We start from the raw sequence: 115,343 nt of genomic DNA, 5'->3' as shown, positions 1-115,343 counted from the left end.
CTAGTCTAATTGTACTATAAAAACGCAATGCTTTTCCTCCGGGTGTTATTTCAGGATTACCATATATAATACCAACTTTTTCTCGAATTTGATTAATAAATAAAACAATACAATTAGTTTTTGCGATACTTCCACTAATTTTTCGTAATGCTTTAGACATTAATCGTGCTTGAGCAACAATTGTTTGATCATTCATATCATCATCAAGTTCAATTTGTGGAACTAATGCAGCTACCGAATCAATAACAATCATATCTAAAGCTTCTGATTTAACAAGAATATCTAGTATTTCTAATGCTTGTTCTCCTGAATCTGGTTGTGTAATTAATAAACGACTAATATCAACACCTAATTTTTGACTATATTGACGATCTAATGCATGTTCGGCATCTATAAATGCTATTCTACCATTTTGTTTTTGAACTTGTGCTAAAGCCATTAATGCTAATGTAGTTTTACCTGCCGATTCTGGTCCATAAACTTCAATAATACGACCTTTTGGAAAACCTTTAACACCCAAAATATCATCTAATAATATACTTCTTGAACTAATAACTTCAATATCGCCAATACTACTATCACTTAGTAACATAATAGCACCTTTGCCAAATTCTTTTTCAATTTGCTTAATGGCCTTTTCTAATAATTGTTCTTTTTCTTTAATGTTTATTTCCATAAAATCACCCTACAAAATATTAATAACTCTATAAGATAATTCCTTTTTAAATTTTAAAAACTTAATAAAAATTTTTTTAAAATAACTACTGCTTTTGCTACTATAGTTGATCTAATTTCGTTTCTATTACCTGAAATATTTAACACTTCACATCAAACATTATCATTGATAACAATACCTACATATACTAAACCAACTGGTTTATTTTCTACAGCATTAGGTCCTGCATTTCCAGTAAAACTAATAGCAATATTTGTTTTTAAAATTTTCTGTGTATTTAAAGCCATTTCTATAGCACATTGTTTACTTATTGCACCATATTTTTCAATGGTTGTTTTTTTAATTTTAACAATATTGATTTTTGATTCATTAGTATACGTTATAAAACCACCACTAAAATATTTAGAAGCACCAGCAATACTAGTAATCTCTTGAGCAAAAAGTCCACCAGTAATACTTTCACAACAACTAATTCTAAAATTAAATTTATCTAATAAAACTAAAAGTTCAGTCATTTTTAAACCTTCAATCAAATAATTTACAAACAAAAAAAGAATAAAAAAATCATAAGCCACGTTCTGTTCTTGCTTCTTGCAAGTGCTAACCATTTATCTACTATTGTAAAACAATAGTTCGATTTATTATTCATTTCTAATAAACCAATGCCCCTACCTAAATTTGGGTTTCTCGCTTGTGGGGTTTATCTCGTTCCAGCTTTTAAGTTTCCTTAAAACTCGTCTCTATGACACTTTTATAGACTAGAACCTTATTTAATAAAAAACTTAGGTTTTTGTCAGCCGTCAGAATTACTGCTTAGAGTTATTGTTTTCTCTAACACAAACATTACTTTCATCACAGAAAGTGCAAGCGTGGACTTTCCTCTACATACTAATGCAGCGATTAGCTCATTTTTTATTCTTTTAGAAGAAAATTATAACATATTTATTCTTCATGTACAATACTCTCTAATTTACTTAATCTCGTAATAATATCAACGTTTTCTACACCTTTTTCTTCTAATTTTTGTTTTTCTTGTTTTAAAACTAAAATTTGTGTTTTTAAAGTATCAATTTCTTTAAGCAACTTGTAATTATTATCTTCTAAAATTGCATTTTGTTTTTTTAGTTTATTTACAAATTCTTCTAGTATTTCATAATTAGTAGCTACTAAATCAAGAAATAAATCTACTTCTTTAGAATCATAGCCTTTATAATCAACAGTAAATTCTTTATCTATAATATCCTTTTTGCAAATATTCATATTTATACCTCCTTTAATTAAAAGGAAAACTATTCCAAAGTTAGTAATATTCTATATGCAAGGGAGAATTAAAATAATGTTTTATGCTAACCGTGGAATGTTTCTTGAAACTATAATTAATTATACTATTGAAATTATAAATAATGAAAAACAAGCATTAATTTTTAAACAAAATCCACCAATTTTATATCAAAATAATAAAATTTTAAACAAAAAAGTAATGTTGATTATCATGGAGTTTATCATGGTAAATATTTATGTTTTGAAGCAAAAAGTACTAAGTCTTTAACATTACCATGAAATAATTTGGATCGGCTACAATTTATTGGACACTAATTATGTAGACAAATAACAATATTTGTTAAAAGAAAGGAAATATAATTATGGCCAATATTACTTCATATACAGATGAATTTAAAAAACAAATAGTAGCTTTATATCAAAGTGGCAAATCAGTATCTTGTCTTGTTAAAGAGTACAATGTTACAAGAGCAGTTGCATATAAATGAATTAAGCAATTTACTAATTCGGGAAGTTTTAAAACTAAAGATAATCTTTCTGATTTAGAAAAACAATTAATTCAAATGAATAAAGAATTAAAACAATTACGAATGGAAAATGATATTTTAAAGCAAGCAGCACTAATAATAGGCAGAAAGTAGAGATTATTGCAAATAATAAATGAAAATATAAGATTCGCCCAATGTGTCGTTTTTTAAAAATTTCTAAATCAACATATTATTTTAATTTAAAGAAAAAAGAAGATAAAATCAAAAATAATATTTATGATCAAGCTGTTATTAGTGCTTTTAAAGAAAACAAATGTGTTTATGGAACAAGAAGATTAAAAGTCATACTAGAAAAACAAGAAATTTATTTATCAAGAAGAAAAATTAAAAAAATTATGGATAAACATAATTTAATGTCAAAATACACTAAATTATCATTTAAAAATCATCGTAATAAAGTAAATAATGAACAAATCACTAATATTGTTAATAGAAACTTTAATAATAGAATTAAAAATGAGGTGATTGTCAGTGATCTTAGTTATGTTGAAGTTAATGGTAAATGAAACTATATTTGCTTATTAATAGACCTATTTAACCGCGAAATTGTTGGACATAGTGTAGTACTAAAAAAGATGCATCATTGGTATATCAAGCATTTATGCAATCAAATCGCTGTTTAAAAGATATGCAAATATTTCATAGCGATCGAGGTAACGAATTTAATAATAAAATTATTAACAAACTTTTATTAGCATTCAATATTACCCGCTCTTTAAGTAAAAAAGGTTGTCCTTATGACAATGCTGTTGCTGAAGCAACTTTTAAAACTTTCAAGACTGAATTTATTAATGACAAAAAATTTACATCATTAATACAGTTAAAATTAGAATTATTTGATTATATCAATTGATATAACAATATAAGAATCCACAGCACTTTAAACTACTTAACTCCCATTAAATATCAAGAAAAAATGTCTACCAAAAAATAGTCCTAAAAAGGGTTGCCATTTCAAATTTTAAAAAACATCAACTTGAATACTTAGAAAATGTTTTTTATCTTAATGCTATTAGTTTTGTTATTATTTATTTTTCACAACATGATGCCTTTTTCTTAGTTTTTTGAGAAAAATTAAAATTTTTAAAAGTTCAAAAAAAAGCACTGACATATAAAAAAATAGAACAAAATGGATATAAATTAGAAATTATATATCCATTTTATCTTGATTTTTTAAAATTTTTAATTTAAGAAGCTAAAGTTTCTGCTTGTTGATTAGTATGTTTTTTAAATTCAGAACTAGCTTTAAATTTAGGTGCTTTAAAAGCACTAATTACAATAGATTCACCAGTTTGGGGATTACGACCTGTTCTTGCTTCACGAATAATAGTTTCAAATATTCCAAATTTTGGTATATTAATTTTACCACCATTTGCAACTTCAACTTTTATCTCTTCAAAAAATAAATCAATAATATTAGTCGCTAAGGCAATTGTGACATCAGACTTTTGCGCCACTATCTTAATAATTTCTGTCTTTGTTTTAGAATTACTTTTTGCCATAAAAGATTTCCTCCTAATGTTTTAAGAATTATAATTATAATGTCTACTATAGATATTATTATAACTACGTTATCTTCAAACCAATTTAAAAATGTTACTGGTCTGTAATCAAATTATATAGTAACATTTTATAAAATGAACCATAAAATGTATTTTTTTTCTAAAAAAATGATGAAATTACTTTAATAATATTTTTTTACACTTATAAATGTTAAAAAGTAAAAATAAATTTAATTTTCAATACTGATAATTAAATATTAAATAAATATTTAATTAAAATTAAAATAAAAAAAATATTAAAGTGAAAAATAATTAATTAAAAAAAGAAAAGAAAATCATGTAAAATATATTTATAGTTGTTCAAGTTTTAAATAATTAATGACGCTAATTTTATATTACTATTAATTATTTAATACCACCTAAATAACTTAAAAATAACGCTACATTTTACTAATATATTCAATGATACAAAACATAATGATTTTAGAAAGAGTGATAAACTATGAAAAATATTATTCATACGCCTAATGCTCCTGCTGCTATTGGGCCATATAGTCAAGCAATAATTGCAGGTGACTTTTTATATATTTCTGGTCAATTGCCAATTAATAGCAAAACAGGTGAATTTATTGGCACTGACATTGCTTCACAAACTAAGCAAAGTTTATTAAATATTAAAGCAATTTGTGAAGCTGCTAATATTACTTTAAATAATATTGTAAAAGTTAATATTTTCTTAAAAGACTTAAATCACTTTGTTGAAATGAATAAAGTTTATGGAGAAATATTTGGTACACATGCTCCAGCAAGAGCAGCAGTTCAAGTTGCTAAAATTCCCAAAGATGCATTAATTGAAATTGAAGCAATTGCTTATTTAAAATAATTTTTCTAATTTTATTTTTTTATTGCATATCTAAATTTTTGACTATAAAATTAAATCAAGATTTATTTAGAAAAAGTACTTTAAAATTTAAAAAGTTTTATTAATATAATAATGATACATTACTACACTTTCCAATTTAATATTCTTACTACAATTTCACACTTTTCTCAAAATTCTAAATATTTTATACTTAAAACAATAATAAAATACATTCTAAATAAATCTTTATATATATAAAAGTATCAATAATAAATTAAAATTATGTTAATTAATAAAAACTATAATAAGTATTGAATTTAAAGATTACTAGTAAAAAAGTAACCTTTTTTATTGAAAAAACATTTACTATAAAAGAACAAAAAAATACTGTAGTATTTTCATATAAAAATTGAATATTAGATTATAACTACTTTTTTAAAACCAGATTGTTAACATTAATCTAGGATATTTATATACTTTAATACAAACTTGCTACCTTTATTTTATATAAAATAAAGGTAGTTTTAAAATACAAATTAAATGGAAATAACATAAAAATAAAATAAATTTATATCTATAAGGAGAGATAATTATGACAAAACTTAAAAAAAAATAAAAATAATTACCACAATGAACTAATTTAGTTCATTGTGGTAATTATAATGATAAATTTGGAGCCGCCCTACCCCCCCATTTATCTATCAACAACTTTTGCTTTTGATAGTGCCGAACAAAGTGGTAGGATATTTAATTTACAAGAAGAAGGATATGTTTATACAAGAATTGGTAATCCAACAACAACTGTTTTAGAAAAACGAATGGCACATTTAGAAGGTTCAGAAAAAGCAATTGCTTTCTCATAAGGTATGGGCGCCATTTCATCTACTTTTTGAACATTATTAAATGCTACCGACAATTTATTATCATCAAAAACAATTTATGGTGATACTCATTCACTTATTGAAAAAGGAATATCACGTTTTCAAATTGAAGTTGATTTTGCTGATTTTACTAAACTTGATGAAATTAAAAAAAATTTAAAACCCAATACTAAAATTGTTTTTTTCGAAACACCAGCTAATCCTACTTTAAAAATTTTAGATATTAAAGCAATTAGTGATATTGTCCATCAATATAATCCACAAATTCAAGTAATTGTTGATAATACTTTTTCTACACCAATCATTACTAAACGCTTAACTTTTGGTGCTGATATTGTTATCCATTCAGCAACAAAGTATATTAATGGTCATTCTGATGTTATGGCCGGAATTGTTTGTGGTAAAAGTACTTTAATAGATAAAATTCGTTTTGAAGGATTAAAAGATTTAACGGGAGCTGTATTATCACCTCATGACGCCTTTCTTGTTTTAAGAGGATCATCAACTTTAGAATTACGATTATGACGAGCTTGCAAAAATGCTAGAATAATTGCAACAAGATTAAAAGAACATCCTAAGAACCTGTTTAGAATCTTTTTAATAAAATTGAAATAAAGGAAAGAACAACCATTTATAAACTAGTATTTAATTTTCTTTCACATTTTTTTCATAATCTTCTACATTTTTCTAATCAAGCAAAACTTCGCTCTACAACTCATCTTTTTGGTAATACTACAAAAGAATGTAATTCATTACGTTTTACAACTTCAACATTCGCATTTATAATTGTTTTGATTGCAGAAGCAAATTTTTCACATAACCAGCATCTACTATTATTTTTTGAACTGTAGAAAGATTTTCTTTTTCATTTTGAATCATTATTATAGCACTATTACGATCTGTTTTTTCTGCTGTAGTTACGTAAATTGCATGTGGTAAACCTTGAGAATCAACAGCAATATGACGTTTTATTCCTGAAATCTTTTTACCAGCATCATAACCTTTGTTTTTAGTAGTATCTGTATTTTTAACACTTTGTGAATCAATTATACAAAAACTGGTTTTTTCTTTTCGATGATTATTGATACGAACTTTTCTAACTAATTTTTTTTAAAATTAATTGTCATATGCTAGGTTCTTTACCATTATTTTTACTTCAAATTTGAAAATAATAATATACAGTTTGTCATTTTGGAAAATTTTTTGGTAACATTCTTCATTGACAACCACTTTTTAATACATATAAAACTGCACAAAATACTTTATATAAATCTAAATTTCTTGGTTTTGTTTTCTTTTTGACATTTTCTAAAATTAATCTTATGTTCTCAAATTTTTCTTTAATGACATGACTTGGATAATTTTTATGCACATATACCTCTTATTTTAAAATATATAGTAATTTTACCTTATTCTCTAAAAGATTCTAAACAGGTTCTTATATTTTGAAATCTATTAGGTATTAACTCAGTTAAACCACTAATAACATTCCCTATATCAAAACTATTTAAAGATATATAAGTATATCTCAATCTACAAAAGGTTTATCAATTACTGGCTTAGGAATTGGTATTGGAGTAGGAATTGGTGGTTCAGTAGGACATGGTAGTCAAAAACATGGTTCATCTCTCAATAAAGAAACTGATTTATCTACATACTGAACAAACTTGGCATAATTTATTAAACCAATTGTTCCTAAACCTAAAAATATCTTTTTATAACTATTAATAACTTTATTTTTAGTAGTAGGTCTTTGATTAATATTCCATGATATCAATTCCTAACTTTTTACTAAACAACAAAGAATTAATACTTCCTAAAATTGGGTCTTTTAAATATTGACCATAATAAGCACTAACTCCTACCATAGCACTTAATGGACTTAATCCAGTTCTTAAAATTTTAGTTAACGTATAATTACTAGTTTCCTCTACTTCATTATGCATAAATAAAACTCCTTACTTTATATACTAATAAGGAGCTTGTATATGAATTATAATCTAATCCATTGGGGCTTAATGAAAAATATATAATCCATATATAAGCCCCTTATTTACTTTTTTGCCAAAAGCTTCTGGCACACTTTTTAAATGTTATTTATTTCTTTTATTCTCTTTTCTTATTCGTTCCATTTCATTAGCAACTGTATAACAAATTTCACAACCATATACTCGTTCATAAGTTCAATCACTACATTTATGTCTCATAATTTAACTTACTCTCTTGCTGTCTCATTGCCTTATTTAAAGCAATATCTAATATACAATTTGGACAATAATATTTTCTAGTATATAAGTTTTGTAAAACTTTTTTAGGACAAATAACTTGGTCACAAAGTTTACAGATATAAATCGCTAAATGAAATGCTTGCTTACATGAACAATTATCATTTTTAGACATAATTTAATTAACTCCTAACATATTAATAATTATTTAAAATTACCCTTTTAATAAATAACTATTTTCAATTAGAAAGTTTTTTAATGTTACCGCTTAAATCAAGTTCAAGTGAATAAAAATTACCAACTTTTAAATCAACAGTAGATAAACAATTATTAAAATCACTAGCAAATTCCGGATTATATCATTTATCACGTGTTTGACCAGTTGGCACGCTTGTTTGTTTATTTATTTCTACAAACTTCAAAAAATCAAACTTTAATGTTTGACCTTTATTATTTTTATCGCGAATAATACGCTCTTTTTCAATATTAACTAACTGTACTTTGAACATAAAAAAAAACTTAACCTCCAGACAAACGGCTATAAAGCCAGATTAAGATGTGGGTAAAACCATCTTAATATATAAATATACATATATTTATATATATCAAGCAAAAAAAGAAAAAATGCCAAAATAAAATAAAGCCTTGTCTGGTGACTTTAAATTATTTTGACAATAACAATTATATATACAAGTGTTTTATATTAAATTAATATGCTAAAATTGTGATAAAAATATAAAGGAGATTTTAAAGATGAAAATAAAGAAAAATAAAAAATTACAATTAACAACTTTACTTTTGCTTATTTTAACTATTTTATTTATGAGTACAGGTTTAATGTTAATTAACATATCAAATTATTTTGACTATATACATTTTGATAATAGTTTAAAATTAATTTTAAGAAAAACAAATGGTTTTAAGTTGCTAAACATTTTTAGCATAAATTATATTTTAGTTCACTCTGCAAATCTTATATGTTGATTTACTCAAAATAATAAAAATTATTATAATTGAATACAATTACAAATTGGAATTATATTTTGTATAATTTTAGTTCCAATTTTAATTTTTATAATTACTTCATTAACCTTTTTAAATATTGGTTTAAAGATAAAAATAAAAAATAATAATTTTTGAGATGCAATACAAAATTGTGAAATAATCAATAATTACTATATTCATATTAATAGAAATTTGCTTAATGTAAAATCTTTTTTTTATAATCTATTTTTTCAACTTTATTACCAAAAACTTTCTCTACCCAAGTCAAAACATCTTTATCTCTGTAAATTAAATAGCCAATTTCACTAGTCCATAAATAATGCTTATGCGATAAAGCACTTAAATATAAATAACGTTCATAATTTTCACAGTCCTTAAAATAATCATTTACAACAGTACTTTCAATAATACCACCAACCATAACAGTATTACCATTACTATCTCTTTGAGTTTTAAAATAAAATACATTTGTTGCATTAAAACTTGCTTTAATTATATCTTGAATTGTTATTTTTTTAATCCCACGAATTACAATAGGATTTTTACAATTACGCGAAAAAGCATAAGCCTTTACACCTACATCTGCTTGATTTAAAAACTTAACATCATCCATTGCTTTTGTAACATATTTACCTAAATATTTAATAACAAATTCATTTGTAACATTTCTAACTGTTTTTAAATCATTAAAACCATGAGTTCATCATTCTAATATCATACTTTTATATATTTTTCTATTAAAAATTATATGAAAGTGAATAGCACCACGAGATTGATATTCATAAACATAAAAATATTTTAATTCTCCTAAATGTTGAAAACGTTTAGGTTCATTTCATCATTTCTTTAATTTAAGAAAAAATAAACGAATATCTTTCTTAGCTTTTTTAATATCTTGCATATTATTTTTATAAGTTAAAGTAACAAAACTTAACATTTTACTATCATAAAAATTATGTAATGCTTTTTTAATTAAATTAGTTTTAGTACGAACAGTACTATTTCTTAATTTCTGTTTATTACCAATATAAGATTTACCTCTAACATTTCCAATATTATTTAAAAAAGAAATAGGTAAAACCACATTTTTAACATAACAAGCATAAAAAATCTTTTTAACATAAAAATCTTGTTGAATATCCATATAAAAATCCAGACAAACACTATTTTAAAATAACAAATTTTATATTTTAATAACAAACAAATCTTAACATAAAAAATTATAAAAACAAATATAAAACAAAAACGATACTTAATTAATTTAATCTAGATTAATTTTACATGATTTACATATTATCATTTTGATAATTATTTTTTTATATTTTAAGTTTTTTAATATAATTAAATAGTTACAAATTCATCTATTTTAAAAAAATAGATAGCATGAACTAACTTCATACTATCTAAAAATAAAACTAACTAATAAAAATATTAAAATATTTTATATTATACTTTTTAAGTAAAATCTCTACGATTGAATAAATATCAACTACCTGCTAATAATCCTAAACCCAATATAACATATACTGATATTAAAGCCGGAAAATTAATAATTTTATCGTTTCCTGAATTACTATTAACTTGACCAATAACTTCATTAAAGGAAATAAGATATGGAACATCAATTGATTGAAATACAGATGGATTAACATATAATGAAGTTTGTTCATTAATAATACCATTAAATAAATAAGATCATTGATAAAAAATATTAAAATAACGACTAACTCTCTTTTGACTTATTTTACTATTAAAATCATTAATTTCTTGTTTAGTAAATTTTTTATTTAATGAGATAAATATGCAAACAAAAAAATTCATAATAAAAACATTAAAAAAGAAAAATTTGAAAAAATTTGAAAAAAAATATTCATATTACTTTACTACTTTCTTTAATATTTATTAAGAACTTACTTAATGAGTTAGATTATAACAAAATATAATTTTTCTTAAATAAAAAAATAAAAGAACTAAATCTAATTAATATAAGTTTTAATTTTATAAATCAATTTTAATATCTTGACGATCGCTATCTGATGCAAGAAAATAATCTTTTGAAACTAAATTTAATGTTGATGCTACAACATTACTTGGAAAGGTTTTAATTTTACTATTGAACACCTTAACATTAGCATTATAAAATCTTCTAGCAGCGGCAATATTATCTTCACAATCTTTGGCACCTGATTGTAATTGTAAAACAGTAGTATTTGCTTTTAAATCAGGATAATTTTCTAATAAAGCATTAAATTTTCCAAAAGCTGCATTAAGACCACTATTTGCTTTTGAAAGATCACTCATTGTTTCCATTTTTCCACTTCGTAAAGATACAACATCTGTTAATGTACCTTTTTCAAATTTCATATAACCTTTAGTAGTATCTACTAATTTTGTTAATAAATCAAAACGACGCTTTAATTGTAAATCAATATCAGAAGCAGTTTCTTCAATTGATTGTTGTAATCTTAGAAAATTATTACGAGAAACAATAAATAAAATTATTGGAAATATTAAAATAAAAGATAGATAAACCATAATTTTTCCAAATAGTGACGGTTGGGCAGTAAATGATTCATTGCTTGGTTTAATTGTTGACATAATTTTCTCCTTTCTTATCAATATCTAATAACAAACTATGTTTAATAACTAGTCCATTCTTGGTAAGTTAAATACTATTTACACACTAAACCATAATAATTTTACTATATTTTTAAATTTAAGTAATGTATTTTTTTAAGTTTTTATTTAAATTAATACTAAAATAATTACCTTTACTAATAAAAATATGATCAACTAAGGTAATATTAAAAACTTGAAAATTTTTTTTAATTTCTTCAGTAATATATAAATCAGATAGTGAGGGTTCACTATTACCACTAGGATGATTATGAATACAAATTACTTTACTCGATTTATGAATAAGTGCCAGATGCAACATATCTTTAACATCAATTTTCATATTATCATTAGTACCCTTATATAATAAATTTTGATGAATTAATTTATTTTGATTATTTAATAATAAATATACGCTTTTCTCAGCATTTTTAAATTAAACACAGCATTACAATTTCAAAACTAGGTATCTTGTTGAATTTATATGCAACTTCTTTGACATATAAATAAACATGATGTTTTGCAACTTTGATATGTGTTTTAAATGTTCTTCTTATATGTTTTCAAACTGATTCAATTTGATTGGTATTTACACCAGTTTTTGAAACATAATCATCAAGATGGTTAACTGTTTTATGTTTTGGGAAAACCAATTTGAAATCGCAATATCCTTTTCAATCATCAGTATATACATGACATTTTGAAGAAATGTGGCTTCTTGCAAAATTCAAAAGACTTTTACTCTTTGCATTTTTCAATACTTTCACAATTAAATTATTAGTTGTTTTTTCATAAATGCCAACAATCAATGTTTTATTTTCAAGGATCTTCCTTGTTTTTTAAAAGCCATATTTGAAAGATACATTTCATCAATTTGCACTGTGCCTTCAACAATAAATTGAGGTTCTTGTTTTGCAATACGTCTTCTAATTTTATGACCCATTCTCCATGCTGTTTTTAAGGTCACTCCCAATTCTTTTGAAACATCAGTTGACAGAATTCCATGTTTGGTGTTTATTCATCTAAAGATGAGGTAAAATCATGATCTTAAAGATGTTTGTGACCTTGAAAATATGGTAGCCGTGAGAATACTAAATGTTTGATTACATTTCAAACATCTTAGAACCTGTTTAGAATCTTTTTAATAAAATTGAAATAAAGGAAAGAACAACCATTTGTAAACTAGTATTTAATTTTCTTTCACAATTTTTTCATAATCTTCTACATTTTTCTAATCAAGCAAAACTTCGCTCTACAACTCATCTTTTTGGTAATATTACAAAAGAATGTAATTCATTACGTTTTACAACTTCAACATTCGCATTTATAATTGTTTTGATTGCAGAAGTAAATTTTTCACCAGTATAACCAGCATCTACTATTATTTTTTGAACTGTAGAAAGATTTTCTTTTTCATTTTGAATCATTATTATAGCACTATTACGATCTTTTTTTCTGCTGTAGTTACGTAAATTGCATGTGGTAAACCTTGAGAATCAACAGCAATATGACGTTTTATTCCTGAAATCTTTTTACCAGCATCATAACCTTTATTTTTAGTAGTATCTGTTTTTTAACACTTTGTGAATCAATTATACAAAAACTGGTTTTTTCTTTTCGATGATTATTGATACGAATTTTTCTAACTAATTTTTTTTAAAATTAATTGTTATATGCTAGGTTCTTTACCATTATTTTTACTTCAAATTTGAAAATAATAATATACAGTTTGTCATTTTGGAAAATTTTTTGGTAACATTCTTCATTGACGATCACTTTTTAATACATATAAAACTGCACAAAATACTTCATATAAATCTAAATTTCATGGTTTTGTTTTCTTTTTGACATTTTCTAAAATTAATCTTATGTTCTCAAATTGTTCTTTAGTGACATGACTTGGATAATTTTTATGCATATATACCTCTTATTTTAAAATATATAGTAATTTTACCTTATTCTCTAAAAGATTCTAAACAGGTTCTTATTCTTTTTAAATCAGAAGTATTCAAATTAAAACTAGAACACCTAATACATTTGTTTTCTTTCAAATTTGCTATATATGCAAGACATTGCTGTTCATTTTGAAAATCATTGTTGTACTCATTCAGTTTCATTGTTCCCTCCACAAGTACATGTGGGGAGAAGTCCGTAAATAAAAATGTTCTTGCGTTAAATTTTGATAATATGCATTAACTAAATTAAAAACATCTTCAGGAATAATAATTTTAAAATATTTTTTTGACTTTCAATAGTTCTTATTCTTTTTACTATTTCTAAACAACTTAAAATTTCTAAAGCCTTACTAACACCAATACCTTTAATACTCATTAAAGACTTAATAGTTACTTTATTTAAATTTTCAAGACCATTAAAATTAGTAATTATTTCTTGCGCTAAAAATAATACATTTTTTTCTTTAGTTCATGTTCGCAAAATAATTGCTAATAATTCATTATCACTAAGAACCTGTTTAGAATCTTTTAGATAAAAATGGTAAAATTACTATATATTTTAAAATAAGAGGTATATATGCATAAAAATTATCCAAGTCATGTCACTAAAGAACAATTTGAGAACATAAGATTAATTTTAGAAAATGTCAAAAAGAAAACAAAACCATGAAATTTAGATTTATATGAAGTATTTTGTGCAGTTTTATATGTATTAAAAAGTGGTCGTCAATGAAGAATGTTACCAAAAAATTTTCCAAAATGACAAACTGTATATTATTATTTTCAAATTTGAAGTAAAAATAATGGTAAAGAACCTAGCATATAACAATTAATTTTAAAAAAAATTAGTTAGAAAAATTCGTATCAATAATCATCGAAAAGAAAAAACCAGTTTTTGTATAATTGATTCACAAAGTGTTAAAAAACAGATACTACTAAAAATAAAGGTTATGATGCTGGTAAAAAGATTTCAGGAATAAAACGTCATATTGCTGTTGATTCTCAAGGTTTACCACATGCAATTTACGTAACTACAGCAGAAAAAAAGATCGTAATAGTGCTATAATAATGATTCAAAATGAAAAAGAAAATCTTTCTACAGTTCAAAAAATAATAGTAGATGCTGGTTATACTGGTGAAAAATTTGCTTCTGCAATCAAAACAATTATAAATGCGAATGTTGAAGTTGTAAAACGTAATGAATTACATTCTTTTGTAATATTACCAAAAAGATGAGTTGTAGAGCGAAGTTTTGCTTGATTAGAAAAATGTAGAAGATTATGAAAAAATTGTGAAAGAAAATTAAATACTAGTTTACAAATGGTTGTTCTTTCCTTTATTTCAATTTTATTAAAAAGATTCTAAACAGGTTCTAAGAGCGTCAAAGCCATATTTAATGGCTTTTTCTCTTGGTTTTTTTGTATTATTAAGTTCTTTAAAATTCATAAAAAGGTGGTATTAAATGTGTTAATTTTTCTTGAAATTTATTAAATTCATCTTTAATTTTTGCTAAATCTTTACTATCATCTTTAGAACTGTCTCATTTACTTTCAATACCACCTGGTAACTTAATACTTCCTGAAACACTATTTCATAAATTTTTAATAACAGGAATTGCTATCCCCGCTAACATGTCACCCATCAAAAATTGAACAAAACCACCACTAACTGCTTGACACTCTTGATCAGTCATTGGTTCTAAATCTTTTAAAATCATATTTATCAACCTCCTAAAACTTATAAAATTTAAAAAATAGTTTTTTCCTTTTTAAATTTTATAAGTTTAAAAAAAAGTAATAGGATTTTCTAAATTATATTTAAAAACTTTAACTTTTGTTGATAATTTTTCACTAAGTAATTGAAAAAGAAAATCAACAAATTTTTGTTCCATATAGTGACCAACCAAAATAACATTAATCTTTCTATCTTTAGCTTCCATAATATAGTTTCATTTCATTTCTCCAGTAATTAATAAATCAATATTGCTAGATAAATTACTAATAATATCACCACCAGCACCAGCAGATAAAGCAACAGTCACTATATTTTTATCACTCAATTTATTATTAACCAATTGTATATTTGTAACATTAAAATATTTTTTTAAGTTATTAATCAATTCTTTTAATGGCATTTGTCTATCAAATTTACCAACTATTACCAACTTTTCTTCATTAATAAAATGAATATTTTTAACTTTTAATTCTTTAGCCATCAACACATTCATACCTACCAATGATATATCAAAATTAGTATGTAATGAATATACATTAATATCTGCTATTAGTATTTTGTTATATAATTCTTTTTTTCAATTTGAGATATTAGATTGATTAATATCTTTAGCAAAAACTAATGGATGATGAGAAATTATTAAATCAATATTATTATTAATGGCCTCAGTTAAAACCTCATTAGTAACATCCAAACAAACTAAAATTTTATTAATATCGGTCTTTGTTTTTGATTTAATTTGTATTCCTGAAAAATCTCATTCACAAGCATCTGTTAAAGGAAAGTATGTTTCTAAAACATTAATTATATTATTGATAGTTAACATTTTAACTATTACCCTTTATAAAATTCTTTAATATGCTTAGATTTAGACGGATGTTTTAATTTTCTAATTGCCTTTGCTTCTATTTGTCTAATTCTTTCTCTTGTAACAATAAATTCTTTACCAACTTCTTCTAGAGTTTTTGGAGAATCATACTTAGTAATATGACGATGAACAACCTTATCGCTTAACAATTCTGTTTTATCTAAACTAGTATCATAATGTAATTGTAAATTATTAACTACTGTTTTTAATTCACCAATTTCTTTTTCATCTTCACAAAGTTCTAATAATCTTCTTAATTTTGTTGGTAAAATTCCAAAACGCATTCTAATAACTTTTTCTTCTCGTTTTGTTAATACTTCAGCAAAAACACGATCCAATTGTTCTCTTAATCAATGTCTTTCAGCATATTCATCGGGAGATAGCATATTTTTATCTTTAATAAAATCACCAAAATGTGTATCATCTTCTTCACCAATTGGTTTTTCTAAAGATACTGGTTCAATAGCAAGTTTTTTAATTTCACGAACACGATCAGCTGTCATGTTTTGGCCCATTTTATTCGCAATTTCCTCATGAGTAGGATCACGACCTAATTCTTGTGTTAAGTTTCTTTCAATTCTTGTTAACTTATTAATTCTTTCAACCATATGAACAGGTACACGAACCATTTTACCTTGATCAGCTAAACTTCGTGTAATTGATTGTCTAATTCATCAAGTAGCATAAGTTGAAAATTTAAAACCACGACGATAATCAAATTTATCAACTGCTTTAATAAGACCAATATTACCTTCTTCAATTAAATCAGCAAAATCTAAACCACGATTTAAATGTTTTCTAGCAACAGAAACTACTAATTTTAAATTTGATTTAATTAATTGCTCACGACCATATGTTCTTTCCTCAACATCTTTTGATTCTAACATTTTAGCATATTTAATTTCTTCACCTTGACTCAATATTTGACTTGTTCCCAAAATATTAAAATAAGACTTAATTCCATCTTTTCTTCTTGTATCATTAGAGATACCCATTGTATTTTTAAAACTCAAATCACTAACTAAAATATCAATATCTAAATCATCAGGTAATTGTTCATCATCAATATCATGAAAATTAGCATCATCATCAACTTCATCCATCAAAATATCAGTAAAGACTACTCCTTCTTTTTCTAAACGATCAAAAATTTCCTCGATCGTATCATCATCTAATTTTAAATGTGCAAACTCTTTAATAACATCTTCTTGTTTTAATTCTTTTGTTTGACTTTTTTCTAATTTTTTAATTAAATTACTTTCTACTTCCTCTAAAGTTAAAAGTTTTTTCAATTTAGTTTTTTGTTCTATAGCAGCCATATTTTCACCTTATCCTTAATTTATCATCATACTTATTTTTTCTTTATTTTATTTTTTAATACTGATATTTCTTTTAATAACAATATTTGTTTTTCAATATTTTTTTCAGATTTCAATTTATCATTGATCATTTTTATTTCATAATCAATTAGTTGATTATTAATAATTTTTAAGTAATCATTAATAATTTGAGGTTTTAAATCAAACTTTTTATTTTTATACTTATCAATAAGTTTATCTAAAATATTTAAAAGTGAATTACCTTTAAGTTCTTCTAAAATTAAATCAAAATTAATTGCTTCTATTTGACTATTTTGATATTTTTGACTAATTAAAAAATATAAATTCATAAAATCTTGATTTGGAAAAATAAATTTTTCTTTTTCTAAAATTAAATAAACATTTTTTGATAACATTACTAAAAAAATAAGTTGTTCTTGTGCTTCAAAAAAAATATTTTTTATTTCTATTTTAGATTTATTTTTGATACTGAAAGTTGTAGTTACTAAATTATTATCAATATTTAAAATTTGTATTAAGTCTTCAGTAGATAAATTAGTTATTTTTGCTAACATATTTAAATAAAACTTTTGAGTAATAACATCATTGATTTGCGTTCAAATTGGAACTAATGATTTTAAAAATTCATTAAGTTCATAACTATCTTTTTTAATATTATATTTAGTTAATGATAAATTAATTGCAAATTCAAAAGGATGAATAGTTTTTTTTATTATTTCATAAAATTGTTGAGGAAATTTATTTATTAATTCATCAGGATCAAATTTAGTATCATTATTGATAATTTGTACTTTAAAATTATTTGATAATAAAACACTAGCTATTTTTAAAGATGCTATTTTTCCTGGTAAATCACCATCTAAAAAAATAATAATATTAGTAGTAATTTTTTTTAAAAGTAAAATATGTTCTTTTGTTAAATTTGTTCCCATTAAAGCAACAACATTTTTAATATTTTGATTATTTAAAGCAATAACATCCATAAAACCTTCAGTTAAATAAATAACTTCATTTTTTTTAATATAATTTTTAACATTATTGAAATTATATAAAATTTTACTTTTCTTAAAAAAATCTGTTTCTGGACTATTAATATACTTATAACTTTTATCTTCTCTATTATAACTTCTTGCAGAAAAACCAACACAATCTCCATCTTCATCTTTAATAGCAAACATAATTCGATTTGAAAAGGTATGAAGAAGTTGATCCTTATTATTAATTTTCATAAGTCCTAATTTTACAAATTCAATATTATCTTTATAACCTTGTGCATTAAGATAATCTATTAATTCATTATTAACCGGTGCATAACCAATATTAAAATATTTAATATTTTCAGTAGTAATATTACGATTTTGTAAATATTTCATTGCTTCTTGACCAATATCAGTTAGTAATTGATAACTAAAAAAATTCATTGCAATATTATTTAAAATTTTTAGTGGATTTTTTTTAGTTTCAACATTAAATTCAGATAAATTAATATCAAACTCTTTTAAATTTAAATTAACATTATCTGCTGCTTCTTTAAGAGCATTAATAAAATTAATATTTTTATATTTTTGTAAAAAAATAAAAACGTTTCCTTGTTCACCACAAGAAAAACATTTATAAATTTGTTTTTCTTGTGAAATTGATAATGAAGGAGTAGAGTCTTCATGAAAAGGACAGATAGCTCAAAAATTATTGCCTTTACGGATCAAATTTAAATATTTACCCATAACTTCGACAATATTAATTTTTGCTTTAACTTCATTAATTTTTTTATTAAACTCGATATCCATATTTTTTCACACAATTCTAACAAATAATGTCTAATTTGTCATATAAATATTCTTTAAGTTGATCAACTTTAACTATAACTTGATTTGTAGTATCACGATCTCTAATTGTAACAGTACCTTTAGTTTTTGTGTCATAATCAATTGTTACACAATACATAGTACCAATACCATCTTGATAACGATAAGATTTACCAACACTTGATGATGCTTCATAAATTACTCTTAATTGTTTTTTATTTAACATTTCAAAAATTTCATATGCCTCTTTACCCAATTTTGTTTTATTTAAAGACATAACAGCTACTTGATAAGGGCAAATACTCTTATTTAATTTTAACACTAACCGTTCTTTACCGTCTTTTAAAACTTCTTTTGTAAATGCTTGACAAACTAAAGCTAATAAAAGTCTTTCAACACCAATTGATGGTTCAATAACTGAAGGAATAACCATTCTTTTTACTGTAACATTAGGATCTTGAATTTCAAAATTTACACCAGAATTCTCACTATGTTTTGTTAAATCATAATTCCCACGATTAGCTATACCACATAATTCACTCATACCAAAAGGAAAATTATACTCAATATCAGTAGTTGCTAATGCATAATGTGCTAGTTGATTTTGTTCATGATTTTTAAATTTTATATTTTTTGAATTTAATAGACCTACTAGGGAGAGAAATTCTTTACATTGATCAACTCAATAATTAAATCAAGTGTTATCATTTTTATCCTTTGGAATAAAGAAAAATTCTAATTCCATTTGTTCAAATTCTCTAGTACGAAAAATAAAATTACCAGGAGTTATCTCATTTCTAAAACTTTTACCAATTTGACCAATACCAAATGGTACTTTTTTATTACAACTATTTCTTACATTATTAAAATTTATAAATATTCCTTGTGCAGTCTCAGGTCTTAAATAAATTTTATTTTTTTCTTCTTTTAAAACACCTTGATATGTTTCAAACATTAATTGAAATTGTCTAACTTTAGTTCAATCTTCATTATTACATTTAATACATTTAATATGATTTTGATTAATATATGTTTCTAATTTTTCATTACTTCAATTATCACAATTAATACTAGGAAAATAATGATTAATTAAATTATCAACTCGAAAGCGAGACTTACATTTTTTACAATCAATTAATGGATCACTAAAATTACTCAAATGCCCTGAAGCTTCTCAAACTTTAGATTTCATAATAATTGAACTATCTAACCCAACATTGTATGGATTTTTTTCAACAAAAAAAAATCATCAACTTTTCTTAATATTATTTTTAAGTGCTACACCAAGCGGACCATAATCTCAACTATTAGCAAGACCTGAATAAATTTCTGATCCTTGAAAAATAAAACCATTTTCTTTTAAATGAGTAATTATTTCCTTCATTGACTTATCATTGATAATTTTATTAATCATTGCCCCTCCATTAATCATAAAAAATTTCTTAAATATCTTAAATAATACATAAAATCTCTAAAAAGAATAATCTTGTTAATAATATGTTCATAGATAGGTTTTGTCAACCTATTATAAGTGTTATATATTATTAAGAACAATATAAAAACTAATTATTAAATACGGACTTCTCCCACATGTACTTGTGGAGGGAACAATGAAACTGAATGAGTTCAACAATGCTTTTCAAACTGAACAGCAATGTCTTGCATATATAGCAAATTTGAAAGAAAACAAATGTATTAGGTGTTCTAGTTTTAATTTGAATACTTCTGATTTAAAAAGAATACTAAATGTTTGAAATGTAATCAAACATTTAGTATTCTCACGGGTACCATATTTTCAAGGTCACAAACATCTTTAAGATCATGATTTTACCTCATCTTTAGATGAATAAACACCAACCATGGAATTCCGTCAACTGATATTTCAAAAGAATTGGGAGTGACCTTAAAAACAGCATGGAGAATGGGTCATAAAATTAGAACACGTATTGCAAAACAAGAACCTCAATTTATTGTTGAAGGCACAGTGCAAATTGATGAAATGTATCTTTCAAATATGGCTTTTAAAAAACAAGGAAGATCCTTGAAAAATAAAACATTGATTGTTGGCATTTATGAAAAAACAACTAATAATTTAATTGTGAAAGTATTGAAAAATGCAAAGAGTAAAAGTCTTTTGAATTTTGCAAGAAGCCACATTTCTTCAAAATGTCATGTATATACTGATGATTGAAAAGGATATTGCGATTTCAAATTGGTTTTCCCAAAACATAAAACAGTTAACCATCAAGATGGTTATGTTTCAAAAACTGGTGTAAATACCAATCAAATTGAATCAGTTTGAAAACATATAAGAAGAACATTTAAAACACATATCAAAGTTGCAAAATATCATGTTTATTTATATGCCAAAGAAGCTGCATATAAATTCAACAAGATACCTAGTTTTGAAATTGTAATGCTGTGTTTAATTTAAAAATGTGGGGAGAAGTCCGTAGATACGCTTTTCTCAGCATTTATGTGATAAAATTAAAAAATAGTACATAAAGGGAGAAAAGCGTTAAAATATTTATGTAATTATTAATTTATTATTATATTTTTGACAGTGGTTTTCTAAAATATTAAGAATTTTATTAAGTTCTTCTTTTTCAACTTTTCATTTATTAATATCTTGATAATTTAATAAATGAAAAGTTGATATATTTTTTAAACAAAACAATGTCAAAATTAATTATAACTAATTTTAAAGAACAAATTTTACAAAAAACACCACCCAAATCATAATTAATTAAATACAAGTTAGTTATTTGATTACAATTAATAAAATTAAACTGAATTCCTTGAAATATTAAACTATGAAATAAGAAAAAAACATAAACTTTCTTAAAGTTACTATTTATCATTAACTGTTCATATAAATTAAATAAAAAGGGAAAGATATTTTTATTATTAATCTTATTTTTTTCTAAATAATTAATAATTATCTTGTTAAAACCCTTAATCAATTCATAACTTTTTTCATTAATAAAACTATTAAAACTTTTTATTTTTTTATATGTTATACATAAGTTTGAACAATCATAATTTTGATTAAAAATAAAAATTCAACAATCTAAAAGATTATATTTATTTAAATTGATTTTTATTTCTGGTAAAGAAACTATTTTAACACCATAATTTGATGTTAAAATAGTAACATTATTTATTGATTTAATATAATTAATGTTTAAAATCAAACCAGTATCAATATTAAACATATTTTAACTATAACCTAACTCTTTTAATTTTCTAGGATTATTTCTTCAATCAGGTATTACTTTTACAAAAGTTTTTAATATAATATGAGAATCAAAAATACTTTCTAAATCTGTTCTAGCTCTTATTCCAATTTCTTTAATCATACTACCTCCTTTACCAATAATAATTCCTTTTTGTGAGTCTCGTTCAACAACAATAACAGCATTAATATCAGTAATATTAGTATTTGCATTATAATTAATACTTTTAATTAATACTGCTACACTATAAGGAATTTCTTCTTCTGTTAAATTTAAAATTTTTTCACGAATAATTTCCTTAATTAAAGTATTATCTGAAACATCATCGTTATTTTCAATTAAATAATTCTTTTCACCAATTGGTAAATACTCATATAGTTTTTTCAATAATATATCTAAGTTCATTTCTTTTATAGCAGAAATTGGAATTATTTCTTTAAAAGGTAATAAATCTTTTCACTCATTAATTTTATCCATTAATTTTTCTTTTGTTACTAAATCAACCTTAGTTAATAAAAGTAGAATAGTTGTATTTACTCTTTCTGATAATAATTTAATAATATGTTTATCGCTATTTCCAATGTATTCATTACATGGTGCTAATAAACAAATAATGTTAGTTTCTTTAGTGGCACGGTTAGCATCACGATTCATCATTCGTCCAAGTTGGTTATTATGTTTATGAATGCCAGGAGTATCAAAAAATATGATTTGCATATCATCACTATTATAAATACCTTGAATTTGATTTCTGGTTGTTTGTGGTTTATTAGACACAATTGCCTTTTTTTCTTGAAGAATGGTATTTAATAAAGTTGATTTTCCAACATTACTTCTACCGATAAAACTAACAAAACCTGATTTAAAATTATTAGTCATAAATTAATTCCCTTTCAATGAACTTGGTTTAAACGCTAAAGGTAATAAGTCTTTTACTAATATTTTACGAATTGTTTTAGTATCATTATTTTCATTTTTATTACTAATATAAACAGGACATGTTTCTGACATAATTTCAATCATAAATTGACGACACATACCACAAGGAGAACCAATAGTTTCACTATCAGTAATTAAAAATAAACTAATAATATCTTCTTTCTTATAACCTTGAGCAATAACTTGTGATAAAGCTGATCTTTCAGCACAAATAGCTACTGAGTATGCAGCATTTTCAACATTTACTCCTAATACTTCTTTACTATTTTTCAAAATTACTATTGCGGCAACTCTAAATAAAGAATAAGGAGCATAAGCATTTTTTTGTATTGCTTTTGCTTTTTTCAATAATACTAATAAATCTATATCTTGTTCCATTATACCACTCCTTATTTTCTAGTAATACCAAGAATATTTAAAATTTCATCTTGTAAATCAAACATAACCTTTTCTTCTTCACTATTTTGATGATCATATCCTAATGTATGAAGTAATCCATGAATAAAAAGAAATGATAATTCTCTAATTAAACTATGGCCATATTCTTGTGCTTGCGCTACTGCCTTTGAATAGCAAATATAAACATCACCTAAATCTCTAATATCAATATTTGGAAAATCATCATCATTATTTCCAAATGATAACACATCAGGGACATAATCTTTATGACGATACATTTTATTTAATTCAATACTAGTTTGTTCATCATTAAAAATAACAGCAATACACCATGTAATTTTCTGTTTTAACTTAATAGCTACTGCATTTAAAATTTTTTCTGATAAAATATTAAAATTTTTAATGTCATAGTTATGGTCATTGTAAATATTTACAATATTAATTTTTGCTGGCATTTATCTACCTAACTTCTTTTTGATTAAATTATATCAATATTTACATTTATGTTGTAATATTATTTCAAATAAATGTTAATAAACTTTCTTTACCAATAATTATTAATACTATTTGATTTAAATATGTATTAGAATTAATATTTTCTTCAATTAAAAGTTGATTATTATCATTTCATCTTGGAAAAAAATGTTAAATAATATTTATTAATTGAGAAAAAATAGTAATTTGATTAAAACTATTAAACTTTAAACATTCTTCTCTTTTAAAATCTAATACATAAGCAAAGTGTCCCTTATTTTCATATCTTGTCTCACTTATAAAAATAGTTTGACCATTAACAGCATAAACATGAGGAATATTAATAATTTTTAAAACTAATAAGAATACTAAAAAAAGAAAAATTGAACTACTTCCTAATAAATAAGTACTTTTTCTAAAAAAAGCCATTATTCATTACCATCTATACTTTTATAATTATTTAAATCAATTACATTTTTTTAAAATTTTACTAGTGTTAAATCATGACCTGCATAAATAATAATTATTTTTTTTGACCTTGACTAAGATTAGTCCCATATTCTTGACAATAATAAAATGTTGTTAAACCTAAACTGATCAAGAGATCATTAAATCCTAATTTTTGAAAATTTATTAATTTTTCTTTTGTAATATTAAATGATAAAATATTTTCTAAAACTGTACCGGGCATTGGTTAGATAAGTTTACTTTCTTGTCTTCAAATCTGTACAAATTGATTTGGAGGCATTTTCAATCTAATAACTATTCTATCATTGTTTCAATATCTAACAAATTTTTCTAATATTTTATTAAAACTTTCCATACTTTCAAAAGTGCTACCAAACATCATTTTAAAATCTCTTTTAATTCAACGATTTAAACATTCACTAACTTGATTACCTTTAAAACCTGATAGACTTTTTGAGTGAATTAGATTAGTACTTGTATTAAAAACTTTACTAACAATTTCGCTTGTATTAGCAGAACCTAAATCTGATTGAATAGTCGTAAAATTACATTGTTTAGCACTCGCTAATTCTATTTGATTAACCACATTTAACACAGTTTTGGCATTTTCACTTTTGTTTATTTTTCAGCCAACAATTGAATTACTGTACATATCAGTAGCAAAAACAACTAATAATTTTGTTTTTTTATCACCAATAATTATATTTTTAAATCATGTGCCATCCATACCAACTTTTTCAAGAAAGTTATTACTTGAAAAATTACGTTTTAATAAATCTTTATTATTTTTTAAATCACTATTTTCTACTACTCTATTTGTTGATTTAGGTTCTAATAATAATTTAATATTATTATCTTTTAATATTTGTTTTATGCTTGTTTTACTGCATTTAAGACCTTTATTTTTTATTTTTAACTCTAATCTTACTTTTTCAAAACTAGTGATATTAATGTACTTTTTTTCATTTTTAATGAGAACTATTTTGTTTATTGCTTGTATCAAATTATCATTAATTTTTGATTGATATTGCTTTTTACCTTTTTTTACTCATAAATAGTATGCTGTTTTGCTAATAGCTATGTAAACAATAATTTTATTTAATTGATGACCTTTTTGCTTATATTTTTCTACTATTAAAAAACACTTATATTTTAATAATTTACTATTTTTTCCCCTTGTTAATTTCTTTTCACAGGCTAATTGCTCCTTTAAAAGTTCTTTTTCAACCTCATCTTTTAAAGCTTGTTTTCTAAGTTTATCAATTTCTTTGTTTAATAGTTTAATTTCAATATCTTTCTTATCGATCCTGTGAGAAGTTTGGGATTTAAAAATTTTGGTGAATGCATTTTCACCTTTAATTTGATATTGGTTAACCCAATTATAAATTAATACTGGAGTTGATAATTTATATTTGACTTGAATTTCATGTATTTTTAGTTTTTTATCAACTAAATACTCATTAACAACGGCTAATTTTGTTTCTTTTGAATAAACTTTATAATTCATAATTTCTCCTTCTGTATTAATTATTTTTAATTATATTACAGATTGAAAATATTAATTGGTAAACTTAAGTGACTGATGCCCCGTTATGAATAATAGAATTTGAATTTAAATAAATACATTTTTTTGTCAAAATTCATATGAAATATTATCTAATTCAATTTCATTATTAATTAAAATCTTACCTTTAAAAGGCACATATTTCTGAATTAATAATGATAGTAAGGTTGTTTTACCAATGCCAGAAGGACCAATAATAATATTACTTTGTTTTAATATTAAATTTAAATTACTAAAAACTACTTTATTTCTTAAATTAAAATAACAATCATTTAATACTATTTTATTAATTGACATTGAAAAAATTTTTTTGTTATTCTTATATTGTAATCTACAATTAATAAAAACCGGAAAGAAAATAAGACTATTACCAATATTTTGAAAAAAAGAATTAATATAAATACTAATACTAGTAATAAATATTAATTGAGATAGATTAATTTTACCATCAAAAATTAATATTAATGATAAATATATAGTAATAAAACTAATAATATTTTTAATAAAACTTGTCAACGAACTATTATTAATAACTAAATTATTTAATTGTCAATAATTATTAATATGTGTACTATACTTTTTAACTAATATACTTTTAATATGCAGTTGCAAATTACGAAAATAGGCATCTTCAAAACTTTTTTGATTTAAAATTATTTGTTGCTGCAAATCTAATTTAGTAACTAGTTCTTTCTTTACTAATGGTTTTTTTCATAACATTACTATAAAATTAATTAATACTGTTATAAAACCATTTAATAAATTTACTAATCAAATCATAAAATGAATCTTAATTAAAACTATACTAACAATAACACTAGTAATAAAATTAATAATCAGACTTCTCCCCACAAGTACATGTGGAGGGAACAATGAAACTGAATGAGTTCAACAATGCTTTTCAAACTGAACAGAAATGTCTTGCATATATAGCAAATTTGAAAGAAAACAAATGTATTAGGTGTTCTAGTTTTAATTTGAATATTTCTGATTTAAAAAGAATAAGATGTTTGAAATGTAATCAAACATTTAGTATTCTCACGGGTACCATATTTTCAAAGTCACAAACATCTTTAAGATCATGATTTTACCTCATCTTTAGATGAATAAACACCAAACATGGAATTCCATCAACTGATTTTTCAAAAGAATTGGGAGTGACCTTAAAAACAGCATGGAGAATGGGTCATAAAATTAGAACACTTATTGCAAAACAAGAACCTCAATTTATTGTTGAAGGCACAGTGCAAATTGATGAAATGTATCTTTCACATATGGCTTTTAAAAAACAAGGAAGATCCTTGAAAAATAAAATATTGATTGTTGGCATTTATGAAAAAACAACTAATAATTTAATTGTGAAAGTATTGAAAAATGCAAAGAGTAAAAGTCTTTTGAATTTTGCAAGAAACCACATTTCTTCAAAATGTCATGTATATACTGATGATTGAAAAGGATATTGCGATTTCAAATTGATTTTCCCAAAACATAAAACAGTTAACCAACAAGATGGTTATGTTTCAAAAACTGGTGTAAATACCAATCAAATTGAATCAGTTTGAAAACATATAAGAAGAACATTTAAAACACATATCAAAGCTGCAAAACATCATGTTTATTTATATGCCAAAAAAGCTGCATATAAATTCAACAAGATACCCAGTTTTGAAATTGTAATGCTATGTTTAATTTAAAAATGTGGGGAGAAGTCCGTAGATACGCTTTTCTCAGCATTTATGTCATAAAATTAAAAAATAGTACATAAAAGGAGAAAAGCGTAAAAAAATTATTTATTATATTAGTTGAAATAACAACATTCGTAAAAATTGTTGTAAAATCTTCAATATTTTTTCAACTAAGTTCAATATCTTCTGGATTTGCTACCAGTCATTTATTATTTTTCTTTTTGTAAATAACTATAAAATGAAATCCAACATTAGCATTATATATTTTAATAATTAATGGTTTAGCAATTATTAGTGATTTTAATTTATCAAAATTATTATTATAAGCTTCTAATAATAAATTATAATTACTAGTCAATTGTTTTAATTCTAAAAGATTAATTCCCAATTTTGTTAAAAATATATCTTTTTTTATGTCATTAATTAATAATTTCTTCTTAAAATAAAACCTATATATCATAGCAAGACATGCCAAACCACAATCATTTTCTGTTTCTTGTTGAACAAAAAGATATTTCATATAAAAAATCACCGCCAATAATAATTAACAGTGATTACCATTTTTTCCTTTTTATTACTTACGATGTTTTTTCTTTTTAGCAGCAGCGCTTTGTTTTTCGCGTTTTTCATCACGTGCAGAAAGAAAATGTTTATGTCTTTTTTCTGCTCTTTTAGTCTCTTGGGCCTTTTTACTAAATCCTTTTAAAAGATGTTGAAACTCTTGTTCACTACTTGTTCGTTCTTCGTTTTCTTTGTTGTCTGATGATGGTGATTTTTTCACTGAATGCATTCATGTCAGCTCCTATTTTTTATTTTACTTTAACAATTATATTAGTAAATTAAAAAATTATCAATATTTTTATACAATATTAAACTTTTTATTTTAAAAAAAATTAAAAGTAAGATTATCTTTTAAAATTTCACACTTACTAACTATTATTTAATAATACTTAATCATTTTATAATATTTTAAATGTTAATTTTTTTAATAAATAAAACAAAAATTTATTTATAAAATAAATCTAAATGAACGATTTGATACTAAAAATGGAATAAAATTTAAATCTTCTTTAGAAAGTTTACCAACAACGTTACGAATACCATCATTTTTAATTTTATTTGTAATAATATGTAATTCACCACGATAATTTTGTGCTTTACTATTAAGAATAACAACATCACCTTTTTCTAACCATTGATTAGTATTGTTAGCGGGGATATCTAAATCTTGATATATAACTCGAGAAACAGCACTACGAATTATATCACGTGCTAAATCAGATGAAACTTTATGAATATTTTTGTCAAAAAGAATCTGTTGTTCACTATCAGTAATATTAGAATTTAAATCAATTTTTAATGATAAATTTTTATAATCAATTTCATTTATCATTTTCAAATCATATTCTGTTAAAAACTGGTTAGCAATAATTATCATATCAATGCATAAAGCAATATAATGACGAATTTGTGTTACCAATGGTCAATCACGATGCAGTTCTAATGTTGGTAAATTATCATTATATTTTCAAGGTCCAATTTTATCTTTTCCTGATAATGTAACAAAGCTGGCAAATGGAATTTTATTAACAACACTTTTAGATTGATTTAAACAAAAAAAGTCAATATCAGCACCCGTATATCTTTGTGGATAAAAATTATAACAACTAATAAGGTTATTAACATTAGCTTTATAAAATAATATTAAGTAGTTAATATCATTAACAACATATGAACCATTAATAAATATTTTAAAATTTAAACGATTTTGACTTAATTTTGCTTGATGCTTAATCTCAATTCCTTCATTGCAACGAATGCCCGATAAACCATACATTTTAAAAAACTTTATGAAATCAAGTCGTTTATTAAGATTCAGATTAAATTCGTTAATAAATTCAATATTAATATCTGCAAAAACATGCATATTATATTTTTTAGCAATTTGTGTTAATACTACTAGTTTTTTTAAATTTTCATAATCTGTTTTTTTAAAATTAATTAAAGTTGTAAAAATAGTTTTAATATTATTCTTTGCTAATAATTCGGTGTAATTTTTAATTTCTTCTAAATTTGCTAAATGTAAATAAACTGCAGCACCAATTTTTTCCATTTTTTCCTCCTTTACTTTTTATATATTAATTTTATCATTTTGTAACTTAATAATTTTTAATTCGCTTTTCTCCCTTTATGTACTATTTTTTAATTTTATGACATAAATGCTGAGAAAAGCGTATCTACGGACTTCTCCCCACATTTTTAAATTAAACACAGCATTACAATTTCAAAACTGGGTATCTTGTTGAATTTATATGCAGCTTCTTTGGCATATAAATAAACATGATGTTTTGCAACTTTGATATGTGTTTTAAATGTTCTTCTTATATGTTTTCAAACTGATTCAATTTGATTGGTATTTACACCAGTTTTTGAAACATAACCATCTTGATGGTTAACTGTTTTATGTTTTGGGAAAACCAATTTGAAATCGCAATATCCTTTTCAATCATCAGTATATACATGACATTTTGAAGAAATGTGGTTTCTTGCAAAATTCAAAAGACTTGTACTCTTTGCATTTTTCAATACTTTCACAATTAAATTATTAGTTGTTTTTTCATAAATGCCAACAATCAATATTTTATTTTTCAAGGATCTTCCTTGTTTTTTAAAAGCCATATGTGAAAGATACATTTCATCAATTTGCACTGTGCCTTCAACAATAAATTGAGGTTCTTGTTTTGCAATACGTGTTCTAATTTTATGACCCATTCTCCATGCTGTTTTTAAGGTCACTCCCAATTCTTTTGAAAAATCAGTTGATGGAATTCCATGTTTGGTGTTTATTCATCTAAAGATGAGGTAAAATCATGATCTTAAAGATGTTTGTGACTTTGAAAATATGGTACCCGTGAGAATACTAAATGTTTGATTACATTTCAAACATCTTATTCTTTTTAAATCAGAAATATTCAAATTAAAACTAGAACACCTAATACATTTGTTTTCTTTCAAATTTGCTATATATGCAAGACATTGCTATTCAGTTTGAAAAGCATTGTTGAACTCATTCAGTTTCATTGTTCCCTCCACAAGTACATGTGGGGAGAAGTCCGTTAAATTATTAACAATAATATTTGCATTTTTATTGGCAGTAGTTTTATATTTAGGTTTTTCGGAATTTTACGTTTATTGGCAATAACTTATATACATTATTATTTCTGAAAACTATAATTAGATATTAGTAAAATAAAATCTAATTAAAGGTGATTGAAAATGAATATTTTAGACATAATAAATAAATTTCCAAACCAAGAATCTTGTATAAAATTTTTAGAAGAAATAAGATGAAATAACAAACCAAAATGTCTTTTTTGTTTTAGTGAAAAAGTTAACTCTGTTTTAAAAGAGTCGCGTTATAAATGCAAAAAATGTCATAAGTCTTTTAGTGTAACTGCTCAAACTATTTTTCATCATACACGTGTACCACTTCAAAAGTGATTTATTTTAATAGTATTAATGGCTAATGCTAAAAAAAGTTTATCATCATCTCAAGCTTCAAGAGACTTAAATTTACGTTTAGCAACTGTATGAAAAATGATGCATAAAATTAGAAAGGCAATGGCTAATGATGAGATTAAATTATTAGCAAAAATATTAGAGATGGATGAAACATATGTGGGTGGAAAACCGCGTAAATATAATGATGTTGATAATAAAAATAACTCATTACGTGGTAGAGAAACTAGTAAAGAGTGTGTTGTTGGCATTATTGAACGAAATGGTAATGTTAAATTATTTCATGCAAAAAATAAAAGTATTAAATCTGAAGATTTAATGAAAATAGTTAAAGAAAATGTTGATATTAACAATTCTATTCTTTTTACTGATGAATATCGTGGATATTATAAAATGAATAAAATTTTACCACATGAACAAGTTAATCACAAAAAATATTTTTCTTATAATGGTATTCATACAAATACAATAGAAAGTTTTTGAGCAATATTAAAAAGAGGTTTTATCGGCCAATTTCATTGAGTTTCAAAAAAATGACTCCAATCTTATTTAAATGAATTTTGTTTTAAATATAATAACCGTAAAGAAAAAATCACATTTAAAAATATCATAATTAAATTATTTATTAAGAATTAAGTGTTAACCAATAAGCGTAAAATTCCGAGGTTTTTTACTAAAAAATAAATTAAACTTAGATACATTATTAGAGTTTGAATGACCTTTATTACTATTGATGGGAATTACAACCACAACATTACTTCCAAATAAAATATCTAAAACTACTAAAATTTAAAACAATTTTATAATTATTATTTCTTATTGCTTAAATTATATCCTTTTAACAAAAATATTATTAATCTCTTTAAAAATTTATTTTTAAAGAGATTAATTTTTATTTTAAATTAAAAAAATAAATTATCACTAAATAATAACGTCTTATAATAAGTTTTGATATGAAAAACTCTTTTCTACAGTATTATGTTCATCTAAATCATTTATTGATTTTCGTTTTTTACCATAATTTAAACTACTACTTCCTAATATTTTAGTTTTCTTTTCTAATTTATTAACTTTAGTTTTTAAAATTTCAATATCACTTTCTAACTTATTAATTTTAGTATTTAATACATTATGTTCGCCAATTAATTTATCAAAACTATCCTTATTATATTTATTATTAATTGCTTTAATTTTATTACTTTCTCACATTCCACAAGTTAAAAACTTAAGTGGTCAATGTCACCATCTTCTTGCTAATTGTTTTTCATTTTTGAAATTCAAATTAAAATTATTAATCTGTCCACATATTTTATTTTTAGCTTCTTTTAGTATTTTTAAATCATGTATTTTTTGTTGCATTTCTTTAAAAATTTCATTAATGTCTGAACTATCATATAGTGTTAAATCATCTAAACTTTTAGAACTATCTCTATGCTTTATTTCAACTTCTAAATCAGTTTGTAAACCTAATAAAAATAACTTATCTTCTGAAGTAGTTAAAACATTACTTAAATCATATTTATATATATTTTTAAAATCTATTGCTAATGCTCCCTTATTTACTTGTGCTTCTAAAAAACTAATAGTTACAGTAAACAAAGATAAAATTGGCATTATTGCTTTATCAGAATATTTTTTGGTACTTTTTCCACAATTATATTCAAGATATTTAAGATTTTTAATAACATTAGGAATATCTACAACCAAAGATATACCTTTTAATTCTTCAATAATTCTTTTAAAATAAGGAATTTGAGTATTATGTTGTTTTTGATATCTTAACTTTATACTTTCAAGTTTTTTTATTAACTCTGTTGCAGATAACATTTTTTCTTTTGCCATTTTTTAATTTCTCCTCTTTTAAAAAATAAATGGGTTAGAAAACTTATATTAAGTTTATGATTTTTATTATACTATCTTTTTTTAAATATTTTATTAATATACTTTTGTCATAAAATAATAATTAGTTTTTCTAAATTTTAAAAATTATTTATGTAAAAAAACTAAACATTTTCCTTTTTTAATAATTAGTTTTGGTCTTTCTTCTTTGTTAAATTCATTACTAATAGTTTGCGTACTATTATTAGTAACAATAATATCTTGATTTGGATAAAACTTACAACCACTAAAATTATAAATTACTTCTTCATTGTCTAAACTAAAAAAGAAATATATTTATATGTTAATTGTCAATTGTAAAAAATATATTCTGATTTTGCTTTTAGTAAAAAACAATAATTATTTTCACCTAATAAAATTGGATTAAAAAATTCATATTTTTTTACGCTTTTCTCCCTTTATGTACTATTTTTTAATTTTATCACATAAATGCTGAGAAAAGCGTATCTACGGACTTCTTCCCCACATTTTTAAATTAAACACAGCATTACAATTTCAAAACTAGGTATCTTGTTGAATTTATATGCAGCTTCTTTGGCATATAAATAAACATGATGTTTTGCAACTTTGATATGTGTTTTAAATGTTCTTGTTATATGTTTTCAAACTGATTCAATTTGATTGGTATTTACACCAGTTTTTGAAACATAACCATCTTGATGGTTAACTGTTTTATGTTTTGGGAAAACCAATTTGAAATCGCAATATCCTTTTCAATCATCAGTATATACATGACATTTTAAAGAAATGTGGCTTCTTGCAAAATTCAAAAGACTTTTACTCTTTGCATTTTTCAATACTTTCACAATTAAATTATTAGTTGTTTTTTCATAAATGCCAACAATCAATGTTTTATTTTTCAAGGATCTTCCTTGTTTTTTAAAAGCCATATGTGAAAGATACATTTCATCAATTTGCACTGTGCCTTCAACAATAAATTGAGGTTCTTGTTTTGCAATACGTGTTCTAATTTTATGACCCATTCTCCATGCTGTTTTTAAAGTCACTCCCAATTCTTTTGAAACATCAGTTGATGGAATTCCATGTTTGGTGTTTATTCATCTAAAGATGAGGTAAAATAATGATCTTAAAAATGTTTGTGACCTTGAAAATATGGTACCCGTGAGAATACTAAATGTTTGATTACATTTCAAACATCTTATTCTTTTTAAATCAGAAGTTCAAATTAAAACTAGAACACCTAATACATTTGTTTTCTTTCAAATTTGCTATATATGCAAGACATTGCTATTCAGTTTGAAAAGCATTGTTGAACTCATTCAGTTTCATTGTTCCCTCCACAAGTACATGTGGGGAGAAGTCCGATTTGTTAATATATTAATACTAACAAGTAACATATCCCAACGTATTCCATCACTGACTATCACTATTTGTTGAAAATTAATTTTTTTGGAAATTGCAGTAACTATTGCAAGTTCACTATCAATAAAATCTTTTTCTTTATTAAAAGTAATAATTTCAAAATTATGTATTTTACTTTGATTATTTAAAATCTTTAACTGTTGTTTATTAATGGTATCATTATCACCACAAATAAATTTAATTGGTTTCTTATGTTTTAATAATGATAAAACACCAGTTTCAACACCAATAAAATTGGATTAATAAATTGTTCTCAATTTAAATTATAATCACGACAAACAATTAGTAATTATTTAATATCACTATTTTTCATAATTTGTTAACATCGCAACTTGTTTTTTTACTGAATTATCACTATTTAATAAATAACTACCCGCTACTAGGTAATTAGCACCAGCACTAATACAATCATTTGCTGTTAAATTATTAATGCCACCATCAACAGCAATTGTAATATTTTGAAAATTATTATCAATATGTTTTACTAATGTTTTAATTTTATTAATGGTTAAATCTAAAAAACGTTGTCCAGCTGCACCTGGTTGCACACTCATAATTAAAATTGTATCAAGATCTTTCAAATAATCATAAATTTTTGAAATTGGTGTATCAGGATTAATGGCAATTCCTTTTTTAAAACCAGGGTTTTTTCACTGCAGAAATTCTTTTAATTGTTCTTCTGTTAATGCTTCATAATGCAAAGTAATATTTTTAACTTGCGGTAAAATTATAAATGGTTTTAAATAATCACACACTTTTGATGTTTTTATCTTTACCATCATATGACAATCAATATTGATATTAGAACTAAATTTACATACATCACTTAATATTTTTGCACCAAAACTTAAATTTTCAACAAAATGATGATCCATAACATCAAAATGAATTCAATTAATTCCTGCATTTTGTAAACTTAATAAATCATCTTTTAAAGATAGAAAGTTAGCAGTTAAAATGCTAGCGGCAATTGTTACTTCTTTTTTCATATATTACCATCCTTTATTTTAAATTATTAATTTTATTGAATTCTATTAAAATTTTACAATAATCTTCATAAAAAAAACTAGAAATTATTTTATTTGCAACTGCTTTTTTAATTGCACATTCTGGTTCTTGCTGATGTAAACAAGTACGAAACTTACAATTTTGTCAAATATTAGTAAAACTAGGAAAATTAGTAGCAATATCAATACTACTTAGACCTTGCAACTGAAAGACCGAAAAACCAGGTGTATCTGCAATAATACCATCATGTAAAAAATAAAGGCGAGTTTTAGTTGTGGTATGTTTACCACGATTTAAACTTGCAGAAATATCCTGTGTTCATAATTTTAAATTATTATCCAAACTATTTAAAGTTGAACTCTTTCCCACTCCTGAAGTACCTGTTAATATTGATAACTTGTTTGTAAAAACTTTTTTTAAATCTTCAATACCATTTTTTTTAATATTTGAAATAAAAATTGTTGGTAAATTTAAATTCTGATATGCTTTAACTTTTGTTCAAACCTCATTATCTTTAGTTACCAAATCAATTTTTGTAAATATTAAAATTATTTTTAAATGATAATAATTAAAAATAGTTAATAATTTATTTAATAGAAAACTACTAAGAAAAGGATTAACAAGAGAACTAACAATTAATACTTGATCAACATTAGCAATGCTTGGTCGATATAGTTCATTAAAACGAGGTAAAATCGATTCAACCAAAGGATTTTTATCATCTTTAAAATTAACTTTAACATAATCACCAACTAAAATTTTTGTTGTTTGAAATTTTAAATTTCCTTTGATTAAACAAGAATAAATTTGATTTTCAATTCTTACTTCAACAAAGTTATTTGCAACTCCAATAACTATTCCTTGTTTAAAATTCATAGTTTCCTCCAATTAATATAAAATTAATATACTTATAATAACACCAATAAGTAATAATATAATTAAAATTAAAGATGATAAAAAGCCTTTTTTTAAATAAAATGGCTTTTTTAATTTTTGTGAATTTAAGTAATTTTTCTTAAATAGCATATTATTTTTATTTTCCGTTTTTAAACAACAATCTAAATCATTACTCAATTCATTAATTGTTTGATAGCGATCATTAATATTCTTAGCAGTTGCCTTCAAAATAATATTTTCTAAACTTTGTGGAATATTATTATTAATTTCATGAATTAATGGCATTGGCTCTTTAATATGTTTGGTGGCTAATATTTGTGGATTTTTATGAAAAAAAGGTGGTTTACCAACTAATAATTCATATAATATAATACCTAAAGCATAAATATCACTCTGAATTGTTGGTTTTTGAAATTTTACTACTTCTGGAGCAATATATTTCATTGTTCCTACAACTTGATTAGCGTGTTTTTTAACTTCATAATCATCAATAACAGCAATACCAAAATCTAAAACTTTAATTGCTCCACTACTAGTTAAAATAATATTTTCAGGTTTTAAATCACGATGAATAATATTGACTGCATGACACGCATTAACGCCTTTTAAAATTTCTTTCATAATAACTATAACTTCATTAACTGATAAAACTGAATAATTACTTAAATATTCTTTTAATGTTTTACCTTCTAATAATTCAAAAACTAAGCATCAATCTTTCTTATCAACAAAAACATCATATACCAAAATAACATTGGGATGTCTAACTCTAGATACTGCTCTAATTTCTTGCAAAAATCGTTCTTTTATTAAGTCATCTAGTGGTGAAATTGGATTAATTACTTTTAAAGCAACTTGCCGATTTAAATATTTATCTTGTGCTTCATAAACTTTAGCCATACCACCCGAACCAATAATTTTTAAAATATGATAACGATTATTCAATAATTTATTTATTTCCATTAGTTTCACCATTACTTTTAAATTTAATTTTTAAAAATTACTAACTTATTTATAATTTATATTTTACACAAAAATGTCAAAAGACTAAAATTTTATTTCCATTAATAATGCAGTAACATTATCAGTTGAAATATTAAGTAATGCTTGCTTAATCAATAATTTAACTTTATTATTAATATTTCCATTTTTTTCTAAAATATTAACTATTTCATATTCTTCTAAAAAATCATGAACACCATCGCTAGTTAAAAGAAAATATGATGGAATTATTAAGGGTAAATGAAAAACATCGGTTTTCAATGGCTTACGTGGACCAAGAGCACTAGTTAATGCCTTTCAATAAGTGTGATTTAAATCAACACTTGATTCTTTAGTTGTATTTTTTTGTAAATATAAATTTAAAATATTATGATCAACTGTTAACTGTTTTAATCCTTGTTCACTATATTGATAAATACGTGAATCACCAATATTTACTAAATAAGCTTTATTATTAGTAATTAAAATTATTACCATAGTTGTTCCCATATCAAGGGCTTGTTCATTACTTAAACTAAAATTATTCATTTCAATTTGAATAGTATCTATCTTTTCTTGTAATCATGCATGAATTTGTTTATCGTGTTTTAATTTAGTAAAATCTGTTGTTTCAAAAAATTTTTTTAACATACTAACAGCCATATTACTGGCCACTTCACCACATTTATGACCACCCAATCCATCACAAACAACACCAATAACTTGTCCAGTTTTATTTGTTAAGTATAAAACGGCATCTTGATTATTTGTACGATAATTACCAACATCTGTTTTATAACTAGCATTTATTTTCATAAACTAACCCCCTATATTCCTTTTTTTAATTTACAAATATAAAATCCATCAGTATTTTTATTAAAACCAAAAAATTGTTTTTCTGCAATGATTGTCATATCTGGGTGATTTTTAACAAACTTCTCAATTTGATTTTGATTTTCTTTAATATTGAAAGTACAAGTAACATACACAAGTATCGCTTCGGGTTTTAAAAGTTGATAAGCCTTATTTAATAATTTTGTTTGAACAGTAATTAAGTGATTAATTTCTTCTTTACTTCAATTGATAAGTTTAACTTCTGGTTTTCTTTTAATTAAACCTCAAGCAGTACTAGGAGCATCAATTAAAATTTTGTCAAATTTATTATTAAAATCTAATAATATTGTAGGGCATTGGTTAGATAAGTTTACTTTCTTGTCTTCAAATCTGTACAAATTGATTTGGAGGCATTTTCAATCTAATAACTATTCTATCATTGTTTCAATATCTAACAAATTTTTCTAATATTTTATTAAAACTTTCCATACTTTCAAAAGTGCTACCAAACATCATTTTAAAATCTCTTTTAATTCAACGATTTAAACATTCACTAACTTGATTACCTTTAAAACCTGATAGACTTTTTGAGTGAATTAGATTAGTACTTGTATTAAAAACTTTACTAACAATTTCGCTTGTATTAGCAAAACCTAAATCTGATTGAATAGTCGTAAAATTACATTGTTTAGCACTCGCTAATTCTATTTGATTAACCACATTTAACACAGTTTTGGCATTTTCACTTTTGTTTATTTTTCAGCCAACAATTGAATTACTGTACATATCAGTAGCAAAAACAACTAATAATTTTGTTTTTTTATCACCAATAATTATATTTTTAAATCATGTGCCATCCATACCAACTTTTTCAAGAAAGTTATTACTTGAAAAATTACGTTTTAATAAATCTTTATTATTTTTTAAATCACTATTTTCTACTACTCTATTTGTTGATTTAGGTTCTAATAATAATTTAATATTATTATCTTTTAATATTTGTTTTATGCTTGTTTTACTGCATTTAAGACCTTTATTTTTTATTTTTAACTCTAATCTTACTTTTTCAAAACTAGTGATATTAATGTACTTTTTTTCATTTTTAATGAGAACTATTTTGTTTATTGCTTGTATCAAATTATCATTAATTTTTGATTGATATTGCTTTTTACCTTTTTTTACTCATAAATAGTATGCTGTTTTGCTAATAGCTATGTAAACAATAATTTTATTTAATTGATGACCTTTTTGCTTATATTTTTCTACTATTAAAAAACACTTATATTTTAATAATTTACTATTTTTTCCCCTTGTTAATTTCTTTTCACAGGCTAATTGCTCCTTTAAAAGTTCTTTTTCAACCTTATCTTTTAAAGCTTGTTTTCTAAGTTTATCAATTTCTTTGTTTAATAGTTTAATTTCAATATCTTTCTTATCGATCCTGTGAGAAGTTTGGGATTTAGAAATTTTGGTGAATGCATTTTCACCTTTAATTTGATATTGGTTAACCCAATTATAAATTAATACTGGAGTTGATAATTTATATTTGACTTGAATTTCATGTATTTTTAGTTTTTTATCAACTAAATACTCATTAACAACGGCTAATTTTGTTTCTTTTGAATAAACTTTATAATTCATAATTTCTCCTTCTGTATTAATTATTTTTAATTATATTACAGATTGAAAATATTAATTGGTAAACTTAAGTGACTGATGCCGATTTTTTCTTTACGGTTATTATATTTAAAACAAAATTCATTTAAATAAGATTGGAGTCATTTTTTTGAAACTCAATGAAATTGGCCGATAAAACCTCTTTTTAATATTGCTCAAAAACTTTCTATTGTATTTGTATGAATACCATTATAAGAAAAATATTTTTTGTGATTAACTTGTTCATGTGGTAAAATTCCGTTAAAATATATAGTAATTTTACCTTATTCTCTAAAAGATTCTAAACAGGTTCTTAGAAGTGAATATATTTTATTTTCGCTTTTCTTCCTTTATGTACTATTTTTTAATTTTATCACATAAATGCTGAGAAAAGCGTATCTACGGACTTCTCCCCACATTTTTAAATTAAACACAGCATTACAATTTCAAAACTAGGTATCTTGTTGAATTTATATGCAGCTTCTTTGGCATATAAATAAACATGATGTTTTGCAACTTTGATATGTGTTTTAAATGTTCTTCTTATATGTTTTCAAACTGATTCAATTTGATTGGTATTTACACCAGTTTTTGAAACATAACCATCTTGATGCTTAACTGTTTTATGTTTTGGGAAAACCAATTTGAAATCGCAATATCCTTTTCAATCATCAGTATATACATGACATTTTGAAGAAATGTGGCTTCTTGCAAAATTCAAAAGACTTTTACTCTTTGCATTTTTCAATACTTTCACAATTAAATTATTAGTTGTTTTTTCATAAATGCCAACAATCAATGTTTTATTTTTCAAGGATCTTCCTTGTTTTTTAAAAGCCATATGTGAAAAATACATTTCATCAATTTGCACTGTGCCTTCAACAATAAATTGAGGTTCTTGTTTTGCAATACGTGTTCTAATTTTATGACCCATTCTCCATGCTGTTTTTAAGGTCACTCCCAATTCTTTTGAAACATTAGTTGACAGAATTCCATGTTTGGTGTTTATTCATCTAAAGATGAGGTAAAATCATGATCTTAAAGATGTTTGTGACCTTGAAAATATGGTACCCGTGAGAATACTAAATGTTTGATTACATTTCAAACATCTTATTCTTTTTAAATCAGAAGTATTCAAATTAAAACTAGAACACCTAATACATTTGTTTTCTTTCAAATTTGCTATATATGCAAGACATTGCTGTTCAGTTTGAAAAGCATTGTTGAACTCATTCAGTTTCATTGTTCCCTCCACAAGTACATGTGGGGAGAAGTCCGTTTATTTTTTTTCAAATAAATTTCAAATAAAAATAGAGCAAATTTTAATTTAAACTAAAAATCGTAAAAAAATTATATTTTATATTTAAAAAAATATTTTGAATGTTATAATAGTAGTAAATATGGATTAATTTGCATATATTATATAAAGCAGGGGTGGCATTGCCTGAGAAATACCCTATAACCTGATCTAGTTAGTACTAGCGGAGGGAGACTTTATTTTTTATATTTTAAAAAATGATAACTCCTTTTTTGTTATGTAAGATAAATTAAAGGAGTTATCATTTTATTATGTTTAAAGAACAACTATTAACAACTCTCAATTATAATAAAATTAAAAGCAAACTGGGGGTAGGAATGTTAATTAAAGCATCAGCCATTTTTAGTTTAATTACTCTTCTAACATTAACAGTTATTATTAGTATTTTACCTGCTAGTAGTATTAATCACTTTTTTAAAGTTACTACTATTACTGGTTGACAATTTTATAGCAGTAAAATTTATTTAATATTAATTCTTTGTTTATTATTAATTTCATCAATTTTATTATCTGTTATTACATGAACAGTTAAAATAGAAGATATTCATAAAAATATTGTTATTGTTACATTACTATCAATTTTTAGTATCAATCCCATTGCATTAATTTTTAATTTAATTAAACATTATCAATGACAAAAAGAAGAAACTTTTGCCATTTTAAAAACAAGATGATGAACTAATTTTAAATTTGCATTTGGTATTAAACGATGATTAGTTATTGATTATACAATTATTGGTTTATTTACTGGTGTAACTATTGCTTGTGCTTTTATTGAACAAAATTTATTACCAAAAATGCCATACGGTGGGGGTATTGCTATTAAATATATACCTTTAATGGTTATTAGTTATATTATTGGCTTTGCAGGTGGATGATTAACGGGTATGATTAGTGCTCTGATGTCATTATTATTTATTGGTAGTGGCTATGTTATTAGTGCTTGAAGTTATTTATTAGATTATTTTTTGCCAATGACAACACCCGCTATTGTTTCATTATTACGTTTTAATTTAAAAGCTGATAAATCAATTTTTACTTATATTAATTATTTTTTACATTGTTTTTTAGTTTCTTTAATTATTTATTTTTGACAAACAATAGCAGGATATTTTATTTGATCACAAGTTACTAATGGTGATGGAAGTAAAAATATTTGATCAGGATTTAATCCTCTTTTTTACTCATTAGTTTACAATTTTATTCATATTTTTTTATTTACTTATCCAATTATGCAATTAACAATACCTTTTATTTATCGTGGTTTAGTTAGTCACTATGTAGAAAGATATCGTTAGAATAGTAACTCTAAATTAGGACGTCAAAGGATGTATGAGATTAACCCTTAGAATCTTTTAATAAAATTGAAATAAAGGAAAGAACAACCATTTGTAAACTAGTATTTAATTTTCTTTCACAATTTTTTCATAATCTTCTACATTTTTCTAATCAAGCAAAACTTCGCTCTACAACTCATCTTTTTGGTAATACTACAAAAGAATGTAATTCATTACGTTTTACAACTTCAACATTCGCATTTATAATTGCTTTGGGACGTATTGCAACCTTAGTTAGATTTAATAAAAACTTAAATGAGAGATAAAACTCTCATTTTTAATTAGACTTATTGCATAACTAGTTAACTTTTTATTTTTTTGTTATTATTAAAATAAAATTTGAATAGTTAAGGATAAACTTTATGACATATTTTGAATTAAAAGATAAATCTGATCAATATTTTCGTAAAATAGTGGGTATTAATAAACTCGTTTTTAACGAAATTTTAAATATTTTATTAGAACATCAAAAACTCAAAACTACTATTGGTGGAAGGCCATATAAAATGTCAATAGAAGATCGACTAGTAATGAGTTTAAGATATTTATATGAAAATCGTACATATCATAGTATTGGTGCTGAGTATGGTATGGTTGATACTACTGCTTTACGAAATATTCGTTCAATTGAAGATATTTTAATAAAGAATAATAAGTTTAATAATTTAACAAATAAAAATATTTTTTTAAAAAGAAGAATTAAAAAATAAAATTTTGATAATTGATGTAACAGAGGTAGAAACAGAACGACCAAAATATAACCAAAAAGATTGATTTTCTGGTAAAAAATGAATGCATACTGTTAAGTTTCAAACCGTAATTAATGCAAATACTAATGAAATTTTAAATATTTTTTCTGATATTGGTAAAAATCATGATTTTAAAACTTTTAAGAATTCAAAGTTAAAGTTTTTACCAGAAACTATAATTCTTGCAGATAAAGGTTATCAAGGTTTACAAAAAATTCATGCTAATACATTTTTACCCATTAAAATTAGCAAAAATAATCCTAAAACAAATAAAACCAAAATCTTTAATAAGATTATTAATAAAACTCGTAGAAAAATTGAACATGTTTTTGCATTTTTAAAATGTTTTAAGATTATTGGTTATAAATTTAGAAAAGCCAGAAAACGAATATTTTTAAGATTTAATTTAATTGCAGGATTTTATAATTTATCATTAAAACTTAAAAACGTTATGCAGTAAGTCTATTGTTGAACAATTATAATTAATTATTTTATTAAACCTATACTTTATTAAAGTAATTAATTATTCCAAATTTAATAAAAATTATAAAAGCTATTGTATAGGAATTTGCAAATAGTAATTTTTATGTTGCTCTTTTAAAACTTGATATTTTTTGGTTCCCTTCCCCTAGAACCCCTACCCTCCAAGGCTTATGCTACTTACAGTAGCATAAGCCTTACGTATAGTAGTAGAAGTATTTAGTTAGTAGTATATAAGCCTTTTATCACCTACAGTGATAAAAGGCTTATACATAGAAAGGATATGTAATGATTAATGTTAATTTAGATATTAAAAATAAAGTTAGAGAAACAACTAAAGGTATGTTATTAGAAATTGGTGAATATGAAACATGATTTTCAATTAAAGATACTACTATTAATCAAAAAAATAAAAAAATAACATTAAAAATAATTGAAGATTTTAATTATAAATTAGGTAAAAAATCAATTACAAAAGATATTGAAAGTATTAAAGGTAGTGAAATTTTAAAATATATTAAAAATATTTCAGATATTACTACAAATGAAAATGAATTAATATCTTGTGAATTTTATGAACAATATAATGGTTATTATATTTTTACAAAAGACTTACTGCATAACGTTTTTAAGTTTTAATGATAAATTATAAAATCCTGCAATTAAATTAAATCTTAAAAATATTCGTTTTCTGGCTTTTCTAAATTTATAACCAATAATCTTAAAACATTTTAAAAATGCAAAAACATGTTCAATTTTTCTACGAGTTTTATTAATAATCTTATTAAAGATTTTGGTTTTATTTGTTTTAGGATTATTTTTGCTAATTTTAATGGGTAAAAATGTATTAGCATGAATTTTTTGTAAACCTTGATAACCTTTATCTGCAAGAATTATAGTTTCTGGTAAAAACTTTAACTTTGAATTCTTAAAAGTTTTAAAATCATGATTTTTACCAATATCAGAAAAAATATTTAAAATTTCATTAGTATTTGCATTAATTACGGTTTGAAACTTAACAGTATGCATTCATTTTTTACCAGAAAATCAATCTTTTTGGTTATATTTTGGTCGTTCTGTTTCTACCTCTGTTACATCAATTATCAAAATTTTATTTTTTAATTCTTCTTTTTAAAAAAATATTTTTATTTGTTAAATTATTAAACTTATTATTCTTTATTAAAATATCTTCAATTGAACGAATATTTCGTAAAGCAGTAGTATCAACCATACCATACTCAGCACCAATACTATGATATGTACGATTTTCATATAAATATCTTAAACTCATTACTAGTCGATCTTCTATTGACATTTTATATGGCCTTCCACCAATAGTAGTTTTGAGTTTTTGATGTTCTAATAAAATATTTAAAATTTCGTTAAAAACGAGTTTATTAATACCCACTATTTTACGAAAATATTGATCAGATTTATCTTTTAATTCAAAATATGTCATAAAGTTTATCCTTAACTATTCAAATTTTATTTTAATAATAACAAAAAAATAAAAAGTTAACTAGTTATGCAGTAAGTCTAATATCTAATTATAGTTTTCAGAAATAATAATGTATATAAGTTATTGCCAATAAACGTAAAATTCCGAAATTTTATTCATTTTATAATATCCACGATATTCATCAGTAAAAAGAATAGAATTGTTAATATCAACATTTTCTTTAACTATTTTCATTAAATCTTCAGATTTAATACTTTTATTTTTTGCATGAAATAATTTAACATTACCATTTCGTTCAATAATGCCAACAACACACTCTTTACTAGTTCCTCTACCACGTAATGAGTTATTTTTATTATCAACATCATTATATTTACGCGGTTTTCCACCCACATATGTTTCATCCATCTCTAATATTTTTGCTAATAATTTAATCTCATCATTAGCCATTGCCTTTCTAATTTTATGCATCATTTTTCATACAGTTGCTAAACGTAAATTTAAGTCTCTTGAAGCTTGAGATGATGATAAACTTTTTTTAGCATTAGCCATTAATACTATTAAAATAAATCACTTTTGAAGTGGTACACGTGTATGATGAAAAATAGTTTGAGCAGTTACACTAAAAGACTTATGACATTTTTTGCATTTATAACGCGACTCTTTTAAAACAGAGTTAACTTTTTCACTAAAACAAAAAAAGACATTTTGGTTTGTTATTTCATCTTATTTCTTCTAAAAATTTTATACAAGATTCTTGGTTTGGAAATTTATTTATTATGTCTAAAATATTCATTTTCAATCACCTTTAATTAGATTTTATTTCGGAATTTTACGTTTATTGGCAATAACTTATATACATTAGACTTACTGCATAACGTTTTTAAGTTTTAATGATAAATTATAAAATCCTGCAATTAAATTAAATCTTAAAAATATTCGTTTTCTGGCTTTTCTAAATTTATAACCAATAATCTTAAAACATTTTAAAAATGCAAAAACATGTTCAATTTTTCTACGAGTTTTATTAATAATCTTATTAAAGATTTTGGTTTTATTTGTTTTAGGATTATTTTTGCTAATTTTAATGGGTAAAAATGTATTAGCATGAATTTTTTGTAAACCTTGATAACCTTTATCTGCAAGAATTATAGTTTCTGGTAAAAACTTTAACTTTGAATTCTTAAAAGTTTTAAAATCATGATTTTTACCAATATCAGAAAAAATATTTAAAATTTCATTAGTATTTGCATTAATTACGGTTTGAAACTTAACAGTATGCATTCATTTTTTACCAGAAAATCAATCTTTTTGGTTATATTTTGGTCGTTCTGTTTCTACCTCTGTTACATCAATTATCAAAATTTTATTTTTTAATTCTTCTTTTTAAAAAAATATTTTTATTTGTTAAATTATTAAACTTATTATTCATTATTAAAATATCTTCAATTGAACGAATATTTCGTAAAGCAGTAGTATCAACCATACCATACTCAGCACCAATACTATGATATGTACGATTTTCATATAAATATCTTAAACTCATTACTAGTCGATCTTCTATTGACATTTTATATGGCCTTCCACCAATAGTAGTTTTGAGTTTTTGATGTTCTAATAAAATATTTAAAATTTCGTTAAAAACGAGTTTATTAATACCCACTATTTTACGAAAATATTGATCAGATTTATCTTTTAATTCAAAATATGTCATAAAGTTTATCCTTAACTATTCAAATTTTATTTTAATAATAACAAAAAAATAAAAAGTTAACTAGTTATGCAGTAAGTCTAATGAAAAAAAGTACATTAATATCACTAGTTTTGAAAAAGTAAGATTAGAGTTAAAAATAAAAAATAAAGGTCTTAAATGCAGTAAAACAAGCATAAAACAAATATTAAAAGATAATAATATTAAATTATTATTAGAACCTAAATCAACAAATAGAGTAGTAGAAAATAGTGATTTAAAAAATAATAAAGATTTATTAAAACGTAATTTTTCAAGTAATAACTTTCTTGAAAAAGTTGGTATGGATGGCACATGATTTAAAAATATAATTATTGGTGATAAAAAAACAAAATTATTAGTTGTTTTTGCTACTGATATGTACAGTAATTCAATTGTTGGCTGAAAAATAAACAAAAATGAAAATGCCAAAACTGTGTTAAATGTGGTTAATCAAATAGAATTAGCGAGTGCTAAACAATGTAATTTTACGACTATTCAATCAGATTTAGGTTCTGCTAATACAAGCGAAATTGTTAGTAAAGTTTTTAATACAAGTACTAATCTAATTCATTCAAAAAGTCTATCAGGTTTTAAAGGTAATCAAGTTAGTGAATGTTTAAATCGTTGAATTAAAAGAGATTTTAAAATGATGTTTGGTAGCACTTTTGAAAGTATGGAAAGTTTTAATAAAATATTAGAAAAATTTGTTAGATATTGAAACAATGATAGAATAGTTATTAGATTGAAAATGCCTCCAAATCAATTTGTACAGATTTGAAGACAAGAAAGTAAACTTATCTAACCAATGCCCCTTTTGTTTTTAGTTTTTTAGACTATGTTGGTAATACAAAATATGTTTTTAAAGGTAAAGTTGATAATGATGTTTATCAGCAAGATTTATATAATTTTGTTACTATGCCAGTTCGTGTTCCAAATTTAAGACATTTAAGAGTATTTTTTGATGTTCATGGTGAATCAATTTCAAATATTCGTTCATTTTTAAATTTTGGTCAAATTAATGTTTTTTCAAGTGAAAAAGTTACACCAGTACCACCAAATAGTCCTTTTAATCCTGAGTATGAACGAGTTAGTTGATATGATGTTTTTGGTCATTTGCGTAATGCTTTTAGGTGAGTACTTTATGGAGTAGTTGGTAAAGTTTTACCCGTGGAACCATTAAGAGAGTTTTTTACTAAACTTGATGGATTATTGAGACGTATTTTTGATGATACTATTAGTTCTGTTTTAAATGTTGATTTTACTAGTGGTTTAGAACAAGTTTTAACATTGTGAGTATTTTTAAAAGCAGTTGGATTTTTAGTTGGTTAGGAGTTGAAATAATGCCTTGATATGGTTATTTACTTTTAGGAGTTTTATTATTAATAATACTTTATCCATTTTTAATAACTAGAAAAAATATAAAGATATTGCAACGTGTAGGTAGTTATATTATTTCAGCACCACCACGTACTGGTAAATCTGCTCTTGCTTGTTGTTTGGCACAAAGACATAAAGGTAGGGTAGTTAGTCCTATTCCTATTAAAGTGCGTAATGAGTATAGTTATCGTTGTTCTTATGATGATGTTTTTAAATTTAATCAATTAAATAGTAATTATGCTTTTAAAGAGAATGATATGCTTGTTTTTGATGAGTTAGGTTTGAAAATTAATAGTAATGATTTGTCACCCGAATTTAAAGAAACACAAGAAAGTTTAGGAATGTTTTGTAAGTTAATAGGTCATAATTTTAATGGAATTATGTATATGATTGAACAACACCCCGATAGAATACCAAAACAAGCACGTGAAAAAGTAGAATATATTGTACAAGTTAAAAGAATGCGTATTTTGTTATTTTTAGTTAAGTTTAAACTAAATATTTATACTAATGTGGATGATTATAACAAAGTTGTGTTTTCTAAAAGACAAACTAAGAAAATAATTAAACGTGGTGGATTACCACCTAGTTATAGCGGTGAAACTATGACTTTTAGTTTATGATTTCCTAGGTCTTATTTACAAAGATATAATAGTCGTGCTTTAAATTATATTCATTCGTTAAAGAGTGAATTAAGTACTATTAAAGACTATGAGCAGTCACAAAGGTTTGGAGTTTACTGTTGATGATATTAGAGCAGTAGGATTAGATAAGTTGGATAATATATTACAAGATGATAAAAGAGATGTTATTAAAGTTCGTGGTAAACGTAGTTATGATAAGAATAAAAAGTTTGCTAAGAAGTAAAATGTGTATGTATTGCCGGTGCCAACCAGAACCTTTGGTTTGGTTGGCGTGGGCGTTTACGCCCTTTGTCTCACTTTTTTAAAGTGAGTGGGGTGTGGGTGCGTAGCACCCAAGGGGCAACGCACCTATATACTTGATAGATTTTTTCTTTTCTCAAATGTCTTGTTTTTTAAAATTAACAATGTAAAATAAAATACATAATTAATTTAAAATATAAAAGAGTAAAATTAAATGGTAATTTAGAGACTTAGTGGTTGCTGTAAACTAAGCAACTTTAATTTGAAGGTAACTTATATTACTAGTAATTTAAATAATAATTAAGTGCATTTACTTTGTAAATGAATTAGGATGGTACCGCGTTAAGAAACGTTCCTATTTGTGGAATGTTTTTTTATTTTAAAAAGGAGTATAACAAATGAATAGAAATTTAAACAAAAAATATAATCATATTGAAATTGAAAAGGATCGTTATGAGCAATGAGTAAAATCTGGATTATTTAAGGCAAATGTTAGTTCTATTAATCCTACATTTTCTATTATCTTACCACCACCTAATGTAACGGGACTTTTACATTTAGGTCATGCTTGAGATAGTACTATCCAAGATTTATTAATTCGTTATAAACGTTTACAAGGCTTTAATACTTTATTTATACCTGGTATGGATCATGCTGGCATTGCCACTCAAGTTAAAGTTGCACAACGTATTAAAGAAGAACAAAAACTTAATTTGCAAGAATTAGGTAAAGATAAATTTTTACAACAAGCATGAAAATGAAAAACAGAATATGCACAAAACATAAGAAAACAGTGAGCAAAACTTGGTTTAACATTAGATTATTCGCATGAAGTATTTACTTTAGATGAAAATGTTAAGCAAGCAGTTAATGAAGTATTTGTAAAGTTATATAAAGAAGGTTTAGTTTATTGAGGAAAAAAGATAGTAAATTGAGATCCAGAATTAAAAACCGCTATTTCTAATATTGAAGTAAATTATCATGAAACAAAAGGAAAAATGTATTATTTAAAATATTTTGTAGAAAATAGTAGTGAATTTATTACTATTGCTACCACCAGACCAGAAACAATGTTTGCTGATCAGTGTATAGTTGTAAATAGTAAAGATAAACGTTATTTACAATTTATTGGTAAAATGGTTGTTAATCCAGCTAATAAAATGTTAATTAAAGTCATCGCTGATGATTATGTTGATATGAATTTTGGAACAGGTGCTATGAAATGTACACCAGCTCATGATGCTAATGACTATGAAATTGCATTACGTCACAATTTAGCAATACCTATTTGTATGAATGTTGATGGAACTATGAATGAATTAGCACAATCATATATTAATCAAGATCGAATGGTATGTCGTAAACAATTAGTTGAACAATTAAGAAAAGAAAATTTAGTTGTAAAGGTTGAAGAACATCTTCATCAAGTTGGTTATTCAGAACGAAGTAACGCTATTATTGAGCCATATTTATCACAACAATGATTCATAAAAATGAAACCATTAGTTGAAATGATTATTGATAAACAAAAAAATAAGAAAACAAAGATTGATTTTCATCCAATATTATTTGAACAACAATTTTTGCAGTGATTAAATAATATTCAAGATTGATGTATTTCTCGTCAATTATGATGGGGTCATTTGCTTCCAGTTTGATATCATAAAAAAACTAAGAAAATTTATGTTGATACTAACCCACCATCACCAATTAACGATTATATTCAAGAATCAGACGTATTAGATACATGATTTTCTAGCGGTTTATGACCCTTTGTAACTTTGGGTTGACCGCAAAAAAATGTTGATTTGCAAAAATATTATCCAATATCAGTATTAGTTACTGCTTATGATATTTTATTTTTTTGAGTTGCACGAATGATGTTTATGGGTTGAAAATTTACTAATCAAAAACCATTTACTAATGTTTTAATTCATGGTTTAATTCGTGATGAACAAGGTAGAAAAATGTCAAAATCATTAAATAACGGAATTGATCCAATGGAAATTATTAAAAAGTATGGCGCGGATGCTTTACGTTATTTTTTAGTTAGCAATTGTGCTCCGGGTCAAGATTTAAGATTTAGTATTACTAAAGTTGAATCAGCTTGAAATTTCAATAATAAATTATGAAATGCTGCACGTTATGTACTAATGAATACTGATGATAAGTTTCAATTGGATGAAAATATTGCCTATAATAAATCATTATCATTTATTGATCAATGAATTTTACAAGAACTTAATCAATTGATTATTTATGTAGAACAATATATGGAAAAATATGAATTTGTTTTAGTGGTTAAAGCACTATCAAATTTTATATGAAATAAATATTGTTCTTGATATATTGAATTAAATAAAGTTAATTTACAAAATCAAGAGCAACAAAGTAACTCATTACAAACATTATATTATGTATTACAGCAAATTATTATTATGGTTCATCCCTTTATTCCCTTTATTACAGAAGCAATTTATGAAGAAATGGGGTATAAAAATAGCATTTTAACAAATAAGTTTCCTAAAGTTAAAGTTATGGAAAAAACAAAAGATGTAACACAATTTGTTGAAATATTAATCGAAATTATTAGTAATATTCGAGAAATTCGTAAAGAACTTAATTTATCATTAAAATTACCGTTAACTATTCATATCAATACTACTAATTCTTTTTTTGAAGTAGAAAAAAATACTTTAAATCCTTATTTATTACAATTAACTAATACTCAAATTGTTACTATTAGTGATAGTCCGTTGTCTGTTAATAATAAAGTAATTAAAATTATTAATTTAGCAGTAATAGAAATTAATGTTTCAAATTTATTTAATAAAGAAGAACAGTTAGCAAAATTAAAACAGGAATTAGTTTATATTGAAAATGAAATAAAACGTAGTAAAGATATTTTAAGTAACCAACAATTTTTAGCAAAGGCATCACCAACAAAAGTTGAAATAGAAAAACGGAAATTAGAAAAGTATCAAAATCAAAAAACTTTAATCAATGCCAAGATTAAAGAATTGTAAAAAACTTTCGGAATTTTACCACATGAACAAGTTAATCACAAAAAATATTTTTCTTATAATGGTATTCATACAAATACAATAGAAAGTTTTTGAGCAATATTAAAAAGAGGTTTTATCGGCCAATTTCATTGAGTTTCAAAAAAATGACTCCAATCTTATTTAAATGAATTTTGTTTTAAATATAATAACCGTAAAGAAAAAATCACATTTAAAAATATCATAATTAAATTATTTATTAAGAATTAAGTGTTAACCAATAAGCGTAAAATTCCGAAAACTTTTATTTTAATTCAAATTGAAAAATTTCATTATTTTCCAATTTAATATCATCGATACCTACTGAAAAATCAATAAATTCTTTACCATTTCAATGCTCAATGTATCAAAATTTTTTATCTTTTTGAGTACCTTTTTTACCTTTTACAGCAACCAAAAATCTTCCAAATTGACTTTTTTCAACAGTAAAATCATTAGAACAAGCACTTAGTAAATTACCAAGTGTATTAAAAGTAGTAATATAATTAGTTTTTTCAAGAATAGTTTCTTTACGGTTGATAGCTGTAATTTCAATATTAGTAGCAATGCTATTTTGATTAGTAGTACCATTTAAGAATTTTGGGATATAAATAATATTTAGTATTAATGAAGTTCCTAATATTAATATAATAGAATTATATTTGCAACATTTAATAAATGTTTTATTTTTAATTATTTTTATAAAATTATTTTTTCATTTTTTACCATCAGTTTTTATTTTTGCCATTATTATCAGCCTTTGCATTATTTTTTTTATTTTATTATATTAAAAAAAATAAAAAAAGGAAATTGCTTATCTCATTTTTAATAATTATTGAGGTGAAATTAAATGAGATTATTAATTATAACATTGACAATTCTTTTTTTTGGAAGTAATGGATTAGTTGTATTAAAGTTGATTAAAAATTTTAATGAAAATGAAATAGTTAGTAAGGAAACAATTGATACAAAAATTATTACTATTACTGTTGAAATTAAAGAACATTTACCAATTAGAGAAGATTTATGTATACGAAATAAATATTATGTTAAAATTCTTAATTCAAAAATAAGTATTATTAATTTAATTACGGACTTCTTTCTCCCCACATGTACTTGTGGAGGGAACAATGAAACTGAATGAGTTCAACAATGCTTTTCAAACTGAACAGCAATGTCTTGTATATATAGCAAATTTGAAAGAAAACAAATGTATTAGGTGTTCTAGTTTTAATTTGAATACTTCTGATTTAAAAAGAATAAGATGTTTGAAATGTAATCAAACATTTAGTATTCTCACGGGTACCATATTTTCAAGGTCACAAACATCTTTAAGATCATGATTTTACTTCATCTTTAGATGAATAAACACCAAACATGGGATTCCATCAACTGATGTTTCAAAAGAATTGGGAGTGACCTTAAAAACAGCATGGAGAATGGGTCATAAAATTAGAACACGTATTGCAAAACAAGAACCTCAATTTATTGTTGAAGGCACAGTGCAAATTGATGAAATGTATCTTTCACATATGGCTTTTAAAAAACAAGGAAGATCCTTGAAAAATAAAACATTGATTGTTGGCATTTATGAAAAAACAACTAATAATTTAATTGTGAAAGTATTGAAAAATGCAAAGAGTAAAAGTCTTTTGAATTTTGCAAGAAGCCACATTTCTTCAAAATGTCATGTATGTACTGATGATTGAAAAGGATATTGCGATTTCAAATTGGTTTTCCCAAAACATAAAACAGTTAACCATCAAGATGGTTATGTTTCAAAAACTGGTGTAAATACCAATCAAATTGAATCAGTTTGAAAACATATAAGAAGAACATTTAAAACACATATCAAAGTTGCAAAACATCATGTTTATTTATATGCCAAAGAAGCTGCATATAAATTCAACAAGATACCTAGTTTTGAAATTGTAATGCTGTGTTTAATTTAAAAATGTGGGGAGAAGTCCGTAGATACGCTTTTCTCAGCATTTATGTGATAAAATTAAAAAATAGTACATAAAGGGAGAAAAGCACAAAACAATTATAAATGCGAATGTTGAAGTTGTAAAACGTAATGAGTTACATTATTACCAAAAAGATGAGTTGTAGAGCGAAGTTTTGCTTGATTAGAAAAATGTAGAAGATTATGAAAAAATTGTGAAAGAAAATTAAATACTAGTTTACAAATAGTTGTTCTTTCCTTTATTTCAATTTTATTAAAAAGATTCTAAACAGGTTCTTAGAAGTATTTTTTTAATTATATAAATATTTTTCCAAAGGAAATTAAAAATTGAACTAAATTATTATTATTTGGTCAGCAAACCGAAGAAAACAAATCTACTTTTACCATTTTTAATAAGTTTGGTATTACTCCAATTATTGTTGTTAGTGGTTTACACATTAATTTTTTCTTTGTTTTTTTTAAAAAAAGTTTTTGATTTATCAAAAATGAATTAATTAAACTTTTAATTTGTTTTGTAATTTTATATTTTTATTTATATTTACTTAATTGATCTATTGCAGCAATGAAAGAATTTTTTTAATTTTTATTTGTATTTTAAAATTTAATAAAAAAACTATTCATCCAATTTCTATTCTTAGTTTTAGTGCTTATTGTTGTCTTTGTTTATGACCTTTACAGTTCTATCTTTTAGGATTTCAACTTTCTTTTGGTATTACTTTTTTGATTTTATTTATTAATAATAAATTTAAAGAATATAGTTATTGGATTAGATTGTTATTGATTAATATTGTTTTATTTTTATTCACTATTCCTATTCAATGACAAATAAATCATGGTTTTAGTTTGTTAACTGTTGCATATTTATTATTTTTTACACCAATCATTATTTTTTATGATGTTATTTTATTTTTAAATTCAATTTTAAGTTTTTTTGTTTCTCCAATTTTAAATTTTTTAATTATTACTATTAAATTAATAAATATGAGTAATATTTGAATTCCAACTTTTCAAATTGAAATTTGAATTTTACAACTTTATTTTTTAATTTTAATAGTTATTTATAACTGTTGACGATATTTTAATTGGAGAATGTTAACAGTTATTATTAATTTTGTTTTACTTTCAGCATTATGAATGAATAGTATTATTAAACCTTATTATGAATTGACAATGATTAATGTTGGTAATGCTATGAGTTTTTACTAAAGACTTACTGCATAACTAGTTAACTTTTTATTTTTTTGTTATTATTAAAATAAAATTTGAATAGTTAAGGATAAACTTTATGACATATTTTGAATTAAAAGATAAATCTGATCAATATTTTCGTAAAATAGTGGGTATTAATAAACTCGTTTTTAACGAAATTTTAAATATTTTATTAGAACATCAAAAACTCAAAACTACTATTGGTGGAAGGCCATATAAAATGTCAATAGAAGATCGACTAGTAATGAGTTTAAGATATTTATATGAAAATCGTACATATCATAGTATTGGTGCTGAGTATGGTATGGTTGATACTACTGCTTTACGAAATATTCGTTCAATTGAAGATATTTTAATAAAGAATAATAAGTTTAATAATTTAACAAATAAAAATATTTTTTTAAAAAGAAGAATTAAAAAATAAAATTTTGATAATTGATGTAACAGAGGTAGAAACAGAACGACCAAAATATAACCAAAAAGATTGATTTTCTGGTAAAAAATGAATGCATACTGTTAAGTTTCAAACCGTAATTAATGCAAATACTAATGAAATTTTAAATATTTTTTCTGATATTGGTAAAAATCATGATTTTAAAACTTTTAAGAATTCAAAGTTAAAGTTTTTACCAGAAACTATAATTCTTGCAGATAAAGGTTATCAAGGTTTACAAAAAATTCATGCTAATACATTTTTACCCATTAAAATTAGCAAAAATAATCCTAAAACAAATAAAACCAAAATCTTTAATAAGATTATTAATAAAACTCGTAGAAAAATTGAACATGTTTTTGCATTTTTAAAATGTTTTAAGATTATTGGTTATAAATTTAGAAAAGCCAGAAAACGAATATTTTTAAGATTTAATTTAATTGCAGGATTTTATAATTTATCATTAAAACTTAAAAACGTTATGCAGTAAGTCTTAACTAGTCCTTATAATAAATCTGCTATTTTAATTGATGCAGGTACAGAAGATTTAAAACTAAGTAATCCAACTATTTATAATTATTTTTCAGCAAAAGGAATTCATAGTTTAAAAGCAGTATTTTTAACTCACCGTGATTTAGACCATGTTAGTAATATTGGATTTTTGAAAATGCATTTAAAAATAGATAAAATTTATGAAAATACTAATCAATTATCGCAATATATTATTGATGGTTTTAATCCAATTCATAATTTAGTTTATGGTTTTAATTTACAATATGTTTCTGAAAATAATAAAAGTTTAGTTTTGTTATTAAAATTTTATTGTATTAAGTAAAATTAATATTCTACAAGTTCCTCACCATGGTTCAAAAACTTCATCAACTATTATTACCTTTTTAAAAACTCTTAATACAGAACTAGCATTAATTTCCGGACATTATCAAAAACGAAGACAGTTTCCAAATATTTAAACATTGAATGATCTTAAAAAAATTAATGCTCAAGTTTATTATTCAGGAAAAAATAAAACTGTGATTATAAGAATATATATGAAACATTATGATAATATAACGTTAATATAAACTGATATAATAATATTGTGAGATTAGAAATAGCATTTATATTATTCATGTTCAAGATGAATATTTAGTAAAAAATATTGAATAATTAAAAGAAAAATAAAAAATATATAATTAAAACAAAAGGGGAAAATTATGAAAAAAATAAATCATTTATTAAAAATTTCGGAATTTTACGTTTATTGGCAATAACTTATATACATTATTATTTCTGAAAACTATAATTAGATATTAGTAAAATAAAATCTAATTAAAGGTGATTGAAAATGAATATTTTAGACATAATAAATAAATTTCCAAACCAAGAATCTTGTATAAAATTTTTAAAAGAAATAAGATGAAATAACAAACCAAAATGTCTTTTTTGTTTTAGTGAAAAAGTTAACTCTGTTTTAAAAGAGTCGCGTTATAAATGCAAAAAATGTCATAAGTCTTTTAGTGTAACTGCTCAAACTATTTTTCATCATACACGTGTACCACTTCAAAAGTGATTTATTTTAATAGTATTAATGGCTAATGCTAAAAAAAGTTTATCATCATCTCAAGCTTCAAGAGACTTAAATTTACGTTTAGCAACTGTATGAAAAATGATGCATAAAATTAGTGAAATGGCAACCCTTTTTAGGACTATTTTTTGGTAGACATTTTTTCTTGATATTTAATGGAGTTAAGTAGTTTAAAGTGCTGTGGATTCTTATATTGTTATATCAATTGATATAATCAAATAATTCTAATTTTAACTGTATTAATGATGTAAATTTTTTGTCATTAATAAATTCAGTCTTGAAAGTTTTAAAAGTTGCTTCAGCAACAGCATTGTCATAAGAACCTGTTTAGAATCTTTTAGAGAATAAGGTAAAATTACTATATATTTTAAAATAAGAGGTATATATGCATAAAAATTATCCAAGTCATGTCACTAAAGAACAATTTGAGAACATAAGATTAATTTTAGAAAATGTCAAAAAGAAAACAAAACCAAGAAATTTAGATTTATATGAAGTATTTTGTGCAGTTTTATATGTATTAAAAAGTGGTTGTCAATGAAGAATGTTACCAAAAAATTTTCCAAAATGACAAACTGTATATTATTATTTTCAAATTTGAAGTAAAAATAATGGTAAAGAACCTAGCATATGACAATTAATTTTAAAAAAAATTAGTTAGAAAAGTTCGTATCAATAATCATCGAAAAGAAAAAACCAGTTTTTGTATAATTGATTCACAAAGTGTTAAAAATACAGATACTACTAAAAACAAAGGTTATGATGCTGGTAAAAAGATTTCAGGAATAAAACGTCATATTGCTGTTGATTCTCAAGGTTTACCACATGCAATTTACGTAACTACAGCAGAAAAAACAGATCGTAATAGTGCTATAATAATGATTCAAAATGAAAAAGAAAATCTTTCTACAGTTCAAAAAATAATAGTAGATGCTGGTTATACTGGTGAAAAATTTGCTTCTGCAATCAAAACAATTATAAATGCGAATGTTGAAGTTGTAAAACGTAATGAATTACATTCTTTTGTAGTATTACCAAAAAGATGAGTTGTAGAGCGAAGTTTTGCTTGATTAGAAAAATGTAGAAGATTATGAAAAAATTGTGAAAGAAAATTAAATACTAGTTTACAAATGGTTGTTCTTTCCTTTATTTCAATTTTATTAAAAAGATTCTAAACAGGTTCTAAGGACAACCTTTTTTACTTAAAGAGCGGGTAATATTGAATGCTAATAAAAGTTTGTTAATAATTTTATTATTAAATTCGTTACCTCGATCGCTATGAAATATTTGCATATCTTTTAAACAGCGATTTGATTGCATAAATGCTTGATATACCAATGATGCATCTTTTTTAGTACCTACACTATGTCCAACAATTTCGCGGTTAAATAGGTCTATTAATAAGCAAATATAGTTTCATTTACCATTAACTTCAACATAACTAAGATCACTGACAATCACCTTTAAAAGCACTAATAACAGCTTGATCATAAATATTATTTTTGATTTTATCTTCTTTTTTCTTTAAATTAAAATAATATGTTGATTTAGAAATTTTTAAAAAACGACACATTGGGCGAATCTTATATTTTCATTTATTCGTAATTGTTTTAATTCTTTATTCATTTGAATTAATTGTTTTTCTAAATCAGAAAGATTATCTTTAGTTTTAAAACTTCCCGAATTAGTAAATTGCTTAATTCATTTATATGCAACTGCTCTTGTAACATTGTACTCTTTAACAAGACAAGATACTGATTTGCCACTTTGATATAAAGCTACTATTTGTTTTTTAAATTCATCTGTATATGAAGTAATATTGGCCATAATTATATTTCCTTTCTTTTAACAAATATTGTTATTTGTCTACATAATTAGTGTCCAATAAATTGTAGCCGATCCAGTTTGAGCAATATTAAAAAGAGGTTTTATCGGCCAATTTCATTGAGTTTCAAAAAAATGACTCCAATCTTATTTAAATGAATTTTGTTTTAAATATAATAACCGTAAAGAAAAAATCACATTTAAAAATATCATAATTAAATTATTTATTAAGAATTAAGTGTTAACCAATAAGCGTAAAATTCCGAAAAATTTTGTTATTACCTTCAATGTTGATAACTACTATTACATCCAATAATAAGACAGAAAAAACAGTTATTGATTATCATCAGTTATATGTTCTTGGTGATAGTCTTTCTGATACTGGGAGTTTTGTTGGAGCTGGGAGTGACTTTGTGCAAAAATCACCATTAGCACCTTGATGAGTCGCTCAAGTAGAATTAGGAGATCCGTATTATTTAAATCGTTCTTTCAGTAATGGTAAGGTTGCAGCTGAAATTTTAGCTAATAAATTACATTTAAACTTACAAGCAGGATGAAAATATAGGATTTTAAATGATGCAGCAACTTATGAACAATTTGGTAATAATTATGCGGTTAATGGCGCTGTTGCAGCTGAAAATGATTCATGAACAGGAACATTTATTCAAATCGTTTTAGTCTTGAGCATCAAATGAATACTTTATTATCTCAACATCAAGATTTACAAAGTGACGATTTAGTCTTTCTTGAATCAGGAAATAATGATATGTTGGCTGCTATTGATGGTAACTATTATAAAGGACTTGAAATGCAATTATAAAAGAAGGGGATATAATTCAAGAATTAATTAATAAAGGCATCCAACATATTGTTGTTACTGATGTTCCAGATTTTAGTCTTGTCCCAAAATATTATGGAACTAAATCGCAAGTTTTAGCAAAAGAATTATCTGATGCTTATAAAACACTTTGAAATCACGAGATATCTTTATATACAACTAATTATCCTAATTTTATTAGAAGATTTAGTTTAAGAGAAGAATTAAGTAAATATGCGCTGATATTTCAACAAGAAGGTAAAAATATTCGGAATTTTACGCTTATTGGTTAACACTTAATTCTTAATAAATAATTTAATTATGATATTTTTAAATGTGATTTTTTCTTTACGGTTATTATATTTAAAACAAAATTCATTTAAATAAGATTGGAGTCATTTTTTTGAAACTCAATGAAATTGGCCGATAAAACCTCTTTTTAATATTGCTCAAAAACTTTCTATTGTATTTGTATGAATACCATTATAAGAAAAATATTTTTTGTGATTAACTTGTTCATGTGGTAAAATTTTACGGAATTTTACGCTTATTGGTTAACACTTAATTCTTAATAAATAATTTCGGAATTTTACGCTTATTGGTTAACACTTAATTCTTAATAAATAATTTAATTATGATATTTTTAAATGTGATTTTTTCTTTACGGTTATTATATTTAAAACAAAATTCATTTAAATAAGATTGGAGTCATTTTTTTGAAACTCAATGAAATTGGCCGATAAAACCTCTTTTTAATATTGCTCAAAAACTTTCTATTGTATTTGTATGAATACCATTATAAGAAAAATATTTTTTGTGATTAACTTGTTCATGTGGTAAAATTTTATTCATTTTATAATATCCACGATATTCATCAGTAAAAAGAATAGAATTGTTAATATCAACATTTTCTTTAACTATTTTCATTAAATCTGAAGATTTAATACTTTTATTTTTTGCATGAAATAATTTAACATTACCATTTCGTTCAATAATGCCAACAACACACTCTTTACTAGTTCCTCTACCACGTAATGAGTTATTTTTATTATCAACATCATTATATTTACGCGGTTTTCCACCCACATATGTTTCATCCATCTCTAATATTTTTGCTAATAATTTAATCTCATCATTAGCCATTGCCTTTCTAATTTTATGCATCATTTTTCATACAGTTGCTAAACGTAAATTTAAGTCTCTTGAAGCTTGAGATGATGATAAACTTTTTTTAGCATTAGCCATTAATACTATTAAAATAAATCACTTTTGAAGTGGTACACGTGTATGATGAAAAATAGTTTGAGCAGTTACACTAAAAGACTTATGACATTTTTTGCATTTATAACGCGACTCTTTTAAAACAGAGTTAACTTTTTCACTAAAACAAAAAAGACATTTTGGTTTGTTATTTCATCTTATTTCTTCTAAAAATTTTATACAAGATTCTTGGTTTGGAAATTTATTTATTATGTCTAAAATATTCATTTTCAATCACCTTTAATTAGATTTTATTTTACTAATATCTAATTAAAGTTTTCAGAAATAATAATGTATATAAGTTATTGCCAATAAACGTAAAATTCCGAAATTTTATTCATTTTATAATATCCACGATATTCATCAGTAAAAAGAATAGAATTGTTAATATCAACATTTTCTTTAACTATTTTCATTAAATTTTCAGATTTAATACTTTTATTTTTTGCATGAAATAATTTAACATTACCATTTCGTTCAATAATGCCAACAACACACTCTTTACTAGTTCCTCTACCACGTAATGAGTTATTTTTATTATCAACATCATTATATTTACGCGGTTTTCCACCCACATATGTTTCATCCATCTCTAATATTTTTGCTAATAATTTAATCTCATCATTAGCCATTGCCTTTCTAATTTTATGCATCATTTTTCATACAGTTGCTAAACGTAAATTTAAGTCTCTTGAAGCTTGAGATGATGATAAACTTTTTTTAGCATTAGCCATTAATACTATTAAAATAAATCACTTTTGAAGTGGTACACGTGTATGATGAAAAATAGTTTGAGCAGTTACACTAAAAGACTTATGACATTTTTTGCATTTATAACGCGACTCTTTTAAAACAGAGTTAACTTTTTCACTAAAACAAAAAAGACATTTTGGTTTGTTATTTCATCTTATTTCTTCTAAAAATTTTATACAAGATTCTTGGTTTGGAAATTTATTTATTATGTCTAAAATATTCATTTTCAATCACCTTTAATTAGATTTTATTTTACTAATATCTAATTATAGTTTTCAGAAATAATAATGTATATAAGTTATTGCCAATAAACGTAAAATTCCGAAATTTTATTCATTTTATAATATCCACGATATTCATCAGTAAAAAGAATAGAATTGTTAATATCAACATTTTCTTTAACTATTTTCATTAAATCTTCAGATTTAATACTTTTATTTTTTGCATGAAATAATTTAACATTACCATTTCGTTCAATAATGCCAACAACACACTCTTTACTAGTTCCTCTACCACGTAATGAGTTATTTTTATTATCAACATCATTATATTTACGCGGTTTTCCACCCACATATGTTTCATCCATCTCTAATATTTTTGCTAATAATTTAATCTCATCATTAGCCATTGCCTTTCTAATTTTATGCATCATTTTTCATACAGTTGCTAAACGTAAATTTAAGTCTCTTGAAGCTTGAGATGATGATAAACTTTTTTTAGCATTAGCCATTAATACTATTAAAATAAATCACTTTTGAAGTGGTACACGTGTATGATGAAAAATAGTTTGAGCAGTTACACTAAAAGACTTATGACATTTTTTGCATTTATAACGCGACTCTTTTAAAACAGAGTTAACTTTTTCACTAAAACAAAAAAGACATTTTGGTTTGTTATTTCATCTTATTTCTTCTAAAAATTTTATACAAGATTCTTGGTTTGGAAATTTATTTATTATGTCTAAAATATTCATTTTCAATCACCTTTAATTAGATTTTATTTTACTAATATCTAATTAAAGTTTTCAGAAATAATAATGTATATAAGTTATTGCCAATAAACGTAAAATTCCGTTTTATTTTACTAATATCTAATTATAGTTTTCAGAAATAATAATGTATATAAGTTATTGCCAATAAACGTAAAATTCCGTTATTTTTTAAATCACTATTTTCTACTACTCTATTTGTTGATTTAGGTTCTAATAATAATTTAATATTATTATCTTTTAATATTTGTTTTATGCTTGTTTTACTGCATTTAAGACCTTTATTTTTTATTTTTAACTCTAATCTTACTTTTTCAAAACTAGTGATATTAATGTACTTTTTTTCATTTTTAATGAGAACTATTTTGTTTATTGCTTGTATCAAATTATCATTAATTTTTGATTGATATTGCTTTTTACCTTTTTTTACTCATAAATAGTATGCTGTTTTGCTAATAGCTATGTAAACAATAATTTTATTTAATTGATGATCTTTTTGCTTATATTTTTCTACTATTAAAAAACACTTATATTTTAATAATTTACTATTTTTTCCCCTTGTTAATTTCTTTTCACAGGCTAATTGCTCCTTTAAAAGTTCTTTTTCAACCTCATCTTTTAAAGCTTGTTTTCTAAGTTTATCAATTTCTTTGTTTAATAGTTTAATTTCAATATCTTTCTTATCGATCCTGTGAGAAGTTTGGGATTTAGAAATTTTGGTGAATGCATTTTCACCTTTAATTTGATATTGGTTAACCCAATTATAAATTAATACTGGAGTTGATAATTTATATTTGACTTGAATTTCATGTATTTTTAGTTTTTTATCAACTAAATACTCATTAACAACGGCTAATTTTGTTTCTTTTGAATAAACTTTATAATTCATAATTTCTCCTTCTGTATTAATTATTTTTAATTATATTACAGATTGAAAATATTAATTGGTAAACTTAAGTGACTGATGCCCCTTGAAAATATGGTACCCGTGAGAATACTAAATGTTTGATTACATTTCAAACATCTTATTCTTTTTAAATCAGAAGTATTCAAATTAAAACTAGAACACCTAATACATTTGTTTTCTTTCAAATTTGCTATATATGCAAGACATTACTGTTCAGTTTGAAAAGCATTGTTGAACTCATTCAGTTTCATTGTTCCCTCCACAAGTACATGTGGGGAAGAAGTCCGTAAAAAAAATAAATATTTTTAAATAAATTCATGATTAGACTTACTGCATAACTAGTTAACTTTTTATTTTTTTGTTATTATTAAAATAAAATTTGAATAGTTAAGGATAAACTTTATGACATATTTTGAATTAAAAGATAAATCTGATCAATATTTTCGTAAAATAGTGGGTATTAATAAACTCGTTTTTAACGAAATTTTAAATATTTTATTAGAACATCAAAAACTCAAAACTACTATTGGTGGAAGGCCATATAAAATGTCAATAGAAGATCGACTAGTAATGAGTTTAAGATATTTATATGAAAATCGTACATATCATAGTATTGGTGCTGAGTATGGTATGGTTGATACTACTGCTTTACGAAATATTCGTTCAATTGAAGATATTTTAATAAAGAATAATAAGTTTAATAATTTAACAAATAAAAATATTTTTTTAAAAAGAAGAATTAAAAAATAAAATTTTGATAATTGATGTAACAGAGGTAGAAACAGAACGACCAAAATATAACCAAAAAGATTGATTTTCTGGTAAAAAATGAATGCATACTGTTAAGTTTCAAACCGTAATTAATGCAAATACTAATGAAATTTTAAATATTTTTTCTGATATTGGTAAAAATCATGATTTTAAAACTTTTAAGAATTCAAAGTTAAAGTTTTTACCAGAAACTATAATTCTTGCAGATAAAGGTTATCAAGGTTTACAAAAAATTCATGCTAATACATTTTTACCCATTAAAATTAGCAAAAATAATCCTAAAACAAATAAAACCAAAATCTTTAATAAGATTATTAATAAAACTCGTAGAAAAATTGAACATGTTTTTGCATTTTTAAAATGTTTTAAGATTATTGGTTATAAATTTAGAAAAGCCAGAAAACGAATATTTTTAAGATTTAATTTAATTGCAGGATTTTATAATTTATCATTAAAACTTAAAAACGTTATGCAGTAAGTCTATTTATTAAATTAAAAGTAAGGATGTTATTTTTTTAATTATTGTGCTTAAAAATTGAAAATATGTTATACTAACATCATAATAAACTAAATTATTAAAGACCATTAGGTTCGACTTATTCTTTTTTGTTAGATAAGTGGAACCTAATTATTTTTAAATAAAAAGGATGTGAAAATTATGTCAGCACAACAACAGCAACAACCAAGTAAAGAAATTTTTGATAAATTACAAGGTGAAAAAGATAAAAAAGAAAAAGCAAATACTTCTTCTGGTGGTAGTAGAAATTGAATTGTAAAATTTGCAAAAGATGTCGCTTATATTTCTTTTTTTCCATACATATGACTAAAAAAACTTTTAGTTTCACTATTTAATAATCGAACTAAAAAACCTAAACTAAATCAGTCAGTTAATATTATTAATAATAAAGATAATGTTAATCAAAAAAATAATGTTTCTACAAATAGTAATGGACAAGTTAGTTTTAAAGAAGTAGATGCACTAGATCCAGAAAATGAATCAGTAGCAGAAACACTAAAATTAAATGGTAATAATACTACTAATACATTCCAAAATGTTGCACATAGTTGTAATGGTGAAGAAATTCCAGTAGTTTCAACAGCAACTTCTGGAAAAAAATTAACAACTTAAATTATTTAAAATACTTATTAGTTCGTTCTAAATCAATAATATTGTCAACATCCCAATGTGAATCAAATGTTAAAACATAAGGTTTTAATTCAAAATTATGTTTAATACTACTACTAATTAAATATTTACCAACCATTGTTGTTTGCAATACAAGTTCTTGGTGTGGATTTATTAAATCTTCACCAAGAACTTTTGCTCATTGTTTAGTAATATAACTTCATTCTCCTGCCAAGAAACTATCCTTTTTTTTACTTTTAATAATATCAATAATATTACCATCCTTGTTTAATTTATAACTTCAATCTTCTTTGATATTATTATGATCACGATTAATAGTGGCCATCATATTAGTTGAAAAATTATTTAAAAAATTATTTTTTGTACTAATCATATCACCAGAAATAATAAAAATATCATCTTGACCATTAAAATATGATGATACTAATGTCAAAGCATAACCACTATTATAATCAAGGAAATGTTGATTATTTATTAAGATTAATTTCGAATATTTATGAGTAAGAAAATTAAATTCATCTTTTAAATGACCAGTAATGACAATAATTTTTTTTAAATCATGTATTTCAATTAAATGATTAATTATATGTTCAATTAAAGTTAAACCTTTAAATTTAATTAACGATTTATGAATATTATTTGAGATAGGTTGTAATCTACTACCAATTCCTGCTGCAAAAATAATAGCAACTTTCATTATTCCTCCTTTACTTAACAACAAAATTAACAATCTTATTTGGTATACAAATTGTCTTAATAATTGTTTTATCTTGCAATCAATGTTTTACTTTTTCTTCATTATTAACTACTTTTAAAAGTTCTTGATTGTTTAAATTTTCTTTTACTACTAAAGTTATTTTCGTTTTACCATTAATCTGAATAGCAATAGTAACTTCACTAGTAATTAAAAATTTTTCATCATAACTTGGAAACTTACTTTTATTAATACTTTCTTTATTGCCAAATTGAAATCATAATTCTTCAGCAATATGTGGAGCAAATGGATTTAATAATTTTAAAAAATTAACTAAATATTCTTGATAAATAGTTGGTGTTTTATAACAAGCATTGATAAAAATCATAAGTTGTGCAATAGCAGTATTAAAATTTAAATCGTTAATATCATTAGTTATTTTTTTTACAGTTTGATGATAAATTGTATCTAATGATTTATCATTCTTAGTAGTAATTTTTATTTTATACTCATCTTTATTAACAAGACGATAAATACGCATTAAAAACTTATAACAACCAACTAAACCACTATTTAATCACGGTAAAGATGCTGTTAATGGTCCCATAAACATTTCATATATTCGTAAAGTATCAGCACCATATTCATTAATAATATCATCTGGATTAACAACATTACCGTGTGATTTAGACATTTTTTCATTATTTTTACCAAGAATCATACCCTGATTTACCAATTTTAAAAATGGCTCTTTAACATTAACTAGTTTTAAATCATATAGCACTAAATGTCAGAAACGAGCATACAATAAATGTAAGACAGCATGTTCTTGACCACCAATATATAAATCAACCGGTAATCAATAGTTAAAACGTTTTTGCGCAATAGCACTATTAAAATCACAATAAGTACCATCATCATTTTTTAAAATATATGCTAAATAATATCAACAACTACCTGCTCATTGTGGCATTGTATTAATTTCTCTTTTTCCTTTTACACCATCTTTTCTAGTTACATGTAATCAGGAATTTGGTGCATTAGTTAAAGGCGCATTCCCTGAATTAGATGGTTTAATATTAGTCATTTTTGGTAATAATACTGGTAATTGTTGTTCATCTACTGTTGATATTGTACCATCTTCTCAATAAATTATTGGAAAAGGTTCACCTCAATAGCGTTGACGAGAAAAAAGTCAATCTCGTAACTTATATGCAGTATGCACTTTTCCTTGTTTTAAAGTTAGTAATTTTTTAACAATTAAATTAGTAGTTGTTTCTAAATCCTTACCATTAATAAAATCAGAGTTAATATATTCTCTAGTGCCCAAAAATGGTTCATTTTTATTATTAGTTTTCATAATAAAAATGATTGGTAACTTTTTATTTTTAGCAAAAATAAAATCACGACTATCATGTGCAGGAACACCCATAATTGCTCCTGTCCCATAATGATTTAAAACATAATCACCAACTCAGATTGGTAATTTACTTTTAGTAAAAGGATGGATAGCATAACTTCCAGTAAAAACACCCGATTTTAAAGTATCATCTCCTTGACGGATTAAATCTGTTTTAGTTTTAGCATCTAAACAGTATTGAGTAACTGCTTGCGAATATTCACTAATTGTTAAATCATGAATTAATGGATGTTCAGGAGCAAGTACTAAAAATGAAACACCAAAAATAGTATCAACTCTTGAAGTAAAAATAGAAACCTTACAGTTACTATTTTCAACTATAAAATCAACTAGTGTTCCAACACTTTTACCAATTCAATTACGTTGTAATTCCTTAATACTATTTGGTCAATCTAAATCATCTAATCCTTTTAATAATTGTTCAGCATACTTAGTAATTTTTAAAACCCACTGACGCATTGGTTTTTTAATAACTGGGAAATTACCACGTTCAGAAACCATATGACCATTAATGTTAATTATTTCTTCATTAGCTAAAACAGTTCCTAACTGTTCACAAAAATTAACTTCAACATCTTTAATTTCAGCTAACCCTTGTTCATAAAGTTTAATGAAAATTCATTGTGTTCATTTATAATATTGAGGATCTGTAGTATTAACTTCTTTATTATAATCAAAACTTAGACCAATACTTTGTAATTGTTTACGAAAATTATTAATATTTTGTTTAGTAAATCTCTCTGGATTATTACCTGTATTTAAGGCATATTGCTCAGCTGGTAAACCAAAAGCATCTCAACCAATTGGATGCAAAACATTAAAACCATTCATTATTTTAACTCGTGAAATAACATCAGTAGCACAATAACCTTTAGGATGCCCAACATGTAAACCTGAACCTGAAGGATAAGGGAACATATCAAGAATATATGATTTTGGTTTTTTAGTATCATCAATGTTTGTTTTAAAAGTTTCATTTTTTAATCAATAATGTTGTCATTTTTTTTCTATTTGTTGGTGATTATAACTCATGTTTTTCTCCTTTAATATGCTCAGGTAAAGTAATCATAAAACTATAATATCATAATCATTTAACAAGTTGCAATGATTACTTATTGATTAAATTATATTTTAAATATTTTTGTTAATTATCAATCAATGTTATTAAACTATTTGCTAATATTTATTTTCGGAATTTTACGTTTATTGGCAATAACTTATATACATTATTATTTCTGAAAACTATAATTAGATATTAGTAAAATAAAATCTAATTAAAGGTGATTGAAAATGAATATTTTAGACATAATAAATAAATTTCCAAACCAAGAATCTTGTATAAAATTTTTAGAAGAAATAAGATGAAATAACAAACCAAAATGTCTTTTTTGTTTTAGTGAAAAAGTTAACTCTGTTTTAAAAGAGTCGCGTTATAAATGCAAAAAATGTCATAAGTCTTTTAGTGTAACTGCTCAAACTATTTTTCATCATACACGTGTACCACTTCAAAAGTGATTTATTTTAATAGTATTAATGGCTAATGCTAAAAAAAGTTTATCATCATCTCAAGCTTCAAGAGACTTAAATTTACGTTTAGCAACTGTATGAAAAATGATGCATAAAATTAGAAAGGCAATGGCTAATGATGAGATTAAATTATTAGCAAAAATATTAGAGATGGATGAAACATATGTGGGTGGAAAACCGCGTAAATATAATGATGTTGATAATAAAAATAACTCATTACGTGGTAGAGGAACTAGTAAAGAGTGTGTTGTTGGCATTATTGAACGAAATGGTAATGTTAAATTATTTCATGCAAAAAATAAAAGTATTAAATCTGAAGATTTAATGAAAATAGTTAAAGAAAATGTTGATATTAACAATTCTATTCTTTTTACTGATGAATATCGTGGATATTATAAAATGAATAAAATTTTACCACATGAACAAGTTAATCACAAAAAATATTTTTCTTATAATGGTATTCATACAAATACAATAGAAAGTTTTTGAGCAATATTAAAAAGAGGTTTTATCGGCCAATTTCATTGAGTTTCAAAAAAATGACTCCAATCTTATTTAAATGAATTTTGTTTTAAATATAATAACCGTAAAGAAAAAATCACATTTAAAAATATCATAATTAAATTATTTATTAAGAATTAAGTGTTAACCAATAAGCGTAAAATTCCGATTTATTTTACTTATTATAAACCAAAACTAAAACAAAGATTAATAACAAATCCAGAATATCAAAATCAATTAGATAAAGAATTTATTTTTAATTCTCATCTAGTAGTTAATTAAATTATTTAAAAATTATATTATCTTATTATCGTCAAAAATAAACTAAATGAGTTGCTGGTTTTTTACAAAAACAAGTACCAGTAGTAGTTGTACCTTTTAATTTAGCAGGCATTGGTTAGATAAGTTTACTTTCTTGTCTTCAAATCTGTACAAATTGATTTGGAGGCATTTTCAATCTAATAACTATTCTATCATTGTTTCAATATCTAACAAATTTTTCTAATATTTTATTAAAACTTTCCATACTTTCAAAAGTGCTACCAAACATCATTTTAAAATCTCTTTTAATTCAACGATTTAAACATTCACTAACTTGATTACCTTTAAAACCTGATAGACTTTTTGAATGAATTAGATTAGTACTTGTATTAAAAACTTTACTAACAATTTCGCTTGTATTAGCAGAACCTAAATCTGATTGAATAGTCGTAAAATTACATTGTTTAGCACTCGCTAATTCTATTTGATTAACCACATTTAACACAGTTTTGGCATTTTCACTTTTGTTTATTTTTCAGCCAACAATTGAATTACTGTACATATCAGTAGCAAAAACAACTAATAAATTTGTTTTTTTATCACCAATAATTATATTTTTAAATCATGTGCCATCCATACCAACTTTTTCAAGAAAGTTATTACTTGAAAAATTACGTTTTAATAAATCTTTATTATTTTTTAAATCACTATTTTCTACTACTCTATTTGTTGATTTAGGTTCTAATAATAATTTAATATTATTATCTTTTAATATTTGTTTTATGCTTGTTTTACTGCATTTAAGACCTTTATTTTTTATTTTTAACTCTAATCTTACTTTTTCAAAACTAGTGATATTAATGTACTTTTTTTCATTTTTAATGAGAACTATTTTGTTTATTGCTTGTATCAAATTATCATTAATTTTTGATTGATATTGCTTTTTACCTTTTTTTACTCATAAATAGTATGCTGTTTTGCTAATAGCTATGTAAACAATAATTTTATTTAAATGATGACCTTTTTGCTTATATTTTTCTACTATTAAAAAACACTTATATTTTAATAATTTACTATTTTTTCCCCTTGTTAATTTCTTTTCACAGGCTAATTGCTCCTTTAAAAGTTCTTTTTCAACCTCATCTTTTAAAGCTTGTTTTCTAAGTTTATCAATTTCTTTGTTTAATAGTTTAATTTCAATATCTTTCTTATCGATCCTGTGAGAAGTTTGGGATTTAGAAATTACAAAACCGTTAAGTTTTTATATTCAAGGTTTTATGTTTTATCTTAGTGCTTCTTATTTTAAATATTAGACTTACTGCATAACGTTTTTAAGTTTTAATGATAAATTATAAAATCCTGTAATTAAATTAAATCTTAAAAATATTCGTTTTCTGGCTTTTCTAAATTTATAACCAATAATCTTAAAACATTTTAAAAATGCAAAAACATGTTCAATTTTTCTACGAGTTTTATTAATAATCTTATTAAAGATTTTGGTTTTATTTGTTTTAGGATTATTTTTGCTAATTTTAATGGGTAAAAATGTATTAGCATGAATTTTTTGTAAACCTTGATAACCTTTATCTGCAAGAATTATAGTTTCTGGTAAAAACTTTAACTTTGAATTCTTAAAAGTTTTAAAATCATGATTTTTACCAATATCAGAAAAAATATTTAAAATTTCATTAGTATTTGCATTAATTACGGTTTGAAACTTAACAGTATGCATTCATTTTTTACCAGAAAATCAATCTTTTTGGTTATATTTTGGTCGTTCTGTTTCTACCTCTGTTACATCAATTATCAAAATTTTATTTTTTAATTCTTCTTTTTAAAAAAATATTTTTATTTGTTAAATTATTAAACTTATTATTCTTTATTAAAATATCTTCAATTGAACGAATATTTCATAAAGCAGTAGTATCAACCATACCATACTCAGCACCAATACTATGATATGTACGATTTTCATATAAATATCTTAAACTCATTACTAGTCGATCTTCTATTGACATTTTATATGGCCTTCCACCAATAGTAGTTTTGAGTTTTTGATGTTCTAATAAAATATTTAAAATTTCGTTAAAAACGAGTTTATTAATACCCACTATTTTACGAAAATATTGATCAGATTTATCTTTTAATTCAAAATATGTCATAAAGTTTATCCTTAACTATTCAAATTTTATTTTAATAATAACAAAAAAATAAAAAGTTAACTAGTTATGCAGTAAGTCTATTTTTCTTCTATTTATACATTTTCGTTTTTAGATTATGAAGGTAATATTCGTTATAATTTTAAAGGTGTATTAAATGATAAAGATAGTGTTTATAATTTAGGAAAATATAATTTTGTTACTATGCCGGTTCGTGTTCCTAATTTAAAAAATTTAACTATCAATTTTGATTTAACTTCATTAACTGATTATGGTGATAATTTGCATGTAAATTTTGGCCAGATGAATATTTTTTCTTCCAAAGATATTGTTCCAGTACCACCAAATAGTCCTTTTAATCCTGAGTATGAACGTGTGAGTTGATATGATGTTTTTGGGCATTTTCGTAATGTTTTTAGATGAGTACTTTATGGTGTTGTTGGTAAAATTTTACCAGTTGAACCATTAAGAGAATTTTTTGCTAAACTTGATGGATTATTGAGACGTATTTTTGATGATACTATTAGTTCTGTTTTAAATGTTGATTTTACTAGTGGTTTAGAACAAGTTTTAACATTGTGAGTATTTTTAAAAGCAGTTGGATTTTTAGTTGGTTAGGAGTTGAAATAATGCCTTGATATGGTTATTTACTTTTAGGAGTTATATTATTAATAATACTTTATCCATTTTTAATAACTAGAAAAAAATATAAAGATATTACAACGTGTAGGTAGTTATATTATTTCAGCACCACCACGTACTGGTAAATCTGCCCTTGCTTGTTGTTTAGCACAAAAACATAAAGGTAGGGTAGTAAGTCCTATTCCTATTAAAGTACGTAATAAATATAGTTATCGTTGTTCTTATGATGATGTTTTTAAATTTAATCAATTAAATAGTAATTATGCTTTTAAAGAGTGTGATATGGTTGTTTTAGATGAGTTAGGTTTGAAAATTAATAGTAATGATTTGTCACCCGAATTTAAAGAAACACAAGAAAGTTTGGGAATGTTTTGTAAATTAATAGTTCATAATTTTAATGGAATTATGTATATGATTGAACAACACCCCGATAGAATATCAAAACAAGCACGTGAAAAAGTAGAGTATATTGTTCAAGTTAAAAGAATGCGTATTTTGTTATTTTTAGTTAAGTTTAAACTAAATATTTATACTAATGTTGATGATTATAATAAAGTTGTATTATAGACTTATTGCATAACTAGTTAACTTTTTATTTTTTTGTTATTATTAAAATAAAATTTGAATAGTTAAGGATAAACTTTATGACATATTTTGAATTAAAAGATAAATCTGATCAATATTTTCGTAAAATAGTGGGTATTAATAAACTCGTTTTTAACGAAATTTTAAATATTTTATTAGAACATCAAAAACTCAAAACTACTATTGGTGGAAGGCCATATAAAATGTCAATAGAAGATCGACTAGTAATGAGTTTAAGATATTTATATGAAAATCGTACATATCATAGTATTGGTGCTGAGTATGGTATGGTTGATACTACTGCTTTACGAAATATTCGTTCAATTGAAGATATTTTAATAAAGAATAATAAGTTTAATAATTTAACAAATAAAAATATTTTTTTAAAAAGAAGAATTAAAAAATAAAATTTTGATAATTGATGTAACAGAGGTAGAAACAGAACGACCAAAATATAACCAAAAAGATTGATTTTCTGGTAAAAAATGAATGCATACTGTTAAGTTTCAAACCGTAATTAATGCAAATACTAATGAAATTTTAAATATTTTTTCTGATATTGGTAAAAATCATGATTTTAAAACTTTTAAGAATTCAAAGTTAAAGTTTTTACCAGAAACTATAATTCTTGCAGATAAAGGTTATCAAGGTTTACAAAAAATTCATGCTAATACATTTTTACCCATTAAAATTAGCAAAAATAATCCTAAAACAAATAAAACCAAAATCTTTAATAAGATTATTAATAAAACTCGTAGAAAAATTGAACATGTTTTTGCATTTTTAAAATGTTTTAAGATTATTGGTTATAAATTTAGAAAAGCCAGAAAACGAATATTTTTAAGATTTAATTTAATTGCAGGATTTTATAATTTATCATTAAAACTTAAAAACGTTATGCAGTAAGTCTATTGTTGAACAATTATAATTAATTATTTTATTAAACCTATACTTTATTAAAGTAATTAATTATTCCAAATTTAATAAAAATTATAAAAGCTATTGTATAGGAATTTGCAAATAGTAATTTTTATGTTGCTCTTTTAAAACTTGATATTTTTTGGTTCCCTTCCCCTAGAACCCCTACCCTCCAAGGCTTATGCTACTTACAGTAGCATAAGCCTTACGTATAGTAGTAGAAGTATTTAGTTAGTAGTATATAAGCCTTTTATCACCTACAGTGATAAAAGGCTTATACATAGAAAGGATATGTAATGATTAATGTTAATTTAGATATTAAAAATAAAGTTAGAGAAACAACTAAAGGTATGTTATTAGAAATTGGTGAATATGAAACATGATTTTCAATTAAAGATACTACTATTAATCAAAAAAATAAAAAAATAACATTAAAAATAATTGAAGATTTTAATTATAAATTAGGTAAAAAATCAATTACAAAAGATATTGAAAGTATTAAAGGTAGTGAAATTTTAAAATATATTAAAAATATTTCAGATATTACTACAAATGAAAATGAATTAATATCTTGTGAATTTTATGAACAATATAATGGTTATTATATTTTTACAAAAGACTTACTGCATAACGTTTTTAAGTTTTAATGATAAATTATAAAATCCTGCAATTAAATTAAATCTTAAAAATATTCGTTTTCTGGCTTTTCTAAATTTATAACCAATAATCTTAAAACATTTTAAAAATGCAAAAACATGTTCAATTTTTCTACGAGTTTTATTAATAATCTTATTAAAGATTTTGGTTTTATTTGTTTTAGGATTATTTTTGCTAATTTTAATGGGTAAAAATGTATTAGCATGAATTTTTTGTAAACCTTGATAACCTTTATCTGCAAGAATTATAGTTTCTGGTAAAAACTTTAACTTTGAATTCTTAAAAGTTTTAAAATCATGATTTTTACCAATATCAGAAAAAATATTTAAAATTTCATTAGTATTTGCATTAATTACGGTTTGAAACTTAACAGTATGCATTCATTTTTTACCAGAAAATCAATCTTTTTGGTTATATTTTGGTCGTTCTGTTTCTACCTCTGTTACATCAATTATCAAAATTTTATTTTTTAATTCTTCTTTTTAAAAAAATATTTTTATTTGTTAAATTATTAAACTTATTATTCTTTATTAAAATATCTTCAATTGAACGAATATTTCGTAAAGCAGTAGTATCAACCATACCATACTCAGCACCAATACTATGATATGTACGATTTTCATATAAATATCTTAAACTCATTACTAGTCGATCTTCTATTGACATTTTATATGGCCTTCCACCAATAGTAGTTTTGAGTTTTTGATGTTCTAATAAAATATTTAAAATTTCGTTAAAAACGAGTTTATTAATACCCACTATTTTACGAAAATATTGATCAGATTTATCTTTTAATTCAAAATATGTCATAAAGTTTATCCTTAACTATTCAAATTTTATTTTAATAATAACAAAAAAATAAAAAGTTAACTAGTTATGCAGTAAGTCTTATCTAAAAGACAAACTAAAAAAATAATTAAACGTGGTGGATTACCACCTAGTTATAATGGTGAAACTATGACTTTTAGTTTATGATTTCCTAAGTCCTATTTACAAAAATATAATAGTCGTGCTTTGAATTATATTCATTCGTTGTTATATTAAAAAAATATTGTAAATTATATAATATTTGATAAAATGTAAATATTAAACATATAAGTTTTTTACCCATTGCTTTATTTTAAAGTAAATGGCTTTTTTTAATTAAAAGGAGACACTAAAATGTGACCAACAACACCTATTATCGAAGCAGAATTTAATGATAAAGATGATAAAAATGCTGTTTCTACAAAATTTAAAGAAAATGATGAAAATTGACATAATGGTAAAACTTTTCTATTTGAAAGTGAAGAAAATGAAGATGAAGATATAAAAAATTCTCAATTTAAAACAATTATTGAAGAAAATAATCAGAATTATTTTATTTATGATGAAATAATAGAAATTAATAATAAACCCGTTTTATTATTAGAATTACATGATGATGAAAAAGAAGAAGTTTGACAACAACTAATTTATCTTGAAAAAGATGAAGTTGTTCAACAGATTAGACATTTAAGTAGTGATCAATTCTTCAGTGAATTTAATGAAAATGAAATTGCAAACAATAAGAAATTTATTAAATTAACTGAAGATGATACGACAACTATTGTTAGAATGCCATTTTTAGATTTTATTAATAGTGTTAATCAATGACAAACAGAAGAGTGAGACACTAATATAAAAGATTCAAAATTTAAAAAAATTTTCTGAAAAACATTAAAAGTAACAATGTTTTTAGTTGCTTGAGCTGGTATTGGTCTTTTAAGTGGTTTAGTTGTTGGTCCATTAATAACTCCTCTTGTAGCACCACCTGTTGCAGGAGCAATAATTGCTGTAACTTGTGGAGTTATTGTTGGTGTAACTGTTATAGCATGAGAAACATATAAAGATAAAATAAAAGCATGATTATTGCCTAATTGAAAACGTAAAAAAGATTTACAAGTACAAAAAGAATTAAGAAAAGGAAAGAAAAAATCAAAACAATGATTTTTAAGTTTAACGCGTGAAGCAAAAGTACAAGCATTTGCAAAAAGTTTTGGTAAAATTTGAGATAGTAATAAAAGTAAAACATTTGAAAATATTCAAAAAGAATTAAGTCAAAAATTTGAAAAAAATAAACAAGATGTAAAAACTCAAGAATTTTCAAAAATTTATGGTCAAAAAGTTGAACATTGAAATGAAACAGTTGAATTTTCACAAAATTTAAAACCTAGAGATATCAGCAAAATAAAAGAAGTTTTTAATGAAAGTGATACAACTAAAAAGCATATGTGTGATTGTTTTTTTTATAAACCAAAACAAGTATGAGAAGAATTTCAAAAAGAAAAAATAATGGAAAATGTAAGAAATTTATTTGAAAATCCTGAAAAAAATGATAATCTTGAAAGAGAAGATATTAGAAAGAAATCACCAGTTAAAAATATGAGAAGAGCAAGTTTATAATTTAAAAAAGGAGACACGTTATGGAAGAAAAAGAAAAAGAAAAAGTAGATAAAATGCTTACTAAATCAGCTATGCAAAGAGCTAAAGATATGAAAGAAAGACTAGCACAAAAAGCTGAGAAAGCAGCACGTGAAAAAGAAAAAACAGATAATGCTAAAAAAGATCAGCAATCAAAAAAACATATTTCATTTTCAAAATAAATAGTTTTTTTTAAAACTCTACTGATAAATAAGTTAGGTAATACTTATTTTTAAAATATTACCTAACTTATTTTTTATGTTAAAGTTTTAATAAATTTTAGAACTTCATCATAGTTTGGTTCTAATGTTACTTCTTTAACAATTTGTAAATATATAACTTTGTTATTTTTATCAACAATGATAATAGTACGTGCTAATAATTGGATTTCATCAATTAATAAATTAGTAGTATTACTAAAGTTATTTTCATTATTACGATAATCACTTCAAATATGAAAATTATTATTAATTTTTAGTTTTTCACAAAAGCGACTTTGAGCAAATGGTAAATCTTTGGAAATAGTAATGATAACTAAATCTTTTAATTTACTAGGCTCTTTATTAAAGTGTATAGTTTGTAAGGCACAAGTTTTAGTATCAATGCTAGGTACACTAGAAATAATTTTAAATTTATTAGTGAATTGTTCTAAATTCATATTATCCATTGCTTTATCAACTGCAGAAAATGATAAAGTATCTCCAACTTTGATTATTTCATTTTTAATATGAACAGGTTTACCTTTAATTGTTAATTGTAACATAATATTTTTTCTCCCTTTTTATCAAATGTATTTATAATATTATTATAACTAAATTTATTAAAGATAATCTATTAAGGAGTAACAAAGTGTTAAAACTTTTAAATAAATTTAAAATTACTATTCAAGAATTTAAAATGGTTTTTAAAGCAGTGGGGACTAAACACATTTATAAAAATAAAAGAACAATTATTAAAAGTATTGCACTATGTTTTATTCCATTTTTATATGCTTTTATTGCTTTATGAGCTTTTTTTAATCCATTGGGAAATATTAATCGTTTACCAATTGCTTTAGTTAATAATGATGGTTCTGCAGTAGGAAATAATCGTGTTATTAATCGACATAATTTAAATTTGGATAATGAATTTCCTAATAGTAGTGGTGCTTATGAATTTAAAATTAATGATTTACAAATTAACAATGAGAAAAAAACATTTACCGTTTATTATTATGATGATTGAAAAAGTTATCGGAATTTTACGTTTATTGGCAATAACTTATATACATTATTATTTCTGAAAACTATAATTAGATATTAGTAAAATAAAATCTAATTAAAGGTGATTGAAAATGAATATTTTAGACATAATAAATAAATTTCCAAACCAAGAATCTTGTATAAAATTTTTAGAAGAAATAAGATGAAATAACAAACCAAAATGTCTTTTTTGTTTTAGTGAAAAAGTTAACTCTGTTTTAAAAGAGTGGCGTTATAAATGCAAAAAATGTCATAAGTCTTTTAGTGTAACTGCTCAAACTATTTTTCATCATACACGTGTACCACTTCAAAAGTGATTTATTTTAATAGTATTAATGGCTAATGCTAAAAAAAGTTTATCATCATCTCAAGCTTCAAGAGACTTAAATTTACGTTTAGCAACTGTATGAAAAATGATGCATAAAATTAGAAAGGCAATGGCTAATGATGAGATTAAATTATTAGCAAAAATATTAGAGATGGATGAAACATATGTGGGTGGAAAACCGCGTAAATATAATGATGTTGATAATAAAAATAACTCATTACGTGGTAGAGGAACTAGTAAAGAGTGTGTTGTTGGCATTATTGAACGAAATGGTAATGTTAAATTATTTCATGCAAAAAATAAAAGTATTAAATCTGAAGATTTAATGAAAATAGTTAAAGAAAATGTTGATATTAACAATTCTATTCTTTTTACTGATGAATATCGTGGATATTATAAAATGAATAAAATTTTACCACATGAACAAGTTAATCACAAAAAATATTTTTCTTATAATGGTATTCATACAAATACAATAGAAAGTTTTTGAGCAATATTAAAAAGAGGTTTTATCGGCCAATTTCATTGAGTTTCAAAAAAATGACTCCAATCTTATTTAAATGAATTTTGTTTTAAATATAATAACCGTAAAGAAAAAATCACATTTAAAAATATCATAATTAAATTATTTATTAAGAATTAAGTGTTAACCAATAAGCGTAAAATTCCGAAAGTTATTATCAACATCAAAATGACAAAACTTTTTTAACTGAAATTATAATTGATAGTTGTTTTACTAAGGATTTTAATGATTTTTTTAAAAAAACTTTTAAAGTAGTTATTGATAATATTAAAACTCCAGAAAGAATTTGGAATCTTATTAATCAAATTACTATTAGACCAAAAATTAGTTTACAAGCTTCATATAAAGTTAGTCCGATTTTAGGTGAAATTAATGATTTTGCTTTAAATGCGGCATTGGTTAGATAAGTTTACTTTCTTGTCTTCAAATCTGTACAAATTGATTTGGAGGCATTTTCAATCTAATAACTATTGGATCGGCTACAATTTATTGGACACTAATTATGTAGACAAATAACAATATTTGTTAAAAGAAAGGAAATATGGATCGGCTACAATTTATTGGACACTAATTATGTAGACAAATAACAATATTTGTTAAAAGAAAGGAAATATAATTATGGCCAATATTACTTCATATACAGATGAATTTAAAAAACAAATAGTAGCTTTATATCAAAGTGGCAAATCAGTATCTTGTCTTGTTAAAGAGTACAATGTTACAAGAGCAGTTGCATATAAATGAATTAAGCAATTTACTAATTCGGGAAGTTTTAAAACTAAAGATAATCTTTCTGATTTAGAAAAACAATTAATTCAAATGAATAAAGAATTAAAACAATTACGAATGGAAAATGATATTTTAAAGCAAGCAGCACTAATAATAGGCAGAAAGTAGAGATTATTGCAAATAATAAATGAAAATATAAGATTCGCCCAATGTGTCGTTTTTTAAAAATTTCTAAATCAACATATTATTTTAATTTAAAGAAAAAAGAAGATAAAATCAAAAATAATATTTATGATCAAGCTGTTATTAGTGCTTTTAAAGAAAACAAATGTGTTTATGGAACAAGAAGATTAAAAGTCATACTAGAAAAACAAGAAATTTATTTATCAAGAAGAAAAATTAAAAAAATTATGGATAAACATAATTTAATGTCAAAATACACTAAATTATCATTTAAAAATCATCGTAATAAAGTAAATAATGAACAAATCACTAATATTGTTAATAGAAACTTTAATAATAGAATTAAAAATGAGGTGATTGTCAGTGATCTTAGTTATGTTGAAGTTAATGGTAAATGAAACTATATTTGCTTATTAATAGACCTATTTAACCGCGAAATTGTTGGACATAGTGTAGGTACTAAAAAAGATGCATCATTGGTATATCAAGCATTTATGCAATCAAATCGCTGTTTAAAAGATATGCAAATATTTCATAGCGATCGAGGTAACGAATTTAATAATAAAATTATTAACAAACTTTTATTAGCATTCAATATTACCCGCTCTTTAAGTAAAAAAGGTTGTCCTTATGACAATGCTGTTGCTGAAGCAACTTTTAAAACTTTCAAGACTGAATTTATTAATGACAAAAAATTTACATCATTAATACAGTTAAAATTAGAATTATTTGATTATATCAATTGATATAACAATATAAGAATCCACAGCACTTTAAACTACTTAACTCCCATTAAATATCAAGAAAAAATGTCTACCAAAAAATAGTCCTAAAAAGGGTTGCCATTTCAGAATACAACTTAAGATGAATTGCAGTTAATAAATCAATATCCAATAAAATAATAAATATTACCAAAAATTCAGAAATTTTAAAAAATAGACAAATGGTAGAAATATTTAATGATATAGATATTTCATAACTCAATTTTGGTTAAAACTTAACTAATTGTAAAATAAACAAAATTTGATAACATGTAGTTGTTATTCAATATATAAGTTTTAACCCATTACTTTATTTTAAAAGTAAATGGGTTTTAATGTTAAAAGGAGATATTAACATGACTGACAAAACAAAATCACAAACATATAATTTTCTATCAGAAAATAAATCCATAGAAGATATTAAAAAACAAGAAAACATTTTTGTGAAAGAAATAAAAAACAAGAGACATGGCGGAAAAACAATAAAATTTTCTAATAAAACTAAAAAAGAATCATTATGAGTAGTAGTTAATGATAATCTATCAGAAAATGAAATATTTTACGATGCTCTAGATCATATTGATATAAATGGAGTAGAAACAGAAACTAAATCTAGTGAAGAAAAAAGTGCTGATAATATATATTATTCTGTAACAATTTATGATGAAAAACAAAGTAAAAAAACAGGAATTGAAAAAATTCACGAAGAAATTTTGTCAATAGAAAATAAAGTATTTTTCATAATAACTTTTGTGCATACTAATCAATCAATAAGCGAAGAAATAATGTATATTCATCATTTTAAAAATGGTGATATTGAAGTTATAAAACAATTGAAACAATACGAAAATATAAGTAAATATAAAAATGATCTCTCCTTAATTGAACCAAATGCAAATCATGAAAAAAATATTAAAATTGAATCTATATCAATTAAAGAATTTTTAAAACAACATCAAGATTTTAAACTAAAACCAACTAAAAAAGAATGAAAAACTTGAGGATGTATCATTGGTATTACTTTACTTCTTATAGTTGTAGCTCCTATTTGTACTTTTGTTGTTCCTACACTTATACCTGCAACAGCAACAGTATTATTACTTGAGACAAAAGTTATAATTGCCATTTCTTTTGCTGTTGCAGGTCTAGTCTTTAAAGAAGTTTTGTCACTATTTGAAAGTGCAACACAAAAAGTTAAATCATGATTTAAAAATAAATATTTTAAAAGTAAAGACCAAAAAGAGAAAGAAAAAAACGAACGTGCATCATTTGTTAAAAATCTTACCAATGATAAATTAGAAACTATATTTGAAACACAATTAAAAATTTTAAAACAAGAACTAGATAATAGAAAAGATAAAAGTCCAGACCAACTAATAAATAACAACACAATAAATCATAATTCAAACAGTCTTCTAGAAAATTCAATTATTGAATCAGAAAATAATCAAAATTTTGATTCATCTATAAGAAATACAATAAATCAGCAAAATCCATCTTCACCAATTTCAAAAAATAACTGAAATAAAGTAAAATGCTTATTAACAACATAATTAATAACATCTAAATCACTATTTTGAAAAAATAGTGATTTTTTATTATTTTTACATATTTTTAGTTTTAAAAATATATAATTTTATTTAGATATTTTAAAGGCAGAAAAAAATATTCAAAAATAAAATTGAGAGGAATTTTATAATATGGAAAAATGAAGTCAAGACAAAAAAGATGAATTTAAAAAAGAAGCTGAACGAATAAATAAAGCTTGAGGAGAAAGTAAGGAAAAAGAAAGACGAGAAAGAATTGCTAATGCTCTTGGATTTGAAAAAGATAAATCAAAAGTAAATAGTGAAGCTTCAACAAGTAAAAGTCAAAGTTCTAATAGTAAATCACAAAAAATGTAAAAAATAATTAAAATTTATTCTTTAATTTCGCGTGTGCAAATGCATTTATAATTATAAATGCACAAATAAAGAGTGGAAAGGGTCACCACCCCTAAGTTGCAAAAAACAATGTTTTAACTTAATAAGGAGAGACCCTTTCTGATTCTTAGTAATCTGTGTAACTTACTAAGAATCACCCTTTATTTTTAAAATATTTATGATATAATTAATAGTAATCAGTAAGTCTTACTGTACTGATAAGTCAATTTTGACTATACCTTATAATTTTATAATTATAAGGTCAAATTAATGCCTCAATTAAATGGTGTATTAACCGTATGGTATAGCCTATATTATAAAAATATAGGTTTTTTGTTCTTTTTAATTTTATCTAAAATATCTATATTATTTTTTTTAATTAAATATAAATAAATTTTATAAGCAATTTCTTTTCCCATTAAACACTTAATGTTTACAATTACTTTATTAATATATAATGGTCGTACTATTTTTGAATAATGTATCCTTTGTATATTAGCAACTTTTATTAAAGATTTTTTGGTTTTAAAAATTACTTCAATATCAAACTCAGTTTGTTTATTCAAATTTGTAGTCAATGGAATTATTGTTAAAGCAGAACCCATTTTCCCAATAATGATAACAGGTCTTTCTTTTGTTTCATTTTTATCAATAAATGATAAATTTGCATAATAAACATTTCACTTTATAATTTCAATTTTCTTTTTCAAATTTTGTTTTTGTTCCATAAATTTCAATCTTTCTATCTCTTTATTTTTTATTTTTCAGAACTTATTATTTAAAATAAATAATTAATTTTTACGTGTGCAAATGCATTTATAATTATAAATGCACAAATAAAGAGTGGAAAGGGTATTCAATTTTACATAATAAATTTTCATATTTTTGATATAAATGATTTTTCGTTTTTTGTCTTGCTAGGCATTGGTTAGATAAGTTTACTTTCTTGTCTTCAAATCTGTACAAATTGATTTGGAGGCATTTTCAATCTAATAACTATTCTATCATTGTTTCAATATCTAACAAATTTTTCTAATATTTTATTAAAACTTTCCATACTTTCAAAAGTGCTACCAAACATCATTTTAAAATCTCTTTTAATTCAACGATTTAAACATTCACTAACTTGATTACCTTTAAAACCTGATAGACTTTTTGAGTGAATTAGATTAGTACTTGTATTAAAAACTTTACTAACAATTTCGCTTGTATTAGCAGAACCTAAATCTGATTGAATAGTCGTAAAATTACATTGTTTAGCACTCGCTAATTCTATTTGATTAACCACATTTAACACAGTTTTGGCATTTTCACTTTTGTTTATTTTTCAGCCAACAATTGAATTACTGTACATATCAGTAGCAAAAACAACTAATAATTTTGTTTTTTTATCACCAATAATTATATTTTTAAATCATGTGCCATCCATACCAACTTTTTCAAGAAAGTTATTACTTGAAAAATTACGTTTTAATAAATCTTTATTATTTTTTAAATCACTATTTTCTACTACTCTATTTGTTGATTTAGGTTCTAATAATAATTTAATATTATTATCTTTTAATATTTGTTTTATGCTTGTTTTACTGCATTTAAGACCTTTATTTTTTATTTTTAACTCTAATCTTACTTTTTCAAAACTAGTGATATTAATGTACTTTTTTTCATTTTTAATGAAAACTATTTTGTTTATTGCTTGTATCAAATTATCATTAATTTTTGATTGATATTGCTTTTTACCTTTTTTTACTCATAAATAGTATGCTGTTTTGCTAATAGCTATGTAAACAATAATTTTATTTAATTGATGACCTTTTTGCTTATATTTTTCTACTATTAAAAAACACTTATATTTTAATAATTTACTATTTTTTCCCCTTGTTAATTTCTTTTCACAGGCTAATTGCTCCTTTAAAAGTTCTTTTTCAACCTCATCTTTTAAAGCTTGTTTTCTAAGTTTATCAATTTCTTTGTTTAATAGTTTAATTTCAATATCTTTCTTATCGATCCTGTGAGAAGTTTGGGATTTAGAAATTTTGGTGAATGCATTTTCACCTTTAATTTGATATTGGTTAACCCAATTATAAATTAATACTGGAGTTGATAATTTATATTTGACTTGAATTTCATGTATTTTTAGTTTTTTATCAACTAAATACTCATTAACAACGGCTAATTTTGTTTCTTTTGAATAAACTTTATAATTCATAATTTCTCCTTCTGTATTAATTATTTTTAATTATATTACAGATTGAAAATATTAATTGGTAAACTTAAGTGACTGATGCCAAGATTATGAAAAAATTGTGAAAGAAAATTAAATACTAGTTTACAAATGGTTGTTCTTTCATTTATTTCAATTTTATTAAAAAGATTTTAAACAGGTTCTAAGAAAATTGTAAATTATTTTTTTAAAATTAAAGAAATATCTTTTCAATTTTAGAATATATCTGTTATAATGTGAAATATATAGGTTAGGACTAAAAAATTTGAGAAGGAGATAAATAAATTATTAGTACATTTTGTAAAACTGTTTAATAAATAAATGTAAATGAATTTTAAAAGGTGTAGAGTTAATATTTATTTATGGTATTTCAAAAAATAGTTTGGTAGAGAGTTATTTTTTTAATTTTTAATATTATTTATTTTTCCACAAAAACAAAAATTGTAAAAACCTATGTGTTAAAAAGTATGTTTATATTAAGTTTTTAAGAGCAGGTTATTTGGGTTACTATAATTTATGCATCCTTTTAGAAGGAGAGTAAAAAAAATGTCTGTTTTTAATAGACTTGCATGTGTTTTTAAGCCACCTGCAAAAAAAGAAATTTTTAGTGAAGACTTAAAGCAAGTTAATAAAAAATTTATTATTTTACGTAATCAAGTTTTTGGTTTTAGTATTTTATCGTATATTCTTTACTACTTTACTCGTCAAGCGTATACAGTAGCAGGTTCTGCCTTAGAAAGCAATGGTAGCATAACTAAAATGGAGTATGCTTTAATGGGAACAATTTTTGCTGTTGTTTATGGTGCTGCTAAATTTATTGTTGGAAATGTCGCTGATCGTAGTTCAGGAAGAGTAATCATGATTATTGGATTATTTGTTTCTTCTATTTTAAATATTATGATGGGTGGTGTAGTTGCTTTTGCTGGAACTAAAATTAGTGTTGGCCCCTTTGTAATGATGTTGAGTTTGATTGCGATGTTGGCTGTTTTCCAAGGTATGGGTTGACCAGCTACAGCTAGACTATTTTCTCATTGATTTACTGATAAAGAACGTTCAGGACGTATTGGAATTTGAAACTCAGGACAAAATATTGGTGCTGCTTTATTACCAGTTGTTGTTATTTCTTTAGTAACAGTACTTGATCCCGGTGGAACAATTTATGGTTTATATTTTTGAATTCCTAGTATTTTTGCTTTAGCTATGATTCCATTATGTTTATGAGGATTACGTGATCGCCCTGAAGCAGAAGGGTTACCTACTGTTGAAAAATGAAAAGGTGTTCTAGAACATAAAGAAGAAAGAGTAGAACTTAATTGAAAAGAAATTTTTGTAAAATATATTTTAAAAAATAAATTTTTATGAATATTAGCATTTGCTAATATTTGAGTATATGTTGTACGACAAGGACTGGCAGGATGAACATTAATTTTAATGAAAGATGTTCATGGCTTAGATTTAAAACACAGTAAATGATTTGCTGCCTGTTTTGAATTATCTGGTTTATTTGGTGGTATTTCTGCAGCATATTTTGCTAAGTGATTTTTTAATAATCGTAAAGCACCATTAATGATATTTGGATTATTAATTGCACTTTGTGGACTAGTTTTATTGCAAGTTGCTCCTCGTGGTAATATGCCTATGCTTATTGCTGCTTTAATGATTGCTGGTTTTGGTATTTATATGCCACAAGCGATGATTGGTGCTACTGCTATTGAACTAACAAATAAGAAAGCAGCAGCTACTGCTTCAGGATTTACAGGATTATCTGGTTATTTTCTTGGTGATGCTCTTTTTTCAAAAGTAGTAATTGCTGGTTTTGGTAATGAAAACTGAGATTATGTATTTTATTACTTTTATGGTTGTATTGCTGCTGCTATTATTTCATTAGCATTACTATGAACAAAAAATCAAGATAATAAAATATTATAAAAATATTATTAAATTAGTACCATTATATGTGGTGCTAATTTTTTTATTTAAAATGATATTTTAAATAAAAAAATTAGTAAAATTTTATTGATTTTCAAAGTTACGGTGTTATAATAAATTTAAGACACACAAAATTATTGGTTATTAGCCTACTAGTATTATTTTTTATTTTTACTAAGTAGTTTTTTTATGTTTTTTTGTAATGTCTTATAAAAAAGGAAAAATATATTGTTATTTTTAAATAAATCTAGTTATATATTCTTATTTCTTATTTAATGAATTTGCAATATATTATTTATGGGATTTTTCTTTTACATATTGATAGAAAAAATGAAATTTAGTTGATTCAATTATTCTTTGTAAGTAAAACAATAATTTCTTATATATAAAAAATATATATTATGATCTTTTAGTTTTATTCTAATATTTCTTTTTTAAATAGAAATATTAGAATAAAATCAAGAAATATAAATTGAATTGAATTAATATAGAAACATATAAATAGAATATCTAACACAAATATTAAAATTTCAAAATAAAACCTATATTTCTTTAAAAAAGAAACCGAAAATATTGTGTTAATTTTAAAATATGTTTAAAAAATCTTTGGAAACTTTTCTCAATCTTTATGCAATAAAATTTTAATTATACATAATAGAGAAAACGTGTTATTAATATAAGTTTAAAAAGGAAAGAAGCAAAGACAAATGTGTCCAATAAATGCTAATAGTGCCACTATAAGAAATCAAAATATAGAATCTTTAGTGGTAGGAATTGAAAATAATAATGAAATAGTTATTACTAAAACTAAAAAAATTATTGTAGAACTTGCAAATATTAGTTTAAGAATTCGTTATTATACCGATTACATTAATCAATATTGAAATAGTGATGAACAAAAATATAAAAATAAAGTAAGAATATATTTTGATGATTTAGGAGAAATTTATGAAAACTTACCAAAATTTATTAAAAAAGAAAGTGAAATAAGCTCAAATAATTGTTGTTGAAAAACTATTGAATATTTATCTTCTCCAATTGTGTTATTAACAGGTATTTCAATTAGAGTAGCACAAAGATATTTTTCAATAGCTGTAGTATCAGAAAAGTCTATAATAGGTAAAACTTTTATAGAACAATTAGAAATATTAGGCAAAGGAATGTTAGAATCATTAAAAATTCCTCAAAATTATGCTATGGCTGGTGTTGATACACTTACATCTTATTTTTTATCTTACTATCCATTTGGATTAAAAAGTATTATTGATTTATTACCTTCAAATCAATTCAAACAAAAAAAAGAATTAGATGAATATTTACCACTTGAAATTATTATTAAAAAATTAGAAAAACATTTAGAACTTAAAGAATATGAAAAATTAAATAAAATTAATTCGAACTTAGATAAGTTGTGTACTAATTTATCAACAATTATCAAAAAACATGATGTAATAAATCATATTAAAGATGAATTAAAAAATATTGATTTTAATGATGAATTTACTTTTGAAAAATTTAATTCTTTAATTAGTACAGAAATCAGTAATGATTTGTTAAAAGAACTTTTAAATGAATTATCAAAAACTGATTTAAAAAATGAAGACTATTCTATTAAAGAAATTATAAAAAATAGTTTATCCAATACTAACTTTTTTTTAACAACATTATTAATAAATCATTTAGTTATTACTGCTTCTTCTGCTTATACTGCTGAAACATTAACATGAGAATCTTATAAAGAAGATATAGTATCAATTAATAATATTATTTCAACTATTGTTCGTGCTACAGTAATGAGATTTGTTAATGAATATTTTATTAAAAATGCATTAAATACAATTTTTGAACCAGTAAAAAATTATTTTTGACCTCAAAATAATGATCATACATTATTACAATCATTTAAAAATTGAGTTAAAAATCAAAATAAATTAAGTCAATTTGGAGTCTTTATCGTTAGTTTTCTTTTTATTAGCGCTATTACTAATGCTATTAAAACTTATGCAGCAGATGTTACACAAAATAAAGGTGATTGAAAAAAAGCTTGAATTCAATTTAAAGAAACATTTCCAAAATTAGGAATGGTATTATCAGCACTTGGTGTAACTAGTTCTGATTTATATAATTTAACAAATAAAATGAAACCAACTTTTAAATTAATATATAAGAACCTGTTTAGAATCTTTTTAATAAAATTGAAATAAAGGAAAGAACAACCATTTGTAAACTAGTATTTAATTTTCTTTCACAATTTTTTCATAATCTTCTACATTTTTCTAATCAAGCAAAACTTCGCTCTACAACTCATCTTTTTGGTAATACTACAAAAGAATGTAATTCATTACGTTTTACAACTTCAACATTCGCATTTATAATTGTTTTGATTGCAGAAGCAAATTTTTCACCAGTATAACCAGCATCTACTATTATTTTTTGAACTGTAGAAAGATTTTCTTTTTCATTTTGAATCATTATTATAGCACTATTACGATCTGTTTTTTCTGCTGTAGTTACGTAAATTGCATGTGGTAAACCTTGAGAATCAACAGCAATATGACGTTTTATTCCTGAAATCTTTTTACCAGCATCATAACCTTTGTTTTTAGTAGTATCTGTATTTTTAACACTTTGTGAATCAATTATACAAAAACTGGTTTTTTCTTTTCGATGATTATTGATACGAACTTTTCTAACTAATTTTTTTTAAAATTAATTGTCATATGCTAGGTTCTTTACCATTATTTTTACTTCAAATTTGAAAATAATAATATACAGTTTGTCATTTTGGAAAATTTTTTGGTAACATTCTTCATTGACAACCACTTTTTAATACATATAAAACTGCACAAAATACTTCATATAAATCTAAATTTCTTGGTTTTGTTTTCTTTTTGACATTTTCTAAAATTAATCTTATGTTCTCAAATTGTTCTTTAGTGACATGACTTGGATAATTTTTATGCATATATACCTCTTATTTTAAAATATATAGTAATTTTACCTTATTCTCTAAAAGATTCTAAACAGGTTCTAAGAAAGAAGAGGAACAAAAGATTATTGATGAAGTATTATCTGAATTACCAAATATAATAAATCAAACAAATGGAAATGCTACTAGTGATGGAAGAGCATTTCTTACTAGAAGAATAAATGGTCATATTAATAATATTAATGAATGAGATGAAAATGATGTGCAAGATATAAATAACTCAGATAGAGAATATCTTATTCCTAATAATAATCGTAATCATGATCGTTCTCTTATCCAATGTGTAACTATCTAATTATATTAATATAGTGAAAATATTCCTACTTTTAATGAAATTAAAAGTAGGAATTAATATATGAAAAATATTTAAAAATATTAAAATCATTTTTATTTATAAAAAATTTAAATTATAATAAATATTTTATACAATATTTCATTTTTTTTATTATAATTTAGTAGACTATTAATAAACATTTTTTATAAGGAGTGAAATATATATAATGTTAAAAATGAAAGGTATTGGTGCTAGTAATGGCATTGCTTTAGCCAAAGCATTAATCTTAAAACATGAAACTATCAAAACTAATCCTAAAAAAATTAATGAAGAAGAAATAGAAGGAGAAGTTAAAAAGTTACATGATGCCTTAAAAATAGCAGGTGTTGAAATTAAACAACTCATCCAAAATACAACAAAAACTTTAGGTGAAGAAAAAGCCGCTGTTTTTGAAGCTCATTTTTTAGTAACAACTGATCCAGTATTAATTGAAGATACTGAAAAGTTAATTAAAGAAGAAAAATATAATGCTGCTAATGCTTTAGAAAGTACTGCTAATAAAGCAATTGCAACATTGCAAGCAATGGATGATGATTATTTTCGTGAACGTGCTGCTGATGTTATTGATGTTCGTGATCGAATTTTACGTAAAATTTTAAATATTAAAACTATTGATTTAAGTGCAATTAAAGAAGAAACAATTATTGTTAGTCATGATCTAACACCTTCAGAAACAAGTCAATTGAATCCTAAGTTTGTTAAAGGATTTTTATGTGATATTGGTGGTAGAACTTCTCATGCAGCAATTATGGCTCGTAGTCTTGGTATTCCAGCAGTTCTTGGTTTAAAAAATGTTACTACAAAAGTAAAAAATAATCAATTTTGTGTATTAGATGGTAATACTGGTGAAATTGAAATTGATTTAAATAGTAGTGAAAAAAATAAATGAGTTGCTAAACAAAACGCATGAATTCAAGAACAAAAAGAATTATTAGTATTTAAAGGTAAATTAACTAAAACTAGTGATAATCATGAAGTAAAGTTAGAAGCAAATATTGGTTCACCTAAAGATATGATTAAAGCAATTGAATATGATGCACAGGGAGTAGGACTTTTTAGAAGTGAATTTCTTTATATGGAAAGTAGTGATTTTCCAAGTGAAGATATTCAATTTGAAGAATATAAAAAAGTATTGTCTGCTACTAAACATAAGGTGGTTATTAGAACTTTAGATATTGGTGGTGATAAAGAATTATCATATTTAGTTTTACCAAAAGAAATGAATCCTTTCCTTGGTTATCGTGCCATTCGTTTGTGTTTAGATCGTAAAGATATTTTTAAAACTCAGTTACGTGCTTTAATTCGTGCTTCAACTTTTGGTAAATTAGCTATTATGTTTCCAATGATTGCTACTGTTGAAGAATTTAAAGCAGCTAAAGCATTATATGAAACATGCAAAAAAGAATTAATTAAAGAAAAAGTTAAAGTTAGTGATGATATTCAAGTTGGAATGATGATTGAAATTCCAGCAGCAGCAGTTAATGCCGAAACATTTGCTAAATATGCGGATTTCTTTTCAATTGGAACTAATGATTTAATTCAATATAGTTTAGCCGCTGATCGTATGTCAGAAAAAGTATCTTATTTATATCAACCATATCATCCATCAATTTTACGTTTGATTAAGATGACAATTGATGGTGGACATAAATATAATCGTCCTGTTGCCATGTGTGGTGAAATGGCTGGTGATAAAATTGCTGTTCCACTACTAGTTGGTTTAGGACTGGATGAATTTTCAATGTCTGCATCTAGTGTTTTAGAAACTAGAAAAATTATTAGTACTTTAAATAAAAAGGATACAGAAATATTAGCATCAAAAGCATTACAATGTGAAACCAATGAAGAAGTTAAATCATTAGTAGAAAATTTTTATCAAAAAAATAAAAATATTATTTATTTTTAAAGTTACATTATTTAATGTTAAAATTATAAACATCTAATTTACATAATTTTGAGGAGAATCGACATATGTTTTTCAAGAAAAAAAAACAATTACCTTTATTAATTTATGCACCAGTTACTGGTAAAGTTATTAACTTTAGTAAAGTTGAAGATCCAGTATTTGCTCAGGAAATGTTAGGAACTGGTTTTGCTATTATTCCTGAATATAAAGGTAAAGATGGAGTTGAATTTGTATCACCATTTGATGGAAAATTAGCAACAGTGTTTAATACAGGACATGCTTATGGTATTAAAGATGTAAATACAGGTATTGAATGTTTAGTTCATATTGGTATTGATACCGTTGAATTAGCTGGTAAGGGCTTTGATATTAAAGTTGAACAAGGTAAACCAATTAAAAAATCAGAAGTAATGGTTGTTGCTAATTTACAAGAAGTTAAGAATAAAGGTAAAAAAGTAACAACACCAATTGTTTTCACTAATGAAACAATGGAAGGTTATGTTGTAAAGCAAGTAGTAAAAGATGATGAACAAGTAACGGTTGGTCAATTAATTGCTGAAGTCACTAAGAAATAAATATTTTCGGAATTTTACCACATGAACAAGTTAATCACAAAAAATATTTTTCTTATAATGGTATTCATACAAATACAATAGAAAGTTTTTGAGCAATATTAAAAAGAGGTTTTATCGGCCAATTTCATTGAGTTTCAAAAAAATGACTCCAATCTTATTTAAATGAATTTTGTTTTAAATATAATAACCGTAAAGAAAAAATCACATTTAAAAATATCATAATTAAATTATTTATTAAGAATTAAGTGTTAACCAATAAGCGTAAAATTCCGAATATTTTTATTAAAACAAAATTAATTTGATAAAATATTAGTAAGTATTTATATATTATTGGAGGGTATCATTTATTATGGATAATTTTTGGCAACATTATTGATCAGCAATACTTATTTTAGTTTTAGCTATGTTAATAATACTTTATATTTTATATAGAATTTATCAAATTTTCCATATTGATTATCACTGAGAACTGAATCGTCATTTTCCACAATGAAGTAACGAGGGTATCATTACTAGGGATAACTATTTTTTACATACTGAATTTAAATTTGTTGATAATAGTAAATACATTATTATTGGTATTCATGGTATGGGTGCCTCTTTAACAGACTTTAAAACAGCTGCTAAGTTTTTTACTAAACATGGTATTTCATTTTTAAGTTTTGATCAACGAGGTTGAGGAGAAAATGAAAAATGAAAATATCATACCTTAGGAACAACTATTAATGATATTAAAGATATTATAACGGTTTTGAATGAACGCTATCCTAATAAAAAAATTTTATTAATGGGTGAATCATTAGGTTCAGCATTAACAGCATTAGCAATTAAAAGATTACCAAAAATGATTGATGGTGCAATTTTAACTAATTTTGTTACTAAGAAACAAATATTTAAAATAAAACCTTCATTAGTTTGTCATGCGATTTGAGGATTTCTATTTTATAAACATCATCCATTACCTATTACTTTTGATATGGAAACAATTTCTATTAACTCTAATTATATTAAAAAAGGGAAAATTAGAGCAATGACTAATATGAAATTTACATTATTATTTTCCTTACAAGCACAAAAATTAAGTAAACAAGTACCAAAAAATCTTAATAGTGCTAAATGTCCAGTTTTGATTCTTCAATCTGCAAAAGATATATTTGCCGATTTTGATAAAATTGAAAAAAATAATAAACGTTGAAGACAGGGTATAACTTATAGTTTTTATGAAGAAGGCAATCATGCAATTTTAAATGAACCCAATATTAATATTATTTTAGAAGATGTTTTAACTTGAATAGAAAAAGAACATATATAATGATTATTTATGATATTAGATCAAAAAAATAATTAGAAAATTTAAAATAGTATATAATAGTTGATTGAGTAATTTTTACTTTGTAGTTATAATATTATTTATAATTTAATAATTATTCATACCTAGTATAGTAATTTAACTATACTAGGTTTTATTAAATTAAAATTATATGTGAAAAGGAAGATAAAAATTATGAATATTATTACAGATCAAAAAGAATTGATGAATGAAATTGAAGTAGAAATAAAAATTGCTAAAGTTAAAAAAGAAATATTGGATGATATTTTAGATTCTGTAGGTACTCCTGCCTATATGCAGACATTTGGATTAGTACAATATATTAAACAACAATTAAATGAGGAAAAGTCAAAAACAAATCCTAATATTAAACAATTAATTTCAATTATGTTAGAACTTAATGAAGTAAAAGAAAAAATAGATGTCACAGGTCAAGAGTATAATTGACATAATGCTAGAAAATATCAAACACCTAATAATCTTGAATTTTTAAAAAGAATTGAAGAACTTAAAGTTGAGTGTTTAAAAACTCGCGAAGAATATTTAATTAATAATTCTAATCAAATGGCAGAAAACCAATCATCACCATCTAATCAAAGTACTATAAGAGACAATATTCATTGTAAAAATAATGCCTTAATTAAGGCATTATTTTTTATATATTAAATTTAATTTTTTTTAAATTGAAAGCAAATATTATCTAAATCAATTGCTAAACTACAACCAGCAATTAAATTTGATGATGAAGTGACACGTGCATTTCATTGATAATAAATATTATTATCATCGTGGTATACATAAAGATCAATAATTGGAAGTTGAATAATAAGATCAGAAATTACTACAACATTATAAGGATTTTGTAGTTCATATTTAATATTTTTATTAGTAGTAATATTATTAGTATCACCAGTAAGATTAGTATTTTCCTTATATGTACCCATATTATTAATTGATAGTTTAGAATTATTAAAATTAAATTTAGGATAAAGTTGTGAAAATTGTTCTCAATTTTTTGCATATTTAGTTCAATTTAAAATGATTTGTTGATCACTATTTTTTGATCAATCATTTTTATTAATATTGCTAAAGTCTTCTTTATAATGATAGTTAATATTTTGATTTATATTTTGGACATTTCATTTTGTATAGTAAATTGCTACTAAGTTATTATCATTATCAAAAATAAAGTTTAATGAATAATCTTTTATATTTAGGAAAATCGGTGAATTTTTAATAAAGTTAAAGATGTTAGTATTTTCAACAATTAAGTTAATAATATTATTTGTTAATTGGTTACTAATTAGTTTGTTTAAACTGCTTTTATTAATGAATTGTTGGCTGATATTATAAGCTATTGCTAAAGAAATTTTATTATTAATAGCAGCATCAGCAATGTAATATAACCCTAAGTTCTCACTAAGATTGTTGTTATTTTCAATTTTAGAAGCACCCACAATGTTAGAAATATCAATATTTTGTTCAAGACCACCAAATTGTAAATATGTTCAGTTATTGTCACCAACAAAATAATTTTGTTGATATTGACTAAAATTGTAAGCATCAGAATAATTAGGATTGCTTTTAAGTGATGTTACTTTCTTCTTGGTAATCATTTCTTGTTTTGTATTTTCAATGTTTAATTTTTCGTTTTCTGGAATAATGACATCATGATTATAAACTAGGTTGTCTGTTGTATCTACTAAGAAGACGTTTCTAGCATTGGTAAAAGTATAACCTTTTAATGCTGAAGTATCATAACTATAAAATTTATGATCGGTTGTTGATTGGTTAGTAATTCAGTCACTATTATTTAAATATCGATATTGATTATTAAATAATGATGTTTGATTAGTAGTGGCGTTTGCTTTTTGTAAATCATTTTTGCTAGTATTAAAGTGATTCACACTAGTTAAAATAGTGGTACTTGTTGCTAGTGAAAAAATACCAACTGTTAAAATATTTATTGTTTTTCTCATATTTTATACCTTTAAAATTATAACGATAGTTTAATATCGTTATTTATATTATAGTACTTTTAGGGAAATTCTACAATGTGATTAGAAAAGATTGAAGGCATCAGTCACTTAAGTTTACCAATTAATATTTTCAATCTGTAATATAATTAAAAATAATTAATACAGAAGGAGAAATTATGAATTATAAAGTTTATTCAAAAGAAACAAAATTAGCCGTTGTTAATGAGTATTTAGTTGATAAAAAACTAAAAATACATGAAATTCAAGTCAAATATAAATTATCAACTCCAGTATTAATTTATAATTGGGTTAACCAATATCAAATTAAAGGTGAAAATGCATTCACCAAAATTTTTAAATCCCAAACTTCTCACAGGATCGATAAGAAAGATATTGAAATTAAACTATTAAACAAAGAAATTTTGATAAACTTAGAAAACAAGCTTTAAAAGATGAGGTTGAAAAAGAACTTTTAAAGGAGCAATTAGCCTGTGAAAAGAAATTAACAAGGGGAAAAAATAGTAAATTATTAAAATATAAGTGTTTTTTAATAGTAGAAAAATATAAGCAAAAAGGTCATCAATTAAATAAAATTATTGTTTACATAGCTATTAGCAAAACAGCATACTATTTATGAGTAAAAAAAGGTAAAAAGCAATATCAATCAAAAATTAATGATAATTTGATACAAGCAATAAACAAAATAGTTCTCATTAAAAATGAAAAAAAGTACATTAATATCACTAGTTTTGAAAAAGTAAGATTAGAGTTAAAAATAAAAAATAAAGGTCTTAAATGCAGTAAAACAAGCATAAAACAAATATTAAAAGATAATAATATTAAATTACGGAATTTTACGCTTATTGGTTAACACTTAATTCTTAATAAATAATTTAATTGTGATATTTTTAAATGTGATTTTTTCTTTACGGTTATTATATTTAAAACAAAATTCATTTAAATAAGATTGGAGTCATTTTTTTGAAACTCAATGAAATTGGCCGATAAAACCTCTTTTTAATATTGCTCAAAAACTTTCTATTGTATTTGTATGAATACCATTATAAGAAAAATATTTTTTGTGATTAACTTGTTCATGTGGTAAAATTTTATTCATTTTATAATATCCACGATATTCATCAGTAAAAAGAATAGAATTGTTAATATCAACATTTTCTTTAACTATTTTCATTAAATCTTCAGATTTAATACTTTTATTTTTTGCATGAAATAATTTAACATTACCATTTCGTTCAATAATGCCAACAACACACTCTTTACTAGTTCCTCTACCACGTAATGAGTTATTTTTATTATCAACATCATTATATTTACGCGGTTTTCCACCCACATATGTTTCATCCATCTCTAATATTTTTGCTAATAATTTAATCTCATCATTAGCCATTGCCTTTCTAATTTTATGCATCATTTTTCATACAGTTGCTAAACGTAAATTTAAGTCTCTTGAAGCTTGAGATGATGATAAACTTTTTTTAGCATTAGCCATTAATACTATTAAAATAAATCACTTTTGAAGTGGTACACGTGTATGATGAAAAATAGTTTGAGCAGTTACACTAAAAGACTTATGACATTTTTTGCATTTATAACGCGACTCTTTTAAAACAGAGTTAACTTTTTCACTAAAACAAAAAAGACATTTTGGTTTGTTATTTCATCTTATTTCTTTTAAAAATTTTATACAAGATTCTTGGTTTGGAAATTTATTTATTATGTCTAAAATATTCATTTTCAATCACCTTTAATTAGATTTTATTTTACTAATATCTAATTATAGTTTTCAGAAATAATAATGTATATAAGTTATTGCCAATAAACGTAAAATTCCGTTAAATTATTATTAGAACCTAAATCAACAAATAGAGTAGTAGAAAATAGTGATTTAAAAAATAATAAAGATTTATTAAAACGTAATTTTTCAAGTAATAACTTTCTTGAAAAAGTTGGTATGGATGGCACATGATTTAAAAATATAATTATTGGTGATAAAAAAACAAAATTATTAGTTGTTTTTGCTACTGATATGTACAGTAATTCAATTGTTGGCTGAAAAATAAACAAAAGTGAAAATGCCAAAACTGTGTTAAATGTGGTTAATCAAATAGAATTAGCGAGTGCTAAACAATGTAATTTTACGACTATTCAATCAGATTTAGGTTCTGCTAATACAAGCGAAATTGTTAGTAAAGTTTTTAATACAAGTACTAATCTAATTCATTCAAAAAGTCTATCAGGTTTTAAAGGTAATCAAGTTAGTGAATGTTTAAATCGTTGAATTAAAAGAGATTTTAAAATGATGTTTGGTAGCACTTTTGAAAGTATGGAAAGTTTTAATAAAATATTAGAAAAATTTGTTAGATATTGAAACAATGATAGAATAGTTATTAGATTGAAAATGCCTCCAAATCAATTTGTACAGATTTGAAGACAAGAAAGTAAACTTATCTAACCAATGCCAATACTTTTATTATTCTTTACCCCATAATTCCAGCTTCATATAAATGTTTAAAGTGACCTTCTTTAACTTTTAATTCATCAAAAGTACCAACTTGAACTAAACCTTTTTCTTTTTCTAAAACTAAAATTTTATCAACAGTTTTAATTGTTGATAAACGATGGGCAATAATAATACTAGTACGACCAATCATTAATTTATTAAATTGTGCTTGTATTTCTTTTTCGACAATATTATCTAAGGCACTAGTAGCTTCATCTAAAATTAATAGTTCTGGATTTTTTAAAAAGATACGAGCAATAGCTACTCTTTGTTTTTGACCACCAGATAAGTTAATCCCACGTTCACCTAAAATTGTATTATAACCATTAGGTAATTGTTCAATGTAATCATGTAAGTTAGCTTTACTTGCAGCAATTTTGATTTCTTCTAAAGTTGCTCCTTGCTTAGTATAAATAATGTTTTCAGCAAAGGTACCAAATAAAATTTGTGGATCTTGTTCAATATAGCCAATATGATGTAAGTATTGTGCTAAGTCAATATCACGTAAATCAGTATTATTATTAATTAAAATTCTTCCTTCAGCAGGGTCATAGTAACGTAGTAATAACTTAGAAATAGTAGTTTTTCCGACACCAGTTGCACCAACAATAGCATAACTTTTACCTTTTTCAAAAGTGAAAGAGAACTTATTTAAAATTCAGTCTTCTTTTACATCATAGCGGAAATTAACATTTTCAAAAATAATATCACTAGTAATTTGTTTTACTGGTAAGGCTTTTTCTTTATTAACTATTTTTGGTTTAATATTAAGAATTTCATTAACTCTTAAAATTGAAGTTGATGTTTTAGCTCAATTACCCAAGAATTGAATACTTTGAATAACTGGGAAAATTAAAGTGTTGACTGCTAATAAAAAAGCAATTAGTGTTGGAACACTAATGATGTGTTTACTTACAAACATGAAACCAGCAACTAAACCAACAATGTTAATTCCTGTTAGTAATGTAATTAGTAATGCTCTAGTAAAACTTTCAAAAGTAATAGTTTTTTTTGCTGCTTGGTAATATTTAAGATGTTCATTAGAAAATCTTTTATTTTCACTTTTTTCTGTAGCATTACTTTTAATTAAAGTAATAGTATTTAGTCGATCAGTAATATCAGCATTAACTTCAGTGTAAACTTTTCTTCATTTATAGTTTAGATAACGAATAATTTGAACATTTAATACTGATATTATTAAAATTGATAAAACAATACCTAAAACAATTAATGATAATTGTCAATTTAAAGAAAAAATAACATAAATTGAACCAAAAAAGGTCACAATTGAACTAAGCATAGTTAAAGGAATAAATTGCATATTTTCACCAATAACACTAGTATCGCTAATTAGTTTTGTTAAAGTGTCACCAATTTTTCGGTCTTCATAATATGACATATCTAAATCTAGTAAATGTTTTAAAACTTTATTTCGATATTCAATTTCAACTTTAACACCAATGATGCTTCCTGTTAAATTACGAAAGTACATAAATAATCCTGATGCAATTTGTAAACTAATTAAAATATAAGCTAAAGTAGTAATTTTTTCTCATTGAAAACCATCGGGGGTAGCTAAAAAATTATTAGTAATTTTAGGAATAATTACTGAAATTATCGAAGAAGCAATAGTGGTTAATATTGCAATTAGATAAAGTAGTGGATATTTTTTAAAGTATTTAATAACTGCGCTTAAAAAACCACTTTTTTTTATTTTTAATTCGTTATAATCAGTCACGTTTTTTTTTATTTTTGATTTTGTTTTATTTTTTTTGGACATAATATTTGATCTCCTTATTAATAATTTATTTTTATTGTTATAGTGGTAAACCTAATTCTTTTAATGGAATATAATTAAAAAAATAACGGTAATTACTATCTATTATATAATTTAAAGTATCTTTATATTCTGTTTTTTTAAATCAATCATTTAATAAATATCAGTATTTAATTTCGCAATCATTACTGAACAAATACATCTTCTGTTTTAAGTTATACTTCCCTTTTCTTTAATATTATATATTAAATAATTAATAAATAAGTATTTTACTATAGATACTATTTGTTAATTTTTATTACTTCACGTTTCATATATTGTTAAAAACTTATTATTTAATGGTTTTTTTTGTTCTAGTAAATGCTTTTTTAAAATTTCTAGATAGTATTTAAAAGCAATAGTTAAATCTTGAAAGGCAAGTTTTCTTAATTCTTCAACATAATAATGGTTACGTTCAATTGATATTTTATCTGCTAATAATACTATTAATTCTAAAGGTTTCATTTCAATTGCACCAGTAGTATGTTTAGCAATTGCATGAAGAACTAAATCATTATGGTACTGATAATGATTTTTTAAATATAATGCTGCTACATAACCATGTCAAACTGGAAATGGTTCTTGTAAAATTTCTTTATTATATTTTGTTAAATATTTAGTCATTTTATTTTTACTTCATTGTTTGCAAAGGTCATGATAAGTTGCTGCAATTAGTGCTTTATTAGCATCTTCGTTATAATGGAGTGCTAATTTAGCAGCCATTTTACCAACATTAATACAATGTTCAGTTCTATTGTTATCCAAATTTGCTTTTAAACGTTCATAACTATATATTAAATGATTATTAATATAATCATTAATTTTAATATCAAGTTGATTAATAATTTCACCATTTCTAATTTTGGCAGAACTAATATCACTACTTGGTCGAACTACTAAATTTTGACATTTGTATTTTGACATTAGTTCTATTGTTTTACGATAATGAGGGCGATTAACAACAATAATTTTAACTAAATTAATTAACTGTTCAATTCCTTGTCATTTATTTAAGGTATATAAATTATCAGAACCGATAATAAAAAAGAATTTGTGATTTGGATAGTTTTCAATAAAGTAGTTAATAGTATTAATAGTATAACTAGGTTGCTTACTTGTTAGTTCATAATCATTTAATTTTATTCAAGAATAGTTTTTAATAACTAAATTAATCATATCTACTCTTTGTTGATCGCTGGCACTGACACTATCTTTTAAGGGGTTTTGTTTAGTTGGTAAAATTCAAACTTCATCAAGTGAAAGTTTATGATATGCTGTATTTGCAATGTTTAAATGTTGATTATGAAATGGATCAAAAGTTCCACCAAAAATGCCAATTCTTTTCATTATTTACTAGTTCCTAATGATTCTAAAATTTCTTTATTATATTTTTTTGTTCTTATCATTTTAATTTCATGTAAATAAGGTGGATGACTGTTAATTGATGGCGTTTCTAAAATTTTTATTTTAGTAAGCAATAATGGATGATAAATAATGTTAATTAAAGTTTGAAAACCAAGGTAACCCATTCCTAAGTTAGCATGACGATCTTTATGAACATTGATTGGGTTTTTAGAATCATTAACATGAATAACTAATAATTTATCTAATCCAATAAGTTGATCAAATTGTTGTATTACTTGTTCTAAATTATTATTAAGATCATAACCAGCATCAGATAAATGACAAGTATCTCAACAAACACCAATTAGTTCAGGTCTTTTTACATTATTAATAATATATTGAAGTTGTTCAAAAGTAGTTCCTACTTCACTACCTTTTCCTGACATTGTTTCTAAAGCAATTTTTACAGTTTGTTCTTCTAAACATGCAGCATTTAGTCCTTTAACAATTTGATCTAAAGCAGTTTGTGGTAAAGCACCAACAGCGCTACCTGGATGTAAAACCAAAGTTTTAATGCCAATATCTTGACAGCGAATTATTTCTTGTTGTAAGAAATCTACTGCTAATTGGTAAGTACTTTTGTTAATACTATTAGCCAGATTAATAATGTAAGGAGCATGAACAATAAGATTATTAATATCAATATTTTTTTCAATTAGTTTTTCTGTAAATTCTTTAATAAATAATGCTTTGGTTGGTTTACGAATTGTATTTTGTGGAGCACCTGTATAAAACATAAACGTATTGGCATTATAACTTAGAGCTTCTTCAAGAGCACCTAATAAATATTTTGGTGCTTTCATTGAAACATGAGATCCAATAATTAATTTGTCATTTTCCATCTTGCTTCCTCTTTCATTATTAATTTTTTTCATCAAAAAGTTTTTTTCTTCTTGCAATTGCTTGTGTTTTTTTAATTTTCTTAATTGATGCTTTAATGTGTTGTTTTCTTGTTTCTTTTTTTATTGCTTCTAAATCTTTATTAAATTTTTTCTTATAACCAGGAGTTACATTTTTATTTTTTTTAAAGCGATTAATAACATATTGCTCTTCTTTATTTCTTTCTATTTTTCGTTTATGAGGAACGATGTTGTCATTAGTAATTTCTGGTAGTAACTTATTATCTTTAATTTTATAGTATTCTATTGGAACATTTAAATTTTTTAACTTATGAATAGTAGAATTATCACTCTTATCATAAAATACATAAGAAATACCTGAATAGTTAGCTCGTCCTGTTCGCCCTGCTCGATGGAAATAATATTCTAGATTATTTGTTGGTAGTTGTAAAGAGATAACATGAGATACACCTTCAATATCAATACCACGTGCTGCGATATCTGAACAAACAACATATTGATATTCAAAATTTTTAATACGTTTAAAAGTTTGAGAACGTTCTCGTGCTGGTAATCCACCATGTAAGATTGCTACTTTTTTATTTTCTTCAATTAAGACGTTTGCAATTTCTTCAATATTTTCTTTATTATTAACAAAAATTAAACATAAATAAGGATCAAACATTGCTAATAATGACTGTAGTTGTTTTTTACTATTTTGATGATGACGATTAATAAAAATATGTTGAATTTTTTGAGATTTATTATCAATACTAATTGTAGTAGCGTTAGTAATATATTTTTTTAATCAAGTAACTAGTTGGGGCAATATTGTTGCTGAAAAAGTCATAATTTGAGTATTTTTATTCATTTTAGTAATTAAAAAATCTAAATCTTCCATGAATCCCATATCAAATAACATATCACATTCATCAATAACTAAAGTGTTAGTAGTAGTAATTGCTAACATATTAAGTTCATATAAACGTTTTAATCTAGTTGGAGTGCCAATTACAATTTGTGGTTGATTATTACTTAAATTATTACTTTGACGAATAATATCTTTGCCGCCCACTAAACAAGCAATGCTAATATTTTGATCTTTGATTAAAGCTTTTAAAAAATTGAACGTTTGTTGAGCAAGTTCACGAGTAGGTGTAATAATAACAGCTTGTGTTACTTTTAAAGTAATATTACAATTATTTAAAATTGGAATTAAATAAGTATGAGTTTTACCACTACCAGTAGCACTTTTAATAATTAAGTTTTTATTAGTTAATGCTAAAGGAATGATTTCGGTTTGGACTGGTGTTGGATTAATTAGTTTTTCTTTTTTTAAATTATCAATTAGTCATGGTTGTAAATTAAATTGTTGAAATGACATACGTTCACCTTTTTCTTTAATGCAATATTAATATTTTATCTTATTTTTACTAAGTTCTTTAAAAAATAAGATAAAAAACTTTATTAAAATTAATAATAATTACTATTTTAATGTTTAAGATAGTTAATTTTCAAAAATAAAAAAATACATCAGTAATTTATACAACTAATTGTTTATCTAAATTTCTATTCTAATAAAAGTAAAATGTCAATAGATTATTTTTAATCATGTAAAATTAACTTAGAAAAAAATGGAAAATGGGCGGTTGTCAAAGGGCGCATCACTTTAACCCTTAGATTCATAATTGGATAAAAAAGAACGATATAACTATCGTTCTTTTTTTGTTAAAAGATTAAAACTTCATAAAATTGTCGTAGAAGTCTAATAGTGAGTACTTTATGTAAATACTTCTATATCAGGATAAAAGAGCATTTAATGTTAAGCAAGTTAAAATTTTAGAACCTGTTTAGAATCTTTTTAATAAAATTGAAATAAAGGAAAGAACAACCATTTGTAAACTAGTATTTAATTTTCTTTCACAATTTTTTCATAATCTTCTACATTTTCTAATCAGCAAAACGGCATCAGTCACTTAAGTTTACCAATTAATATTTTCAATCTGTAATATAATAGACTTACTGCATAACTAGTTAACTATTCAAATTTTATTTTAATAATAACAAAAAAATAAAAAGTTAACTAGTTATGCAGTAAGTCTTATTAATAAAACTCGTAGAAAAATTGAACATGTTTTTGCATTTTTAAAATGTTTTAAGATTATTGGTTATAAATTTAGAAAAGCCAGAAAACGAATATTTTTAAGATTTAATTTAATTACAGGATTTTATAATTTATCATTAAAACTTAAAAACGTTATGCAGTAAGTCTAATTAAAAATAATTAATACAGAAGGAGAAATTATGAATTATAAAGTTTATTCAAAAGAAACAAAATTAGCCGTTGTTAATGAGTATTTAGTTGATAAAAAACTAAAAATACATGAAATTCAAGTCAAATATAAATTATCAACTCCAGTATTAATTTATAATTGGGTTAACCAATATCAAATTAAAGGTGAAAATGCATTCACCAAAATTTCTAAATCCCAAACTTCTCACAGGATCGATAAGAAAGATATTGAAATTAAACTATTAAACAAAGAAATTGATAAACTTAGAAAACAAGCTTTAAAAGATGAGGTTGAAAAAGAACTTTTAAAGGAGCAATTAGCCTGTGAAAAGAAATTAACAAGGGGAAAAATAGTAAATTATTAAAATATAAGTGTTTTTTAATAGTAGAAAAATATAAGCAAAAAGGTCATCAATTAAATAAAATTATTGTTTACATAGCTATTAGCAAAACAGCATACTATTTATGAGTAAAAAAAGGTAAAAAGCAATATCAATCAAAAATTAATGATAATTTGATACAAGCAATAAACAAAATAGTTCTCATTAAAAATGAAAAAAAGTACATTAATATCACTAGTTTTGAAAAAGTAAGATTAGAGTTAAAAATAAAAAATAAAGGTCTTAAATGCAGTAAAACAAGCATAAAACAAATATTAAAAGATAATAATATTAAATTATTATTAGAACCTAAATCAACAAATAGAGTAGTAGAAAATAGTGATTTAAAAAATAATAAAGATTTATTAAAACGTAATTTTTCAAGTAATAACTTTCTTAAAAAAGTTGGTATGGATGGCACATGATTTAAAAATATAATTATTGGTGATAAAAAAACAAAATTATTAGTTGTTTTTGCTACTGATATGTACAGTAATTCAATTGTTGGCTGAAAAATAAACAAAAGTGAAAATGCCAAAACTGTGTTAAATGTGGTTAATCAAATAGAATTAGCGAGTGCTAAACAATGTAATTTTAGGGTGAGTAAAGTTAATAGTTATAATTTAATTTTCTTTAAATAAAAGACAACTTTAAATTATTAATTGTTGGTTTTATTATATACCTTTTTATAGATATAATCAAGTATTTTAGAATATTATTTTAAAATTATCTAAACTAAAAATTCCTAACTATTTAGGTTTAAGATTTATTAAGTTTTTAAAATATTAAAGTAAAAGATTTAATTTATTAATTATTGCTGAATTAATAATAAGCATATTATCAAGTACTTTATCATTATAAATTTTAGCACCATATCCTTTTAAAGATTTAACTAAATGTGATACATCACTTTCAGCACAAACTCCTTGATTTCAATTTTCTTTTTGATTTATAACACCCTCTTTATTATTTTTAAAATATTTATATACTTCTTCATTAATATTATTTTCTTTTAAAAAATCTAATAATTGATAATATTCACCATTAACAAATAAATCATATGCATTTGTTAATTTTTTATTATCTACTTTTCTATTAAAAATAAATCCTTTTTTAAGTGCTTTAAATGCATGATGTCTATCAATTACATAAGGAATATTTTCTTTTTTAGCAGTAGTTTTAATTCAAGGTGCACCATCACCAATAAATACTAAACTACTTTTAGTATAAATATATTGTAAATCAAGAAATTCATAAATTTTATCAATTAATTCTTGTCTTTTAATTCTTTGACCATTTTTAGTTTTCATATAAGTAATTTTTTTATCTTTTAAAACATTTCTACTTTTAGTAGATTTTTCTAAATCTTTACCTTTATTTGCACTAATTGTACGAATACGATTTTTTTGTTTTTTATTTTCAAATAATGAAGATATAAAACAATCATCCATATTTACAAATAATTTTTCATTTGGTAAAACTACTTTTTTCTCTTTTATTTCTTCAATTCCTATTACTGCATTTTTCATTACATTAGTCATATATGTTTTAGAAAAATTACTATTTTTTATTATATCTTGTACATCAGATTGTCTTTTACCATTACCTGAATTTTTTATTATTGTATGTTCTAAACTTGTAAGTGTTCTTTTTCTTTTTTTAATTTTTATATAATTATCTAAAGGATAATAATATTTATTAGTTTCTAATATTAAATAACCTCTACGATAAAAATTATTTATTTTACCATATTGAGTATTTGGATTTCTTTTTGCAGTTTTAACATATTTATATTTAGTTTTATCATATATATTTTGATATCAAAAATCATCATATGCTTTTAATAGATTTGTAAAATAATTTAAACCATTATTTTTAATTTGATTATCAAGTTCATCATAATTAAGTTCATTATTAAGAAAATTCATAATATTATTTCCTTTCTTAATTTATAATTTTCATTATAGTAATTTTAGAAAAAAAGTTTGGAAATATGATAATTGTAAAATGATATAATTAAATATATATATGTTTTAAAATAAGGTGATTAATATGCTAGCAAAAAGAAAAGAATTAGGAAATTATAAAGAAAAAATAAATGAATATTTTAGAGATAATAAAAATGTTCCAACTAGAATGACAAAAACTGGTTTAAATTTAGCATTAGGAATTGATAGAAAATATATATTTGATTGCCGACGCTACCAGACAAAATGACAACAAAAATTTTTAAAAGATTATGATAAAGCATGTCAAAAAATTGCTAATTATTTATTAAGAAGTACTATGCAAGACCCAAAGTATCAATGAGAATATTTAAGAAAATGTCATCCAGAAGAATTTGATGATTTACAAGAAAATTATCAAGATAATACCACTAAAAATAATATAATTATTAATATTTGTGAACCTAGAAAAATAGAAAATAATGATTAGAAACCTATAGTAAATATAGGTTTTTTTCTTTATTTTAAACGTTAAAAATGATATAATTATAATAAGCAATTATGTTATTTATTAACATAAGTTACAAGGGATTATCAAAAAAGCGATTATTAAACAAGGGAGTATTTTTATGTCTAATTTTGAAGTTAAAGAAAAAAAAGAAACTTATACTTTTGAAGAATTACAAGAAACTTTAAAACAACAAAGAAATGTTGTATATGCTCAAGCAAAAGATGAATTTCTTAAAAAAGAATTAGAACCTAAATTAAGTGAATATGAAACTAAAATAAAAGACTATGAAAATAAAATTAATAGTTTTGAAGAGCAACAATTATTTTCAAATATTAAAGATACTAAAAAAGTAAATTTAATTAAAAATTTAATGAGTACTGATAATTATAAATCTTTATCTAAACAAGAAGCATTTAATAAAATAAATGAAGATTATAAAGAATTTCTTATTGATAAAACAGAACCTATTAAACAAGAAAATAAATTTAATTCAAATAATTTTAATCCTAAAACTCTTTTAGATTTACATACAAATAGTATTAATCCAGAAGAATTAGAAAGAAAATTAAATGAAAAAGCAAAAACTACAGGTATTACTGATGTTAATGAATTAGAAAAACTTGTAAATTTAGCAAGAGGAAATGCACTTCAATCTATTAAATAGAAAGAGGATAAAATGGCAATTCCACAAATACCTAAAGCATTTATTATTGGTGGTAATTCTCCTACTGAAAATGCTGTTTTAAGTGTACTTGAAGCACAAGTTCGTGGTGAATTAACTGCTGAATTAAGTACTTTATTTATGAGAAATACTGTTACTGCTGACCAAATAGCAAATATTAGTGGTGTAGCAATGGCAATTTATAGAGCAACTGTTCGTGTATTATGAGGTTCTACATGAGATGAATTTACTGGTACTAAAAGACAAAAAGGAATAGTTAAAACAACAACATTAATTATTGATAAAGAATTAACAATTGATTTTAATATTCCAGAATTTGATATTGAAAGATTTATGACTTCACCAGCAAATATAGCAACACAAATTGTTTCAAATTGAACAAGTTCATTTATGAGAAATTTAAGAGAAAATTTTGAATTAATATTTTTACAAGGTACAAAAGATTATGCAATTGCTAAATCATTAGTATTACCTTTAAATTTAAATAATATGACTAAAGAACAAGCATTAAATGCTTATTATACAATTGGAGAAAAAAATAATAAATTAATTAAAAAAGTAGATGATATTACAGTTGGTATTAATAAAGTAGATTTAACTGGTGCTTGTGGTATTGATAGTAGTTTTAATCTTGCAAAAGCATTTACATTATTAAATTATGGTCAAATTGCAGCTAATACTAGACTTACTGCATAACTAGTTAACTTTTTATTTTTTTGTTATTATTAAAATAAAATTTGAATAGTTAAGGATAAACTTTATGACATATTTTGAATTAAAAGATAAATCTGATCAATATTTTCGTAAAATAGTGGGTATTAATAAACTCGTTTTTAACGAAATTTTAAATATTTTATTAGAACATCAAAAACTCAAAACTACTATTGGTGGAAGGCCATATAAAATGTCAATAGAAGATCGACTAGTAATGAGTTTAAGATATTTATATGAAAATCGTACATATCATAGTATTGGTGCTGAGTATGGTATGGTTGATACTACTGCTTTACGAAATATTCGTTCAATTGAAGATATTTTAATAAAGAATAATAAGTTTAATAATTTAACAAATAAAAATATTTTTTTAAAAAGAAGAATTAAAAAATAAAATTTTGATAATTGATGTAACAGAGGTAGAAACAGAACGACCAAAATATAACCAAAAAGATTGATTTTCTGGTAAAAAATGAATGCATACTGTTAAGTTTCAAACCGTAATTAATGCAAATACTAATGAAATTTTAAATATTTTTTCTGATATTGGTAAAAATCATGATTTTAAAACTTTTAAGAATTCAAAGTTAAAGTTTTTACCAGAAACTATAATTCTTGCAGATAAAGGTTATCAAGGTTTACAAAAAATTCATGCTAATACATTTTTACCCATTAAAATTAGCAAAAATAATCCTAAAACAAATAAAACCAAAATCTTTAATAAGATTATTAATAAAACTCGTAGAAAAATTGAACATGTTTTTGCATTTTTAAAATGTTTTAAGATTATTGGTTATAAATTTAGAAAAGCCAGAAAACGAATATTTTTAAGATTTAATTTAATTGCAGGATTTTATAATTTATCATTAAAACTTAAAAACGTTATGCAGTAAGTCTACTTTAGCAACTGGTAAAAGATATACAAATCAAATTATGGGAATGGAATTTTATGAAAGTTTTTATTTAGAACAAGATTTTATTCATGATACTGTTTCTGGTATGCATTTAGAAAAAGATTATAAATTATTAAATTTATTTGGAGTAGTTTATAACAGATATATGTGAGGTATGCCTATTTCATTTACAAAAGTAAGAAATAAATTAGATAATGCTACAGATAATATTCGTATTATTGGTAAAGTATTATATTCATTACCAGCAGCAATAAGACCTAATTTAATGTATATAATTCAAGAAAAAATGCCAACAGTAGATGAAATTAAAGAAGCAAGAGCAAAAAATTATAAAGTTGATGCAACTAATATTAATGCAACATATCAATCAACTGATTATGATAATATGAATATTTTAGATTTACAAGATGTTATTTATTATAAAAATTTAGGAAAAATTACTATGGCAGGAACCACTCCTACTAATGATGAATTAGAAACTGTAATAGTAAATATTGGTAATAATGGTTATGAAAAAGGTAAAGTAACATTTAGTAATATTACATCAACAAGTGCTACTATTTCTGGTAATAATAAAGATTATTATGGAACAGTAAAATTAGAATTTACTAAAGACTTACTGCATAACGTTTTTAAGTTTTAATGATAAATTATAAAATCCTGCAATTAAATTAAATCTTAAAAATATTCGTTTTCTGGCTTTTCTAAATTTATAACCAATAATCTTAAAACATTTTAAAAATGCAAAAACATGTTCAATTTTTCTACGAGTTTTATTAATAATCTTATTAAAGATTTTGGTTTTATTTGTTTTAGGATTATTTTTGCTAATTTTAATGGGTAAAAATGTATTAGCATGAATTTTTTGTAAACCTTGATAACCTTTATCTGCAAGAATTATAGTTTCTGGTAAAAACTTTAACTTTGAATTCTTAAAAGTTTTAAAATCATGATTTTTACCAATATCAGAAAAAATATTTAAAATTTCATTAGTATTTGCATTAATTACGGTTTGAAACTTAACAGTATGCATTCATTTTTTACCAGAAAATCAATCTTTTTGGTTATATTTTGGTCGTTCTGTTTCTACCTCTGTTACATCAATTATCAAAATTTTATTTTTTAATTCTTCTTTTTAAAAAAATATTTTTATTTGTTAAATTATTAAACTTATTATTCTTTATTAAAATATCTTCAATTGAACGAATATTTCGTAAAGCAGTAGTATCAACCATACCATACTCAGCACCAATACTATGATATGTACGATTTTCATATAAATATCTTAAACTCATTACTAGTCGATCTTCTATTGACATTTTATATGGCCTTCCACCAATAGTAGTTTTGAGTTTTTGATGTTCTAATAAAATATTTAAAATTTCGTTAAAAACGAGTTTATTAATACCCACTATTTTACGAAAATATTGATCAGATTTATCTTTTAATTCAAAATATGTCATAAAGTTTATCCTTAACTATTCAAATTTTATTTTAATAATAACAAAAAAATAAAAAGTTAACTAGTTATGCAGTAAGTCTTAAAAAATAATTATGGAATTTATATATAAATATTTTAATGAAAAAGCACATATTACTATTTATTCTGCTAAACCAGAAGATTTAACCACAAGTAATGATATTAGAGCAATTTTATTAGATGAATATCCTAAATTAAGAAATGATTATTTTATAGTAAGTGATGTACATGATAGTTATGCTATATGTGTTGGAGATAATATTCATTGTGAAGGTAAAGTAATTATTAAAATAGAAAAACAAACTAATTTATTAAAAGGAGTAAATGAAAATGCCAAATGACATCACTATACAATCAAATAATTATACTTTATTAAAAGTAATTCGTTCTTCAATAAGTCCATTATTAGCAATGATTGGTACAAGTGCATATTATGGTCAAGTAATTGCAAATCCAGTATTAGGTTCAATTAATAGTTTATTATTTGGTAAAAAATTAGGTTTAGATATATGAAATTTAAATCAAAGACCAAATACTAAAACTAAATTAATTAATAGTTCTAAAAAAATCTTATTAGGTTTAGGAACAATTGGATTATCAAATTATGCTAAATTTACTAATTCTTCAATTAATCCAAATCCTAATCCATTTCCAGATTTATTATTAAAAAATAATAAATTAATGGATTGAGATACATATATTAGTTTAAATGCTTATGGTATTTCAAATCTTATTAATGGAATTCTAGAATTAATTCCTAATAGATTTGAAACTATACGTAAAATAGCAAATATGGCTACTGGTGGTTGTTTAATAAGTAGTGGTGTTGCTATGGGTATTAATAATAATTTTAATAATTATTTTGCTATTCCTACAATTATTGCCGGTGCAAGTGAAATAATCCATAATTTATTACCTATGGAAACTACAAATCATGTAGAAGAAATGCAAGAAACACCATTTAATAATGAAACTGCAAGATTAATTAATAATAATAGATTTACTATTAATAGTGAAACAACTAGTCAATATGGTAGTGATAATATGAGTGAAGTACCATTAAATTATGATAATGCTTCATTAAATTGAGATTATAATCACATGAGCTTATAATGTTACTTTTAATTATTAGAATTATCTATTCTGCATTAGAAACTAATGATATTAGAACTGCAATTATTAGTTTATTAAAGTTATATAGTAAAAATCAAAGTTTAAAATCAGTTTTAGATAGTGAAAATGTTAGTGAAGAAGAAATTAACCAACCATATTCAACTTTTAATCCAAATATTATTAAAAAACTTATTTCAATTTTAAAACCTAGTGAATTAACGGAATTAAAATCACAATTAGATAAATTAGTATTTAAACCTATAAAAAAAGTTAATAATTTGTTTAAAGAAGATAAAAAAGATATTAATAGTAATGATATAGAAAAAGATAATAAAGATGATAAAGGTTGAGTAATATTATCAAGTTCATGATTTAAAAAAGGTTTATTTTATAAATCAAATAAATTATTAAAAGTTGGAATATTACAAGGTTTATTTCAAAGTGATACATCTAAAAATAAACGTTGATATGGTGTATATACTTATCCAAATGTACCAGAAGAAACTTGAAATTTAATGAAAGTTCAAAAAGGTAAAAATGGTAATGGTGCTGGAACAATATTTTGAAGATATTTTTTAAGAGGGTTTTTACCAAGTCAAATACGTTTATATGTAAAGAAACAACTTAAAGAACAGAAAGGTATTAGTAAAGGTAAACAACGTTATAACGTTATTAAATCAACTAATATTAATGTTTTAAAAACAACTGCATTTATTAATAGATTAGAACGTGGATTTTTTAAACTTAAAGATTTTAAAACTTTGCCAAAAACTGAATTAGGTAGTAGAGCATGAAGAGTAGAAAGAAAAGAATATTTAACTTTTCATAAAACTAATAATTTAAATAAAAATATTGGTATTTCAATTTATAAAAATAAAAGTAAATATAAAACATGAAAGTAGGTGGTAATTATTATTGAATTAGATAAACCAATTAAACCAATTGGTATATGAAATACTATTAATCCATTAAGTAAAGATAATAAAGAATATAAAAGATTAAATAAGATTTGATTTAATAAAAATAGTACTCATATTGATAAAATTAAAATTTTAATATCAAATATTTTAAAAATAACTAGTCATAGTCTTGGTATGTTAATAACATTATTTTTTACAATAACACCTTGATTAATACCTAAAATACCAATATCAATGGGAATAGGAAATTATACTAATGAATATAATTTTACTTGACCTGACCATTTAATATTAACTTTATTTCCTATGTTTGGTCATATTAGTTTAAATATTATTACTAAATTAGGTAATTATGGAAAATTAATTAAATATATATTAATAACAATACCAATTATTATTACAAGTCCATATTTAATATATCAATATAAAAATATTAAAAAACATAAAAAAGAATGTCATTTATGTAAACAACATTCAAATAAAATACAATTGGAGGAATAAAAAATGAATTTTTCAATAGAATTAATATCAGCAGTAATAGGAGGAGCAGTTGCTAGTGGAATATGTATTACTTTAGCATTTCTATTATTTGGTAAATCAATTAAAAAATCAAAACAATCTAATTTAGCAAAAGAATTAAAACATAATAGACTTACTGCATAACGTTTTTAAGTTTTAATGATAAATTATAAAATCCTGCAATTAAATTAAATCTTAAAAATATTCGTTTTCTGGCTTTTCTAAATTTATAACCAATAATCTTAAAACATTTTA

135 protein-coding genes, 1 other RNA gene, 13 pseudogenes and 1 riboswitch (2 of these 150 only partly in view) are annotated in these 115,343 nt (G+C 23.6%); of the genes and pseudogenes, 67 read left to right on the top strand and 82 right to left on the bottom strand.

The window, feature by feature from the left end:
- The 4 genes from recA to AAHM85_RS08025 all read right to left on the bottom strand — a co-directional run.
- Window positions 1-676, bottom strand: the 5' portion of a protein-coding gene (gene recA / locus AAHM85_RS08040; RefSeq protein WP_342261636.1) for a recombinase RecA. 311 nt of this gene lie to the left of the window's left edge; only the first 676 of its 987 coding nucleotides appear in the window; the start codon lies at window positions 674-676; its stop codon lies off the left edge, out of view.
- 53 nt (window positions 677-729) lie between these two features.
- Window positions 730-1,191: a CinA family protein gene (locus AAHM85_RS08035; RefSeq protein ID WP_342261635.1), complete on the bottom strand. Its 462-nt coding sequence runs from the start codon at window positions 1,189-1,191 to the stop codon at window positions 730-732.
- Window positions 1,192-1,238: 47 nt separating this feature from the next.
- An RNA gene (gene rnpB, locus AAHM85_RS08030) (RNase P RNA component class B) lies at window positions 1,239-1,589 on the bottom strand.
- 29 nt (window positions 1,590-1,618) lie between these two features.
- Entirely contained in the window at window positions 1,619-1,936 is a 318-nt protein-coding gene (locus AAHM85_RS08025; protein ID WP_342261634.1) for a DivIVA domain-containing protein, read from the bottom strand.
- A 76-nt stretch (window positions 1,937-2,012) separates the two neighbouring features.
- On the opposite strand from AAHM85_RS08025, the gene AAHM85_RS08020 reads away from it, so the two are divergent.
- The 4 genes and pseudogenes from AAHM85_RS08020 to AAHM85_RS08505 all read left to right on the top strand — a co-directional run bounded on the left by AAHM85_RS08020 (window position 2,013) and on the right by AAHM85_RS08505 (window position 3,696).
- Window positions 2,013-2,225 carry a hypothetical protein gene (locus AAHM85_RS08020; protein WP_342261633.1) on the top strand — a complete coding sequence of 71 codons (213 nt, stop codon included), beginning with the start codon at window positions 2,013-2,015 and terminating at the stop codon, window positions 2,223-2,225.
- Window positions 2,183-2,272, top strand: a pseudogene (locus AAHM85_RS08510) (hypothetical protein); the annotation flags it as partial. The gene AAHM85_RS08020 and the pseudogene AAHM85_RS08510, both read left to right, overlap by 43 nt.
- A 47-nt stretch (window positions 2,273-2,319) precedes the next feature.
- A pseudogene (locus tag AAHM85_RS08015) lies at window positions 2,320-3,439 on the top strand (IS3 family transposase).
- Window positions 3,409-3,696 carry a Holliday junction resolvase RecU gene (locus AAHM85_RS08505; protein WP_425289733.1) on the top strand — a complete coding sequence of 96 codons (288 nt, stop codon included), beginning with the start codon at window positions 3,409-3,411 and terminating at the stop codon, window positions 3,694-3,696. Before AAHM85_RS08015 ends, AAHM85_RS08505 begins: the two are co-directional and overlap by 31 nt.
- On the opposite strand, the gene AAHM85_RS08010 is transcribed toward AAHM85_RS08505, so the two are convergent.
- The gene (locus AAHM85_RS08010; RefSeq protein ID WP_342261632.1) at window positions 3,693-4,007 is read right to left on the bottom strand and encodes an HU family DNA-binding protein; all 315 of its coding nucleotides are present in this window, start codon (window positions 4,005-4,007) and stop codon (window positions 3,693-3,695) included. The genes AAHM85_RS08505 and AAHM85_RS08010 overlap by 4 nt on opposite strands.
- 502 nt (window positions 4,008-4,509) lie before the next feature.
- On the opposite strand from AAHM85_RS08010, the gene AAHM85_RS08005 reads away from it, so the two are divergent.
- Both AAHM85_RS08005 and AAHM85_RS08000 read left to right on the top strand, forming a co-directional pair.
- A complete protein-coding gene (locus AAHM85_RS08005; RefSeq protein WP_342261631.1) occupies window positions 4,510-4,890 on the top strand; it encodes a RidA family protein in 381 nt (126 codons plus the stop codon).
- 641 nt (window positions 4,891-5,531) lie between these two features.
- Window positions 5,532-6,365, top strand: a pseudogene (locus tag AAHM85_RS08000) (aminotransferase class I/II-fold pyridoxal phosphate-dependent enzyme).
- Between the two features lie 16 nt (window positions 6,366-6,381).
- Here AAHM85_RS08000 and AAHM85_RS07995 read toward each other — a convergent pair.
- The 13 genes and pseudogenes from AAHM85_RS07995 to AAHM85_RS07935 all read right to left on the bottom strand — a co-directional run.
- Window positions 6,382-7,122, bottom strand: a pseudogene (locus AAHM85_RS07995) (IS5 family transposase).
- Window positions 7,123-7,507: 385 nt separating this feature from the next.
- Window positions 7,508-7,696, bottom strand: coding sequence for a hypothetical protein (locus AAHM85_RS07990; protein WP_342261630.1), 189 nt, complete (start codon window positions 7,694-7,696; stop codon window positions 7,508-7,510).
- A 250-nt stretch (window positions 7,697-7,946) separates the two neighbouring features.
- Window positions 7,947-8,150: a hypothetical protein gene (locus tag AAHM85_RS07985; protein ID WP_342261629.1), complete on the bottom strand. Its 204-nt coding sequence runs from the start codon at window positions 8,148-8,150 to the stop codon at window positions 7,947-7,949.
- A 58-nt stretch (window positions 8,151-8,208) separates the two neighbouring features.
- Window positions 8,209-8,484 (bottom strand): hypothetical protein, encoded by a 276-nt coding sequence (locus AAHM85_RS07980; RefSeq protein WP_342261628.1) that lies wholly within the window; start codon window positions 8,482-8,484, stop codon window positions 8,209-8,211.
- Window positions 8,485-9,176: 692 nt separating this feature from the next.
- Window positions 9,177-10,124, bottom strand: coding sequence for a rolling circle replication-associated protein (locus AAHM85_RS07975; protein ID WP_342261627.1), 948 nt, complete (start codon window positions 10,122-10,124; stop codon window positions 9,177-9,179).
- Window positions 10,125-10,435: 311 nt separating this feature from the next.
- The gene (locus AAHM85_RS07970; RefSeq protein ID WP_342261626.1) at window positions 10,436-10,801 is read right to left on the bottom strand and encodes a hypothetical protein; all 366 of its coding nucleotides are present in this window, start codon (window positions 10,799-10,801) and stop codon (window positions 10,436-10,438) included.
- Between the two features lie 177 nt (window positions 10,802-10,978).
- Window positions 10,979-11,578 carry a LemA family protein gene (locus tag AAHM85_RS07965; protein WP_342261625.1) on the bottom strand — a complete coding sequence of 200 codons (600 nt, stop codon included), beginning with the start codon at window positions 11,576-11,578 and terminating at the stop codon, window positions 10,979-10,981.
- A 118-nt stretch (window positions 11,579-11,696) separates the two neighbouring features.
- Window positions 11,697-12,014 (bottom strand): annotated as a pseudogene (locus AAHM85_RS07960) (JAB domain-containing protein); the annotation flags it as partial.
- Window positions 12,015-12,027: 13 nt separating this feature from the next.
- A complete protein-coding gene (locus AAHM85_RS07955; RefSeq protein ID WP_342261624.1) occupies window positions 12,028-12,405 on the bottom strand; it encodes a transposase in 378 nt (125 codons plus the stop codon).
- Complete coding sequence (locus tag AAHM85_RS07950) at window positions 12,366-12,710, bottom strand: hypothetical protein (protein ID WP_342261623.1); 345 nt, start codon at window positions 12,708-12,710, stop codon at window positions 12,366-12,368. The genes AAHM85_RS07955 and AAHM85_RS07950 overlap by 40 nt, the downstream gene beginning before the upstream one ends.
- Window positions 12,711-12,726: 16 nt before the next feature.
- A pseudogene (locus AAHM85_RS07945) lies at window positions 12,727-13,514 on the bottom strand (IS5 family transposase).
- A 37-nt stretch (window positions 13,515-13,551) separates the two neighbouring features.
- On the bottom strand, window positions 13,552-13,725 hold the full coding sequence (locus AAHM85_RS07940; RefSeq protein WP_342261622.1) for a hypothetical protein: 174 nt from the start codon (window positions 13,723-13,725) through the stop codon (window positions 13,552-13,554).
- A gap of 67 nt (window positions 13,726-13,792) precedes the next feature.
- A pseudogene (locus AAHM85_RS07935) lies at window positions 13,793-14,071 on the bottom strand (UPF0758 domain-containing protein); the annotation flags it as partial.
- Window positions 14,072-14,128: 57 nt separating this feature from the next.
- Between AAHM85_RS07935 and AAHM85_RS07930 the strand changes: the two are divergent.
- A pseudogene (locus AAHM85_RS07930) lies at window positions 14,129-14,916 on the top strand (IS5 family transposase).
- Between the two features lie 70 nt (window positions 14,917-14,986).
- Here the strand turns inward: AAHM85_RS07930 and AAHM85_RS07925 are convergent.
- The 5 genes from AAHM85_RS07925 to AAHM85_RS07905 form a co-directional block, all read right to left on the bottom strand.
- Window positions 14,987-15,268 (bottom strand): hypothetical protein, encoded by a 282-nt coding sequence (locus AAHM85_RS07925; protein ID WP_342261621.1) that lies wholly within the window; start codon window positions 15,266-15,268, stop codon window positions 14,987-14,989.
- A gap of 66 nt (window positions 15,269-15,334) precedes the next feature.
- The gene (locus AAHM85_RS07920) at window positions 15,335-16,111 is read right to left on the bottom strand and encodes a Nif3-like dinuclear metal center hexameric protein (protein ID WP_342261620.1); all 777 of its coding nucleotides are present in this window, start codon (window positions 16,109-16,111) and stop codon (window positions 15,335-15,337) included.
- 8 nt (window positions 16,112-16,119) lie between these two features.
- Window positions 16,120-17,472, bottom strand: a complete 1,353-nt coding sequence (locus AAHM85_RS07915) for a sigma-70 family RNA polymerase sigma factor (protein ID WP_342261619.1) — start codon at window positions 17,470-17,472, stop codon at window positions 16,120-16,122.
- Between the two features lie 32 nt (window positions 17,473-17,504).
- Window positions 17,505-19,280, bottom strand: coding sequence for a DNA primase (gene dnaG / locus AAHM85_RS07910; RefSeq protein ID WP_342261618.1), 1,776 nt, complete (start codon window positions 19,278-19,280; stop codon window positions 17,505-17,507).
- 16 nt (window positions 19,281-19,296) lie between these two features.
- Entirely contained in the window at window positions 19,297-20,712 is a 1,416-nt protein-coding gene (locus tag AAHM85_RS07905) for a glycine--tRNA ligase (RefSeq protein ID WP_342261617.1), read from the bottom strand.
- 184 nt (window positions 20,713-20,896) lie between these two features.
- Between AAHM85_RS07905 and AAHM85_RS07900 the strand changes: the two genes are divergently transcribed.
- Together AAHM85_RS07900 and AAHM85_RS07895 are read left to right on the top strand one after the other, a co-directional pair.
- Entirely contained in the window at window positions 20,897-21,115 is a 219-nt protein-coding gene (locus AAHM85_RS07900) for a hypothetical protein (protein WP_342261616.1), read from the top strand.
- Window positions 21,049-21,732 (top strand): IS1595 family transposase, encoded by a 684-nt coding sequence (locus AAHM85_RS07895; protein WP_342261615.1) that lies wholly within the window; start codon window positions 21,049-21,051, stop codon window positions 21,730-21,732. Before AAHM85_RS07900 ends, AAHM85_RS07895 begins: the two co-directional genes overlap by 67 nt.
- A 187-nt stretch (window positions 21,733-21,919) precedes the next feature.
- Here the strand turns inward: AAHM85_RS07895 and AAHM85_RS07890 are convergent, their stop codons facing one another.
- The 7 genes from AAHM85_RS07890 to AAHM85_RS07860 all read right to left on the bottom strand — a co-directional run bounded on the left by AAHM85_RS07890 (window position 21,920) and on the right by AAHM85_RS07860 (window position 27,158).
- Entirely contained in the window at window positions 21,920-22,513 is a 594-nt protein-coding gene (locus AAHM85_RS07890) for a hypothetical protein (protein WP_342261614.1), read from the bottom strand.
- Between the two features lie 3 nt (window positions 22,514-22,516).
- Window positions 22,517-23,413, bottom strand: coding sequence for a GTPase Era (gene era / locus AAHM85_RS07885; RefSeq protein ID WP_342261613.1), 897 nt, complete (start codon window positions 23,411-23,413; stop codon window positions 22,517-22,519).
- Window positions 23,414-23,416: 3 nt separating this feature from the next.
- Window positions 23,417-23,851: a cytidine deaminase gene (gene cdd / locus AAHM85_RS07880; protein ID WP_342261612.1), complete on the bottom strand. Its 435-nt coding sequence runs from the start codon at window positions 23,849-23,851 to the stop codon at window positions 23,417-23,419.
- A gap of 11 nt (window positions 23,852-23,862) precedes the next feature.
- Window positions 23,863-24,327: an rRNA maturation RNase YbeY gene (gene ybeY, locus AAHM85_RS07875; protein ID WP_342261611.1), complete on the bottom strand. Its 465-nt coding sequence runs from the start codon at window positions 24,325-24,327 to the stop codon at window positions 23,863-23,865.
- A 190-nt stretch (window positions 24,328-24,517) separates the two neighbouring features.
- Window positions 24,518-24,775 (bottom strand): hypothetical protein, encoded by a 258-nt coding sequence (locus AAHM85_RS07870; RefSeq protein ID WP_342261610.1) that lies wholly within the window; start codon window positions 24,773-24,775, stop codon window positions 24,518-24,520.
- Window positions 24,776-25,040: 265 nt separating this feature from the next.
- Window positions 25,041-26,321 carry an IS3 family transposase gene (locus AAHM85_RS07865; protein ID WP_342261027.1) on the bottom strand — a complete coding sequence of 427 codons (1,281 nt, stop codon included), beginning with the start codon at window positions 26,319-26,321 and terminating at the stop codon, window positions 25,041-25,043.
- Window positions 26,322-26,426: 105 nt separating this feature from the next.
- The gene (locus AAHM85_RS07860) at window positions 26,427-27,158 is read right to left on the bottom strand and encodes an ATP-binding cassette domain-containing protein (RefSeq protein WP_342261609.1); all 732 of its coding nucleotides are present in this window, start codon (window positions 27,156-27,158) and stop codon (window positions 26,427-26,429) included.
- A gap of 80 nt (window positions 27,159-27,238) precedes the next feature.
- On the opposite strand from AAHM85_RS07860, the gene AAHM85_RS07855 reads away from it, so the two are divergent.
- Window positions 27,239-28,072 (top strand): IS1595 family transposase, encoded by an 834-nt coding sequence (locus AAHM85_RS07855; RefSeq protein WP_342261608.1) that lies wholly within the window; start codon window positions 27,239-27,241, stop codon window positions 28,070-28,072.
- Between the two features lie 40 nt (window positions 28,073-28,112).
- On the opposite strand, the gene AAHM85_RS07850 is transcribed toward AAHM85_RS07855, so the two are convergent.
- From AAHM85_RS07850 to AAHM85_RS07835, 4 genes are all read right to left on the bottom strand, one after another.
- Complete coding sequence (locus tag AAHM85_RS07850; protein ID WP_342261607.1) at window positions 28,113-28,583, bottom strand: cysteine peptidase family C39 domain-containing protein; 471 nt, start codon at window positions 28,581-28,583, stop codon at window positions 28,113-28,115.
- A 54-nt stretch (window positions 28,584-28,637) separates the two neighbouring features.
- Entirely contained in the window at window positions 28,638-28,853 is a 216-nt protein-coding gene (locus AAHM85_RS07845; protein ID WP_342261606.1) for a hypothetical protein, read from the bottom strand.
- Between the two features lie 219 nt (window positions 28,854-29,072).
- Window positions 29,073-30,176, bottom strand: a complete 1,104-nt coding sequence (locus tag AAHM85_RS07840) for a MupG family TIM beta-alpha barrel fold protein (protein ID WP_342261605.1) — start codon at window positions 30,174-30,176, stop codon at window positions 29,073-29,075.
- A gap of 146 nt (window positions 30,177-30,322) precedes the next feature.
- On the bottom strand, window positions 30,323-31,078 hold the full coding sequence (locus AAHM85_RS07835; RefSeq protein WP_342261604.1) for an IS1595 family transposase: 756 nt from the start codon (window positions 31,076-31,078) through the stop codon (window positions 30,323-30,325).
- 261 nt (window positions 31,079-31,339) lie between these two features.
- Here AAHM85_RS07835 and AAHM85_RS07830 point away from each other — a divergent pair, with 261 nt between their 5' ends.
- Window positions 31,340-32,218, top strand: a complete 879-nt coding sequence (locus tag AAHM85_RS07830) for an IS1595 family transposase (protein WP_342261492.1) — start codon at window positions 31,340-31,342, stop codon at window positions 32,216-32,218.
- Between the two features lie 300 nt (window positions 32,219-32,518).
- On the opposite strand, the gene AAHM85_RS07825 is transcribed toward AAHM85_RS07830, so the two are convergent.
- The 10 genes from AAHM85_RS07825 to AAHM85_RS07785 form a co-directional block, all read right to left on the bottom strand.
- A complete protein-coding gene (locus AAHM85_RS07825; protein ID WP_342261603.1) occupies window positions 32,519-33,424 on the bottom strand; it encodes a hypothetical protein in 906 nt (301 codons plus the stop codon).
- Window positions 33,425-33,951: 527 nt separating this feature from the next.
- On the bottom strand, window positions 33,952-34,635 hold the full coding sequence (locus AAHM85_RS07820) for an IS1595 family transposase (protein WP_342261602.1): 684 nt from the start codon (window positions 34,633-34,635) through the stop codon (window positions 33,952-33,954).
- A gap of 75 nt (window positions 34,636-34,710) precedes the next feature.
- The gene (locus tag AAHM85_RS08500; RefSeq protein WP_425289732.1) at window positions 34,711-35,094 is read right to left on the bottom strand and encodes a hypothetical protein; all 384 of its coding nucleotides are present in this window, start codon (window positions 35,092-35,094) and stop codon (window positions 34,711-34,713) included.
- A 72-nt stretch (window positions 35,095-35,166) separates the two neighbouring features.
- Entirely contained in the window at window positions 35,167-35,853 is a 687-nt protein-coding gene (locus AAHM85_RS07815; protein ID WP_342261601.1) for a ribulose-phosphate 3-epimerase, read from the bottom strand.
- A gap of 13 nt (window positions 35,854-35,866) precedes the next feature.
- Window positions 35,867-36,748: a ribosome small subunit-dependent GTPase A gene (rsgA, locus tag AAHM85_RS07810; RefSeq protein WP_342261600.1), complete on the bottom strand. Its 882-nt coding sequence runs from the start codon at window positions 36,746-36,748 to the stop codon at window positions 35,867-35,869.
- A 12-nt stretch (window positions 36,749-36,760) separates the two neighbouring features.
- Window positions 36,761-37,732, bottom strand: a complete 972-nt coding sequence (locus AAHM85_RS07805) for a serine/threonine-protein kinase (protein WP_342261599.1) — start codon at window positions 37,730-37,732, stop codon at window positions 36,761-36,763.
- Between the two features lie 84 nt (window positions 37,733-37,816).
- Window positions 37,817-38,566, bottom strand: coding sequence for a protein phosphatase 2C domain-containing protein (locus AAHM85_RS07800; RefSeq protein WP_342261598.1), 750 nt, complete (start codon window positions 38,564-38,566; stop codon window positions 37,817-37,819).
- 11 nt (window positions 38,567-38,577) lie between these two features.
- On the bottom strand, window positions 38,578-38,982 hold the full coding sequence (locus AAHM85_RS07795) for a hypothetical protein (RefSeq protein WP_342261597.1): 405 nt from the start codon (window positions 38,980-38,982) through the stop codon (window positions 38,578-38,580).
- The gene (locus tag AAHM85_RS07790; protein WP_342261596.1) at window positions 38,945-40,225 is read right to left on the bottom strand and encodes an IS3 family transposase; all 1,281 of its coding nucleotides are present in this window, start codon (window positions 40,223-40,225) and stop codon (window positions 38,945-38,947) included. Before AAHM85_RS07790 ends, AAHM85_RS07795 begins: the two co-directional genes overlap by 38 nt.
- Window positions 40,226-40,661: 436 nt before the next feature.
- Entirely contained in the window at window positions 40,662-41,495 is an 834-nt protein-coding gene (locus AAHM85_RS07785; protein WP_342261595.1) for an IS1595 family transposase, read from the bottom strand.
- Window positions 41,496-41,660: 165 nt separating this feature from the next.
- Window positions 41,661-41,748: riboswitch (TPP riboswitch) on the top strand.
- 127 nt (window positions 41,749-41,875) lie between these two features.
- Between AAHM85_RS07785 and AAHM85_RS07780 the strand changes: the two genes are divergently transcribed.
- Window positions 41,876-42,856, top strand: coding sequence for an energy-coupled thiamine transporter ThiT (locus tag AAHM85_RS07780; RefSeq protein ID WP_342261594.1), 981 nt, complete (start codon window positions 41,876-41,878; stop codon window positions 42,854-42,856).
- 40 nt (window positions 42,857-42,896) lie between these two features.
- Here the strand turns inward: AAHM85_RS07780 and AAHM85_RS07775 are convergent.
- Window positions 42,897-43,097, bottom strand: a pseudogene (locus AAHM85_RS07775) (transposase); the annotation flags it as partial.
- Window positions 43,098-43,257: 160 nt separating this feature from the next.
- Here AAHM85_RS07775 and AAHM85_RS07770 point away from each other — a divergent pair.
- From AAHM85_RS07770 to AAHM85_RS07760, 3 genes are all read left to right on the top strand, one after another.
- Window positions 43,258-43,605 carry a transposase family protein gene (locus AAHM85_RS07770; RefSeq protein ID WP_342260488.1) on the top strand — a complete coding sequence of 116 codons (348 nt, stop codon included), beginning with the start codon at window positions 43,258-43,260 and terminating at the stop codon, window positions 43,603-43,605.
- A 4-nt stretch (window positions 43,606-43,609) separates the two neighbouring features.
- Window positions 43,610-44,104 (top strand): transposase family protein, encoded by a 495-nt coding sequence (locus tag AAHM85_RS07765; protein ID WP_342260487.1) that lies wholly within the window; start codon window positions 43,610-43,612, stop codon window positions 44,102-44,104.
- Between the two features lie 308 nt (window positions 44,105-44,412).
- Entirely contained in the window at window positions 44,413-44,763 is a 351-nt protein-coding gene (locus AAHM85_RS07760) for a hypothetical protein (protein ID WP_342261574.1), read from the top strand.
- Here the strand turns inward: AAHM85_RS07760 and AAHM85_RS07755 are convergent.
- The 5 genes from AAHM85_RS07755 to AAHM85_RS07735 all read right to left on the bottom strand — a co-directional run bounded on the left by AAHM85_RS07755 (window position 44,737) and on the right by AAHM85_RS07735 (window position 47,297).
- Window positions 44,737-45,231, bottom strand: coding sequence for a transposase family protein (locus AAHM85_RS07755; RefSeq protein WP_342260487.1), 495 nt, complete (start codon window positions 45,229-45,231; stop codon window positions 44,737-44,739). The genes AAHM85_RS07760 and AAHM85_RS07755 overlap by 27 nt on opposite strands.
- Before the next feature lie 4 nt (window positions 45,232-45,235).
- Entirely contained in the window at window positions 45,236-45,583 is a 348-nt protein-coding gene (locus tag AAHM85_RS07750) for a transposase family protein (protein WP_342260488.1), read from the bottom strand.
- A 120-nt stretch (window positions 45,584-45,703) separates the two neighbouring features.
- Window positions 45,704-46,138 carry an IS1595 family transposase gene (locus AAHM85_RS07745; RefSeq protein WP_342261710.1) on the bottom strand — a complete coding sequence of 145 codons (435 nt, stop codon included), beginning with the start codon at window positions 46,136-46,138 and terminating at the stop codon, window positions 45,704-45,706.
- Window positions 46,139-46,450: 312 nt separating this feature from the next.
- The gene (locus AAHM85_RS07740) at window positions 46,451-46,945 is read right to left on the bottom strand and encodes a transposase family protein (protein ID WP_342260487.1); all 495 of its coding nucleotides are present in this window, start codon (window positions 46,943-46,945) and stop codon (window positions 46,451-46,453) included.
- Window positions 46,946-46,949: 4 nt separating this feature from the next.
- A complete protein-coding gene (locus tag AAHM85_RS07735; RefSeq protein WP_342260653.1) occupies window positions 46,950-47,297 on the bottom strand; it encodes a transposase family protein in 348 nt (115 codons plus the stop codon).
- Window positions 47,298-47,616: 319 nt separating this feature from the next.
- Between AAHM85_RS07735 and AAHM85_RS07730 the strand changes: the two genes are divergently transcribed.
- From AAHM85_RS07730 to AAHM85_RS07715, 4 genes are all read left to right on the top strand, one after another.
- A complete protein-coding gene (locus AAHM85_RS07730) occupies window positions 47,617-48,117 on the top strand; it encodes an IS3 family transposase (protein WP_342261593.1) in 501 nt (166 codons plus the stop codon).
- A 113-nt stretch (window positions 48,118-48,230) separates the two neighbouring features.
- Window positions 48,231-48,644, top strand: coding sequence for a hypothetical protein (locus tag AAHM85_RS07725; RefSeq protein WP_342260964.1), 414 nt, complete (start codon window positions 48,231-48,233; stop codon window positions 48,642-48,644).
- A gap of 11 nt (window positions 48,645-48,655) precedes the next feature.
- Entirely contained in the window at window positions 48,656-49,447 is a 792-nt protein-coding gene (locus AAHM85_RS07720; protein ID WP_342260963.1) for a hypothetical protein, read from the top strand.
- A 527-nt stretch (window positions 49,448-49,974) separates the two neighbouring features.
- Entirely contained in the window at window positions 49,975-52,602 is a 2,628-nt protein-coding gene (locus AAHM85_RS07715; protein ID WP_342261592.1) for a valine--tRNA ligase, read from the top strand.
- Between the two features lie 280 nt (window positions 52,603-52,882).
- On the opposite strand, the gene AAHM85_RS07710 is transcribed toward AAHM85_RS07715, so the two are convergent.
- Window positions 52,883-53,365, bottom strand: a complete 483-nt coding sequence (locus AAHM85_RS07710) for a hypothetical protein (protein WP_342261591.1) — start codon at window positions 53,363-53,365, stop codon at window positions 52,883-52,885.
- Window positions 53,366-53,735: 370 nt separating this feature from the next.
- Here AAHM85_RS07710 and AAHM85_RS07705 point away from each other — a divergent pair, with 370 nt between their 5' ends.
- The 7 genes and pseudogenes from AAHM85_RS07705 (at window position 53,736) to AAHM85_RS07675 (ending at window position 57,945) form a co-directional block, all read left to right on the top strand.
- Window positions 53,736-54,569, top strand: coding sequence for an IS1595 family transposase (locus tag AAHM85_RS07705; protein ID WP_342261590.1), 834 nt, complete (start codon window positions 53,736-53,738; stop codon window positions 54,567-54,569).
- 135 nt (window positions 54,570-54,704) lie between these two features.
- Window positions 54,705-54,851: pseudogene (locus AAHM85_RS07700) on the top strand (transposase); the annotation flags it as partial.
- A gap of 509 nt (window positions 54,852-55,360) precedes the next feature.
- Window positions 55,361-55,789 (top strand): hypothetical protein, encoded by a 429-nt coding sequence (locus AAHM85_RS07695; RefSeq protein ID WP_342261589.1) that lies wholly within the window; start codon window positions 55,361-55,363, stop codon window positions 55,787-55,789.
- A 79-nt stretch (window positions 55,790-55,868) separates the two neighbouring features.
- Window positions 55,869-56,216: a transposase family protein gene (locus AAHM85_RS07690; protein ID WP_342260488.1), complete on the top strand. Its 348-nt coding sequence runs from the start codon at window positions 55,869-55,871 to the stop codon at window positions 56,214-56,216.
- 4 nt (window positions 56,217-56,220) lie between these two features.
- Complete coding sequence (locus AAHM85_RS07685; protein WP_342260487.1) at window positions 56,221-56,715, top strand: transposase family protein; 495 nt, start codon at window positions 56,221-56,223, stop codon at window positions 56,713-56,715.
- Between the two features lie 3 nt (window positions 56,716-56,718).
- Window positions 56,719-57,060: an MBL fold metallo-hydrolase gene (locus AAHM85_RS07680; RefSeq protein WP_342261709.1), complete on the top strand. Its 342-nt coding sequence runs from the start codon at window positions 56,719-56,721 to the stop codon at window positions 57,058-57,060.
- A gap of 510 nt (window positions 57,061-57,570) precedes the next feature.
- Window positions 57,571-57,945 carry an IS1595 family transposase gene (locus tag AAHM85_RS07675; RefSeq protein WP_342261588.1) on the top strand — a complete coding sequence of 125 codons (375 nt, stop codon included), beginning with the start codon at window positions 57,571-57,573 and terminating at the stop codon, window positions 57,943-57,945.
- On the opposite strand, the pseudogene AAHM85_RS07670 reads toward AAHM85_RS07675, so the two are convergent.
- Window positions 57,874-58,128, bottom strand: a pseudogene (locus AAHM85_RS07670) (IS3 family transposase); the annotation flags it as partial. The gene AAHM85_RS07675 and the pseudogene AAHM85_RS07670 overlap by 72 nt on opposite strands.
- Before the next feature lie 67 nt (window positions 58,129-58,195).
- Between AAHM85_RS07670 and AAHM85_RS07665 the strand changes: the two are divergent.
- Window positions 58,196-58,985 (top strand): IS5 family transposase gene (locus tag AAHM85_RS07665; RefSeq protein ID WP_342260572.1). Its coding sequence is split into 2 segments (ribosomal slippage): window positions 58,196-58,456 and window positions 58,458-58,985, totalling 789 coding nucleotides; the frame shifts between segments, so codons are not numbered across the junction.
- A gap of 7 nt (window positions 58,986-58,992) precedes the next feature.
- Here AAHM85_RS07665 and AAHM85_RS07660 read toward each other — a convergent pair.
- The 3 genes from AAHM85_RS07660 to AAHM85_RS07650 are packed head-to-tail and all read right to left on the bottom strand — an operon-like array spanning window position 58,993 to window position 59,637.
- Complete coding sequence (locus AAHM85_RS07660) at window positions 58,993-59,301, bottom strand: DDE-type integrase/transposase/recombinase (protein WP_342261587.1); 309 nt, start codon at window positions 59,299-59,301, stop codon at window positions 58,993-58,995.
- A complete protein-coding gene (locus tag AAHM85_RS07655) occupies window positions 59,252-59,383 on the bottom strand; it encodes a hypothetical protein (protein WP_342261586.1) in 132 nt (43 codons plus the stop codon). The genes AAHM85_RS07660 and AAHM85_RS07655 overlap by 50 nt, the downstream gene beginning before the upstream one ends.
- Window positions 59,368-59,637, bottom strand: coding sequence for a transposase (locus AAHM85_RS07650; protein ID WP_342261585.1), 270 nt, complete (start codon window positions 59,635-59,637; stop codon window positions 59,368-59,370). Before AAHM85_RS07650 ends, AAHM85_RS07655 begins: the two co-directional genes overlap by 16 nt.
- A gap of 269 nt (window positions 59,638-59,906) precedes the next feature.
- Between AAHM85_RS07650 and AAHM85_RS07645 the strand changes: the two genes are divergently transcribed.
- A complete protein-coding gene (locus tag AAHM85_RS07645) occupies window positions 59,907-60,374 on the top strand; it encodes a hypothetical protein (RefSeq protein WP_342260956.1) in 468 nt (155 codons plus the stop codon).
- A 686-nt stretch (window positions 60,375-61,060) separates the two neighbouring features.
- Here the strand turns inward: AAHM85_RS07645 and AAHM85_RS07640 are convergent.
- From AAHM85_RS07640 to AAHM85_RS07620, 5 genes are all read right to left on the bottom strand, one after another.
- Entirely contained in the window at window positions 61,061-61,939 is an 879-nt protein-coding gene (locus AAHM85_RS07640; protein WP_342261584.1) for an IS1595 family transposase, read from the bottom strand.
- Between the two features lie 74 nt (window positions 61,940-62,013).
- Window positions 62,014-62,688: an IS1595 family transposase gene (locus AAHM85_RS07635; protein WP_342261583.1), complete on the bottom strand. Its 675-nt coding sequence runs from the start codon at window positions 62,686-62,688 to the stop codon at window positions 62,014-62,016.
- Window positions 62,689-62,762: 74 nt separating this feature from the next.
- Window positions 62,763-63,437, bottom strand: coding sequence for an IS1595 family transposase (locus AAHM85_RS07630; RefSeq protein WP_342260654.1), 675 nt, complete (start codon window positions 63,435-63,437; stop codon window positions 62,763-62,765).
- Window positions 63,438-63,558: 121 nt separating this feature from the next.
- The gene (locus AAHM85_RS07625; protein ID WP_342261582.1) at window positions 63,559-64,341 is read right to left on the bottom strand and encodes a transposase; all 783 of its coding nucleotides are present in this window, start codon (window positions 64,339-64,341) and stop codon (window positions 63,559-63,561) included.
- Window positions 64,342-64,376: 35 nt separating this feature from the next.
- A complete protein-coding gene (locus AAHM85_RS07620; RefSeq protein ID WP_342261581.1) occupies window positions 64,377-64,544 on the bottom strand; it encodes a hypothetical protein in 168 nt (55 codons plus the stop codon).
- A gap of 217 nt (window positions 64,545-64,761) precedes the next feature.
- On the opposite strand from AAHM85_RS07620, the gene AAHM85_RS07615 reads away from it, so the two are divergent.
- From AAHM85_RS07615 to AAHM85_RS07605, 3 genes are all read left to right on the top strand, one after another.
- On the top strand, window positions 64,762-65,109 hold the full coding sequence (locus AAHM85_RS07615) for a transposase family protein (RefSeq protein ID WP_342260488.1): 348 nt from the start codon (window positions 64,762-64,764) through the stop codon (window positions 65,107-65,109).
- A 4-nt stretch (window positions 65,110-65,113) separates the two neighbouring features.
- On the top strand, window positions 65,114-65,608 hold the full coding sequence (locus AAHM85_RS07610; protein ID WP_342260487.1) for a transposase family protein: 495 nt from the start codon (window positions 65,114-65,116) through the stop codon (window positions 65,606-65,608).
- A gap of 180 nt (window positions 65,609-65,788) precedes the next feature.
- Complete coding sequence (locus AAHM85_RS07605) at window positions 65,789-66,259, top strand: hypothetical protein (protein ID WP_342261580.1); 471 nt, start codon at window positions 65,789-65,791, stop codon at window positions 66,257-66,259.
- Window position 66,260: 1 nt separating this feature from the next.
- Here the strand turns inward: AAHM85_RS07605 and AAHM85_RS07600 are convergent, their stop codons facing one another.
- Complete coding sequence (locus tag AAHM85_RS07600) at window positions 66,261-66,974, bottom strand: sugar phosphate nucleotidyltransferase (RefSeq protein ID WP_342261579.1); 714 nt, start codon at window positions 66,972-66,974, stop codon at window positions 66,261-66,263.
- 10 nt (window positions 66,975-66,984) lie between these two features.
- Window positions 66,985-69,423, bottom strand: coding sequence for a leucine--tRNA ligase (gene leuS, locus AAHM85_RS07595; protein WP_342261578.1), 2,439 nt, complete (start codon window positions 69,421-69,423; stop codon window positions 66,985-66,987).
- 258 nt (window positions 69,424-69,681) lie between these two features.
- On the opposite strand from leuS, the gene AAHM85_RS07590 reads away from it, so the two are divergent.
- Window positions 69,682-70,560 carry an IS1595 family transposase gene (locus AAHM85_RS07590; RefSeq protein WP_342260524.1) on the top strand — a complete coding sequence of 293 codons (879 nt, stop codon included), beginning with the start codon at window positions 69,682-69,684 and terminating at the stop codon, window positions 70,558-70,560.
- A 256-nt stretch (window positions 70,561-70,816) separates the two neighbouring features.
- Here AAHM85_RS07590 and AAHM85_RS07585 read toward each other — a convergent pair whose 3' ends face one another.
- From AAHM85_RS07585 to AAHM85_RS07575, 3 genes are all read right to left on the bottom strand, one after another.
- Window positions 70,817-71,593: an IS3 family transposase gene (locus AAHM85_RS07585; RefSeq protein WP_342261577.1), complete on the bottom strand. Its 777-nt coding sequence runs from the start codon at window positions 71,591-71,593 to the stop codon at window positions 70,817-70,819.
- 402 nt (window positions 71,594-71,995) lie between these two features.
- Window positions 71,996-72,490, bottom strand: a complete 495-nt coding sequence (locus tag AAHM85_RS07580; protein ID WP_342261536.1) for a transposase family protein — start codon at window positions 72,488-72,490, stop codon at window positions 71,996-71,998.
- A gap of 4 nt (window positions 72,491-72,494) precedes the next feature.
- Entirely contained in the window at window positions 72,495-72,842 is a 348-nt protein-coding gene (locus AAHM85_RS07575; protein WP_342260860.1) for a transposase family protein, read from the bottom strand.
- 279 nt (window positions 72,843-73,121) lie between these two features.
- Between AAHM85_RS07575 and AAHM85_RS07570 the strand changes: the two genes are divergently transcribed.
- From AAHM85_RS07570 to AAHM85_RS07550, 5 genes are all read left to right on the top strand, one after another.
- Window positions 73,122-73,457: a hypothetical protein gene (locus AAHM85_RS07570; protein ID WP_342261576.1), complete on the top strand. Its 336-nt coding sequence runs from the start codon at window positions 73,122-73,124 to the stop codon at window positions 73,455-73,457.
- 306 nt (window positions 73,458-73,763) lie between these two features.
- Window positions 73,764-74,048, top strand: coding sequence for a hypothetical protein (locus AAHM85_RS07565; protein WP_342261575.1), 285 nt, complete (start codon window positions 73,764-73,766; stop codon window positions 74,046-74,048).
- A 77-nt stretch (window positions 74,049-74,125) separates the two neighbouring features.
- Window positions 74,126-74,473 carry a transposase family protein gene (locus AAHM85_RS07560; RefSeq protein WP_342260488.1) on the top strand — a complete coding sequence of 116 codons (348 nt, stop codon included), beginning with the start codon at window positions 74,126-74,128 and terminating at the stop codon, window positions 74,471-74,473.
- A gap of 4 nt (window positions 74,474-74,477) precedes the next feature.
- Window positions 74,478-74,972: a transposase family protein gene (locus tag AAHM85_RS07555; RefSeq protein ID WP_342260487.1), complete on the top strand. Its 495-nt coding sequence runs from the start codon at window positions 74,478-74,480 to the stop codon at window positions 74,970-74,972.
- Between the two features lie 308 nt (window positions 74,973-75,280).
- Window positions 75,281-75,631: a hypothetical protein gene (locus AAHM85_RS07550; RefSeq protein WP_342261574.1), complete on the top strand. Its 351-nt coding sequence runs from the start codon at window positions 75,281-75,283 to the stop codon at window positions 75,629-75,631.
- On the opposite strand, the gene AAHM85_RS07545 is transcribed toward AAHM85_RS07550, so the two are convergent.
- Both AAHM85_RS07545 and AAHM85_RS07540 read right to left on the bottom strand, forming a co-directional pair.
- Window positions 75,605-76,099, bottom strand: a complete 495-nt coding sequence (locus tag AAHM85_RS07545) for a transposase family protein (RefSeq protein WP_342260487.1) — start codon at window positions 76,097-76,099, stop codon at window positions 75,605-75,607. The genes AAHM85_RS07550 and AAHM85_RS07545 overlap by 27 nt on opposite strands.
- A gap of 4 nt (window positions 76,100-76,103) precedes the next feature.
- Complete coding sequence (locus AAHM85_RS07540; RefSeq protein ID WP_342260488.1) at window positions 76,104-76,451, bottom strand: transposase family protein; 348 nt, start codon at window positions 76,449-76,451, stop codon at window positions 76,104-76,106.
- Window positions 76,452-76,802: 351 nt separating this feature from the next.
- Between AAHM85_RS07540 and AAHM85_RS07535 the strand changes: the two genes are divergently transcribed.
- Both AAHM85_RS07535 and AAHM85_RS07530 read left to right on the top strand, forming a co-directional pair.
- A complete protein-coding gene (locus tag AAHM85_RS07535) occupies window positions 76,803-78,065 on the top strand; it encodes a hypothetical protein (RefSeq protein WP_342261573.1) in 1,263 nt (420 codons plus the stop codon).
- A 20-nt stretch (window positions 78,066-78,085) separates the two neighbouring features.
- Window positions 78,086-78,265, top strand: a complete 180-nt coding sequence (locus AAHM85_RS07530) for a hypothetical protein (RefSeq protein WP_342261572.1) — start codon at window positions 78,086-78,088, stop codon at window positions 78,263-78,265.
- Between the two features lie 74 nt (window positions 78,266-78,339).
- On the opposite strand, the gene tpx is transcribed toward AAHM85_RS07530, so the two are convergent.
- Window positions 78,340-78,846, bottom strand: a complete 507-nt coding sequence (gene tpx / locus AAHM85_RS07525) for a thiol peroxidase (RefSeq protein WP_342261571.1) — start codon at window positions 78,844-78,846, stop codon at window positions 78,340-78,342.
- An 86-nt stretch (window positions 78,847-78,932) separates the two neighbouring features.
- Between tpx and AAHM85_RS07520 the strand changes: the two genes are divergently transcribed.
- The 5 genes from AAHM85_RS07520 to AAHM85_RS07500 all read left to right on the top strand — a co-directional run bounded on the left by AAHM85_RS07520 (window position 78,933) and on the right by AAHM85_RS07500 (window position 83,752).
- Window positions 78,933-79,385 (top strand): hypothetical protein, encoded by a 453-nt coding sequence (locus tag AAHM85_RS07520; RefSeq protein WP_342261570.1) that lies wholly within the window; start codon window positions 78,933-78,935, stop codon window positions 79,383-79,385.
- 31 nt (window positions 79,386-79,416) lie between these two features.
- Window positions 79,417-80,295, top strand: a complete 879-nt coding sequence (locus tag AAHM85_RS07515) for an IS1595 family transposase (protein ID WP_342260886.1) — start codon at window positions 79,417-79,419, stop codon at window positions 80,293-80,295.
- A 498-nt stretch (window positions 80,296-80,793) separates the two neighbouring features.
- A protein-coding gene (locus tag AAHM85_RS07510; protein WP_425289706.1) for an IS3 family transposase occupies window positions 80,794-81,914 on the top strand; the annotation gives its coding sequence in 2 pieces (ribosomal slippage) (window positions 80,794-81,037 and window positions 81,037-81,914; 1,122 coding nt in all).
- Window positions 81,915-82,204: 290 nt separating this feature from the next.
- The gene (locus AAHM85_RS07505) at window positions 82,205-83,401 is read left to right on the top strand and encodes a hypothetical protein (protein ID WP_342261569.1); all 1,197 of its coding nucleotides are present in this window, start codon (window positions 82,205-82,207) and stop codon (window positions 83,399-83,401) included.
- Window positions 83,402-83,548: 147 nt separating this feature from the next.
- Complete coding sequence (locus AAHM85_RS07500; protein WP_342261568.1) at window positions 83,549-83,752, top strand: hypothetical protein; 204 nt, start codon at window positions 83,549-83,551, stop codon at window positions 83,750-83,752.
- A gap of 332 nt (window positions 83,753-84,084) precedes the next feature.
- Here the strand turns inward: AAHM85_RS07500 and AAHM85_RS07495 are convergent, their stop codons facing one another.
- Window positions 84,085-84,498, bottom strand: coding sequence for a type II toxin-antitoxin system PemK/MazF family toxin (locus AAHM85_RS07495; RefSeq protein ID WP_342261567.1), 414 nt, complete (start codon window positions 84,496-84,498; stop codon window positions 84,085-84,087).
- Between the two features lie 200 nt (window positions 84,499-84,698).
- The gene (locus AAHM85_RS07490) at window positions 84,699-85,979 is read right to left on the bottom strand and encodes an IS3 family transposase (protein WP_342261566.1); all 1,281 of its coding nucleotides are present in this window, start codon (window positions 85,977-85,979) and stop codon (window positions 84,699-84,701) included.
- 81 nt (window positions 85,980-86,060) lie between these two features.
- Between AAHM85_RS07490 and AAHM85_RS07485 the strand changes: the two are divergent.
- The 3 genes and pseudogenes from AAHM85_RS07485 to AAHM85_RS07475 all read left to right on the top strand — a co-directional run.
- Window positions 86,061-86,150 (top strand): annotated as a pseudogene (locus AAHM85_RS07485) (IS5/IS1182 family transposase); the annotation flags it as partial.
- 390 nt (window positions 86,151-86,540) lie between these two features.
- Window positions 86,541-87,923 carry an MFS transporter gene (locus AAHM85_RS07480; protein WP_342261565.1) on the top strand — a complete coding sequence of 461 codons (1,383 nt, stop codon included), beginning with the start codon at window positions 86,541-86,543 and terminating at the stop codon, window positions 87,921-87,923.
- A 707-nt stretch (window positions 87,924-88,630) separates the two neighbouring features.
- The gene (locus AAHM85_RS07475) at window positions 88,631-90,127 is read left to right on the top strand and encodes a hypothetical protein (protein ID WP_342261564.1); all 1,497 of its coding nucleotides are present in this window, start codon (window positions 88,631-88,633) and stop codon (window positions 90,125-90,127) included.
- On the opposite strand, the gene AAHM85_RS07470 is transcribed toward AAHM85_RS07475, so the two are convergent.
- Window positions 90,099-90,888 (bottom strand): IS5 family transposase gene (locus tag AAHM85_RS07470; protein WP_342260572.1). Its coding sequence is split into 2 segments (ribosomal slippage): window positions 90,099-90,626 and window positions 90,628-90,888, totalling 789 coding nucleotides; the frame shifts between segments, so codons are not numbered across the junction. The two genes, AAHM85_RS07475 and AAHM85_RS07470, sit on opposite strands and share 29 nt — an antisense overlap.
- Window positions 90,889-91,412: 524 nt before the next feature.
- On the opposite strand from AAHM85_RS07470, the gene ptsP reads away from it, so the two are divergent.
- The 4 genes from ptsP to AAHM85_RS07450 all read left to right on the top strand — a co-directional run bounded on the left by ptsP (window position 91,413) and on the right by AAHM85_RS07450 (window position 95,723).
- Window positions 91,413-93,152 (top strand): phosphoenolpyruvate--protein phosphotransferase, encoded by a 1,740-nt coding sequence (ptsP, locus tag AAHM85_RS07465; RefSeq protein WP_342261563.1) that lies wholly within the window; start codon window positions 91,413-91,415, stop codon window positions 93,150-93,152.
- Window positions 93,153-93,217: 65 nt separating this feature from the next.
- Window positions 93,218-93,727, top strand: coding sequence for a glucose PTS transporter subunit IIA (locus AAHM85_RS07460; RefSeq protein WP_342261562.1), 510 nt, complete (start codon window positions 93,218-93,220; stop codon window positions 93,725-93,727).
- Window positions 93,728-94,076: 349 nt separating this feature from the next.
- Complete coding sequence (locus AAHM85_RS07455) at window positions 94,077-95,039, top strand: alpha/beta hydrolase (RefSeq protein ID WP_342261561.1); 963 nt, start codon at window positions 94,077-94,079, stop codon at window positions 95,037-95,039.
- Window positions 95,040-95,231: 192 nt separating this feature from the next.
- Window positions 95,232-95,723, top strand: a complete 492-nt coding sequence (locus AAHM85_RS07450) for a hypothetical protein (RefSeq protein ID WP_342261560.1) — start codon at window positions 95,232-95,234, stop codon at window positions 95,721-95,723.
- A 2-nt stretch (window positions 95,724-95,725) separates the two neighbouring features.
- Here AAHM85_RS07450 and AAHM85_RS07445 read toward each other — a convergent pair whose 3' ends face one another.
- Window positions 95,726-97,036, bottom strand: a complete 1,311-nt coding sequence (locus AAHM85_RS07445; RefSeq protein WP_342261559.1) for a hypothetical protein — start codon at window positions 97,034-97,036, stop codon at window positions 95,726-95,728.
- Window positions 97,037-97,212: 176 nt separating this feature from the next.
- Here AAHM85_RS07445 and AAHM85_RS07440 point away from each other — a divergent pair, with 176 nt between their 5' ends.
- Together AAHM85_RS07440 and AAHM85_RS07435 are read left to right on the top strand one after the other, a co-directional pair.
- Window positions 97,213-97,485 carry a transposase gene (locus AAHM85_RS07440; RefSeq protein WP_342261558.1) on the top strand — a complete coding sequence of 91 codons (273 nt, stop codon included), beginning with the start codon at window positions 97,213-97,215 and terminating at the stop codon, window positions 97,483-97,485.
- A 233-nt stretch (window positions 97,486-97,718) separates the two neighbouring features.
- Entirely contained in the window at window positions 97,719-97,907 is a 189-nt protein-coding gene (locus tag AAHM85_RS07435) for a hypothetical protein (RefSeq protein WP_342261557.1), read from the top strand.
- Window positions 97,908-97,910: 3 nt separating this feature from the next.
- Here the strand turns inward: AAHM85_RS07435 and AAHM85_RS07430 are convergent, their stop codons facing one another.
- Window positions 97,911-98,789: an IS1595 family transposase gene (locus AAHM85_RS07430; RefSeq protein WP_342261556.1), complete on the bottom strand. Its 879-nt coding sequence runs from the start codon at window positions 98,787-98,789 to the stop codon at window positions 97,911-97,913.
- A 219-nt stretch (window positions 98,790-99,008) separates the two neighbouring features.
- Here AAHM85_RS07430 and AAHM85_RS07425 point away from each other — a divergent pair, with 219 nt between their 5' ends.
- The gene (locus AAHM85_RS07425; protein WP_342260865.1) at window positions 99,009-99,509 is read left to right on the top strand and encodes an IS3 family transposase; all 501 of its coding nucleotides are present in this window, start codon (window positions 99,009-99,011) and stop codon (window positions 99,507-99,509) included.
- 25 nt (window positions 99,510-99,534) lie between these two features.
- Here the strand turns inward: AAHM85_RS07425 and AAHM85_RS07420 are convergent, their stop codons facing one another.
- The 5 genes and pseudogenes from AAHM85_RS07420 to AAHM85_RS07400 form a co-directional block, all read right to left on the bottom strand.
- Entirely contained in the window at window positions 99,535-101,337 is a 1,803-nt protein-coding gene (locus AAHM85_RS07420) for an ABC transporter ATP-binding protein (RefSeq protein WP_342261555.1), read from the bottom strand.
- A 285-nt stretch (window positions 101,338-101,622) separates the two neighbouring features.
- The gene (locus tag AAHM85_RS07415) at window positions 101,623-102,720 is read right to left on the bottom strand and encodes a nicotinate-nucleotide adenylyltransferase (protein ID WP_342261554.1); all 1,098 of its coding nucleotides are present in this window, start codon (window positions 102,718-102,720) and stop codon (window positions 101,623-101,625) included.
- Window positions 102,720-103,619: a deoxyribonuclease IV gene (locus AAHM85_RS07410; protein WP_342261553.1), complete on the bottom strand. Its 900-nt coding sequence runs from the start codon at window positions 103,617-103,619 to the stop codon at window positions 102,720-102,722. The genes AAHM85_RS07415 and AAHM85_RS07410 overlap by 1 nt, the downstream gene beginning before the upstream one ends.
- A 19-nt stretch (window positions 103,620-103,638) precedes the next feature.
- On the bottom strand, window positions 103,639-105,000 hold the full coding sequence (locus AAHM85_RS07405; RefSeq protein ID WP_342261552.1) for a DEAD/DEAH box helicase: 1,362 nt from the start codon (window positions 104,998-105,000) through the stop codon (window positions 103,639-103,641).
- 466 nt (window positions 105,001-105,466) lie between these two features.
- Window positions 105,467-105,571 (bottom strand): annotated as a pseudogene (locus AAHM85_RS07400) (IS5/IS1182 family transposase); the annotation flags it as partial.
- 349 nt (window positions 105,572-105,920) lie between these two features.
- Here AAHM85_RS07400 and AAHM85_RS07395 point away from each other — a divergent pair.
- Both AAHM85_RS07395 and AAHM85_RS07390 read left to right on the top strand, forming a co-directional pair.
- Window positions 105,921-106,274: a transposase gene (locus tag AAHM85_RS07395; protein WP_342260595.1), complete on the top strand. Its 354-nt coding sequence runs from the start codon at window positions 105,921-105,923 to the stop codon at window positions 106,272-106,274.
- A gap of 149 nt (window positions 106,275-106,423) precedes the next feature.
- A complete protein-coding gene (locus AAHM85_RS07390) occupies window positions 106,424-106,930 on the top strand; it encodes a hypothetical protein (protein ID WP_342261551.1) in 507 nt (168 codons plus the stop codon).
- A 144-nt stretch (window positions 106,931-107,074) separates the two neighbouring features.
- On the opposite strand, the gene AAHM85_RS07385 is transcribed toward AAHM85_RS07390, so the two are convergent.
- Window positions 107,075-108,217, bottom strand: a complete 1,143-nt coding sequence (locus tag AAHM85_RS07385; RefSeq protein ID WP_342261550.1) for an Mbov_0401 family ICE element transposase-like protein — start codon at window positions 108,215-108,217, stop codon at window positions 107,075-107,077.
- A 124-nt stretch (window positions 108,218-108,341) separates the two neighbouring features.
- Here AAHM85_RS07385 and AAHM85_RS07380 point away from each other — a divergent pair, with 124 nt between their 5' ends.
- The 6 genes from AAHM85_RS07380 (at window position 108,342) to AAHM85_RS07355 (ending at window position 111,699) form a co-directional block, all read left to right on the top strand.
- Complete coding sequence (locus AAHM85_RS07380) at window positions 108,342-108,725, top strand: hypothetical protein (RefSeq protein ID WP_342261549.1); 384 nt, start codon at window positions 108,342-108,344, stop codon at window positions 108,723-108,725.
- Window positions 108,726-108,864: 139 nt separating this feature from the next.
- Window positions 108,865-109,410 (top strand): hypothetical protein, encoded by a 546-nt coding sequence (locus tag AAHM85_RS07375; RefSeq protein WP_342261548.1) that lies wholly within the window; start codon window positions 108,865-108,867, stop codon window positions 109,408-109,410.
- Between the two features lie 12 nt (window positions 109,411-109,422).
- Window positions 109,423-110,124, top strand: a complete 702-nt coding sequence (locus AAHM85_RS07370; RefSeq protein ID WP_342261547.1) for a hypothetical protein — start codon at window positions 109,423-109,425, stop codon at window positions 110,122-110,124.
- 64 nt (window positions 110,125-110,188) lie between these two features.
- Entirely contained in the window at window positions 110,189-110,536 is a 348-nt protein-coding gene (locus AAHM85_RS07365) for a transposase family protein (protein WP_342260488.1), read from the top strand.
- Window positions 110,537-110,540: 4 nt separating this feature from the next.
- Window positions 110,541-111,035: a transposase family protein gene (locus tag AAHM85_RS07360; protein ID WP_342260487.1), complete on the top strand. Its 495-nt coding sequence runs from the start codon at window positions 110,541-110,543 to the stop codon at window positions 111,033-111,035.
- Window positions 111,036-111,075: 40 nt separating this feature from the next.
- Window positions 111,076-111,699, top strand: coding sequence for a hypothetical protein (locus AAHM85_RS07355; RefSeq protein ID WP_342260820.1), 624 nt, complete (start codon window positions 111,076-111,078; stop codon window positions 111,697-111,699).
- Here AAHM85_RS07355 and AAHM85_RS07350 read toward each other — a convergent pair.
- Window positions 111,673-112,167: a transposase family protein gene (locus tag AAHM85_RS07350; RefSeq protein WP_342260487.1), complete on the bottom strand. Its 495-nt coding sequence runs from the start codon at window positions 112,165-112,167 to the stop codon at window positions 111,673-111,675. The genes AAHM85_RS07355 and AAHM85_RS07350 overlap by 27 nt on opposite strands.
- A 4-nt stretch (window positions 112,168-112,171) precedes the next feature.
- Window positions 112,172-112,519, bottom strand: a complete 348-nt coding sequence (locus AAHM85_RS07345; protein WP_342260488.1) for a transposase family protein — start codon at window positions 112,517-112,519, stop codon at window positions 112,172-112,174.
- A 91-nt stretch (window positions 112,520-112,610) separates the two neighbouring features.
- On the opposite strand from AAHM85_RS07345, the gene AAHM85_RS07340 reads away from it, so the two are divergent.
- Genes AAHM85_RS07340 through AAHM85_RS07320 form a run of 5 tightly spaced genes read left to right on the top strand, consistent with a single transcriptional unit; the run spans window position 112,611 to window position 115,232 of the window.
- Window positions 112,611-112,898, top strand: coding sequence for a hypothetical protein (locus AAHM85_RS07340; RefSeq protein WP_342260819.1), 288 nt, complete (start codon window positions 112,611-112,613; stop codon window positions 112,896-112,898).
- On the top strand, window positions 112,867-113,649 hold the full coding sequence (locus tag AAHM85_RS07335) for a hypothetical protein (RefSeq protein WP_342261546.1): 783 nt from the start codon (window positions 112,867-112,869) through the stop codon (window positions 113,647-113,649). The genes AAHM85_RS07340 and AAHM85_RS07335 overlap by 32 nt, the downstream gene beginning before the upstream one ends.
- Window positions 113,649-114,551 (top strand): hypothetical protein, encoded by a 903-nt coding sequence (locus tag AAHM85_RS07330; RefSeq protein ID WP_342261545.1) that lies wholly within the window; start codon window positions 113,649-113,651, stop codon window positions 114,549-114,551. Before AAHM85_RS07335 ends, AAHM85_RS07330 begins: the two co-directional genes overlap by 1 nt.
- On the top strand, window positions 114,552-115,070 hold the full coding sequence (locus AAHM85_RS07325; RefSeq protein ID WP_342260815.1) for a hypothetical protein: 519 nt from the start codon (window positions 114,552-114,554) through the stop codon (window positions 115,068-115,070).
- Window positions 115,071-115,073: 3 nt separating this feature from the next.
- Complete coding sequence (locus AAHM85_RS07320; RefSeq protein WP_342260814.1) at window positions 115,074-115,232, top strand: hypothetical protein; 159 nt, start codon at window positions 115,074-115,076, stop codon at window positions 115,230-115,232.
- On the opposite strand, the gene AAHM85_RS07315 is transcribed toward AAHM85_RS07320, so the two are convergent.
- Window positions 115,222-115,343 carry the 3' portion of a transposase family protein gene (locus tag AAHM85_RS07315; protein ID WP_342260487.1) on the bottom strand. 373 nt of this gene lie beyond the right edge of the window, so the window shows 122 of its 495 coding nt (coding positions 374-495); its start codon lies off the right edge, out of view — the gene reads right to left on this strand; its stop codon occupies window positions 115,222-115,224. The genes AAHM85_RS07320 and AAHM85_RS07315 overlap by 11 nt on opposite strands.

Source organism: Spiroplasma endosymbiont of Notiophilus biguttatus (genome assembly GCF_964030985.1).
Lineage (GTDB): Bacteria > Bacillota_I > Bacilli_A > Mycoplasmatales > VBWQ01 > Spiroplasma_E > Spiroplasma_E ixodetis_A.
The sequence above is the reverse complement of the archived record's forward strand: the minus strand, read 5'-3'. Positions and strand labels throughout refer to the sequence as shown.